The following is a 90126-nucleotide window of genomic DNA, read 5'->3' as shown; positions in this document are numbered from 1 at the left end:
CTTGGCAAGATCGTAACGGCGATGACCACCCGGCGTATGTTCAGCCACCAGACGGCCTTCAGCTTCCCATCGGCGCAATGTCGTGATCGACACGCCCAAGACTTCCGCCGCTTCGCCTATGCTCACAAATCTCCCCATTTTGGAGGGATATACATAGATTCACCAAGATTGCAAGCGAACTGTTCTAACCCAATCATATATCGGCATCACAGGGAAATGGATCGGATATCCCGGCGAATGCCATTGCGACCGATATAGACGCGCTTGGGACGAAGCAGTCTCTCTATCTCTTGTTGTATCGTGGCAAGAATGGGCCCGAGTGGTGCCAAAAGGTCGGCGGAGAGATCATGCAGCGCATTTGCGCCCACCTTGGAGCCAACCATCAGATAGCCCGGCAGGACCGCATCGACACGATGGTTCACAAGCCAATGTTCAGACGCTTGCGACACTTGATTTTCTTGCCCGCAAACGGCGGCACCCTTCATGGCTGTCTGTCAACGCTGTATCCACCGGCCCATCACCCTCGGCAAAGACCAAACTGTTGCCATATACTTAAGTGCACCTGCATAAAGAAATGCAAACACTTCTCTCTGAACTCAAGATTTCGCTTCCTCGCCCACAATCATCGCGGTACATATCCCGCATATTGCGCGCCACCCCAACCGATTGACCAGACTTCGAGGACAATGGCATGACATTTCAAAACAGTTCGCGTCTCTACGCTGCTGTTTCATCCTTACTGTGGCCAGCCATCTTTTGCACCGGGCTGACCGGCGCCTATTTTGCGTTTCAGTCGCATATGCCGCTCCTGTGGTTCAATGTCGTCTATCTCTCGATCGTGGCGACGATTGCGCTCTTCGAGCGGCTGATGCCCTACGAGGAGACCTGGCTGGAACGCGACGGCGAGACGTTCAGCAATGTCGCGCACACGCTTTTAAGCAAAGGGAGCGTGCAGATCGCAGCGGCCATCGGCACATCATTTCCGATGGCGGTGGCAACCGTAGCGCAACCTTTCCTGAGCCATCAGGCACATATCTGGCCGGAGCAATGGCCGATGGCTTTGCAGGTCGTGCTTGGATTGGTCATCGCCGAATTCGGCCTCTATGTCGCCCATCGTCTTGCGCACGAATATCTGTCGCTTTGGCGTTTCCATGCCTTGCATCACAGTGTCGAGCGGTTGTGGGTCATCAACACCGGGCGTTTCCATATCATCGATTCGCTGTTCAAGATCGCGCTTGGCCAGATCCCGCTCTATCTTTTGGGCGCGCCGCTGCCGGTCTTTCTGTGGATCGGTGCAGTGACGGCCTTTATCGGCCTCCTCACCCATTGCAACATCGATGTGCGCACCGGCCCGCTCGACTGGTTCCTTTCCACACCGCGCCTGCATCGCTGGCATCACTCGAAGCTGCTTGCCGAAGGCAACACCAATTACGGCGAAAACCTCGTGATCTGGGACCAGGTCCTCGGCACCTACTACAACCCACCCCGCCCCTCCTCCACCGACATCGGTATCAGCGGCAAGGTCGCCAAGGGCTTCCTTGCCCAGCTCGTGCAGCCCTTCTCGAGCAAAGGACGCAAGCAGATCATCGGGAAGAAGCCGAAGGAGTTGCTCGCCAAGGAAGAACAGGCTGCCAGAGCGGCTTCCGCTCGCAAACAAGCAAGCGAACCGATCCGCAAAACGAGCTGAGGCATGAATATGAACTGCATACCTCGCCTAACGTCGAAGCGCGCGATGTTCGCCGGCCTTGGCCTCGCGCTCGGCGTACCGCTTTCCGCATTGGCGACGGACCAGGTCGGTGTTGGTCCGCAATATGATACAACCCACGTCTATGTCGCGCCCGGCGACGTCGATGCTTTTGCGAAAAGCTTCCTCGCCACCTTCGGCGGTACCAGCACAAAGCAGGTGACAACTGCGGTAACGCCGACGCCGAGCAGCACGACATCGCAATTGCTGCAGACACCAGTGGGCTACGTGTCGCTCTTCGGCTTCACCACGCCGATCCCCTACCCCTTCGGCTTCGAGCGTACTGGCTATCTCGTCACCGACATGGACAAAGCGGTCTCAGCGGCAAGAGCCGCAGGTGCAGACGTGATCGTTGCGCCGTTCCCCGATCCGATCGGCCGCGATGCCGTCATCCAGTGGCCGGGCGGCGTCAGCATGCAGCTTTATTGGCACACGGTGACCGCCAACTACCCGCCGCTACAGACCGTGCCGGAAAACCGGGTCTACGTTTCGCCCGATCGCGTTGGTGCCTTCGTTGAAGATTTCCTCGCCTTTTCGCACGGCAGGATCGTTTCCGACGATCCCAAAGCCGCGGGTGTCGAGATTGGCCGGCCGAACGACACCTTTCATCGGATCCGTGTCGAATCGATTTTCGGCAAGATGACGGTGCTCGTCACCGACGGGCATCTGCCCTATCCTCACGGCCACGAGATCACCGGCTATGAAACTGCCGACCTGAAGGACACGCTTGCCAAGGCGACGGCAAGCGGTGCTGCGGTGATCGCCGGCCCCTACACCAGCGACGGCCGGGACGCCGCGATGGTGGCGTTTCCGGGAGGATATATCGCGGAGATTCATGCGGCGACGAAGTAGGTTTCGCCTCTTCTCGCCGATCACATTTGTGATGGGAGGCACGGCGATTTTTGTGTTGAAACCAGCCTCGCCAAATTCTCTTATGCAACCATTGCTCGGAAACCTATTTCAAATCGAGAAGATATTGTCATTTAACGTGTATTGAAAAAGGCATCCCACGGGGTTACCTATCCCACGCGAATTAATGGACATGAAAGATTAGGAAAATCATTGAAATGGAAGGGAGATTTACCACAGAATACCTCAAGCAACTCCATAGAATATTTTTCACATCTCGTGAAATAGACCGACTTGAACGAGAATTCATCAAGCAAGGCATAGCACATTTTCACGTTTCCGGCGCGGGACATGAGTCGACGGCGCTGCTAAACGAATTCCTCCATGATGACGACTGGTTGCATCTGCATTATCGCGACAAAGCCTTGATGCTGGCGCGCGGCATGCCCATTCGTGAGTTTTTCTCGAGCCTTCTCGCCACCAGTAACTCCCATTCAGCCGGCCGGCAAATGAGCGCGCACCTATGCTCCCGCGCTCTCAATATCACCTCCATCGTCGGCCCCGTCGGCAACAACGCTTTGCATTCTGTCGGCGTTGGCGCAGCACTGAAACACAAGCCCAGCCTACCGATCGCCATTTGCTGCGTCGGTGACGGCACCACGCAGCAGGGCGAATTCGTCGAAGCCGTGGCCGAAGCTGTGCGTAGCCAATATCCCGTTGTCTTCATCATCGAAGACAATAGTTTCTCCATCTCGACGCGCACCACCAAACAGACTTTCTTCGATCTGCCGACCGGACCCGCTTCTTCCTTCTACGGCCTCGACATCATCCGCGCCGATGGCGACGATCTGCAGGCATCACGCGAGGCTTTCCGCAAAGCTGTCCGCCACAGCCGCAACAACCGCACGCCAAGCCTCGTGGTGCTCGACATCGAGCGCCTGTCCGACCACACCAATGCGGACGATCAAAAGACCTATCGCACTCAAGAGGAGATCGAGGCCGGCTCCGTCCACGATCCTCTTGCCAATCTGCGCGCCGCCCTGCACAAGGCCGGTGTCGACGCCGCCGCCCTGGAACAGATCGAAAAGGATCTGACCGCTGAGGTACAGGCGCAAGCAGCCCTTGCCCGCAAGGAAGACGCGCCTCACGTCGAGCCCGAAGCGAAGGCGCCATATCCAGCCTCTTTCAATGATGCGGCCGAGTATCGCGGCAGCAAGTCTGCGGCGACGCTGACCATGCGCGAGGCGTTGAACGGCGTGCTCGACAAGCAGCTCGCCGACAATCCTGATGTTGTCCTTTTCGGTCAGGATATCGAAGACCCCAAGGGCGATGTCTTCGGTGTCACCCGCGGCCTCAGCACGAAATATCCCGAGCGCGTGCGCAATGCGCCGCTCAGCGAATCGACCATCGTCGGCACTGCCGTCGGCCGCGCACTTGCCGGTCAACGCCCAGTCGCCTTCCTGCAGTTCGCCGATTTCCTGCCACTCGCCTACAACCAGATCGTCTCGGAAATGGGCAGCATGTTCTGGCGCACCCAGGGGGCCTGGGAATCACCGGTTATTCTCATGGTGAGCTGCGGCGGCTATAAGCCGGGCCTCGGGCCGTTCCATGCGCAAAGCTTCGAGAGCATGCTCGCGCATACGCCCGGTATCGACGTCGTCATGCCCTCCAGCGCCGGCGATGCAGCCGGCCTGCTCAACGCCGCCTTCGAGTCGCGACGCCCGACGGTCTTCCTTTACCCCAAGGCCGTGCTCAACAATTCCGACGGCCGCACATCCACCGATCTCGACAGCCATTTCGTCCGCCCGGGCCTTTCGCGCTATGTCGCGCGCGGCCGTGACCTGACGCTGGTCACCTACGGCAACACGGTTTCGCTCTGCGCCAAGGCGGCGAGCGCCTTCGAAGCGCAGGGATTTTCCGTGGAGGTGATCGACCTGCGCTCGATCTCGCCTTGGGACGAGAAGGAAGTGCTCGCGAGCGCCAAGCGCACCAAGCGACTGATCGTGGTGCACGAAGACAATCGCACGGTCGGCATGGGCGCCGAAATCGTCGCGACGGTCACCGAGAAGACCGACGTACCCGTGGTCGCCCGCCGGCTTGCCCGCTCGGATGCGCATGTCCCCTTCAATTTCCGTAACCAGTTGGAAACGCTGCCGTCCTACAGCAAGCTGGTTGATCTGATGGCTGAGGTTCTCGAATGCGAGGTCACCTGGCATGAAGAGGACAAGACCGGCCCAACCGCGGCAATCAAGGCTATCGGTTCCGGCCCTGCGGATGAAAGCGTTCTGGTGACCGATGTTCTGGTCAAGGCGGGCGATACTATCGAGGTTGGCCAGCTCGTCGCGGTGGTCGAGGCGACCAAGGCTTCCGTCGAAATATGCGCCAACATCGGCGGCGTTGTGAAGGAGGTCTTCGCCAAGATCGGCGACCAGATTGCCACCGACAGCGCGCTCTTGACTGTCGATGCCAACCGCGCCCTGAGTGAACGCAACTTCGCGCTTGCCTCGGAAACCCATAACAAGTTCGTGCTGCGCCGACTGAAGTCGCATGCGATCCCGGCGCTACGCCGTCATTCCGGCAACTTCTCCGAAATTGCCGTCAGCGGCATGGGTTTTGCGACCGGTGCCCGCAGCGTCACCAATGAGGACATCATCCACAATTGGCCCAACCGGCGCGCCGAGGAAATCTTTGCCCTGACCGGCATCAAGAGCCGCTTCTGGGTCGGCCCGGGCGAAGGCACGTTGAGCCTTGCCACCAAGGCCGTCCGCGATCTCCTGCACCAGACCAATATGACGATTCATGATATGGACCTCGTCATTGCCGCCACCGGCACGCCCGATATCGCCACGCCGTCGCTTGCAAGCCGTGTTGCCGTCGCCGTTGCCGAAGACGGGGTGCGGCCGTCGCTTGCCGCCTATGACATGGGAGCCGCCTGCTCGGGCTATCTCTACGCCTTGCAGCAAGCCTACGACTTCATCGCCCAGCAGAACGACGCCAAGGTACTGATCGTCACCTCGGAAGTGCTCTCGCCACTACTCGACATGAACGATTTCTCGACCGCCATCCTGTTCGGCGATGCTGCCACGGCTTGTCTGGTGACCAGCCGCGACATGGCGCGCAATCCGCTGTTTGCCGCCAGCCGTCCGATCATCAGCGGCCGTCCGGAGCCGGGCGACCTCCTCTACGTGCCGCTGCCGGACGAAGGCGTCATATCGATGAACGGCCGCTCGGTCTTCACGGAAGCCGTGCATTCGATGTCGCGCTCGATCGAGGACGCTTGCGTCGATGCCGGGCTCGAGCTCGCCAATCTCGACCTTCTGGTGCCACATCAGGCCAATCAACGCATTATCGACACCATCGCCAAGCGCAGCGGCCGGCCGGCTCTGAGCGTCATCGAAACCTATGGCAACACCAGTTCGTCGAGCATTCCGCTCGCCATGATGCATGTTGCCAATGAACGCTCCGAGCCGCTCAATCTCGGCCTCGTCGCCTTCGGCGGCGGCATGACGTCGGGCGCAGCCATCGTGCGTACGATAAAATAGCTGTTACGGTTTCAAACAGACCGATAAACAAAACCCCGGAATCCATAGAGGATTCCGGGGTTTCGTTAAGGTCACCGTCGATGCGCTTATGCCTTCGGACGGTTTCGCAGCGTTTCGGCTTCGGCGTAGAACTTCCTTTCCCATTCCTTGTGATTGTCGAGACCTTCCTTGATGAAGGGCGTGAAGATCGCCAAGTTCATCAAGGCCCAGTTGACGATGCGTGCCGGAAATTTCAGCGGCTTGACGAAATCGACGAAGAGCACGACGCGGGTCTTGTCGGAATGGTTCCAGGCTTCGTGCTCATAGGCGTCGTCGAAAATCAGGGCCTTGCCTTCTTGCCAATGGCAGACCTGCTTGTCGACGCGAATGGCGAGCTTCTCATTGGGTTCCGGCACTATGAGGCCAAGGTGCAGGCGTAGCACGCCGTTATAGGGGCCGCGATGGGCGGGGAGATGCTTGCCCGGTTCGAAGATGGAGAACATCGCCGTTGTCAGGCCTGGAATTTTCTGGACGGCCGCCCAGGTGTTCGGGCACGCATTGATGTTCTGCTCCGACTTCACGCCAAAACCAAGAAGGAAGAAGGTCTTCCAACGCGTGTCCGTCGAAATGGTCTTCACATCAGTGGAAATGTCTTGAAAGGTCGGCAGTTCGCTCTGGCGCAACAGCACTTTTTCCAGCTCGGCGCGGATCGCGGGATAGTCCTTTTCGATCTCGGCGGCCCAGGGGAACGTCGCATTGTCATAAACCGGCGGATTGCCGAGCTTGGCGTATTTGAGATTAAGGCTTTCGGCCCAGGCGACGATGCCCATGAAAAAGCGCGTCATGGCGCTCGGTCGGTCCATCGGTGCGATACCGGCCGTACCGAAGGTTTGTTCTGGAGCACGCGGCTCGGTGGTTGTGGGAGCTGGTGCGCTCAAAGTGCTCTCCGTCATATCTGTCTGTAGCTGCTGTCTGGGGGAGGAAATCTTGTCTCAGGGAATCTGCTCGGAAATCTTGGGGAGGCGCAGGTCCGGCAATTTCAGCATTTGCCTGGCCCATACGCGATCGGTGCCCGACTCCTCTGTTATGCAATAATCATAATAGGCGATTATATGAGTGCGTTAGTCGAATTTCGCAAGAGAAACCGTTCGCGAGAGCGGTGCTTTGTTGTGCATTGAAATCTCAGCGAATTCCCAAAATCTCCGCCGCAGAACCGGCAAAAATGCGGCCGGCAAAGGCGCTTTTTGCCGCAGGCCGCTTCACATTTTCGCTAGCCAGTCCCTCGCGAAACAAAAATTACCCGGCGAAGAAATTTATGCGGGCGGCGGCTTGGTTGACGCCGAGACGAAAGGCGCCGCCCGATCCCGCGCCAAGGAAGACGATGAGATAATTCATGGAACTCACCGAATAAATTAAGACAACGATATCTGCTTCTTGAATATCCTCGGCTGCACTCTCGCTGCCGACCTTATTCTAATGCTTCATGCTGCAACCTGCCGCCATTGCTCTAACGGATCATGGCTTTGGACCCTTCCGTCTGGATTGCGGCGGCGCCTGGCGAACTATGCCGATCTTATCGCCTAACGCCTTGGCATTGAGATCCCGAACATGGCGAAGGGAGGTTCCAGAGGGAATGTGACTGGCCGCAGCGCTCTTCACGATGCCGATACGCTGCGACAGATAGATGCTTGTATGGCCGCTGCAGATGTAGGCGAGGAAGCAGGCAACGGCGAGATAGACCGTATGCGTCGCACCGAAGATCTCCACACCCATGATCACGCAGGCGAGCGGCGTGTTGGTAGCTCCCGCAAAGACCGCGACAAAGCCGAGCGCTGCAAAGAGATCGATCGGCGCACCAAGAACGGCGGCAATGGCATTGCCGAGCGCGGCGCCGATGAAAAACAAAGGTGTCACTTCCCCCCCCTTGAAGCCGGAACTGAGTGTCACGATCGTAAAGACCGCCTTCCAGAACCAGCTCCAATAGTCGATGCGTGTCGGGTCGAAGAAACCAGGAATGGTCGCATCGCCGGGGTTGGGCGACCAGACACCGAGGCCAAGATATTGGCGCGTGCCAAGCACATAGACCAAGGCGATGAGCACGGCGCTGGCGATGACCGGCCGCAGTGGCGCATAGGCACAAATCCCTTTGAAGGCTGCCGTCATCATGTGAGAAATTTCGCTGAAGCAGCGCGCCATCAGCCCGAAGAGCACGCCGGCAATGCCGACCTTTATAAGCAGCAAGGCATCGAGATGGAAGGTGCTTGCGGGTGTGCCGGCAAGGTAGGCGATACGGTATTGAATGTGCTCGATACCCCATGCATGGCAAACCCAGTCAGCCGCAATTGCTGCCACGAGAGATGGGATCAGAGCCTCGTATTGCATGCGCCCGATGGTCAGAACCTCGAGCGCAAAGACAGCACCGGCGATCGGCGTGCCGAAAACCGCACCGAAACCGGCGGCAATGCCGGCCATCAGCAAGATGCGAACCTCGGCGTGGCTCAGCCGGAAAAGCTTGGCAAAGGCGCTCGCGACGCTGCCGCCGAGCTGTACCGCTGTTCCTTCGCGCCCCGCCGAACCGCCGACCAGATGTGTCAATACGGTCGAGACCAGGATGAATGGCGCCATCCGCAACGGCACACCGCCGCCGGGCTCATGGATCTGATCGACGATTAGGTTATTGCCACCCTCCGCCCCGCGGCCAAAATGCTGGTAGGCCAGCACCATCAGGAAGCCCGCGACCGGCATCGCAAAGATCAGCCAAGGATGATCGAATCGCGCCACCGTCACCTGGTCGAGGCTCCAGAGAAACAGGGCGCAGAGTGACCCGACCACGGCTGCCATCGGCACCACCAGGATGACCCACTTCAAAATACTGCGCAGTTGCTGAAAACGATGATGAAAAAATGCGGATGCGGACATTAGTTCGTCCCTCCCGCGAGACCGACGGCCGGCCTTTCGGGGATAGCGATTATCGGACAGGGAAAGGGTAACAGCAGAATTATCGACATGGTCCTACTCCTTCGCCCCGTTGGCGCATCGAGTAGGAGTCATTAGCATCTCTGGAAATTCAGAGTAGCGGTTCGGCCGCATGGCCCGGCAGAATCCATTGCCGATGGCTTCTCCATACAGACAGCACAACGCCCCTGTCAATCCAGGCGTTGCAAGCTCGGCCTCCTTCAATCGGCCTTGGCGACCATTTCGATCGGAGCGATCAGCCCACCTCCGACCGAGGCGCTGACATTGCCCATCCGCTCCGCCGCGCTTGGCCCCATCAGTGCACCAAGGCTCAGCGCCTGCCCGCCGTTTTCGGCGCTGGCCCGCATTTCCTGCGCCAGCCGGATCGCCAAGGCGCTGCGGTCCTGCTCGAACTCCACCGTAAAGCCGGCATCTTTAAGCAGTTGTCGGTAGGTGGTAGGGCTTCGAACGAAGCTCGTCTCCGGCGTCATCGCCCAGGGCATCGGATAGGGCAGCGTGCCGTCACGAACCTGCATGATCTCGTAAAGGCCGAACCGACCGCCACGCTTCAGTACCCGCCGCACCTCGGAAAATAGCGCCGCCTTGTCTTCGATGTTCATGCCCACATGAATGAGCGTCGCACGATCGAAACTTTCATCGGCAAAGGGCAGCGCCAACGCACTTGCCTGCCGGAACGACACCTGCATGGACATGCCGCACCGCGCGGTCAAAGCATTGGCGACATCGACGAATTCATCCGTCAGATCGACACCGGTGACGATACAGCCATACTCGCTGCCGATATAGCGCGCCGACCCGCCAATCCCCGATCCGATATCGATGAGCCGCATACCATCGAGCAGATCGAGATCTTTGGCGAATTCCACCGTTGCCTCGCGCCGTCCGAGATGAAATTCATCGATACCGGCAAGGTCGTCGATGCTGAGATGATCGATATCCTTGCCGCTGGCCGCAAGACCGCCCAGGATCGTCTTCTCCAGCGAACCACGCGTATAATGGCTTGCTACCTTATCTTCGATGGACATGATCCCCTCTCCATGATCTCGCATTTACACGATCATGGAAGAATGCTGCGCTCGCTCCGTTTTTCCGTCAAGCGATTGCGACAACGGCGTGTGAGGCAGATCAGAAGAAATCGCAACGCACGCCGGTCTATCAGAGCGTTCGACGCTGCAATCGATCCCGGGATCGATTGCTCGGGCTTTGCCCAACCGCATCTCACCCCATCCTGATCCCTGCCAGCAGCAGAGAGAGTTCCGGTTGTCGGTTCGTGTCGGTCTTGCGGTAGATTGATTTCAAATGGGCGCGGGCCGTCTGGTAGCTGACGGTGCGTTGGTTCGCGATGTCATGCAGGGTCATGCCCTGGGCAAGCATCAGAGCGATTTCCGCCTCGGCGCGCGTCAATCCAAAAAGCTTGGTCAACGTCGCCGGCCGCTGGCGAACTTTTTCCTCCGGATCTTCAACTGTGGCAAAAGCACAGGAGTGGCAGAAAACATCCTGCATATCGCTATCGAGGCGCTGCATGCGCACGATCAATGGCCGCCGGCCTTTGCGGCTAAGCAGCAGGATTTCCGGCTCCGCGGACGTCAGCAGGTTGCCGTCTCCGAGTACGGCTTTGAGCCGCCGATCGAAAGCGTTTGCATCCTCCTTGCGGATTGGGCACATCCGCCCCTGAGAGATTTGCAGATCCGGACCGAGCAGCCGGCGCATCTTCTCATTGACGGTGGTCACAAGGCCCATCCGGTCGAAAAACACGCAGGCGACATTCGCCATCTCGAAGGCGGTCGCCATGCCCTTCACTTCACTTGCGGATATGTCGCGCATAATTCTGGCCGTGATCATAAGTTTCTGACGTATGCGATGCAAACTTCTTGCCTCGTCCCGGCTGTAGGGACCGTCCTGGATCCGCCGCTGCAAGGCAAAGCCCAGGAGATCGTCCCCGGACGAAAAACCGACTATTGCCGACCAACGCAGGTCAAATCGCTCCTGCGAACGATAGAAGTCGAGCGTCTTGAACTCGTCTTCACCCGCAAAATCCTGCTCGAGCATCACACCCGCTTGCCGCAGCATCGGCACATGCTGCCTGCGAAAATCCTGCCTGTACCATTCACCAGCGAAATAGTCTTCCATCGCGGGAACAAGACTTTCCGTAACGATGAAGGTGTTAAGTAATCGGCCCTCGATCGGGACGATGTTGGCGCCGTAAGATCCGGTCGCTTGTGAGACCTTCTCCAGCACGACCGGCCACAGCGTTGGATCCAGCGCTGCGCCGAAAAATCCATCAGATACACTGTCGAGCGCATGAAGATCAAACCCCATTAGCCCTCATCTCGGCCGTCTCTGCCGATCCAAGCCTTTTACCCATCACGTCCCCCAACGTCATGTGCGAATCAGTTTATCGATGCAAATTCTAAATAATACAAGAAACATTTTTGGTATTATCGACAATCCTCAGAATACACCAAACATACTATACATCTAATATACAAAAAACACCAATAATATCATTGCATTACCGACAACAACAAAAACATGCCTAGAAACTCTACTATATCTCAAAAGAAACGGCCGCCCGAAGGCGGCCGCTTTAAATGTCCGATATCGAAGAATGCGTCGTCAAACCTTCAGTTCGCGGCGCTCCTTCTCTGTGACCATTGCAAGGTCGAGCACACGCTGCAAATTGGCAGCATGGCGGAAGGTCGGATCTTGATGGCTGCCGGTCATGACGGCGTCGGTGAAACGCTGATAATTGGTCGGCACCGGCGGAACCTCGATGACCTTCCATGTCGCTGTTTCCGTATCCTCGCCGAGGCAACCGCGCAATTCGGAACCGGCGGGGCTGTGGGAGATCTCAAGCCCGCCGCGCTCGCCATAGATACGCAATTTCAGCTCGTTTAGATGTCCCGTTGCCCAGCGGCTCGCGTGCACGACGCCGAGCGCGCCGTTGGCAAAATCGACCGACATCGAAAAGCTATCGTTCGCGTCGAGCGTATATTCGCCGATGCGCTCGTCTGGCGCCTTGTTGAATGTCTTCAGCCGGGCGAAGACATGGTCGATATCGGTCGCCGCGCCATAGGCGGCGAAGTCGAGGATATGGATGCCGATATCGCCAAGCACCCCATTCGAGCCGTGACCGGTCGAAAGGCGCCACAACCACTTGGATTCGCTTCGCCAATCGCCCCAGGCGCGGGAAACAAGCCAGCTCTGCAGGTAGGATGCTTCCACATGCTTTACCGTGCCGATTTCGCCCGATATCACCATTTCGCGCGCCCTCTGCAGCGGCGCGACGTTGCGATAGGTAAGGTTGACCATATTGACGACGCCGGCCCGTTCGGCCGCCTCCGTCATTTCCAGTGCCTTCTCGTAATTCTCCGCAAGCGGTTTTTCGCAGAGAACATGCTTGCCGGCTGCAAGCAGCGGCAAGGTCGTCGGGTGGTGAGCCCGATCCGGGGTTACGTTGGTCGCCGCATCGAACTCACCCCAGGTGAGCGCTTCATCCAGCGACGAAAAGCGTTTCTTGATATCAAACATATCGGCGAAGGCGGTGAGCCTCGTTGCATCCGTATCCACGGCGCCGACGAGCTCGACGCCTGGAATACGGACGAAATGCTCCGCCTGGTTCTTCGCCATGCCGCCTGTGCCAACGACTATAAGACGCATATTACACCTCAGCGATAACCGGCTTCGCCGGCCTGGTGCAGTTTCGGGCCACGCTCGACGATCGGCTCCAGCGCCTTTTCGACCGGCACATTTGGTGCCTCAGTGATGTTCGTCTGCGTCCCGAGCGGGTTGTGTGCCCACTTGACGCCGTTGATCAGCACCTTCTGCACGGTTTCATTGTGATAGGTCGGATAAGTCTCGTGGCCGGGGCGGAAATAGAAGATATTGCCCGCGCCGCGCCGCCAGGTCATGCCGGAGCGGAAAACTTCGCCTCCTTGGAACCAGGAAATGAACACCGTTTCCAGCGGTTCCGGAACGGAGAACTGCTCGCCGTACATCTCTTCGTTTTCCAGCTCGAAATGTTCGCCAAGGCCTGCGGCGATCGGGTGGCGCGGATTGATGACCCAAAGGCGCTCGCGCTCACCCGCTTCGCGCCACTTCAATGCGCAGGGCGTGCCCATCAGCCGCTTGAAGACCTTCGAGAAGTGGCCGGATGCAGCACGAGAAGGCCCATGCCTTCCCAGACACGTTTGGCAACTCGCTCGACGATCTCGTCCTTCACGGCGCCGTGGTCCTTGTGACCCCACCAGACAAGTACATCGGTGTCCTTCAGCCGAGCCTCGCTCAGGCCATGTTCCGGTTCCTGTAGCGTCGCAGTCGTCGCTTCTATCCCAGCATCGGTATTAAGCGCCCTGGCGATCGTCGCATGCATGCCCTCGGGATAGATCCCAGCAACGACCTTGTTGGTTTGCTCATGAATATTCTCCCCCCAAACGACGGTGCGAATGGTCATCTCGTTGCTCCTCTAAATGCATTCAGATGAATAGGTTAGCCGAAACCAAAGCGCTTTGGGAAATAGCCCCTCCCAGCTCTCCTTTCGGCCTCCTGCGCAAGACATAGTGCCTCACCCGCAATTTGACAAAGGCAAAATCGCCGCATTCGGAAACGTTTTCGGTCAAGTGATATAAACCGTGATCGAAATGGCGCAGCGCGGTTCTAATGCGACACGGATTTTGAGAAGAGATTGACCACGAGCACACCGGCCACGATCAATGCCAGTCCGATGATTGCCGCCAGATCCAGCTTCTGGCGAAAAAACACCAGACCGACGGCGGAGATCAGCACGATACCGAGCGCGCTCCAGATGGCATAGGCGATGCCGACCGGAATCACCCGCAAGGTCAGCGACAGGCAGTAGAAGGCCGCGACATAACACAACAACAGCACGACCGAGGGTCCGAGGCGGGTGAACTGCTGCGACATCTGCAGCGCCGTCGTGCCGATCACTTCGAGCACAATCGCTACCAGCAGCATCACGTAGACAGATGCATTCGCCATTCCGGTCTTCCCTTGATTTTTAAAGCTGTGTGAGCTCGATCAGCCGGTCGACCAGCTTCTGACGGGCGCTCTCATCCATCTCATGGCTGCCGAGCAGGTCGGCCAACCAGAGCCCATCAGTCGCCAACAGCACGATAGCGGCGTCCACCGAAGAATCCGTGCCGATATATTCCTCGCTGCGCTCGCGAACCCAGTCGCGCCAGCGTTGCCGCAATTGCGGTTCGCTGAGCAGCACCATCGTCGCCTGAGCCCAATCCTTCGTTTCCTGCGGCTTCCCGCGAAGGGCCAGGCACGCGCGAAGATAGCCGCGGGTAAAACGCCCGTGCGGCAACGGATCGGCCCGCATAGCCTCCTCGATTGCCCCATCCAGGCGCTCGAGCAGGCTATCGAACAACGCCTCCAAAAGGGTATTCTTGTTCGGAAAATGATGCAGCAGGCCGCCCTTGCTGATGCCGGACGCCCCCGAAACGGCATCTAGCGTCACCGCCGTCATCCCCCTCTGCGACGCAAGCTGCGCCGCGACCTCCAGCAACTGGTGGCGGACGAGCAATGGCTGCTTCTTTCTGTGGTGCGCAGTAGACATTCCGACATAACATACCAAATAGACGGTTTCGTCAAGGATAAGTTTGGGGCGGACGGGCAGCGGCGCTTGATTTGACCGTTAGTGCGCTTCCAAAACTGCAGAATGATGGGCCACATCGTTCTGATCGAAGATCGTGAGCTTGTTACCATTGACCGCAAATGCGATCGGCGCTCCGGTGGCGACAGTCGTCATGCCCGGGTCGGTTCCAATGATCTTCGAGCCATCCTTCAGCCGGACATGGACGAGAGAACGGTCGCCTAATCTTTCCACTGTCTCGACGGTGCCGGAAATGTCCCCCATCTCTGACGTCGTGACCACCAAATATTCTGGCCGGATGCCGAGCGTCAATTCGGAGCGCGCTATGCCGTTCAGTGGAACCGAGGTCTTGATAACAGATCCATCAGGCAAGGTCGCCGTCGCAAAGCCTTCGGCTTCGCTGACGCCAGCCACGTTGACGAAATTCATGCCCGGCGAACCGACGAACTGGGCGACATAGCGCGTTGCGGGACGCGTATAGATCTCCACCGGTGTGGCCACCTGTTCGATCTTCTTGTTGTTCAGCAGCACGATCCGGTCGGCAAGCGTCATGGCCTCCACCTGGTCATGGGTGACGAAGACCATCGTTGCGCCCAGGCGCTCGTGCAATTGAGCGAGCTCGACACGGGTGCGGGTGCGCAGGCCGGCATCGAGGTTGGACAGCGGTTCGTCGAACAGGAAGACCTCGGGCTCGCGCACGATGGCGCGGCCGATTGCGACACGTTGGCGCTGACCACCCGAGAGCTCGGATGGCTTGCGATCGAGCAGATGCGGCATCTCCAATATCTTGGCTGCGGCATCGATGCGCTTCGCGATCTCCGCCTTCGGCGTCTTGATGTTCCTGAGGCCGAACGACATGTTGTCGCGAACCGTCATATGCGGATAAAGCGCATAGGACTGGAACACCATCGACACGCCACGCTCGCCGGGCGGAAGCTGGTCGACGCGCTTCCCGCCGATCCAGATCTCGCCGCTCGTAATCGTTTCAAGCCCGGCGATCATCCGCAGCAGGGTCGATTTTCCGCAACCGGATCCGCCGAGAAACACGACAAACTCTCCACGCTCGATCATGAGATCGATGTTGTTGAGAATCTGTACCGCACCAAAATGCTTGGTGAGGGACTTGATGTTGATTCCTGCCACTTTTTTCCTCCTCCAGGAGAATTGAATTTCGTCGAACCTACCTTTTCCCTCGGTCTATTTGACAGCACCGACCGCCACACCTCGCGTCAGCGTGCGTTGGAAAATCAGGAAGAAGATCACCGTCGGTGTGACGCCGAGCAAGGAAGCCGCGGCAATCGCGGTCGGATCCTGCGTATTGGCGCCCGATAACACGCCCATGGCGACGGAGACCGTCTGGTTGTTGTTGGAGACCAGGAAAACCAGGGGGATGAGGAACTCGTTCCAGGTCCAGATGAAGAAGAAGGTTGCCAGCACGGCAAGCGTCGGCCGCAGCACCGGCACGATTACCTTCCAAAGGATTTGCCACCGGCTCGCATTGTCGATCTGCGCCGCCTCGATGATCTCGCGTGGGAACGTCGTCAGGACCGATGACAGGAGATAGGTGCCGAATGCAGTGTGCAAGACGCCGAAGATCAGGATTACCGAGAGCATCGAATCGAACAGTCCCACCTGCTTGGCAATATAGTAAAGCGGGTAAACCAGCGCTTCCTGAGGCGCCATGATGGAAATCAGCAAGATCACCAGCAATGCTTTTCCGCCCCGCACGCGCCCGATGCCGATGGCGTAAGCGTTGAGCAGGCTGAGGACGACGGCCAATATGGCTGTGCAGCCGCTGATAAGAACGCTGTTGAAGAGCTTGCGGGTAAAATCAACCGTGGTCCAGAAGTTCTGAAGCGCTGTCAGGTCGAAACTACGCGGCAAGGCAAGCGGACCATTGGCCGCATAGTCCGCCGGCGTCTTGATGGCATTCAAAGCCGCCAGCAGGAACGGAAAGAGCGTGGCGGCAAGAAGGACGAGCAGGATAGCCAGGACGATCCAGCGAGCGAAGCCCTTCTTCGGGCCATGATGCGCATGCATTTGCGATGCAACCTCGGTCGAAAGCGAAGCTGTGGCCGTCATGTTAGTGCTCTCCCTCTTGTTTCGACTGCATGCGCAGGAAGACGACGCCGAGGACGATCGTCATCGCGGTCTGAAGGGTCGCGATTGCCGCTGCATAGCCGACGCGGTTTGTCGTGAAGAAATGATAATAGGAGAGATAGGAAGGCACTGTCGTCGCATTGTCGGGGCCGCCGGATGTCAAGACGTAGATCGGCGCGAAGACCTTGAGGGCCGCGATCAGCGTCGTAAGGGCGACAACAAAAATCTCAGGCATAAGCATGGGGATGGTGATGTAGCGGAAACGCCCGAACCAGCTCGCATTGTCGAGTTCAGCGGCTTCATAGAGCGAAGGGTCCACGCGCGCCAATCCTGACATGAACACGACAAGGCAATAGCCGACCTGAACCCAGACGATGACCGCCGAAACCGCCCAAAGCGCAAAGCTTGCGTCCCCCAGCCAGTTCTTGGCCAGAAAATCCAGGCCAATCCCTTTCAGCACCGCGTTGATGATCCCGACCGGGTTAAGGATCCAGGCCCAAAGAACGCCCGCGGCCGTCAATGGCAAAATCTGTGGGAGATAGAAGCCGGCGCGAAAGAAGCTCGACCAGGTTTCGCTGAATTGCGCGCTGATATAGTCGAACAGAACCGCCGCCAGAACCAGCCCAAGGAGAATAGGCACGATCGTCATCGAAATGATGAACAGTATCGTGTGCTGGATGGAACTCCAGAACACAGTATCGGCAAGAAGCCTCTGGTAGTTCTCAATTCCGACATAGCGCGGCGCAATGTTTCCACCTTTCCAGGTGGTGAAGCTGATCGCGAAATTCGCGATCAACGGAACGAGCACCACCAGGATAAACCCCAGCATGCCTGGGATCATATAAAGGTAGTACCCCGCCCTCCCGGCGTTCTGAGATTTCTCCATCGAATTCCTCCAGTCCGATACGGCGAGGCGGCTTTAAAGCCGTCCCGCCGCCATGAGTTGTTGCCGATGGTTTTATTGAGCCGCCTGCACGTCGTCATAGGCCTTCTTCAGGCGCGCGACGAACTGGTCAGGCGTGGTCGAGCCATTCACCAGGCCGGTGGTTGCCTGGATGAGAAGCTCGTAGTAGCCGGGCACCGGCCAATCCGGATAGAAGCCGAGGCCGCCCTTGCTGGAGATCTGGTTGAAAAGCTCGACGTTGCGCTTGCCGACTTCGTCGGTGACCGTGGCCGGATCAGCGGCGATGGCAACGCCACCGAGATTGGCCTGCAGGTTCTGGTTTTCCTTGCTCAAGACGAGATCGATGAACTCGTAGGAAAGATCCTTGTTCTTGGAGCCCTTGGGCACCATGAACAGGTTGCCGGTCGAACCTGTGCTGTACTTCGGGGTCGGGAAGATGAACTGGCTCCACTTGAAGTTCTTGATATTGGTAGCGAAATTGCCGTTGTTCCAGGTACCGCTGACAAACATCGGCGATTTACCGGAGGAGAACAGGTTGTCGGCGCCGCCCGTGCCCTTGAGGCCGGTCGAATCCTTCGAGATGTAACCCTTATTGACCCAGTCGACGATCGTCTGAGCCGCAAACAGGAAGGGCTTGGTGTCCAGCGGAGCCTTGAGGCCCTGGTAATTTTTGACCCAGGTGTCGTCCGCCTTCGTCAGCGCCAGCGTATAAAGCAGATGCTGTGCGTTGGAATCGACCGTGCCATAGGCAAGCGGCGTAATGCCCTTCTTCTTGAAAGTGTCCAGCGCAGCTTCGAACTCATCGAGCGTGGTCGGCACTTTCACGCCGTTGGCCTGGAACATGTCGATATTATAGAAAACCGAAACGAATTCGCCATAAACGGGAATACCAATAATCGGACCGGAACCATAGATGCCGTTTCCATCATATTTGCTGAGCTGGCTATTGGTTTCATTAAGGATCTTGTCCCAGCCCCGCGCCTTGAATTGATCGTCGAGCGGCGTCAACAGGCCCTGCGAGGCGACGAGACCCGCGGTGGCATTACCCTTATTGTACTCCAGAACATCCGGCGCCTGATCCGAATTGAGGATGAGGCTGCCCGCCTTCTGCAATTGCTCGAATGTCTTCTGTTCGAAATTGATCGTGACGTCCGGATGCTTGGCTTTCAGTTCGCTGAGCGCCTGCGTCCATGCCTTGGCCTGCGCCGTATCCGGCAGTTCGAACCACCAGACGTTAAATGTCTTGCTCTGGGCTTGCGCTACACCGGCAGCCAACAGAAGCGACATGCCGGCGGTGATCGCCAGCTTCGAAAACATATTCATACATTCTCCTCCACTTTGCGAACCGTGACAGTATCGATCCGACGGCATGGCTCGCGATGCCTGTCGGCGTTTCCTTTTGGCTTTACGTTCGCCCGCTCACTCGATGAGTCCAACAAGCGATCTCTGGACCTCTCAACGCTCCTCCGTTTCGACGTCCGGGCCGACTGGAGCGTTACGAGGCACCGCTCCAGCTTTCCGGATTAACGCACAACTCTTTCCTTAAATCGATCCGGATTTAAACGGTTGCATATTATAAGACGAAATCGCCGCCGCGGCTCTTCTTGAGATAGTTCAGGCCGTGGATCTGGCCAGTCATTTCCAGTTCATTGCGATAGACCGGATCGTGCCAGCCTTCGATGTCGATCGAGCCGGACCAGCCGGCAAGGCGCAGTTCGGAGATGATGTCCGTCCAGTTGCTGTCGCCGAAGCCCGGCGTGCGCATAAAGACAAACTTCTCCTTGCCGAAAATTCCGTGTTCCTTAATGACATCCCAGCGGATCGTCGCGTCCTTGCCATGGACGTGGAAGATTTTCTTTGCCCACTTGCGGATCTGCGGCAGCGGCTCGATGAGATAGACCATCTGGTGGCACGGCTCCCATTCGAGGCCGATATTGTCGTCGGGCGTCTCGTTGAAGATCAGCTCCCAGGCATCCGGATTATGCGCGATATTCCAGTCGCCCGTTGCCCAGTTGCCATCCATGGCGCAGTTCTCGAAGGCAATCTTGATGCCTTTGTCGGCGGCGCGCTTGGCAAGCTCGCTAAAGACCTGCTTGTAGCGCGGCAGGCTGTCGGTGAGCGGCTTGTTGCGGATGCGGCCGGTAAAGCCGGCAACGCAGGTTGCGCCGAAATGGTGGGCGTTGTCGATGCAATCCATCCAACCCTGCAGCGTCTTTTGGTCGAGGTCGGTGCCTTCGAGCGGATTGCCGAACATGCCGATCGTGGAAATGGTAATGTCGCGGTCGCCAATGGCCTCGCGGCAGCGCTTGCCGAGCTCCGAAAGGTTCTGGCCGTTGGTCGTCTGCCAGAAGAAGGGTTCGAAGCTTTCGAAGCCGAGATCGGCGATCTTGGCGATGCCTGCGGCCGCATCTTCGTTGGTCGCCTTGATCATCGTGCCGATGCGGATAGCCTTTGCCGGATTTGTCATGATCTCACTGTCCTTACGCTGAAATTTCGATATGTCGGCCCGACTTGGCGCTTTCGATCGCTCCGAGGACCATGGCGAGGCTGCGGATATTGTCGCGGCTTTCGGTTTCCGGCCGCTTGCCTGTCTTCACCGCTTCGATGAACGAGGCGATGACGCTGGCGTGCCCATGCGTCTCTTCATCGTGCTCGGGACCAGGAACTTCGATCGGGGTAAAGCCGTGCAGCAGGCCGGGCTCATGGCCGGCAACCGAGGCTTCAAAATGTTCCTCGCCGTCCCAGGTCAGCATGCCCTTGCTGCCGGTGAGCCGCCATTGGCTCTCCCAGCTCGTGCGCTTGCCCTCGGCACACCAGGAGCCGCGATAGCTGAAGACGACATCGTCGGAGAATTCGAACAGAGCATGCGCGGATGCGCCGTGCTTGTACCAGGAGCCGGCAGGATTTTTCTCGACACAATAGACCGAAAGCGGCGTCTTGCCGGCAACGAAGCGGGCGGCGTCGAAGGTATGGATCGCCATGTCGAGCAATAGCACATTGTCCATTTCTTCACGGAACCCGCCGAAATGCGGGCCGAGGAAGAAATCGCAATGAATGCCGGTGAGCTCGCCGATCGCGCCCTCCTCGACGAAACGGCGCATGCGACGCACACCGGAGATGAAGCGGCGGTTCTGGACGATGGCGTGTACCTTGCCGGTCTCGGCAGCGAGGTCGATGAGGGCGGCGCCCTCGGCGAGCGAAGTCGCCATCGGCTTTTCGCTGAGCACATGGCAACCAGCCTTCAGCGCGGTCGACACGACGCCGAAGCGAGCGGCGGGAACGACGACGTCGAACACGACGTCGGCCTTCGTCGCGGCAATGAGCTCGGCCAAGTCCGCGCCGATAACGGCCTCATGGAGACCGAACTCTTTTGCGAGGTTTTCTGCTGTCGCCCGGTTCAGATCGACCAGGCCGACAATCGTAATGGCTTCGGCAAGCGCTGGCGTCGAGGCAATAGCCCGAAGCCAGCCTTTGGACATGGCTCCGCACCCGCACAGAATGGCGTTAAATTTCACGATTTCCTCCTGCGAACGGCGTCAAACTCCACATGACACGCGTCCCGTAAACGTTTACGATCCTATGCGAAAAGATTTTACTGTGTCAATAGAGGAGGAATTGGGAAATTGTTGAGCGGAGGAAAATCGCAGTCGATGAAGGGGATTCGCCAGCTTGCCGAACACCTCGATATCTCGATCGGCACGGTGTCGCGGGCGCTGAACGGCAAGCCCGATGTCAACGAGGAAACCCGCAAGCGCGTGCTCGCCGCCGCCGAGGAACTCGGCTATGTCGCCAACCAGTCCGGGCGCAGCCTCCGACAAGGCACAACGAACGTCATCGGTCTGATGATCGAATCGAGCAAGGAAACGATAGAAGATAGCGACAACTTCTTCCTCGGCCTGACGAGCGGCCTGCAAAGCGTGCTCGCTCGCCACAAGCTCGATTTGATCATGCTCCCCTGCCCGACCGACGAGGACCCATACGAATACCTGAAACGCATGGTCGCAAGACGTGTCGTCGACGCCATGATCATCTCGGCGACACAGCGCGTCGACAAGCGTATCGATCTGCTCTCCAAGGCAAAGATTCCTTTCGTATCGCTCGGCCGCAGCCAGTCGAGCGGCAACTCCCCATGGATCGACCTCGATTTCGATGGTGTCGCCAATAGCGCCGTCGACCGTCTGGTGGCGCATGGGCATCGCCGCATCGCCATCGCCGCGCCCTCGAGCGACATCAACCTCGGCTACATCTTCTTGGATGGCTACCGCAGCGCGCTGGAGCGGCATGGGATCGCCTACGACCCTTCGCTGGTCATCCGCGTCAAAACGAGCGAACAAGGCGGTTATCAGGCTGGCCACGAGCTGCTTCAGATCGACAACCGGCCGACCGCGGTGATCCTGATCTACGAACTAATGGCGATCGGCCTATATCGCAGGTTGACGGAGGCCGGCGTCATTCCCGGCCGTGACCTCGCGGTCATCGGCTTCCGTGAAGAGCCGCGCGCCAAATTCCTGCAGCCGGCGCTGACCTGTTTTCGCATGTCGCTGCATGACCTCGGCGTAGAACTCGCGCAAACCTTGCTTGCCACGATGCCCGCCTACAGCCACTTCTATCCTGACAGTGAGCGCAACATGATCTGGCCGCTGAAGCTTATTCCTGGCGAAAGCGACAGTTTTCATCTGTTGGCGGCGCAATAGCGCGCGACCCCAGGAGCGCAAGATTTCTCATGCCGCTCCAGCGCTGAAACGCCGCATGGGCGATATCGGCGGTTGCGGCCAGCCTTGCGAGTTGCCATTTAGACCGCAGCGAACGGGGACAGGCCTTTGAGCGAAGAAACCATCACACTTTACCAGGCGATCGGCGGCGATCAAACCGTGCGGGCACTGACGGCGCGTTTCTACGAACTGATGGATACGCTCCCGCAAGCAGCAAACTGCCGCGCGCTACATCCGCAGAGCCTCGAGGGCTCCAGGGAAAAACTCTACGAATATCTGACCGGCTATCTCGGCGGACCGCAGCTCTATATCGAAAAGCGCGGCCATCCGCGCCTGCGCAGCCGACATTTCATCGCCGCTATCGGCCCCAGGGAACGCGACGAATGGTTGCTCTGTTTCCGCTGCGCCATGGAAGAAACCATCGAGAACGAGAGGCTGAGAGGGATCATCTGGGAGCCTATCGAGCGCCTCGCCTTTCATATGCAGAACCGGGAGCCGGAACAGATATGAGCTTCAGCGCCACAATCCGTCCGCTCACCCTGTTTGCTGCCGGCATCCTTGGCGGCGCCGGAGTCGCGCTCGCGGCCGCGGCATCCCACGGCGGCGACGCGCATTTTCTCGGTTCCGCCTCGACCATGTGCCTGGCACATGCCCCGGCGCTGCTCGCCCTCTACGCCGGCTACGACCGCGTGCGCACTGCGCCGGTGGCGGCAGTACTGCTTGGGCTTGGAACACTGATCTTTGCCGGCGATCTTGTTATCCGCCATTTCGGTGGCAACTCGCTCTTCCCGCTGGCCGCACCGACAGGGGGACTCGGCATGATAGCGGGATGGGCCGTACTGGCTTTGGGAGCGTTCTTCAGGAAAGGTGCGGTGGGAGTCTGACGGCGCGGCTAGTACCAAACTTCTCTCGCCCTCGGCGGGCGGCAAAGTAATTTCACCAGCTTAGAAATTGCGACACGGGAAGATCCACATATTCAAAGGCTTAGCGTAATTTCCAACTATTGAAAATGCCAGAGCGAGGGTTCGTGCCTTGCTCAGCACATTCAGGAATTGTGTGCGTTCCTACCTACCCCGCCCTTGCAAAATCTGGCACTTAGCCTTCGGCTAAACACTGATTTTGCTTTCCCCCATAAACGGGCGGGATAGGCCGCACCAACTCAAATCCCGGCAACCACGCTAAATCCCTCAAATCGCGGCGGTCCCCAATACAGCGCTTTGTTGTCACCGGCATTGCGGTGCGCCATGCGGAAATTCTCCGATCTCGTCCAGTTGAGGAAATCCTCTTCGCTACTCCAGACCGTGTGCGAGGAAAACAACGTATAGCCCTCCTCCACGTTCGTGCCGCCACGCAGCAGACGGAATTCCATAAAGCCCGGGACCTGCTCCAATCGCGAATCACGGTCCTTCCAGACGGCTTCAAAAGCGCTCTCCGAACCGATGACAACCTTGAAACGGTTCATCGCGATGTACATGGCTGGCTCTCCTGGTGTCAGACCTTCTTGCGGCGCTGGGCAGTCTTGCCCGGTCGCGGCGCAAAGGCAATGACATTCGTGCCGTCTTGCCCAGAATCACTTAGCGGCGGATTGGGCTCTTCATTTAGAAAGCGCGCCCTCCAGAAGGGAAAAGCCGTCACGTTAGAGACCTGCCGTTGCTCTTCGGCGCGGCGCATCAGTAACTCATAGAGCTCCGGCACCAGGCCGTCGCCATTCTGTGAGGCCAGCTTGTGGAGGCCGATCATCATGAACCCGTCAGGGCCTTTGTCAGTCATCTTGAATTGTCTCGTTCGTTCATAGTCTGCAGCGCCCGCTCGAGGCTCGATTTGCTGCCGTTTCGCAAGGGTATGAAGGCCTTGCCGAATTTCTTGCAACCGGTCTTCACCCGCAAACAAGCATCGTGGCTGATACAGTCGATCGGGCAGAAAACGCAGTCGACGGAAGGCAACACAGTGTCGATGCGTGACACTGCCTCACGCAAGCCGCCGTCGTGATGAATCAGCTCGGCGCCAAAACTGCTGGCGATCTGGCGCAGATGTGCCACCTGGCAGTCGCGACCGCCGACATAAAGGAAGCTGCGCCCGTCAAGCCCGGATTTTCCGGATACCGACACCGGCGTTTGCGCCTCGCGGCTATCGCGGCCAAAATCCTTTTTCCCCTTACGCGCCATGCGTCACCCGTTTGCTGGTTCCTCTTATGCGCTCGATCCCAGCGAGCGCGAGGAGACCATATTAAAGTTGAATTTTGCAGTAAAGTATAAAGTTGATTATTTTTCTCATATTTTATCCGCTACCGTCCTGTCACCTGAACCTCCTGCGTAAAGGACCAGCTGGGTTTGCCCCATTGCGGAGGCAGCGGCGGAAACGGCGCGGCACGGCGAACACCATCGGTGACGGCTTCATCCAGCTCAGGGATGCCGGAACTCCGTGCTATCGAGAGGGAACTAAGCTCACCGCCGGCATCGATCGTCAGACGCACCCGAACCGTTATGCCCTTTTCGTATTTCGAAGAAAGGCGCATGGCGCGGCGAATGCGGGACTGCACTTTGCTCGGATAATTGGCAAGGGCTGCACTGCCCGAGCCGGTGAGCCGACCGTCGGTGAGCGAATTTGTATTCGATTGTGCGGTTTCAGTGCCTTCGGCAGAGCCCTTCTTCTTATCCTGCTCGCTCTCGCCGCCGGAGCCGGCCTTCTTTACGACCTTCGGCGCCGGCTTCTTGACGATGTCTTTCGGCTTTTCGATCAGCTTGGCTTGTTGAGCCGGTTTTTCGACCCGGGTCGCCACTTCGGTGGGCGGCACAGCAGCAACAGTTTCCACCGGCTGCACTTCGACGGGTCCCGGCTCGGCGGGTTGGACTTCACCGGATACGGCATTTGTCGGCTGAACCGCGGTCGTCTCTGCTGGCGCCTGCGTCGCCAGCACCTCCGGCTCCGGACTGACGATCGTTTCCCGTGGCACCTGTTGCAACGGCTGCGACGGTTGCGCTGCCTCCATCGTTTCGGACGTCGGCTGTACAGCTTCGGCCGTCTCGATCGGCCGAGCAGCCACCGGCTGCGGCTCAACGGCTTCCGCTTCTGCTGGCTTCAAATCGCTAGGTTGCGCCGTCTCCGGCTGCACGGCATCTGCCGTTATCTGCTCGGGCTGCAGCCCCGTGCTTTCTTCGCCCGCCGACATCTGATCCATATCGGAGCTGCCGAGCATGATGACGCTGACCGTATCACCAGCCTCCTCCTCGGTATCTTCAGGCGCCACCGCCATCGTCACCAATAATGCGGCAACAATGACGGCATGAAAGAGGAGGGAGCCGAGGCAAGCGACGGCAAGACTTCTCTTGGCTGTCGAAGGAGCCGGGTTCGGCCTCTCCATCAGCACGTCCATGACGGGCGGCTCTGGCGCATCCGACACAGGCTCGGCCGGGTGATCGGGAAAGGAGCCTATCTGCGCAAAACGGCTGTAATGCGCAACTGTTTCGCTCGCCGGTGGGCGCGGCAGGCCGTCAAGTCCTGCCAGCTCGTGGCCTGAAAGGACATTGGGATAATTGTCATTCAGGCCACCGCCGGCGCGACGACGCTCGATGGAAACCTTGACCGAGCGGGAGGCCATGGTCTCAGCCTTCGAAAGGAACGGAAAGCTGCGAACGTGTCGTGAGAGCCGCCTTGCACTTTCCCGCCGCCGGACCATCGCACACCGGCGTATCGTTCATGATGATCCGGCTGACGCTCTCGCACTTCACGCCGGGCATATCGAATTGCCGCACCCGCTTCTTGCCGACCGGCAGGTCGCGAAAATCAAGGACGGTGACACGGTCGACCGCATTCTTGTCGTTGAAGAAGGCGAGTTCGAAGGAGATCTTGCCGATCGCCGTCGCCAGATCGTTTTCCGCGACGAAGGTCATCATTAAACCTTTCTGGGACGGGACCAGCGCATTGAGCTCGACAGTAAGTTTTTGGGCATTTGCCGCTGGAACCGCGGTCACCTCCTCGGCGAAGGCCGGGACGCAGGATGCAATGGCGAAAAGCCCAAGGGCAGCCACCGCCAAAATCGTCTTTGTCGGCATCGGCAATCTCTCCTGAATATCTCTTGGCGAGCGCAGATCGAGCACCGGATATCGGCTTGTGCAGCGCCCAAAATTTAAACTTGACTCTTTCAGTCTTCTATTGCCTTTTTAGGAAACCTTGAGTATGTGAGTCAAGATAAATCTGGCCAGGGCTTTCCCCGGCTCCCTATGAATTTTCAGGCAAAACCAAGCAGGATGATTGCTGAGAAAACCCCGATACAGCCGGTGCCGCTGATGGCCGCACCGCAAACTAGAATTGTCGAGAGCACCGATATTTTCCGGGGCCAAACCGAAATAATGATCAGGCACGACGGCGTCATCTACCGGATGAAGATTACGCGCCAAGGCAAACTCATTCTCAACAAATAGGCATAGCAGATGACTGAGACGACCAAAGATACGAGCCGCCTGTCCGCCAACGACATCCGCGTCTTCCGCACCGAAAATCCCAAAATGCGCGAGCGCGACGTCGCTGCTCGATTGGGCCTTTCCGAAGCAGCATTGGTTGCCGCCGAAGTCGGCATTTCCGCTACTCGCATCGATGCCGATGTCGATCGCTTCCTGGGTCGCGTCGCTTCTCTCGGTGAAATCCTGGCCCTGTCGCGCAACGAAAGCGCCGTCCATGAAAAAATCGGGGTCTACGAAAACATCAAATCAGGCGTACAGGCAGCCATTGTCCTCGGCGAGAACATCGATCTGCGCATCTTCCCGAAGCGCTGGGCGCATGCCTTCGCCGTCACCAAAACGGACGGCGACCAACAGCGGCTCAGCCTACAGTTTTTCGATAAGGCCGGCGACGCCGTCCACAAGGTGCATCTGCGCCCCGCCTCGAACATCGAAGCGTACCATGAAATCGTCGCCGAGCTGCGGCTCGAAGACCAGTCGCAGGATTTTGTTGAGGATCGCTCCGGATATGACAACGGCGAGATCGACGGCGATGTCAGCCGCGACGAACTGCGCGATCATTGGAGCCGCATGACGGACACACATCAATTCTTCGGCATGCTGCAGAAACTGAAAATCGGCAGGCAGGCAGCGATCCGCACGGTCGGCGACGACTATGCCTGGAAGCTTGCGCCAACCGCGGTCGCCGAAATGATGCATGCCTCGGTCCGCGAAGGTCTGCCGATCATGTGCTTCGTTGCCAATGACGGCATCGTGCAGATTCATTCCGGGCCGATCTTCAACGTAGAGGCCATGGGCCCCTGGATCAACATTATGGACCCCACCTTCCATTTGCATCTGCGCCAGGATCATATCGCCGAGGTCTGGGCGGTGCGCAAGCCGACCAAGGAGGGGCATGTCACGTCGCTCGAGGCCTACAATGCCAAGGGCGAGATGATCATCCAGTTCTTCGGCAAGCGGAAGGAAGGGTTCGAAGAGCGCGGTGACTGGCGCGTCATTGTCGAGAACCTTCCGAAGGCCGACGACAGCGTCGCCGCGTAAGGATCGGGACATCACGATGTCGAAGAACTTCAAGCGCATCAAGCCGTGGGAAATCGCGCTAACGACGCTGGTGATGGCCTTGCCGCTCATTCCCGTGGACGCGATCAGAGGCGGCCATAATCTCGTTGAGCACGCCCATGCCGCCGAAGCACCGAAAATCGATAGCTCGCGTCTCGTCTCGATCGGCGGCGACGTCACCGAGATCATCTACGCGCTGGGCGAGGAAAACAGGCTGATCGCCCGCGATTCCACCAGCATCTATCCGGAGGCGGCAGCCAAGCTGCCTGATGTCGGCTATATGCGTGCACTGTCGCCGGAGGGCATCCTGGCCGTCAATCCGACCGCGATCATCGCAGTGGACGGCTCCGGCCCGCCGGAGGCTCTGGCAGTGCTGCGCAATGCCCGCGTGCCTTTCGAAACCGTGCCGCAAACCTACGACCGGGACGGCATCCTGAAGAAGATCGACGTCGTCGGCTCGCTGCTCGGCGTTCCGGACAAGGCGAAGGCGCTCGAAATCAAGGTCGCCGCCGATCTTGATGCTGCGATTGGAAGTTCCCAGAAGCGCCCCGAAGCGGAGCGCAAACGCGTGCTCTTCGTCCTCAGCTACCAGAACGGCAAAATCCTCGCTGCCGGCAGCGACACCGCGGCTGAGGGCATCATCAAGCTTGCCGGCGCTATCAATGCCGTCGACAGTTTCTCGGGCTACAAGCCTTTGACCGATGAAGCGATCATCGAAGCCAAGCCGGATGTGATCTTGATCATGGACCGCGAGGGTCCGTTGTCGATGACGAACGACGACCTCTTGAAGCAGCCGGCGATCTCGCTGACACCTGCGGCCAGCCATAAGGCGGTCATCCGCATGGACGGCTTGCATCTGCTTGGCTTCGGGCCACGCACCGCCAGTGCCGTGCGCGCCCTGAACGCTGCGATCTACGGTGGCTGAGGTGGCGCCTCACGAGGTCAAGCCGGGGCTGAAGAGCATATCGCACCACACCGATCGCCCCTATCGCGAGGGCGACCGCACCGTGCTTGCGTTCTTCGTCTTGACCGTCCTCGCGATCGCAGCCTTCCTCGCTTTCGCCTTTTCAATCACGACCGGCGCGTCGAATGCCTCGATCGTCGACGTCATCGGCAGCATGATCCGCGGCGGTGCGCACGACGCATTGAGCAGCCGCGACCGTATCATCGTCTTTGACATTCGCCTCCCCCGCGCCATCCTGGGCTTCCTGATCGGCGGCGGGCTCGCGGTGTCCGGCGCGGTCATGCAGGGCCTGTTCCGCAATCCGATGGCCGATCCCGGCCTGATCGGCGTTTCGGCCGGCTCCAGTCTCGGCGCCGTGGCGATGATCGTCCTTACCGGCGGTATCCTCGCCCCGGTCGCCCATGTCGTTGGCATCTTCTCCTTGCCGATCGCCGCCTTCATCGGCGGCCTGGCTACGACCATACTCCTCTACAGAGTGGCGACACGGCATGGGCAGACATCGATCGCGACCATGCTGCTCGCCGGCATCGCGCTCGGCTCCCTGGCACTGGCGGCAACCGGCGTGCTGATTTACATGGCCGATGATCGGCAGTTGCGTGATCTGACCTTCTGGAGCATGGGATCGCTCGCGGGGGCGACCTGGACCAAGATCGCCGCTGTCGGCCCAATCATAGTCCTCTCCATGCTGCCATTGCCCTTCATGGCGCGCGGCCTCAATGCTCTGACGCTCGGCGAAGCCGCCGCCTTTCACATGGGCGTCGCTCTGCAGCGGCTGAAGAATGTCGCCATCGTCAGCGTTGCGGCCGCGATCGGCGCCTCCGTGGCGGTGAGCGGCGGCATCGGCTTCGTCGGCATCATCGTGCCGCATATCCTGCGCATGGCGATTGGTCCGGACCATCGCTTTCTGCTGCCGGCGTCCGCTTTGTTCGGCGGCACCCTACTGATGATTGCCGACGTGGTGGCCCGCACCGTCGTCTCGCCGGCCGAACTGCCGATCGGCATCATCACCGCCGGTGTCGGCGGGCCCTTCTTCCTGTGGATGCTGCTTCGGCAGCGCTCTCGCCTCAGCCAGTGAGTTTTCGATGATCGACGTCTCGAACCTTTCCGTCCGGCTCGCCGGCAAGACAATCGTGCACGATGTCTCCTTCGCCGCACCCGCCGGCGCGTTGACAGCGATTTGCGGGCCGAACGGCTCGGGCAAGACGACGATTTTGAAGGCCATTTCGGGGGAGCTCGCCTATCAGGGTTCGGTGCGCCTCAACGCCGCCGAGATCGGCAGCCTCCAAGCCTGGCAACTGGCCGAAATGCGCGGCGTGCTGCCGCAGGCAAGTGCGATCTCCTTCCCCTTCACCGTCCGCGAAATCGTCCGCATGGGATCCGCGACCGGGCGCAACCGATATCCCAAACAGGCCGATCGCATCGCTACGGAGGCGCTTTCCTCGGTCGATCTCGCCGGCTTCGAGGGGCGCTTCTATCAGGAGCTTTCAGGCGGCGAGCAACAGCGCGTCCAATTGGCCCGGGTGCTATGCCAAATCCCCGAGCCCATCATCGACGGCAAACCTTGCTGGCTGCTTCTCGACGAGCCGGTCTCCAGCCTCGACATCAGCCATCAGCTCGCCATCATGACGCTCGCCCGGCAATTCTGCGCGCGCGGGGGCGGTGTCATTGCCGTCATGCACGATCTCAATCTCACCGCCCTTTTCGCCAACCAGATGGCCTTGCTCAGGAACGGGCGGTTGCAGGCAGCCGGTCCTGTGGCCGACGTTTTGACCGATCGGCATCTGCAGGATGTCTTCGGCTGCGCGCTCAGGGTGAATCGCGTCCCCCTCGATGGCGTCCCGTTCGTGCTAGCTCACAGTGCGCTCACGGCGTGATTTCCCTTTCGACGCACAGCCCGGAACTTTTCGTTACATGGCTGCGTTGATGACCAATGATGCAGATCAATGCTTTGCACGCTTAACAGCGCAAAATACTGGCAGCATTCGATTATCGCCGGCGCAATCTTGAGGCGCCAGGACAAAGACGCTAACGACGTAAGGGAGCAAGACCATGGCACCATCCATCCTCCATTCGGCGCGAGCCAAGCGTAATGGCGGCAGCTTGCACGACATCGAAGCCAGCATTGAAGAACAGATCGAACATCTGCGCAACGAAATTGCCGCGTTCGCCAAAGTCGTCGGTGAAAACAGCGCCAGGCAGAGCCAGTCGATGCGCGCGCGTGCAGAGACCAGCTACGAGGATCTGACGGCTCGCGGCGAAGAACTGCTGCGCGAGTTGCAGCACGGCTATGTCAAGGGTACGCGGGAAATGCGCCGGACGGTGCGCCAGCATCCGATTGCCACCATCGGGGCTGCCGCCGCTTTCGGATTGGCGGTTGCCCTGCTTCTTTCGCGCCGTTGAGGAGCTTCAATGCTAGCTCCGTTCCTCGGCCTGCTCCTGTCAGGCACCTTGAACCGTACCGTTGCGCGCACCAAGCGTAACGGTATTTTTGTCGGCATCGCGGCGATTCTCATTTTAACGGCCTATGCCTTTGCTCTGGTGGCCGCCGCCATGTGGCTGGCAACCATCTATGGCGCAGCCGTTTCGGCGCTGTTGATTGCTGCCGGCACCCTGCTGCTCGGCCTGATCGTTCTCGTCATCATGGCGATTATCAACAAGCAGGAAGAGCGCCGCCTCCACGAACGCCGCGTCGCCTTGGAATCCATGGCCGTTGTGGCGCTTGGCCTCGCAAGGTCACAACCGCTGCTGACCGCCGCCATCGCCACCGCTCTCGTACTGGGCAACTTGCTTGGAACGAAGAAGCGGGATGATTGAGAGCGGCTTGATCCGGATAGCCTTTGGCTAGAATGCAAACGCCTTGGACGTCAGTGGCGCGGAGGTAGCGTCGGGACCGAAGTCCGCCTCCCCGGAAATCTGTAGCAATTCCTGCAGACGCTGCCGGGCCCTGTTGACGCGGCTCTTGATAGTGCCGACGGCGCAGCCGCAGATCTCTGCAGCCTCCTCATAGGAAAAACCGGAAGCGCCGACGAGGATGATGGCTTCGCGTTGATCGGCCGGTAACTGATCGAGCGCCTTGCGGAAATCCTGCAGGTCGAGCGCACCATATTGCGAGGGATGCGTCGCCATCGATTCCGTGAACAGGCCGTCGCTATCCTGCACCTCTCGGCCACTTTTGCGCATCTGGCTATAAAGTTCGTTGCGCAAAATGGTGAAGAGCCAGGCCTTCATATTCGTGCCCATCTCGAAATGATCCTGCTTGGCCCAAGCCTTCATGATCGTGTCCTGCACAAGATCATCGGCGCGGTCGTGACGTCCGGTCAAAGAGATGGCGAAGGCGCGCAGGCTCGGCAGAGCGGCCAGAAGTTCGCGCTTGAAGCTCGGTTTTCGTTCCATGACGCTTCCTCCTTAATCGGAGAGTTTTGCGGAAGCAGAAGCCAGCCGCTCGGCCTGATCCAGCTTCTCAAGCAGGTCAAGGAAACGATCGGGGATAGCTTCATCCTGCACCGCAGCGTAAAAGGAGCGCAGCCGGTTACCGATCTGATTGTTGGGATCGAGGATATCGACCGCACGCACGTCAGGCCGTTTGCGGTCCGCTTCCTCTTGGTTTTGGGTGGTCATTTAGCTCGCTTCCGCATGTTCTCGCGTTCATGGATAAAAGTGTATCTTGGTACACTCTAGTCTGGGAGGCCAGTATGCCTCGCGCCCGTCCGCTTCGGCCCCGAATTCGGAGCGGTTGAAACCTACTGTTCGTCGGCAGGGTTAATGCCTTTACTTAAAAAAAGTTCCGGTACAGAGGAACTTTTTTACTGAGTTGGCGTTTGCTTGTCACTGCAGTCTTGGTGGCTGTGTTTCAATTAGGAATTGGTAAAGGGCGGGAGCCATTGATGACACTTTCCACTCGCATTGCGCCGCATCTTCCCTATTTGCGCCGCTACTCCCGTGCGCTGACAGGCACACAAACATCAGGCGACGCTTACGTCGCGGCGGTTTTGGAGGCGATAATCGCAGATCTTTCCATTTTTCCAGACACGTCCAACGACCGCGTCGCTCTTTATAAACTCTTCACCAAGCTGTTCGGTTCCTCGGCAGTTCAGATTCCCGAGCCGACATCGCCGTATGCCTGGGAGCAGCGCGCCTCGGTAAATCTTGCAAAGGTTTCTCCGGTCGCCCGTCAGGCTTTCCTTCTTGCCTCCGTCGAAAATTTTCGCCTCGGCGAGATCGCCGATATTCTCGACGTCCCGGAAACCGAAGCCATGAACCTGCTCGACAAGGCGTCGCAGGAAATTTCGCGCCAAGTCGCGACCGATATCATGATCATCGAGGATGAACCGCTGATCGCGATGGATATCGAGCAGATGGTCGAAAGCCTCGGTCATCGGGTCACCGGCATCGCCCGAACCCACGCGGAGGCAGTTGCTCTTCACAATGCCACCAACCCCAGCATGGTGCTTGCCGACATCCAGCTTGCCGACGGCAGCTCTGGCATCGACGCGGTCAACGACATCCTCAAGTCGTCCAGCATTCCGGTCATTTTCATTACTGCCTTCCCGGAGCGCTTGCTGACCGGCGAGCGGCCGGAGCCCACCTTCCTTGTGACCAAGCCATTCAATCCCGACATGGTGAAAGCTCTGATCAGCCAGGCCCTTTTCTTTAATGAAACCACAAAGGTGGCCGCCTGATACGAATTGACACCTTGTCGTGGAACAAAATTAGCGGCTGGACGTTGCGGCGGCTTAAGGACGCTTTACCGACTGTTATAGCGATTGACTGTATAAACCGGGCCGAGTTTTTCCGGTCGAGAATGCCTTGTCGGGAGGTTTCTCGAAATTCGAGTGAAAGGCGAGCCGGTGAATACGACTGAACCATTATCGGGTGCGCCTTTGAGTTTTGAAGGCAAGGCCGCTATGATGGAGCGTGCACTTTCCAGCGCCGGCATCTCGATCCTCTTTCAGGACGCAAACCTCGCGATTCGCTATGCCGAAAACTTGCCCGACCACCTGAAGCCATCCCTTACCATCGGCGGTACGGATCTCCATCTCTTCGGCGAGAAAGACGGCGAACACCTGTTGAAGCTCAAACGCGGGGTGCTGGAAAGCGGCAAGCCCGCCACCGCGGAAGTGGAGTTGGTAACGGGCGATGGCGTTCGCATCTACGAGCTGAAGATCGAGCGCGTCGGAGGGCGCAAGGCGCAAGGCCTGCTTTCCGTCATCTCCGAAATTACGGAGACGCGGCACCGCGAAAAAGTATTGAAATCACTGCTCCGCGAGCTATCGCACCGCTCCAAAAACCTTCTGGCAATCATCCAGGGCATCGCCACGCAGACGGCGCGCCATACGGTGTCGCTCGATAATTTCCTGATTAAATTCCGCGGCCGCCTGCAGTCGCTGTCGAACTCACAGGACCTGATCACTGATTCGAGCTGGCGTGGCGCCTATTTGTTCGAACTCGCTGAAAAGCAATTCGCCCCCTATTGGCCCGATGCAGGGACGCCGATGCCGATCTACGGGATCAACGCGCATCTCACTCCAAATGCCGCTGTCCATCTCGGCCTCGCTTTGCACGAACTGATCGTCAATTCAGCCTCCCACGGTGCCATCTCCGCTGGCGCCACCAGTATCACGCTGAACTGCAAGGAGGCCGAGCTCAACGGCAAGAAGGCCATCGAAGTGGCGTGGTCGGAACACTTCTACTTCCCTTCCGACCATGAGTTCGAGGACAACAGCTTCAGCCGCACCGTGTTGGAGCGGGTTGTCCCCACCTCCATGAATGGGCGCGCCCAGTTCGCGATCGATGACGACAGCATCGGCTATCGCCTGACGATCCCCGAAACCGAATATGAGATTCTAAAGCGCCGCTGACGCTCCCGAAAGAGGACCGCAAATGAAAACAGCCAGTGCGAGGGCGGCGCACTGGCTGCTTTTCACTCATCGGGAGGGGACCGTGAGTAGATGCCCGGTGATGAGTTTTGGGGGCGTGCATCGGTTGATGCGATCATCACCAAGACATCTCCTTAACGGCGGTGCTCGGCCTTGGTTCCCATCTTTCTAAAAAAAATTTCGATTTTTTCTCTATCGTCTATCGCAGATGTCAAAAAGGCCGTCGAGGTGACTGGCCAGGCTTTTCATAAACGATCCAAGATCCAAGAACTTTATTGTTTATGTCCTGGCAGATCGTCGACCGATTTCAAAAAACATAACATGAAAACATAATGTTATCGGATAGGTTTCCCTCCCCCGAAACGCGATGCAATCGCGCCAGCAATCATTGCTTCGGCGAAACCAAAAATCTCAAAATTTTACCGTTTGATAAATTTTTTATCCTGAGTTACCGTTCATTCCACTAGCCGTTTACTATAATGAGGGAACTTCAATGGGACGACTGGAAACTGGGATTCATAACGGCAGGCTGACGCCGGCCGAATATGATGCGAACTTTTCCGATCTGCATCCGCGCCTCAACGACCACGAGGCGCTGGTCGCTTCCGACCGCTGTTATTTTTGCTACGACGCGCCGTGCATGACGGCCTGTCCGACGTCCATCGACATTCCGATGTTTATCCGCCAGATCTCGACCGGCAACCCGATCGGCTCGGCCAAGACGATCTTCGACCAGAACATCCTCGGCGGCATGTGCGCCCGGGTCTGTCCCACCGAACAGCTCTGCGAGCAGGCCTGCGTGCGCAACACCGCCGAAGAGCGCCCCGTCGAAATCGGCCGCTTGCAGCGCTTCGCGACCGATGCCGCCATGGACGCAAACAAGCAGTTCTATGCCCGCGCTGCATCGACCGGCAAGAAGATCGCCATTGTCGGCGCCGGCCCTGCCGGCCTTGCCTGCGCCCACCGTCTTGCGGTGAAAGGCCATGACGTTACCATCTTCGACGCCCGCCAAAAGCCCGGCGGCCTCAACGAGTACGGTATCGCCACCTACAAGACGGTCGACGATTTCGCTCAGAAGGAAGTCGACTACTTGCTGTCGATCGGCGGTATCGACGTCAAAAATGGCCAGGCACTCGGCCGCGATTTCAGCCTTGCCGATCTTTCATCACAATACGACGCAGTCTTCCTCGGCCTCGGCCTCGCCGGCGTCAACGCGCTGCTGATCGAAGGTGAGGATCTCGACGGTGTCGACGATGCCGTTGCCTACATCGCCGATCTGCGCCAGGCGAAGGACAAGTCCGACATCGCTATCGGTCGTCGCGTCGTTGTTCTCGGCGGCGGCATGACCGCAATCGACGCCGCCGTGCAGGCAAAGCTGCTCGGCGCCGAAGAGGTAACGATCTGCTATCGCCGCGGCAAGGAACATATGAACGCCTCGGAATACGAGCAGGATCTCGCGGCGTCCAAAGGCGTCATCATTCGCCACTGGTTGGCGCCTAAGCGCATTCTCGACAAAGACGGCAAGGTTGCCGGCATCGAGGTTGAATATACCGAGCTGCGCGATGGCAAGTTGACCGGCACCGGCGATACCGGCGTCATCGCGGCCGACCAGATTTTCAAGGCGATCGGCCAGACCTTCCAAGCCTCCGGCCTCGGCGCGTTGCGCATGGAATCCGGCCGCATCGCCATCGACAGCGAAGGCCGGACCTCGCTAGACGGCGTTTGGGCCGGCGGCGACTGCGTTCTCGGCGGCGACGACCTGACAGTCTCCGCTGTCGCACAAGGCCGCGACGCGGCCGAATCGATCAACCGCGCGCTCGGCTCTGCCGCGCAGCCGACTGTTGCCGTCGCTTGAAGGAGGAATTAGAATGGCTGATCTCCGCAATAATTTCGTCGGCATCAAATCCCCGAACCCGTTCTGGCTCGCTTCGGCGCCGCCAACTGATAAGGCCTACAACGTCGAACGCGCCTTCAAGGCGGGTTGGGGCGGTGTCGTTTGGAAGACGCTCGGCGAGGAAGGCCCGCCCGTCGTCAACGTCAATGGCCCGCGCTATGGGGCGATCTGGGGCGCTGACCGCCGCCTGCTCGGCCTCAACAATATCGAACTGATCACCGATCGCGACCTCTTTACCAATCTGCGCGAGATGAAGCAGGTGAAGCTGAACTGGCCGGATCGCGCACTTATCGCCTCGATTATGGTTCCCTGTGTCGAAGATGCATGGAAGGCGATCCTGCCGCTGGTGGAGGAAACCAACGCCGACGGCATCGAGCTCAATTTCGGCTGTCCGCACGGCATGTCCGAGCGCGGAATGGGGTCCGCGGTCGGCCAGGTGCCGGAATATATCGAGATGGTCGTGCGCTGGTGCAAGCAATATACCCGCATGCCCGTCATCACCAAGCTGACGCCGAACATCACCGACATCCGCAAACCGGCCCGCGCCGCCAAGGCCGGCGGGACCGACGCCGTGTCGCTGATTAACACGATCAACTCCATCGTCTCCGTCGATCTCGACAATTTCGCGCCGAACCCGACCATCGACGGCAAGGGCAGCCACGGCGGCTATTGCGGCCCGGCAGTCAAACCGATCGCGCTCAATATGGTGGCCGAGATCGCGCGCGATCGCGAAACCAACGGCCTGCCGATCTCCGGCATCGGCGGCATCACCACCTGGCGTGATGCGGCCGAATTCCTGGCGCTTGGCGCCGGCAACGTGCAGGTGTGCACGGCAGCAATGACCTACGGCTTCAAGATCGTTCAGGAGATGATATCGGGCCTCTCCGACTGGATGGACGAAAAGGGGCACCGCAATCTGGATGATATCATCGGTCGCGCCGTCCCGAATGTTTCCGACTGGCAGTATCTCAACCTCAACTACATAGCCAAGGCAAAGATCGATCAGGACGCCTGCATCAAGTGCGGTCGCTGCTACATCGCCTGCGAAGACACCTCGCACCAGGCAATCACCAGCATGGTCGATGGCGTCAGGCATTTCGAGGTGATCGACGAGGAATGCGTCGGCTGCAACCTGTGCGTCAGCGTCTGTCCCGTCGAAAACTGCATCACCATGGAAGCCTTGCCGGCAGGCGCCCTCGACAAGCGCACTGGCAAGACCGTCGACGCGAACTACGCCAACTGGACGACCCACCCAAACAATCCGATGGCGCGGCAAGCGGCGGAGTAAAAGTAGGTCATGCTCGAAAGACTGGCCCTCGCGCCTGTGTCAGACAAGACGTGAGTGCGGGGGGCCGGAAATGTGTTAACGGCATCGTCAAACCTCAACAGCACCGCCATGGCTTCCACATGGCAGTGCGCTGCCGCCTAAGACTGCCGAATGCCAAGACCATCGACGAAGAGTTTTTCCAGATAGCGGGCCGCATCCTCGAAACGCCCCTCGCCTGAATGTTCCTGCCCGAGCACGGCGCGCACCTGTACGTCGAAGTCGGCATAATGCTGTGTCGTCGACCAGATGGAGAAGATCAGGTGATAGGGATCGCACTTGGCGATCTTGCCGGCCTTCGCCCAGGCGCGGATGACCTCGGCCTTTTCGTCGACAAGACTCTTTAGCGGTCCGCGAAGCTCATCCTCGACATGCGGCGCCCCCTGCAACATCTCGTTGGCGAACAGGCGGCTTTCCCGCGGGAAATCGCGGGCCATTTCGAGCTTGCGGCGGATGTAGGAGCGGATCTCGCTTTCGGGATTGCCGTTGGCGTCGAAGGCACGCAGCGGCTCCAGCCAGGTAAACAGCACCCGGTCGATAAGCGCGCGATGCATGGCCTCTTTCGTGCGGAAATAATAGAGCAGATTGGGTTTTGACATGCCGGCGACTTCCGCGATCTGGTCGATGGTCGAGCCGCGAAAGCCATGCACCGAAAATACGTCCAGCGCGGCTTCGAGTATCACTTCCTCTTTTTCTTCCTGAATTCGGGTACGTCGTTGCGTCTTGGCGGCTCTGGGGATGGCCATGTCTGCTTTGTTTCTCCTTGAAATCCAAGCCCTTCGGCCAAGCTCTCATTCATCCCGCCCGCGCTTTAAATTTTGGCAATTGCCTATAATTTTGTCGGGAATTTTCGTGCTTTTCGTCTTGAGCGCCGCCACGGAAGTTGTAATGTTTACCAATCGGTCAAATTATCCGTCAGATGTCTTATAAAGGCAACCGGCGATTTCCCGGGGCGAGAAAAACAAACAAGCGCTCTGGGCAACGACTAACGGGAACAATTGGGCATGCGCCTTGCATGACCCGGGATAAACAGGTGAGGATTGCATCATGGTGGCAGCGCCAGGAGAAAACATGCGTATCAATGGCGATCGCCTTTGGGACGCACTGATGGAAATGGCGAAGATCGGCCCCGGCATCGCGGGCGGCAACAATCGTCAGACGCTGACCGACGCCGACGCCGAAGGCCGCAGCCTTTTCAAGACGTGGTGTGAAAACGCCGGGCTGAAAATCGGCGTCGACAAGATGGGAACGGTGTTCGCAACCCGCCCTGGCGCCGATCCGAATGCGCTGCCGGTTTATGTCGGCTCGCATCTCGACACCCAGCCGACCGGCGGCAAATATGACGGCGTGCTCGGCGTGCTCGGTGCGCTCGAGGTCGTGCGCACGATGAACGACCTCGGCATCAAGACCAAACATCCGATCGTGGTCACCAACTGGACCAATGAAGAAGGCGCGCGTTTCGCCCCGGCCATGCTCGCCTCCGGCGTCTTCGCTGGCATGCATTCGCTGGACTACGCCTATGCCCGCAAGGACCCGGAAGGCAAGACCTTTGGCGAGGAGCTGAAGCGCATCGGCTGGCTCGGCGAGGAAGAGGTCGGCAGCCGCAAGATGCACGCCTATTTCGAATACCATATCGAACAGGGCCCGATCCTCGAAGCCGAAGACAAGACCATCGGCGTCGTCACACACTGTCAGGGCCTGTGGTGGCTGGAATTCACGCTGACCGGCAAGGAAGCGCATACCGGTTCGACGCCCATGAACATGCGCGTCAATGCCGGGCTTGCCATGTCGCGAATCGTCGAAATGGTGCAAGGCGTTGCGATGGAAAACCAGCCAGGCGCCGTCGGCGGTGTCGGCCAAGTCTTCTTCTCTCCCAATTCGCGCAATGTGCTGCCAGGCAAGGTGGTCTTCACTGTCGACATCCGCTCGCCCGACAAGGAAAAGCTCGATCGCATGCGCGCCAAGATCGAGGCTGAGGCGCCCGTTATCTGCGACGCCCTCGGCGTCGGTTGCTCTATCGAAGCTATCGGCCATTTCGAGCCGGTGACCTTCGACCCGAAGCTTGTGACGGCCGTTCGCAACGCTGCCGAGAAGCTTGGCTATAGCCACATGAACATCATCTCCGGCGCCGGTCATGACGCCTGCTGGGCCGCCAAGGTGGCGCCGGCCACAATGGTCATGTGCCCCTGCGTCGGTGGCCTTTCGCACAACGAAGCGGAAGAAATTTCCAAGGAATGGGCGACCGCTGGTGCGGATGTCCTGTTCCATGCGGTCCTGGAGACGGCGGAGATTGTGGCTTGACATCCCTCTTCGCGCAGCACCAGAAATTCACATATTGGGAGCAGACACCATGAGCACAGTCATCAAGGGCGGAACCATCGTCACGGCGGATCTGACCTATAAGGCCGATGTCAAGATCGAAGGCGGCAAGATCGTCGAGATCGGGCAAAACCTCTCTGGCAATGAAGTTCTCGATGCGTCCGGCTGCTATGTCATGCCCGGCGGCATCGATCCGCATACGCATCTCGAAATGCCGTTCATGGGCACCTATTCCTCGGACGATTTCGAGAGCGGCACGCGGGCGGCTCTTGCCGGCGGCACGACGATGGTGGTGGATTTCGCTCTGCCCTCGCCCGGCCAGTCACTGCTTGAAGCGCTGACCATGTGGGATAACAAGTCGACGCGAGCGAACTGCGACTACTCGTTCCACATGGCGATTACCTGGTGGGGCGAGCAGGTCTTCAACGAGATGGAGGCCGTCGTCCGCGACAAGGGCATCAACACCTTCAAGCACTTCATGGCCTATAAGGGCGCGCTGATGGTGGATGACGACGAGATGTTCTCGTCCTTCCAACGCTGCGCCGAGCTTGGCGCCCTCCCCCTCGTTCACGCCGAGAACGGCGACGTGGTGGCGCAGATGCAGGCGAAACTGCTTGCCGAAGGCAATAACGGTCCGGAAGCGCACGCTTATTCCCGCCCGGCAGAAGTCGAAGGCGAAGCGACGAACCGCGCAATCATGATCGCTGATATGGCCGGCAGCCCGGTTTATATCGTTCACACCTCCTGCGAACAGGCGCATGAAGCCATTCGCCGGGCGCGTCAGAAGGGCATGCGCGTCTACGGCGAGCCCTTGATCCAGCACCTGACGCTCGATGAGAGCGAATATGCCAATCCCGATTGGGACCACGCCGCCCGCCGCGTCATGTCGCCGCCCTTCCGCAACAAGCAGCATCAGGACAGCCTCTGGGCCGGCCTTGCCTCTGGCTCGCTGCAGGTGGTAGCCACCGACCATTGCGCCTTCACGACCGAGCAGAAGCGTTTCGGCCTCGGCGATTTCACCAAGATCCCCAACGGCACCGGCGGCCTCGAAGACCGCATGCCGATGCTCTGGACCCATGGTGTCAACACCGGTCGTCTGACCATGAACGAGTTTGTGGCGGTCACGTCGACCAACATCGCCAAGATCCTCAACGTCTATCCGAAGAAGGGCGCGATCCTCGTCGGAGCGGATGCCGATCTCGTTGTCTGGGATCCGAAGCGCTCGAAGACCATCACCGCCAAGACGCAGCAGTCGTCGATCGACTACAACGTCTTCGAAGGCAAGCAAGTGACGGGGCTGCCGCGTTATACGCTAACCCGCGGCGTGGTTGCCATCGAGGAAAGCACGGTCAAGACGCAGCAAGGTCATGGCGAATTCGTCAAGCGCGAGCCTTTCACCGCCGTCAACCGCGCGCTCTCGACCTGGAAAGATGTCACCGCGCCGCGCAAGGTTCAGCGCAGCGGCATCCCGGCGAGCGGGGTGTAACGCTTGGCAACGGCATTCCGGTCCAATGGCTTAGAACGGCACATACCGCTCCAGATCCGGCAACAAAATCACACTTTCCTGTTCGTTCGGATCGGTACGGGCGATGATGGCTGTCGCCGGCTGGTCGCTGAGATTGGCAGGCAGATGGGGCACGCCGGCGGGAATGTAAAACATCTCGCCGGCGCGAACGATAACGTGCTCTTCCAATTGATCGCCGAACCAGCAATGTGTCTCGCCGGAAAGCGCATAGATCGCCGTCTCATGCGATGCATGCATGTGCGCCTTGGCGCGTGCGCCGGGCGGGATTGTCAGAAGATGCATGCAGATACCAGTCGAGCCGACTGTCTCGGCGGCAATTCCCTCGAAATAGTTGAAGCCTTGTTTCCCGGCATAGGTGCTGCCGGGCCGCACGATGCGGCAGGTGGGCTTCGATGAAACGCTCATGCCATTCCTCCCAAAAATTCGATAGTTCTGCGGTATCCTCAGGTACAAAAACCAACGCGGTGCCATGTAGAATAACACGCAATCCGCCGCGCCTGCGCGGCGAAAACATGACTGGTAGGTGTTAATGACGTCATCCGCTCCCTCCGTCGTCTCCGCGCGGAACCTCTGCCTCACCTACGAGACAAATGACGGGCCGGTGCATGCGCTGAGCAATGTCGATCTCGACGTGCGGAAGGGCGATTTCGTCTCCTTCATCGGCCCGTCGGGCTGCGGCAAGACCACGTTTCTGCGCGTCATCGCCGATCTCGAGCACAAGACCTCCGGCGACGTTACCGTCAATGGCATCACGCCGGAAGAGGCGCGCGCCACCCGCGCCTATGGCTATGTCTTTCAAGCGCCTGCCCTTTACCCCTGGCGTACGATCGAAAAGAATATCGCGCTACCACTGGAGATCATGGGCTACCCCAAGAACGAACAGGCCAAGCGCATCGCTGATACGCTGGATCTGGTCAACCTTACCGGCTTTGCGCACAAATACCCCTGGCAGCTCTCCGGCGGCATGCAGCAGCGCGCCTCGATCGCACGCGCACTCGCCTTCGACGCCGACCTGCTGCTGATGGACGAGCCCTTCGGTGCACTCGACGAGATTGTCCGCGATCACCTCAACGAAGAGCTGCTGAAACTCTGGAAGCGAACGAACAAGACCATCTGTTTCGTGACACATTCGATCCCGGAGGCGGTTTATCTCTCCACCAAGATCGTCGTCATGTCGCCGCGCCCGGGCCGCGTCACGGACGTCATCGAATCCACCCTTCCGCTCGAACGCCCGCTAGGCATTCGCGAAACCCCCGAATTCCTGGAGATCGCCCATCGTGTCCGCGAGGGACTGAGGGCGGGACACAGCTATGAGGAATAGGATCGCACGATGAACCCGCAATTCCTCCTCTGGCTTACCGGTGCGATGGCGATCTTCATCAGTGGCGCCACCGCCTCGCGAGCCTACATCGCCAACAACAACATATTGATCCTCATCTTGGCGCTCTGCCTCTATTGCGTCGGCAATTTGATGATGGTCCGTCTCATGCGCGAGGGCGGGTTGGGGTTGGCGATCTCCGCCTCCGCCATCGCCCAGCTGGTGGTCGTCAACATCGTTGCCTTCATCGTGTTCGGCGAGCGGCTCAGCCTGCAGCAGCTCGCCGGCGTCGGGCTCGGCATTGTCGCGATGGCACTGATGCTTTTTCCAGCGCAAAGAGGGGCGTGACCATGGAGAAGGAGCAATTCTTCAAGCACAAATTCGTGCCGGTGACGACCATCGTGCTGGCAATTCTTTTATTGTGGTATGCCTTCGCTATCATTCTGAACACGCCCTTCCAGCGCGATCTCGACCGGCGCGCCAACGTCACCTCCGGCGCACTGGAATTCATCGGCAGGACGCTTGCGCAGCCGAAGCCGATCCTGCCGGCGCCGCATCAAGTGGCGCAGAACGTCTTCGAAAACACCTTTCTGAGACCGCCGACGAGCAATCGCAGTCTCGTTTATAATGCCTGGGTCACGCTGTCCTCCACAGCGGTCGGCTTCGCCTTCGGCACCGTGCTCGGTATCTTGATCGCCGTCGGCATTGTGCATCTCGTCGCGCTCGACAGGAGCCTGATGCCCTGGATCATCGCCTCGCAGACCGTGCCGATCCTGGCCATCGCGCCGATGGTCATCGTCGTCCTCGCCGCGGTCAACATTACCGGCCTGATCCCCAAGGCGTTGATCTCGACCTATCTTTCCTTCTTTCCCGTCGCTGTCGGCATGGTGAAGGGCTTGCGCTCACCGGAGGTGATGCATCTCGACTTGATGCGCACCTATAATGCCAGCGCCACGCAGACCTTCTGGAAGCTGCGTGTGCCCGCTTCGATCCCCTTCCTTTTCACGTCGATGAAGGTTGCGATTGCCGCAAGCCTTGTCGGCGCCATCGTCGCCGAATTGCCAACCGGTGCGGTCGCCGGCATCGGCGCAAAACTGCTGGCAGGCTCCTATTACAGCCAGACGATCGACATTTGGGCAGCGCTCGTCGCGGGCTCGATACTGGCGGCAGCCCTTGTCGCCATTGTCAGCATCGTGGCTCGGATCGTCGATCGCTCGATGGGAGGCCGAACAGCATGAATAGCATTCACCTTTCCTGGCAGGGCCTCCTTGCCCTCCTCTTCTGCCTCGCCTCGATCACCATGCTGCCGCTGCTTGCGGGCGATGCGGTTACTCCATTTACCAGTGGCACCACGATCTTCATCCTGTTGCTGGTTGCCGCTGCCGCCGTGATTTCGTTCGGCAATCTGCCGCCGGCGGTGTCGGCCACTGTCCTCTTCGTCTGCGCACATGGGGCCGCATGGTTGCTGCTCTCCGGGATCACCGGCAACGAAGGCAAGGCGCGCCTCTCTTTCTTCCTGTTGATCGCCGCTGCCTGGCTGCTCGCCTGGCGTTGCGTCACCGTGCTGTGCACGATCCGGCCGCGCTCGCCCGCCGGCAATTATGGCCTACGGCTCTTGATCCCGGCGATCTTCGGCGCCTGGATATTGATCATCTGGGAAGCCGCCACCCGTGGCGCCGGCATACCTTTTATCCTGCTGCCGCCACCTGGCGCTATCGGGGCGCGGATCGCCGGCTCTGTCTCGATCCTCTGGACCGACGTGCAGCAGACGATCTTCAGATCGGTGTTGATCGGCTACATTATCGGCTGCGCGAGCGGCTTCATGGTCGCCATTCTTGCCGATCGCGTCACCTTTCTCCGTCACGGCCTGCTACCGATCGGCAATCTGGTCTCCGCCTTGCCGATCATCGGCGTCGCCCCGATCATGGTCATGTGGTTTGGCTTCGACTGGCAATCGAAGGCCGCCGTCGTCGTCATCATGACCTTCTTCCCGATGCTGGTGAACACGGTCGCTGGCCTTGCCGCTGCCGGCAACATGGAGCGCGACCTGATGCGCACCTACGCGTCGAGCTATTCGCAGACACTGCTCAAGCTTCGCCTGCCGGCCGCCGCTCCCTTCATTTTCAATGCGCTAAAGATCAACTCGACCTTGGCCCTGATCGGTGCCATCGTGGCTGAATTCTTTGGCACACCCATGTCGGGCATGGGCTTTCGCATCTCGACCGAAATCGGCCGGATGAATGTCGATATGGTCTGGGCGGAAATCGCAGTCGCAGCAGTTGCGGGGTCCGTCTTCTACGGTATCGTCGCCATTCTGGAGAGAATGACGACGTTCTGGCATCCGTCTATCCGTGGTGGGCAGACGTAGCCTAAGATCCCGGCCAAAGGATCAAGGCATAACTTCAGAGGGAAAAGGATAAAAAACATGAAAAAACTGGTGGTCGCATTGATGGCAAGCGCAATGGCGCTGGCCGCAGCACAGGCAGCCGTGGCTGCAGACAAGGTGACGCTGCAATTGAAATGGGTGGCACAAGGTCAGTTCGGCGGTTACTTCGTCGCCAAGGACAAGGGCTTCTATAAGGAGGAAGGCCTCGACGTCGACATCAAGCCGGGCGGTCCAGACATCGCGCCGGAACAGGTGATCGCCGGCGGCGGCGCCGATGTCATCGTGGACTGGATGGGCGGCGCCCTGGTTGCGCGCGAAAAGGGCGTTCCGCTCATCAACATTGCCCAGCCCTACGACAAGTCCGGCCTGGAGCTGATCTGCCCGAAGGACGGCCCAGTGAAGACCGAAGCCGACTTCAAGGGCCATACACTCGGCGTCTGGTTCTTTGGCAACGAATATCCCTTCTTCGCCTGGATGCATAAGATCGGCCTGAAAACCGATGGCGGCAAAGACGGCGTCACCGTCCTGAAGCAGAGCTTCGACGTTCAGCCGCTCGTTCAGAAACAGGCCGACTGCATTTCGGTCATGACCTATAACGAATATTGGCAGGCGGTCGATGCCGGCTTCAAGCCGGAAGACCTGATCGTCTTCAACTATACCAAACTCGGCAACGACCTTCTGGAGGACGGCCTCTATGTCAACGAGACGAAGCTGAAGGACCCGAAGTTCAAGGAAAACATGGTCAAGTTCGTCCGCGCGTCGATGAAGGGCTGGAAATATGCCGTCGAACATCCGGACGAAGCCGCTGGAATCGTCATGGACAATGGCGGCCAGGACGAAAACCACCAGAAGCGCATGATGGGTGAAGTCGCCAAGCTGATTGGCACCGGCAAGCTCGACGAGAAACTTTACGATCGCACGGTGGAGGCCCTTCTCGACCAGAAGATCATCAACAAAAAACCGACCGGCGCTTATACGCATGAGATCACCGACGCCGCACTGAAATAGGTCCGACGCCAAAAGCGGTCGAAACGCGCGAGGCTCACCCTCGCGCGTTTTTTTCATTTTGTAACAGCGGCGACAAAAGGCTGGCTTTGTTACCGCGTTTGCCTGAAAAGCCATGCGTCGATCAAGCATCTGAATGCCGTCATCACGGGCGCGCGATTGATTGGTGGTGCAATGCACATTAAAATTGCGCAACGACAGAAATCATTTTCTCGTGATCTTGCAGAATTTGGAAATCGCTCCCACCTAATGGGACAAATTGAGGATGAGGGATTTGCAGGCATGACAGACGGATATTGATCCGCCGGAAAGAGCCGGCCCGCACGCATCGATCCCCCGTACTCGCGACGGAAAACAGCGAGATCCCGTTGCACGAATTACTGAACTGGAATTGGACGCATGGCCTTTACGCCGCATAGATTTCTAAGCACGACCGCGATGTTGCTGGTTCTCCTGACGGCACCGGCAGCCTTTGCCGAAGAGCCCACCACTGTCACCGCACCGAAGCAGAATCTGCCCGCGATCGTCGTGACGCAGGCTGTGCCTCGCAAGCTGACCGACAAGGTTGTCGCCACCGGCACGGTGAAAGCCGTGGAAGAGGTTTACATTCAGCCGCAGGTGGACGGCCTGTCGATCCGCTCGCTGAATGCCGATGTCGGCGACAAGGTCGAGGCCAACAGCACGCTTGCTACGCTCAACGATGATGCGCTGGTTTTGCAGAAGAGTCAGATGGAGGCAACGAAGGCCAAGGGTGAAGCGACACTTGCCCAATTGCGCGCGCAGCTTCTTGAAGCCCGAGCCAACGCGGAGGAGGCCGAATTGCAGCGCGTCCGCGCCGTTGCCATGGGTGCTAAGGGCACCGTGTCGACGTCATCGGTCGAGCAGGCGAATGCGTCGGCTGCCGCCAACAAGGCTCGCGTGGCCTCGGCCGAACAGGCAATCGCAGTTGCAGAAGCCGATCTCAAGGTCATCGAGAGCCAGATCGCCGATACCAACCTGAAGCTCGCGCGCACCGGCGTCAGGACACCTGTCGCAGGCACCGTCGCCTCGCGCAATGCCCGCGTCGGCGCCATCGCCAACGGCAGCGGAGATCCGCTGTTCACCATCATTCGCGACAGCGATTTGGAGCTGGTGGCCGATGTCTCCGAGAGCGATATCACCAAGATTACCGTCGGCCAAAAGGCGTTGATCTCGCTTTCCGGCGGCCGGCAAAAGCTTGCCGGGTCCGTCCGCCTGGTTGCGCCTATCGTCGATGCGGTCACCCGCCTCGGTGCGGTCCACATCTCCATCGATGACGACGAAAAGGCGCGCGCCGGTATGTATGGCAGCGCCGAGATCATCGTCCGCGAAACACAGGGTGTCACCCTACCGCTGACGGCCGTCATCAGCGATGAAAATGGCTCTTCCGCCCGTAAGGTAGAAAATGGGGTCGTCAAGTTCGTCAATGTCCAAACCGGCGTTCAGGACGGCGCCTATGTCGAAATCGTCAACGGCCTGAAGGCTGGTGATGAAGTCGTTGCCAAAGCCGGTGCTTATGTCCGCGACGGGGATCGCATCACACCGGTCAAAGAACCTCCGCAAGCATCCAACTGAGCGAGAACGGCAAGATGAACTTTTCCGCCTGGTCCATCCGAAATCCGATCGCATCGCTTCTGGCATTTTTCCTGCTGATGGTGGTGGGCGCTCACGCCTTTTTCAATCTGCCGATCACCCGTTTTCCGAATATCGATGTGCCCGTCGTCAACGTGACTGTGACGCAGAGCGGCGCCTCGCCCGCCGAACTCGAAATGCAGGTGACGAAGGAAGTCGAAGACGCCGTCGCCAGTATCAACGGCATCGACGAGATTCAATCGACCGTGACCGACGGCCAGTCGCAGACCGTCGTCATCTTCCGCCTGGAAGTGCCGACGCAGCAGGCCGTCCAGGATACCAAGGACGCGATCGACCGCATCCGCGGCAATCTGCCGTCGACTATCGACGAGCCGATCGTCTCCAAGGTGGACGTCGAAGGCCAGGCGATCCAGAGCTTTGCCGTTTCCTCGCCGAACATGTCGCTCGAGGAACTGTCCTGGTTCGTTGATGACACCGTCAAGCGCGCGCTGCAGGGTCAGGCCGGCATCGGCCGGGTCGACCGCTACGGCGGCGCCGACCGTGAAGTACGCATCGAGCTCGATCCCAACAAGCTGAACGCCCACGGCATTACAGCGCTTTCGGTCAGCCAGCAGTTGCGCGGTACCAACATCGATCTCGGTTCCGGACGCGGCCAAGTGGCCGGCAGCGAACAGGCGATCCGCGTCCTTGGCGATGCCCGCGACGTCGCCCAACTCGCCGACACCACGATCGCACTGACCAATGGCCGCTTCGTCAAGCTCTCCGATCTCGGTATCATCAAGGACACCTATCAGGAGCCGAAGTCCTTCTCGCGCTTCAACAGCACACCCGTCGTAACCTTCGGCGTGTTCCGCGCCAAGGGCGCCAGCGAAGTCACTGTCGCCAACACCGTGGCCGCTACCCTGGACAAGGTGCGCGCGGAAAACCCGAATGTCACGATCGAGCTGATCGACGATTCGGTCTACTACACCTACGGCAATTACGAAGCGGCGATGCATACGCTGCTGGAAGGCGCGTTGCTGGCGGTGATAGTCGTCTTCTTGTTCCTCAAGAATTGGCGTGCGACGCTAATTTCAGCCGTCGCCCTACCCCTGTCGGCGATCCCGACCTTCTGGATCATGAATCAGATCGGGTTCTCGCTGAACCTTGTCAGCTTCCTGGCCCTGACGCTTGCGACCGGCATTCTAGTCGACGACGCCATTGTCGAGATCGAGAACATTGCCCGCCACATCAAGATGGGCAAGACGCCCTATCGCGCTGCGATCGATGCCGCCGACGAAATCGGCCTTGCCGTCATCGCAACGACGTTCACGATCATCGCCGTCTTCGTGCCTGTCTCCTTCATGCCGGGCATTCCGGGCCAATATTTCATTCAGTTCGGCCTGACTGTCGCCTTTTCGGTGTTCTTCTCATTGCTGGTCGCGCGTCTGATTACGCCGATGATGGCCGCCTATTTCATGCGCGCCGAAGATGCCATCGACGACCATCACGACAATGACGGCCGGTTCATGCGCGGCTATAGCTGGCTGGTTCGGTTGACGACCAAGAGATGGTACACGCGCTATCCGACATTGCTTGCGGCCTTTGCATTCTCGGTCGCCTCCGTCTTTGCGCTGATCATGTTTGTGCCCGGTAGCTTCATTCCCCCAGACGATTCCTCGCGCATCGTGCTGTCTGCCGAGCTGCCGCCGAATGCCCGGCTCGACGACACCGAGCAAGCGACCAACGAAATCTACAGGCGCGTCAAGGATATCGACGGCGTTCAGAATGTTTTCGTCCTTGGCGGCGCCTCGCCCAAGGGCGATCTGGAACTGCGCCGCGCGACGATAACGCTGACGCTCGGCAAGCTCGACCAGTCGCTCATCAAGAAGCTCGTCAACGATGTCCTGGGTTCGCTGCCGGTCATCGGCCCGAATCTGCCGAAGGTTGCCGTCCATGGCCGCGTCAAGCCGCAATGGGAGATCGAAAAGGAAGTCTTCGCCAAGCTGCGTTCGATCCCCGACGTTCGCATCACCAAGCTCAACGACCGCGGCGACCGTGACCTGACCTACAACTTCCTGTCCCGCAACGAGAAGGAACTGAACGAAGCGGTCGGCATCCTCGAAGCCAAGTTGCGCACCGATCCGGCGCTTGCCAATGTCAGCGCCGACGGCGCACTGCCGCGGCCCGAGCTACAGATCTATCCGCGCAAGGATGAGGCTGCCCGTCTTGGCATTACGCCGCAGATGATATCGGACACGGTGCGCGTCGCGACCATCGGCGATATCGATGCCTCGCTCGCCAAGATTTCGCTCGATGACCGCCAGATCCCCATCCGAGTGCAGGCTTCCATCGGCATGCGCCGCGACCTTGCAGCGATCCGCGCGTTGCGCATCAAAACTGCCACGGGCGCAACAGTGCCGATGTCGAGCGTCGCCGATATCGACTATTCGGAAGGCCTGTCTTCGATCAAGCGCAACAACCGTTACCGCGTTGTCGCGATCGGGGCCGACCTGCCGCAGGGCGTGGCGCTGGACACGGCTTCAAGCCATTTCCTCGCCACCGTCAACAGCACCAAGATCCCGGCCAGCGTCCATCTGGCTGAAAGCGGCGACACCAAGGTTCAGAAGGAAATGCAGCAGAGCTTCGGCAACGCGATGCTGCTAGGCCTCATGCTGGTGCTGACCGTGCTGGTGCTGCTGTTCAAGGATGTGATCCAGCCCTTCACCATTCTGCTCTCGCTGCCCCTGGCGATCGGTGGCGTGGCCTTGGCGCTCATGATCACCGGCAATGCCCTGTCCATGCCGGTCATGATCGGCATCCTGATGTTGATGGGTATCGTCACCAAGAACGCCATTCTGCTCGTCGATTTTGCCATCGAAATGATGCATCATGGCATGCCGCGGTTGGAAGCCGTGATCGAGGCCGGACGCAAGCGTGCGCGGCCGATCATCATGACCTCGATTGCCATGTCTGCCGGCATGTTGCCATCCGCACTCGGCGTCGGCGAAGGCGGCTCGTTCCGTGCGCCGATGGCAATCGCCGTGATCGGCGGCATCATCGTCTCGACCGTCCTCAGCCTGGTGGTCGTGCCGTCCTTCTTCCTGATCATGGACGATCTGTCGCGCCTGCTTGCCTGGATCTTCGGCCGCCTCGTAGGCAAGAAGGACGTAGACGACGAGGTTCTGAGCAAGGAAACACTGGCAGCCGCTGTCGACGAAAACCGCAAGTCGCTCACTGCGCTGGAAGAACGCCTCGAGGCGGTGGAAAACAAGGGCGCCCCACTGCGGGGCGCAAAGACCAAGACCAATATCCTGAAACTGCCGCCCTTCGCCGCCGAATAGAACGCCCCAGGATGGAAGAAACGACACTAGCAGGGCGGCCTAGAGGCCGCCCTGTTCCTTTAGGAAGTCGACGATCGTTCCAATACCATCGCCGCGTTTCATATCGGTGAACACGAAGGGGCGAGCATGGCGCATGCGCGTCGCGTCCCGGTCCATGACATCGAGATCGACGTCGACGAAGGGTGCGAGATCTTTCTTGTTAATGACGAGAAGATCGGATTTGGTAATGCCGGGGCCGCCCTTGCGGGGAATTTCCTCGCCCTGGCAGACCGAAATCACATAGATGGTGATATCGGCGAGATCCGGCGAAAAGGTTGCCGCCAGATTATCACCACCGGATTCGATGAAGACGACATCGAGATCAGGAAGCCGCTCGTTGAGGCCGGCAATGGCCTGCAGGTTGATGGTCGCGTCCTCGCGAATGGCAGTATGCGGGCAGCCGCCGGTTTCGACGCCGACGATGCGATCCGACGTTAGGGCCTGCATACGCACCAGTGCCTCGGCATCCTCAGTCGTGTAGATATCGTTGGTCACCACCGCAACGGAATAGTCGTCGCGCATTGCCTTGCATAGCTTTTCTGTCAGCGCCGTCTTACCCGAGCCGACAGGCCCGCCGATTCCGACGCGCAAGGGTCCATTTCTCGATTTCATGCTCGAAACTCCGATAAAGTTATAGAATAGCGAAGCGCAGGCCTCGCGCACAGCGGCGAATGACGCAGGACCTGCGTTGACCGCAACATTTGTTAGCCCTTCCCTCAGGAACGAAAAAGCCGGGTGCCCTGCTTCTCATGACGAAGGCTTGCTATCTCGGCGTGCACTGTCGCCGCGCCGAGATCGTTGAGGCTCGATTGCGCGGCGCGCTTTGCTGCCTCGGTAATGACATCCTCCAGTGCTGCCAGGATTGCGACACCGTCTTTCTGTCCGATCACCCCGAGCCGAATGCCGGCTGAGAGCATCTGTGACGCAAGTGCATGGAGGAATGCCGCGAGCGCCTTTTCGCGTGGTATGCCATGCGCGCCAGCCACGGCGCCAACCGCCACCGGATAGGCCGTCTTGGCGGGCAGAATGGAAAAGACCGGATGAGGCCAGGCATTGGCCGCGGAGAGAAAGGCTTCGCCGAGCAGCATAGTTTCCTGGTGCCGCTCCTTCGAACCAGCCAGCGCTTCGGCAAGCACGGCCGCTTCAGCCAGCCGCGCGGCATCATTGCCCGCGCCATGTGCTTGCGCAAGCAAGACGGCATCGTTCCAGACCGAACCATGGCGGATCAACGCGATAATCCAATCCCTGAGGCTTGCGGCATCCTGCACCAGGCCGTCATGGACAGCGCTTTCGAGGCCACCCGAATAAGCGAAGGAACCGACGGGGAATGCCGGCGACAACCAGGTCATCAGCCGCAAGAGCGCCTGAAGATCACCATCCTCCGTTGCGCAACCTCCGGTCATCGACGGTCAGTCATGTGAATGATCGTGATGGTCATGCCCATGAGCGTGACTATGCTCGTGGGCATGATGCTGCCCGTGGTCGTGACCATGCGAATGACCGCCATGCGCATGGTAGGCGCCGCGTGCTGGCTGGAAAGCTTCACTGACCTCCGTCACCGTCGCGCCGAGGCCTTCGAGCATCGAGCGGATGACATGATCGCGCAGGATCAGGATGCGATCCTCCTCGATCTGTGCCGGAAGATGCCGGTTGCCGAGGTGCCAGGCGAGCTCGACGAGATGCCGGCGGTCGCGCGGCCTGATCTCGAACAGCTTTTCGGCGGCAGCAACGATCTCGATCAGCTCGCCGTCTTCGCGCACCAAAAGGTCGCCGCTGGCAAACAGAACCGGCTCCTTCAGATCGAGCATGACCATCTCGCCATTTTCGAGATGCAACAGCTTGCGGCGCAGATGCCTAAGATCATGAGGCAGCACGACGCGATCGATTGGATCGGAGGATGGGGTGCCGGCGGGCAGATAGGAAGTGACGCGTTGCATGACATGTCCAATTCAAAGCTTTGTCAAAGGATGCAAAATAGCGGCTTTCCACGCAAGAACCAGTGGCGGTTTCGCAGTGCTATATCCCATGGCCGTACCGATATTGCTCCGCAAGATAAGGCGCGACCTCCGGGTCCTTTTCGACCTGGCTGCGATGCCAGGTTTGATTAAGCCATTCGCTTTCATGAACGACACGATTGCCGCCGAGCGCCTTGGCAAGATAAAGCGCCTTGTCGGCAGCCGCATAGACTGCCTCTTTCTTACGTTCGCCCCGTATATCGGCGATCCCCGCAGAAATCGTGATCTTCACTGCATCACCCTCGACGGCAATGGCATGATCGGCAATCAGCGTTTTCACGTCCTCGATACAGGCGACGCGTTCAGCCATGTCACCGCCATGGACGATGGCGCCGAACTCCTCACCACCGAGGCGGGCGATCACATCCCTGCCCTCGAAATTGCTGGAAAAGATCTCCGACACCGCAACGATAACGGCATCGCCGGAGGCATGCCCATAGCGGTCGTTGATAGTCTTGAACCGATCGACGTCGAAGATCACTAGCGAGGCGTCTTCCTTCGCCTCCTCCAATGCTTCGGTAAAGGCCCGACGGTTCAGCAAGCCGGACAGCATGTCCGTGCGGCTCAGCCGTTCGAATTCGGCACGGGAGACGGCGAGCTTGTGAAGTGCGTAGCCAGCCAGCAAAGCCAATGCGCCGGAGACGATGCCGCCGATGAACCAGGCGAGCAAGATACAGAGACGGATCGCGTCCAGCATGGGTAACGGCAACAGGCCGAGCCACCGCAGGACCGGCAGCATGACGAGAATGATGGCAACGGCGAGGATGACCGCAATAAAACTCATCTTTAGCGCGAAAATATATATCGTGCGACGCTGCTGAAAATTACCGAGCTCGGCCTGCAGCGAAATCCACCATTGCATGCGAATCACCTTCCTCAGCCCACCAATTCGATGAGATGAAATAGGAGCGAAGGCTCTTCCAGCTCTTTAATGCAATAATTAAAATGCGAAGCTTTTCCCAAGTTATGAACCAATAGAAATTGGCACCAAAATCGCCCATGACCGGAGGTGGGGTTGCGGCAGGTACAACCGCCGGTGCAAGCCTCTGATTATGCTCCATTAGTTCGGCCACCTAACGAAAAACCCCTGCAGTCCAGGGGCTCCCGTGATCCACAGGCGTTGAAATGTCGCAGGTCCTGTTAAAACAGGAAATAACGCTGCGCCATCGGCAACACCGTCGCCGGCTCACAAGTCAGAAGCTCGCCATCGGCACGCACCTCGTAGGTTTCTGGATCGACTTCGATATGTGGTGTTAGGCTGTTATGGACCATCGACGCCTTGGAGATTCCGCTCCGGGTATTCCTGACCGCAACCAGGCTCTTGGCCACACCGAGCCTGCCGGCAAGACCTGCATCGAGCGATGCCTGCGACACGAAGGTGACCGAAGAGTTCGTCAGGCTCTTGCCAAAAGATGCAAACATCGGGCGGTAGTGCACCGGCTGAGGCGTTGGAATCGAGGCATTCGGGTCCCCCATCGGGGCGGCGGCGATCGAGCCGCCAAGCAAAACCATGTCCGGCTTAACGCCGAAGAACGCCGGATTCCAGATTACCAGATCGGCACGCTTGCCGACTTCGATCGAGCCGATCTCATGGCTGAGGCCATGAGCGATCGCCGGATTGATCGTGTATTTAGCGATGTAGCGCTTGACGCGAAAGTTGTCGTTATCGCCGGTTTCCTGAGAAAGACGGCCACGCTGGCGCTTCATCTTGTCGGCGGTCTGCCAGGTGCGGATCGCCACTTCGCCGACACGACCCATGGCCTGGCTGTCGGACGAAATGATCGAGAAGGCGCCGATATCGTGGAGAATATCTTCCGCCGCAATCGTTTCCTTGCGGATGCGGCTTTCGGCGAAGGCGATGTCTTCCGGGATCGATGACGACAGGTGATGGCAGACCATCAGCATGTCTAGGTGCTCGGCGATCGTGTTAACCGTATAGGGACGTGTCGGGTTGGTCGAGGACGGAATGACGTTTGACTGGCCGCAGATCTTAATGATATCTGGCGCATGGCCGCCGCCGGCCCCTTCGGTATGAAAAGCATGGATGGTACGGCCCTTGATGGCGCTGATCGTATCCTCGACAAAACCGCTTTCATTCAACGTATCCGTGTGGATCATAACCTGCACGTCATATTCGTCGGCGACTGTCAGGCAGCAGTCGATTGCGCCGGGCGTCGTCCCCCAATCCTCGTGCAGCTTCAACGAGGTGGCACCGGCAAGCACCATCTCCTCGAGCGCGCCGGGCAGCGAGGCATTGCCCTTGCCTGCAAAGGCGAGGTTCATCGGAAAGGCGTCGGCAGCCTCGATCATCCGGGCGATGTGCCATGGGCCAGGTGTGCAGGTGGTGGCAAGGGTCCCGTGCGCCGGGCCGGTACCGCCGCCGAGCATGGTCGTCAGGCCACTCATCAACGCCTCTTCGATCTGCTGAGGGCAGATGAAGTGGATATGGCTATCCATGCCGCCGGCGGTCACGATCTTGCCCTCACCCGCGATCGCCTCCGTGCCCGGTCCGACGATGATGTTGACGCCCGGCTGCGTATCCGGATTACCTGCTTTACCGATGGCGACGATACGACCACCCTTGAGGCCGATATCGGCTTTGACGATCCCCCATGTATCGACGATCAGCGCGTTGGTGATGACTGTATCGACGGCGCCGTTGGCTCGCGTCACCTGGCTCTGTCCCATTCCGTCACGAATGACCTTGCCACCGCCAAACTTCACCTCTTCGCCATAGGTGGTGAGATCCTTCTCCACTTCGATGAAAAGCTCGGTATCGGCAAGCCGCACTTTGTCGCCGGTCGTCGGCCCGAACATGTTGGCGTAGGCGGCGCGCGAGATCTTGTAGGGCATAAATCAAGCTCCTTGGGAGGAAACGATGGGAGTCTTGCCGGCGATGCGGCTCAGGCGACCGAGGCAAACATAAAGATCAACCAGGCGCTTCTCCGCAGCAAACGGATGACCGTCCCAGCCGGTGTGGCTGAAGCCGGTGATGGCGATGTCGTCGTCGGGGAAACGCAAAAGCAGGTCGGCGATCACGATCATGCCGCTGCTCGGCACGACATAAGGGCCGGGTTCATGCGGTTTGAGAGCCTCGTCGACACTCTCGTGAACAGACTGATCGACGACGACATGGCGCTTACCGGTGGCCTGGCAGAATGCGATGAATTGATCGGTGTAATCGTCGCAGAAATCGTTAAGTTCCGGATGCGATTGCGACAGCGAAGCGCGTAGCGCTGCGAACTTGCGAGGGTCGCGTACGCTCCAGATTTCCGACGCGGCCGCGATCGGCCGGCTGCTGCGCCATTCGGCAGAACCGAGCATAGCGCGCGCTGGCCGGCCGGTATTGCAGACCGCGACAATATCAGTGCGGCTGCCGCCGGTCTGGATGGAGCGGCAATCGTTGAAGCGCACGACCAGATCGGCGTCGTCGATCTCCTTCGCCGCCTCTTGCGCGATATCACCGTTGCCGACGATCATGATCCTGCGTTGTGCACTCACTGCGCCCCCTCAGGCCCATCGGCCAGCGTCTTCAACTCTTCGGTTCTTTGCTTGGTCAATGTCGCCTTACATCCGGAAACCAGCATCGGCTCCATCGACCCGCCCCGCGCCTCGAACCCCTCCGCCTCGCATTGGCCATCGCGATAATCGACCCAGGCGCGCTCTGCCTTGATCAACGCCTCTTCGGCGCCTTTCTGGTCGACGTCGAGATCGGCATCGGTGGCAACCATTGCCGCGCGCGTCCTTTTATATTGCTCGTTCAAAGCCTTATCGGCCTCGTCGTAGTCGCGCTGCGCGCAGATGTTCATATCCATCTGCGTCTGCGCATTATTGCAATCGACCTTCGGCTGGTCGGAATCATTTTGCGCATTGGCCGAACCGCACATCAAAACCGTCGCGACAAACGCGCTGGAGGCAAGCACTTTCAACAACATGCCGTCTCTCCCTGTAGGCCTCAGAGTTTGCCCATGATCTGCTGGCGGAAGCCGTAGACTTCGCGCTTACCCGAGAGCGGGATCAGCGTCACCTGGCGCGTCTGGCCCGGCTCGAAACGCACTGCGGTCCCTGCAGGGATATCGAGGCGCATGCCCTTCGCCTTGTCGCGATCGAAAGCGAGACCGGCGTTAGTCTCGGCAAAATGATAGTGGCTGCCGACCTGCACCGGCCGGTCGCCGGTATTGGAGACATCCAGCGTTACCGTCGGCGCGCCGGCGTTCAGTTCGATGTCGCCGCTCGCCGGAAGAATTTCGCCTGGGATCATGGTCTTTTCCTCTACCGTCGTTCAGCGGATCGGCTCGTGCACGGTGACGAGCTTCGTTCCATCCGGAAACGTTGCTTCGACCTGCACGTCGTGGATCATTTCGGCAATCCCCTCCATCACCTGGTCGCGGGTGATGACATGGGCGCCGGCTTCCATCAGATCGGCAACCGGGCGGCCGTCGCGAGCACCTTCGACGACGAAATCGGTGATCAGCGCGATGGCTTCCGGATGGTTGAGCTTGACGCCGCGCTCCAGTCGCCGCCGCGCAACCATTGCCGCCATGGAAATCAACAGCTTGTCTTTTTCTCTCGGAGTGAGGTTCATCGCTTACCTATGTAATTGCTAATTGCTCGGACTATAGATTCCAGACTTTCGGCACAGGCATACCGTTGCGCAAGGCGGAAATGACCGGGATCAGAATTTTTCTGAGTGCGAAGCCGTCGGGTGCCGCCAGCCGTGCCACCAGCTTGCCGCGCCATTGGCTGACGCCGCCCCTGTGCTCCCCAATGAGGGGCCGTACCCTGCTGAGATAGGTCTCCGCCAGCGGCCCGGTATAGAGCAGAGTCGCAAAAGCAACCTGGCCGCTCAAGACAGCATGCTCAGCCGTCAATGCTTTGACATCGCCGTCGAGCCTCAATTCTTCTGCGTGGATCAACCGCCCAGCGCGGCGGATCCGCCAGCGGTCACGAAACAGCCCCTGCGCCATCGCCTCGCCCATGGCCATGCGGCCCAACAGGGCCGCCTCGACGGCTAGAAATTCGGCGGTCTCTTCAAGATCGACATCAAGCCTGCGCGACAGCGAGGCGCGATCAAACAGAATGGTCTCCTGTGGCAACCAATCGACCCGCGCGCCGGTATCGACCTTGATCGAAGTTTGGACTTCGGCGGTACCGGCGGACGCCTTGTAGATCTTCTCACAGGCCTGGGTGGTCGCGTCGATGCGCGTATCCGGCCCGGCTACGATGCTCCAATCCATCCGGTCGCCACCGGTCAGCCCGCCGGCGGTGTTGATGATGACGGCTTCCATGGAATTGTCGAACGTATCGGGTAGGCGGATCTTGGCCGCACCTTCCTGGAAAAGCTCGGCTAGGCGCGTGCGCCCGTCAACCGCTTTGGCCGCCAGATGGCCGCGCCCGCGGGCCCTCTGCGGTCTCGTGCTCGCCGCCACTAGCGCCATCCCGTCTCTCCGCTCGTCACTTCATGTCGCACAGGTCATTGAAGCCCGTCACGGAATAAAGACAAGCAATTCCTGTGCCTTATGCCTTCGTCAGGAACTAAGGCCGTTGTCGCTGGTACCCGCCACATTTTTCGTCAAATGATGAAAAGAGCGGCAATGGCTCCAGACAATCAAATGCTGACGCGTGTCCAGCACCTCCAACAACTCTCGGCCACGCTCTCCCGCATTGCTCGACGAAGGAAACTAAACCACCCGATCCGGCGGCTCGCGCCCATCGAAAAATGCAGTGATATTGTCTACCACCTTCATCCCCATTGCCGTGCGCGTCTCTTCGGTTGCACTGCCGAGATGCGGCAACAGCACGACATTCTCCATTGTCTTCAGCTTCTCCGGTACGCTCGGCTCCGCTTCGTAGACATCGAGACCGGCGCCGCGGATGGTGCCTTGCTCCAGCGCAGAAATCAGTGCCGCCTCATCGACGATATCGCCGCGGGCGGTGTTGACCAAAAAGGCGCCAGGTTTCATGGTGGCGAAGCGAGCGGCATTCATCAAATGACGGTTCTCCGCGCCGCCGGGGCAATGCAGAGAGACGAAATCGGAGACCGCGAGCACATCCTCGATCGTCGGCAATTGCACCGCGCCGTAGCGAGCCGCCTCCATCGGATCGATGGCAGAGCGATTGTGAAAGACGACATCCATGCCGAACCCGAAATGACAGCGCTGTGCAAAGGCCCTGCCGATGCGACCGAAACCGACGATGCCGACGGTTTTGCCCGTAACCTTGACACCGATCAAATGCGTCGGCCGCCAACCGCTCCATAGGCCGGCACGCAATTCCCGTTCCCCTTCCCCGCCGCGGCGCGCTACGGACAGCAGCAGCAACATGGCGATGTCAGCGGTGCAGTCGGTCAACACGCCCGGCGTATTCGTGACGACGATGTCCTTTGCCTTGGCGGAAGCGACGTCAATGTGATTGAAGCCAACGCCGAAATTGCCGAGGATTCTTGTCCTGATGGCATCGCCCTCGAAAAGCGCGGCCGGCAGCTTGTCGGAAACGGTCGGCAGCACCGCATCATGGGCTAGCAAGGCCTGACGCAACTGCCCGGTATCGAGCGCGATATCATCCGAATTGAACGTCGCGTCGAAGCGCTCGGAAAGCACGGCTTCCACCGCGGCCGGCCAGCGCCGGGTGACGAGAATACGGGGTCTGCTCATGCTGTATCGTCCTCCTGCCAAGATGGGCTTAGACTTAAAGCACGAACGCCGCGAAGGAAATGCAGTTCGTCACGGCCTAGCAGAAAGAAGCCCGGTCATTGACCGGGCTTCGCAGATCGAATGCACTGCCGGAAAACCGGCGTCGCATATTACTTTTCGATTTCGGCGTAGTTGTACTTGCCGTCGGAACCCTTGGACCACTTGTACATCACGTAGTCCGGACGAGTGATATCGCCCTTTTCGTTGAAGCCGAGTTCGCCGATGGCGGTCTTGTAGGGACCCTTTGCCTTCATCGCGTCGGCAACAGCCATCGGGTCGTTGGAGCCGGCAGCCTTTGCGGCGTCGGCGATGACCTGCATGGCGGCGTACGAATAGAGTGTGTAGCCCTCCGGCTCGTAGCCGGCTGCGCGGAACTTGGCGACCAGATCCTTGGAAGCCGGGTTCTTGCGCGGATCCGGCGAGAAGGTCATCAGCGTGCCGTCAACGGCGTCGCCCGCGATCGAAGCCAGCTCGTTCGAGACGATACCGTCACCGGACATGAAGTGAGCCTTGACGCCCTGATCGGCCATCTGACGCATGATCAGGCCGGCTTCGGTGTGCAGACCGCCGTAATAAACGAAATCGACGCCGGCGTTCTTCATCTTGGCGATAAGCGCCGAGTAGTCCTTGTCGCCGGGGGTGATGCCTTCATAGAGAACTTCCTTCACGCCATCGGCGTTGAGGTTCTTCTTGGTTTCGTCGGCCAGGCCCTGGCCATAGGGGGTCTTGTCATGAACGATGCCAACCTTGGCACCCTTGAAGTTGTCGGCGATGTACTTGCCGGCAACTGCACCCTGCTGGTCGTCACGACCGCAGGTACGGAAGGTGTTCCACAGGCCACGTTCAGTAAACACCGGGTTGGTCGAAGCCGGGGTGATCTGCAGAATGCCGTTTTCAGCATAGACTTCCGAGGCCGGGATGGAAACGCCGGAGTTGAAGTGGCCGACAACGAACTTCACGCCGTCAGCGACGAACTTGTTGGCAACCGAAACGCCCTGCTTGGCGTCGGAAACGTCGTCGCCGAGTTCGAGCTTGATCTTTTCGCCGTTGATGCCGCCGGCAGCGTTGATGTCGGCAACGGCCTGTTCAGCGCCCTTCTGGAGCTGTGCGCCAAACGCAGCATTTGCACCCGTCAGCGGGCCTGCGACGCCAATGATGATGTCAGCCTTTGCAACGCCGCTGAATGCGATCATTGCCGACAGAGCCACGGCCGACAGAAGATACTTCTTCATATTGTTACTCCCAGTTTTTTTTAGCGGGTTCCGTTTGATTTGCCTGCGCAATACCCACCAATGATCGCGCCGGTAAGCTTGTATTCCGAAGTCTAGAAGAGATGATCCCAAGAAGTAGTTCAAGCACTTTTCAGATGGGATCATGCCCGACTTTGAATGCAGACTGTGCCTAGTTTCAACGCACTGTCAATTCTTCTTCTTCCACGAAAAGGCCGAGGTCTTTTCGTAGAGCCAATAGTAGTTGTTCACCATCTGGTCCGTGCGGCGATAGCGGTATCCGGCCGTGGAGAAGATGAAGAGTAGAACCACGTCGAGGATATAGTTGTAGAGGTCGAACACCGGGCCGTTAAACAGCGCATGGTGCAGAAATTGCAGCCCGAGGCCGATCAGAAAAGTATAGATGACCGCCAGCGGATAGGAGTTCCAGTTACTCGCCACCGCGCGGCCCGCGCGCCATGCTGTCCAGAAGCCCAAGATAACGATAACCACACGAATGACCAGGCGCCCGCCGCTATCGCTTTCGAAGAAAAGTCCTTGCATATCAAATTCTCCGCAAAACGGGGCTCAATGGTGGCCGCCTTCGAGATAGGCGGAACGCACTTCCGGATTGGCAAGCAGTTCCTGACCGGAGCCGCTCATCGTCACCCGGCCGTTGACCATCACGTAGGCGCGGTCGGAGAGCTTGAGCGCGGCAAAGGCGTTCTGCTCGACCAGGAAAACCGTGAGCCCCTGGGTCTTGTTCAAAACCTTGATCGCTTCGAAAATGCCCCTGACAATCAGCGGCGCAAGGCCGAGCGAAGGTTCGTCGAGCAGGAGCAGTTTGGGACGCGCCATCAACGCACGGCCGATCGACAGCATCTGCTGTTCGCCGCCCGACAGCGTGCCGCCGCGCTGCGATTGACGCTCCTTCAAGCGTGGGAACAGGGTGAAGATCTTTTCGACGTCCTCATTGAAATGTTTGAGTTTATCGAGGCTCGCACCCATCTGCAGGTTTTCATAGACGGTCATCCGCGGGAAGATGCGCCTCCCCTCGGGTGACTGAGCAATACGCAGCCGGGCAATCTCATGCGTCGGCATGTGGGTAATATCGCGGCCATCGAAGGTCACCGATCCGTTGCGGGCCTGAGGACTGCCGCAGATGGTCATCATCAACGTCGACTTGCCGGCGCCGTTGGCGCCGATCAGGCTGACGATTTCGCCGCTGTTGACTTCGACATTGACGCCGGCGAGAGCGCGGATATTGCCGTAATAGGTTTCGACGCCCTCAACTTTCAGAAGCGGTTGCCCCGTCATCGATTTTCGCCCTCTTGGAGGTGCTCGACTTCGGCAATCACCTCTTCAACTTCTGCATCTTCGACGCCCAGATAAGCCGCGATCACTCTTGGATCGTTCTTGACCTCATCCGGCGTGCTATCGGCAATCTTCTGTCCATATTCGAGCACAACAACGTGGTCGGAAATCTCCATGACCACGGACATGTCGTGTTCGATCAGAAGGATCGACGTGTCGGCATCCTTGCGAATGCCGCGCAGGAATTCGTTGAGCACCAGCGACTCGCGCGGGTTGAGACCCGCCGCCGGCTCGTCCAGGCATAGGAGTTCCGGGCCGGTACACATGGCACGCGCAATTTCCAGGCGACGCTGCGCCCCATAAGGGAGATCGCCGGCGGGATCGTCGGCGCGATCGACGAGATTGGCCTTTTCCAGCCAGAAGCGCGCCAGCTCGATGGCGTTCTTGGCCTCAGCGCTGTATTTGCCGATGCCGAGCAGACCGAGGACGGTATAGCCGGATGCGCGCATCAGCTTGTTGTGCTGGGCCACCAGTAGATTTTCAAGCACGGTCAGGCCCGAGAACAGACGGATATTCTGGAACGTGCGCGCCACCTTGGCTTCGCGCGTAATTCGGAAATCCGGCAGCCGTTCCAGGAGGAATTGCTTGCCGCTCTTCTGGTTAAGCGTGATCATCCCCATCGTCGGCTTGTAAAAGCCGGTGATGCAATTGAAGACCGTGGTCTTGCCGGCGCCGTTCGGACCGATCAGCGCGGTGATGTCGCCACGCCTGGCCTCGAAGGAGAAGTCGTTGATCGCCATCAGGCCGCCGAATCTCATCGAGAGATGCTCGACCTTGAGCAGGATGTCGTCGGTGCTTGCGGTCACAGCGTTCATCAGCCGTGGCCCTCCTTGGTAAAGCTGCCGGACACCGCTTTTTTCTCCTTGAGGAAGGCGGTCGGCTCACGAGTTCCGACGAAACCGCGCGGTTTCACGATCATGACTACGACCATGGCGAGGCCGAAGATCAGCATGCGGTAGAGCTCCGGCGTAAAATCCGGACCAAAGATCAACTTGAGAAAACCCATGTCGCGCAGCAACTCCGTGCCGCCGACCATCGCGATCGCGGCGAAAGCGATGCCCTTCAACGAACCCATGCCGCCGAGGACGACGATGGCGAGAATGACTGCCGATTCGAGGAACACGAAGGATTCCGGTGAAACGAAGCCTTGCCGTGCGGCGAAGAACGAGCCGGCAAAGCCGCCGAACATCGCGCCGGTGGCAAACGCCGTAAGCTTCGTCGTCACCGTGTTGATGCCGAGCGACCGGCAGGCGATTTCGTCTTCACGCAGCGCTTCCCAAGCTCGGCCGATCGGCATGCGGCGCAACCGAATCGTCACATAGGCCGTCAGCATGCAGAGCGCCAGGATGACATAGAACAGGAAGATCTTGTACCAGGCCGACGAGATCGGCAGACCGAAGGTCCGGATGATATTGTGCGGATCCTTGAGATCGAACGTATAGAGACCGAACAACGACGCCTTGGTGATGTTGGAAATGCCGAAGCTGCCCTTGGTCACATCCGTCCAGTTGGTGATCACGATGCGGATGATTTCACCGAAAGCGAGCGTCACGATCGCCAGATAGTCGCCGCGCAGGCGCAATACTGGGAAACCTAGGATCATGCCCCACAATCCGGCGAAGATGCCGGACAACGGCAACAGTATCCAGAAGGACAGGCCGAAATGCGTCGACAACAACGCGTAGGAATACGCTCCTACCGCGTAGAAGGCGACGTAGCCCAGGTCGAGCAGACCGGCGAGACCAACAACAATGTTCAGGCCCCAGGCAAGCATTACATAGATCAGAATCTGGATGCCGAAATTGTCGACATAGGTCAGCGAGCCCTGCGTACCAAAAAGCGCCAGCGCCAGTAGCGGATAGACAAGCAGGAACGCCAAAGCGATCTTGTTGAAGTTCTTCGATACGAAGCCTTGCTCGGCTTCGACCGGAGGAGCCTTTGCTTTGGCGGCTTTCCTGGCGGCAAGCGCCGGCTGAAGGAAGACGGTGATGGCGAACCGTCCCACCGCGGCGATGGCAACGATGGACGCCAGCAATCCCCAGCGCTGAACGATGATCAGCTTGTTGTCGATGTTCTGATCGGTCTTGAGGCCGATATAGAGAACGAACATGCCGAATGCGATGACCGCCGTCCAAAGAGCGTCGGTAATTCCTTTCTGGACAAGGCCGGGCGCGGTCTTGCCTGGAACGAAGTTTGAGCTTGCCATGGCGTTACACCTTCTCGACTTCCGGCCGTCCGAGAATACCAGTCGGCTTGAAGATCAACACGTAGGCCAGGATGCCATAGGTCGCGACATCCTTGTACGCGATAGCGAAATTGCCCGACCAGAACGACTCGATGAAGCCGATCATCAGGCCACCGAGGACGGCACCCGGCAGCGAGCCGATGCCGCCGAGAACGGCGGCAGTGAACGCCTTGACGCCAGGAACGAAGCCATCGGTGAAGTTGGCGACGCCATAATACATCAGGTACATCGTGCCGGCCACGGCGGCGAGCGCCGCGCCCATGATGAAGGTGACGGAAATGGTGCGGTCGACATTGATGCCGAGCAGCGCGGCCATCTTGCGATCCTGCTCCGTGGCGCGCTGGGCGCGACCAAGTGCTGTCTTATTGACCACATACCAGAAAGCGGCAAGCAGAATGACCGTAACGATGAAGATGATGATCTGCTTCAGCGATAGCGATACGCCGCCTATATTATAGACGTCGCCCACCAAAGTCGGGATCGGCTTGTTGCGCGGACCCTGTGCGACCTGGATGAAGTTCGACAGCACGATCGACATGCCGATTGCGGTGATCAGCGGCGCCAGTCGAAACGAACCACGCAGCGGCCGGTAAGCAACGCGCTCGATCACCCAATTCCACAGGCTCGTCATCAGCATGGCAACGATGAGCATGACCAGCAGCATGATCGCCACCGGCAGGCCGGCGAAGAGCGATACAAGAACCAGGTAAGTGATGAGAGCGGCGAAGCCGCCGAGCATGAAAACGTCGCCATGGGCAAAATTGATCATGCCGATGATGCCGTAAACCATGGTGTAACCAATGGCGATCAGGCCGTAAATAGACCCGAGAGTCAGCCCATTAAGGAGCTGCTGGATAAAATAATCCATATGTCATTTCCCCTGGATGCAGAGTCTATCGACTGCATCTCTTATTGATTAGGGTTTCCTTCGAGAGGACCCGTGGGCTCGATTCCATACTGTTTTCGAAGCAAATGTGAAGCTAAAAAGGCGGGGAATTGACAAATTCTTTTCAAATAGGCGCGCGATGACGCAAATCGGACCAGAAAAGACAGAAAAATGGCACCACTTGGCTCAAAAATAGCCAAGATGGCCCGAACGGATATTCCAGGCTGAAGACATTTTGTCAGAAACGGGCTCCCGCGGAGCCCGTTCTTCGCCGTCTAAGCGCGATCATCAGGAGCGCATGCGCGTACCCTCGACATCGAACAACGGCTGCGCCTGCAGCGACGCCGCCAATATTTCGCCGAGCAGTTCGATCGACCACCCCTGCTCTTCGTCGGCAATCTCTTTCGGCACGTAACCAACGGCGACCGAGGCCCCGGAGGCATGCGCATAGCCGCCCGAAGTCACCCAGCCGCAGACAGCGCCGTTGTGATAGATCGGCTCATCGCCGATAACATCGGCGTCCTTGGCCGCGAGAATAAAGGTGCGCAGCCGCAAGGCACCGCCCTCTGCCTTCTCCTTGGCCGCCTGAGACTTGCCGATGAAATCGGCCTCCTTGGACAGCGCGACGAACCGGCCGAGCCCGGCCTCGAACGGCCCATAAAGCGGCCGATATTCGCGCGCCCAGCTACCGTAGGATTTGTCGAGGCGGAGCGCGTTCAATGCCCTGAGACCAAACAGCCTGACACCGAATTCGGCGCCCGCTTCCATCAAAAGATCGAAGAGGTAACGTTGATGCTCAGGTTTCATCCAGATCTCGTAACCGAGATCACCTGTATAGGAGACACGGCCGACGATGGCGGGCGCCATGCCGAGATCCATGCGACGGATGGACATGAAGGGGAAAGCGGCTGTGGAGACATCCTGATGCGTCAGCTTTTCTAAGAGTTTGCGCGCATTCGGTCCGGCAATGGACAAGCCAAGCAACGACAAACCGAGCGCCTTCAACTCGACCGAATCGTCCTTTGGCAATTGGCTCTCGAACCAGCGCATATGATAGGCCTCGGCAATGCCAGAGCCGATGACGAGGAAATCCCCCTCCCCTAATTTGGCGAGTGTGAAATCGCCGATCAGCTTGCCATCATGCTTCAGCATTGGCGCCAGCGTCATGCGGCCGACGGCCGGAATACGGCAGGCGAGCAGCCGGTCGAGAAAAGCTTCCGCACCCGGCCCCTTGACCGAATATTTGGCAAAGCCGGAGGTTTCCATCAGGCCGACGCTGTCACGCACAGCCTTCGCCTCGGCGCCGACCACATCGAAATCATTGGAGCGCCGCCAGGAGAACTCATCCACTTCGCCCGCCGGCGCGAACCACAGTGCCTGCTCCAGTCCATACGACGCGCCGAATATGCCACCCGCGGCCTTGAGCTTGTCGTAGACCGGCGTCGTCAGCAGCGGCCGTGCCGCCGGCAATTCCTCGTTGGGATAGCGGATGGAGAAGCGCCGCGCATAGTTTTCGCGCACCTTGGCGTTGGTGTAGGCAAGCGTCGCATAGTCGCCATAGCGCGAGACGTCCATGGCGAAGACGTCGAAGCCGGGGTCGCCGTGGATCATCCAGTTGGCGAGCGCCAGCCCCACGCCGCCGCCCTGACTGAAGCCGGCCATGACGGCGCAGGCCGACCAGTAGTTGGTCAGCCCCCGCACGGGCCCGACCAGCGGATTGCCGTCTGGCGAGAAGGTGAAAGGGCCGTTGATGATCTTCTTGATGCCGGCCTTGTTGAAGGCTGGGAAATGTCGGAAACCGACTTCCAGCTCCGGCGTTATGCGCTCGATGTCCTCGGCCAGCAGCTCATGGCCGAAATCCCAGGGCGTCGTCACCGGCGACCAGGGACGGCAGGCCTTTTCGTACGTGCCCATCAGCATGCCCTGCCGTTCCTGGCGCAGATAGATCTCACCGTCGAAATCGACGCAGTGCATCAGCTCCTTGCCGGTCGTTCTGTTGAAGTCAGCGACTTCCGGCATGTCCTCGGTGATCAGATACATGTGCTCCATGGCGAGCACTGGCAGCTCCAGCCCAACCATGCGGCCGACTTCGCGTGCCCAAAGGCCGGCGGCGTTGACGACATGCTCGGCGATGATCTCGCCCTGATTGGTAATGACGCGCCAGGAACCGTCCTCGCGCTGCACCAGCTCTTCGACCTTGGTGTGCAGATAGATCTCGGCGCCGTTCTTCTTGGCCGAACGGGCATAGGCGTGCGTGGTGCCGTAAGGGTCGAGATGACCTTCGACGGGATCGTAGAGCGCGCCGACGAACTGGTCTGGATCGAGAAGCGGCATCATCTCATGCGCTTCCTTCGGCGTCAGCAATGTCGCCTCCAGACCATTGTAGCGGCCCTTGGCGAGGATTGATTTCAGCCAGTCGAAACGCTGCGGCGTTGCTGCCAGCATCAGGCCGGACGTCATGTGCAGCCCGATATCCTGGCCGGAATAATCCTGGATCTCCTTATAGAGCTCGACGGTGTATTTCTGCAGCTTGGCGACATTGGGATCGCCGTTGATCGTGTGCATGCCACCGGCGGCGTGCCAGGTCGACCCAGAAGTCAATTCGGAACGTTCGAGCAGCACGACATCCGTCCAGCCGAATTTCGTCAGATGATAGAGCACCGAACATCCGACGACCCCTCCGCCGATGACAACCACCTTGGCATGGCTTTTCATGTAAATATCCCCTGTGTTCGGCGCGAAGTCTGGGGAGTTTTCCCGCGTAACCGGCCGTATTTGCGGGGCAGCCTAGAGACTATCCTGAAGGCCAAATAGCCCGAACTGCGAAACCAATCTGCCTGTTTGCGCCATCGCAACTGTTCGGATCGCGCCATTCTGTTCTCGGCGCATAAGCGCGTCGCAAAACCGCCGGGCCCTTTCCGATCTATGGGTTCAATCGGCAAACCCGGCCGTCAATGCGAATTCCCGACCCATCTCCATCAGCTCCTCGAACACGCTGCCAGCGTAGGAGCGCGGGACGATGATCTCGAAATGGTCCGGACCGGTACGGGCCAGATTGGCGCTGACATGACAGCACAGCATATTGGCCGAGTGCCGCTCGGCAAAGACTTGCGGATGCAGGTCCACTGCCACGCATTTTGCCAGGATGCGGCGGACGCTCGGGCCTGAGAGGCGCAATATGACCCGCCCATCGCTCTGTTCGAAGAAGGAAACGCGCCCCACATCGAGAATGGCAAGATCGCGCGCCAGGCTTTCGGCGCTCAAAACCTCCGATACCGCCAGCCACTCGTCCGGCCCGACTTGGCGCACCGAAACATCCGGCATCGCTTTCAGCGCCGCTAAAGTCCAGTCTTGCTGTCCGGAATGAGCAAGCACGCTGAAGATGACGGGGCGGCGGACCACGGCGAGATGATTCGGATTTGGCTCACCTTCGAAGCCGGAAATGTGATCTGCCAGCACATGCCGGTTTTGATATGCGACGCTCATCGACTTCTCATCCCAAAAGCTTTTTGTTAGCCGGATCGACGAAGACCGGATTGCAGACCTCAGCGACCACCTCTTCCCCACGCAGCCCATCCCAGACGACCAGATATTCACCGATCCGCTCTCGACCCGATTTGAGGAAAGCCAATGCGATGAAATGGCCGAGAACCGGGGAGAAGCAGGCGGAAGAAACATGGCCCTGGTCATTGAGCGTCGAAGGCTTGGCGCCTTCCTTCAAAAGATGAGCACCCGCGCGAATTTCCTTAGTGGGATCGACCGGCTTCAGCCCGACGAGCTGCATGCGATCGGCCGCCGTGAGGCCGAAGCGGGTCGAGAGCCGCTTGCCGATGAAATCGGGCTTCTGCGTCGCGATCATCCGGCCGAGGCCGACATCGTCCGGCGTGGTGCGGCCATCCAGTTCGCTATGGGTGACATGCCCCTTCTCGATGCGGAGCACATTCAGCGCCTCGACCCCGTAAGCACAGATACCATGTGCCTTGCCCGCCGCCATGATCGCATCGCCGACCGCCTCACCATAGCCGGCGGGGACGGCCAACTCATAGGCCAGCTCGCCGGAAAAGGAGATGCGGAAAAGCCGCGCCATCAGTCCACCCTTCAACCTCACCTCTGCGGCAGCAAGGAACGGGAAGAATTCGTCGGAGATATCATCCTGGACAATCTGCTCCAGAACCAGCCGCGCCTTCGGCCCTGCAACTGCCATCTGCGCCCATTGATCGGAGGAGGAGGCAAACCGCACGTCGAGCTGCGGCCAGAGGGTTTGGGCACAGAATTCCATATGGGTCATGACGTCGCCTGCCATAGCGGTCGTCGTGGTCAGGAAGAAATGGTTGGGCGAAAGCCGGCTGGTCGTGCCGTCGTCGAACACCATGCCGTCCTCGCGCAACATCAACCCGTAACGTGCCTTGCCGACCGGCAATTTCAGGAAAGCATTGGAATAGAGCCGGTTGAGGAACTCCGCCGCATCCTTGCCGAACACTTCGATCTTGCCGAGCGTCGAGACATCGCAAAGCCCGACATTGTTGCGGACATTCAGGACTTCGCGATCGACACTGTCGCGCCAGGTCTTCTCGCTCGGGCGCGCAAACCAGGCCGAGCGATACCAAAGGCCGGCTTCGACAAAAGTCGCGCCATTTTTCTTCGCCCACCCATGCAACGGCGATTCCCGCACCGGCTGCGCATGCCTGTCGCGCGCCGTACCCGCCAGGGCGCCGAACGAGACTGGCGTATAGAAAGGCCGAAACGTCGTCGTGCCGACAGCGGCGGGACTGACACCACGCATGCCGGCGATGATACCTGCGGCATTGACGTTGCCGAGTTTGCCCTGATCCGTCGCCATACCGCTCGTCGTATAGCGCTTGGCGTGTTCCGCATGCCCAAAGCCTTCGCGCAATGCCAGACCCAAATCCTTGGCATGAACATCGTTCTGGAAGTCGACGAAGGCTTTATCCTTGGCGCCCGGCACGTGCCAGATGGCCGCGAAGGTCGGATCGTAGTCGCCTTCGACCTCCGGCATCTCGGCGTCATGCGCCGTGTGCCCGAGGCTTTCGACGACCAGTCGCGCTTTTCTCGCTCCGTCGGCAAGACAGCCCGAAACGCTGTCGATTCCGCCGGCCGCGCCGGCGATCTCCAGTTCGCCGCCGACGGTCGGCGCCGTGAAGGCCTGCTTCTCTTCTGACCAAACCGGCTTGGCGCCGCGCTGACAGGCAAGATGGATAATCGGTGACCAGCCGCCCGACATGGCAAGCGCATCGCAGTCGACGAGCTCGTCCAGGCCGCCGCGATCGGCAATCACGCCGCGGATACGATGCCGGCCCTTCGTGGCCTGTATCGTGCCAGCACGAATGACGCGAACGCCCTTTGGCGCCGCGTCGGAGGAAGCGTCGCGCGTATCGACGATGGCCGATATTTCGACGCCTTCCGCTGCCAGATCCAATGCCGTGCGATAACCCGACCCGCCGTTGGTGAACACCGCCACCCTCTGTCCAACCACCACGCCATAGCGATTGAGATAGCTGCGCATGGCGGCGGCCATCATCACGCCAGGCTTGTCATTGCCACCGAAAACCAGGGGCCGCTCTTCCGCGCCGGTGGCCAGGATCGCGCGCTTGGCGGCGATACGCCACACACGCTCGACCGGCCGATCGGGCGATGGCATTGCCACATGCTTCTGCACCTTTTCGACCGCGCCGAAAACATTGTCGTCATACCAGCCGAACACCGTGGTGCGCGGCATCAACGTGACATTCCCGAAGCTCTGGAGCTCATCGAGGGCTGCACGCACAAAGGCCTCTGCGGAGACGCCGCCGATCGACAATCGCTCCGACAGCAGCGATCCGCCCAGGCGAAATCCTTCGTCAGCAAGGATGACCCGCAGTCCGGCGCGCGCTGCGGTCAGCGCCGCCATCAGCCCGGCTGGGCCGGACCCGACCACCAGCAGATCGCAATGTGCCCAGGCTTTCTCATAGCGATCGGGATCGGCCTGCATAGCCGCTTTGCCGAGACCGGCAGCACGGCGGATCAACGGCTCATAGACCTTCTCCCAGAAAGCTGCCGGCCACATGAAGGTCTTGTAGTAGAAGCCCGCACCGAAGAAGGGCGAGAACAGACCGTTGATCGAGGCGAAGTCATACCTTAGCGACGGCCAACGGTTTTGGCTGACGGCGCTCATGCCCTGATAGAGCTCGGCGACAGTAGCGCGAGTGTTCGCCTCAGTCCGTCCGTCTTTGCCGATCGTCACGAGCGCATTCGGTTCGGCTGAGCCCGCCGTCAGAATGCCGCGCGGACGGTGATACTTGAAGCTGCGGCCGACGAGCAATTGGTCGTTGGCAAGAAGGGCGGCGGCGAGCGTATCGCCCTCCATCCCTTTCATATCCTTGCCGTCGAACTTGAACGACAGCGGTCGGCTGCGATTGACGAGCCCGCCGGAGGAAAGACGATAGGCTGTCATTGCGCCGTCTCCCGCGCCTTGCCGGCGGCATCGGTGACGGAGAAGACCTCGTGCGTGATGTTGCTGCGGTCGATGACCAGCCAGCGGCGGCAACCGGCCGCGTGATGCCAATATTCTAGAATGCGCCCGCGCTCATTGTCGCGGACATAGACATAGCGATGCCAGTCTTCATCCGGGGCGGATGGCGCGGGGCGGACGACGGATGCGCAGCCGCGAATAGTGAACTCTTCTTTCGGGCGCGCGCCGCAATGCGGGCAGGTGATCAAGCTTGCCATTGGTTTCGTGCCCTCAATGCAGATTCGGCTGCGGACCCTTGCCGCCTTCGTCGATCGCAAAACCGCGTGCAAAACGGTCCAGACGCATGAAGCGGCTGACATCGTGGCTCTCGCCCTTGGCGACCAGGTGCGCGAAGCAGAAGCCGGAGGCTGGGGTCGCTTTGAAGCCACCATAGTTCCAGCCGCAGTTTAGATAAAGATTGTCGATCGGCGTACGGTCGATGATCGGCGAGCCATCCATGCTCATGTCCATCACGCCGCCCCAGCTCCGCAGCACGCGGACTCGCGACAGGCCGGGAATCAGCGAGACCCCCTCCTCCATCGTATGCTCGACGGTGGCGAGATTGCCGCGTTGGGCGTAGGAGCTGTAATAATCGATATCGGCGCCGAAGACCAAACCGCCCTTGTCCGACTGCGATATATAGAAGTGGCCGGCGCCGTAGGTGATGACATGATCGATCACCGGCTTCAGCCCTTCGGAGACGAACGCCTGCAGCACGTGGGTTTCGATCGGCAGTTCCAGATCCGCCATGCGACCGAGGATCGAGGTGTGGCCGGCCGCCGCCAGCGCCAGCTTGTTGCAGCCGATGAAGCCTCGCGTGGTCTCGACACCGGTTACTGCACCACCTTCCCGACGGATGCCGATCACCTCGCATTGCTGGATGAGATCGACACCGCGACTGTCGGCGCCGCGCGCATAACCCCAAGCGACAGCATCATGCCGCGCCGTGCCGCCACGCGCCTGCAGCAGCCCACCGAGGATCGGAAAGCGCGCATGATCGAAATTCAGATAGGGCATCATCTTGCGGACCTGATCGCTGTTCAAGAGTTCCGCGTCCACGCCGTGCATGCGCATGGCGTTGCCGCGCCGGGCGTATTCGTCGCGCTGTCCGTCGGAATGGAAGAGATTGATGATACCGCGTTGGGAGACCATGGCGTTGTAGTTGAAGTCCTGCTCCAGCCCTTCCCAAAGCTTCATCGAGAATTCGTAGAATGGCTCGTTACCGGGCAGGAGATAGTTGGAGCGGATGATAGTCGTATTGCGGCCGACGTTGCCCGAGCCCAGATAGCTCTTTTCCAACACGGCAACATTGGTGATGCCGAACTCCTTGGCGAGATAATAGGCGGTCGCCAGCCCATGCCCGCCGCCGCCGACGATGATTACATCATAATGCGGTTTCGGTTCCGGCGTTCGCCAGACAGGCTGCCAATGACGGTTTCCTGAAAGCGCCTGCTTCAGAACCTGATATGCCGAATAACGCATGTATGAATCCTGGTCTCTACGCGGCCACACATTCGCATATGCAACAAAAACGACAAGTCTGGAAAGGACGGAAAACCTTCGCAAACAGAACATGTTCTTTCCCGAATGCGCAGCAATGGCGGAGCACTGTATCCCAAAGGACACGCGGCGGCCGCGGATTTTGCCGACATCGGCGCATAGAGGTAAAGCCGTGTTGCTAAGTCACGATGCAAGCGCTAGCCGCTAAAAACGTGATCGGCGGGAGGTCTAAACTTAATAGTGGAGACTTCTAAACTACTATATCGTCAATATCGATAGGCTGACGAGCTGCGGAAAGACGAACAGGCGAATGCTCGCGACATTTGAAAAAGCGGCCCTTGAGGCGGGTAAGGCCATATTGGAGGTCTACCGTGCCGGCTACACCGTCGCTTTGAAGCAGGACATGAGCCCGGTCACCATCGCCGACGAGCGCGCCGAGCGCATTATTCTCGAACATCTTGCGCGCGACTTTCCGGACATTCCCGCAGTCGCCGAGGAATCTGTGGCCGCCGGCAAGGTTCCCGACATTGGCGGCGGCCGCTTCTTTCTTGTCGATCCGCTCGACGGCACACGCGAATTCATAGAACATCGCGATGAGTTCACCGTTAACATCGCCTATATTCAGAACGGCGTTCCTGTCATCGGGATCGTATACGCGCCCGCTCTCGGCATCGCCTTTACCGGCGAATCCGGCAAGGCGCGGAAGCTCGTCATCACTGAGCAATTCACCATTGCCGACCGCTCTGCCATCGCAGTGCGCGCGCGGCCTGAGAATTTGCTGGCGCTTGCGAGCCGCTGCCACGGCAGCCCAAAGACGGATAGCTTCCTGGCGGAAAATGCCGTCTCCGCTTGTACCTCGATCGGCTCTTCGCTGAAATTCTGTCTTCTTGCCGAAGGCAAGGCTGACGTCTATCCGCGCTTTTCCCGCACCATGGAGTGGGATACGGCGGCCGGCGACGCCGTACTACGCGCCGCAGGTGGCTCGACCCTCACTGTCGACGGCCGTCCGCTCTTCTACGGCAAGACCGGACGGAGCGACGATTGCGATTTTGCCAATCCCAATTTCATCTGCTGGGGCGGCAAGAAAAACCTGGTCGGCGCCTGATCAGCGGTCCAGAAGCGTAAGTTATCACTGACAAAAATCGCACGACGACGGCTTTTCCGCTGCAATAACAGCGGGTTGCATGGGCGGTGGCGATGCCGTGAAATGGGCAAATCACCCGTATCGGCGTTCCTTAAAATTCTTAGCAAAGTGTTACTAAGCGCTTAGGCAATTTTTAAATGTGGCAAGATAGAGTGACTCTCGTGGTCTTGAGTATGTGTAGAGAGTCCAATGACCGAAATGATACGTCCCCGAGTAAAGTATGTCATCGGCCCCGATGGCAGCCCGCTTACGATTGCCGACCTGCCGCCGCCGAATACACGCCGCTGGGTTATCCGTCGTAAGGCCGAGGTTGTCGCCGCTGTGCGTGGTGGTCTGCTGAGCTTGGAAGAAGCCTGCGAGCGCTATACGCTCACCGTTGAAGAATTTCTCTCCTGGCAGTCGTCCATCAATACCCATGGCCTTGCCGGCCTCCGGACGACCCGCATTCAGCAGTATCGTCACTGACGACTGCACACAGACGCGACATTCGTTCATCTTCAGTTCGGGCCTTTTTCGTTCCTCAGCAGGATATGAAGAAGGCCCGAAACCATGGTGGAACCTGCATAGAACCACAGGCCCGGTTGCGTAAACGCAGTGGCGAGCCCGCTGGTCTTGGCGGCGGCGATGACAATTGCTACCAGCAGCACATCCGCCATCGACCAACGCGCCAAATGCGGCACGACATGGTCGAAAAAGAACCCGCCTTCGCTCTTTCGTCGCGTTCCCATCGCTTCAACCGCCAGGCTCACGGTCTTCAGGATCGGCAGGGCCACCGAGACCAACGCGACGATCGCGGCAAGAAGATAGTTTTCCGTCTGCCAGAGAGAACCGATGATCCCGAGCAGGGACGGCGTATCGCTGAAGAAATAAAACTTTTCGAGGCGGACCAGCGGCAATACGAGGCCGAAAGCCAGCAGAAACGGGACGGTGACCAGAAGCACGGCTTGCAAATTGCGCATTGGTGCCTGAAACCTCCCAACTGGTTGCTTCGCTGCTATCACAGCCGGATAGCGCATATGACCGGAAATCCAAATCGATTTTCGAACAGTGAGGCCGCCCCACGCGCACGCTGCTTGCCACCGGTATCAGGTTTGTTAGCATCGACCTAAGACAAACCGTTATTCGTCGTCGAACCGAAAACATCGAAAATCAAAAGGAAAATCATGGATATCCGCAACGAAGACAATGCATCCGGGGGCCGTTACGTCGCGACCGTCGAAGGCCACGAGGCGGAAATGACCTTTTCGCGCGCCTCCGCCACGCTTATCATCATCGACCATACCGGCGTTCCGGAAGCCCTCCGCGGCAAGGGAGTGGGCCAGGCCCTTGCCCTTCACGCCGTCGAGGAAGCTCGCCGTGGCGGCTGGAAGATCATCCCGCTCTGCCCGTTTTTCAAGTCGCAAGCACTGCGTCACGAGGAATGGCGCGACGTGGTGAACATGTAGGCACGCAGCCAGAAATGATCGGCATCCCCATCTGAAAACGCCAAAAGCCGTGCATGGCCGGCCACCCACCATGGCCAGTCATGCACGGCTTTCGAGCCGTTTCCGCCGCTTCTTGCATAATCCCAAAAATCGTCCGGTGTCGGAACGGGACTATGCGACCTCAAGCAAGGGCGGCGGAATGGTCAATTCAGGCGCGTGCCCTCACCGGGCCCGAACCATCGCGCTCTTCGAGCGCTGCCGCTTTGGCGTATTCGGCTTGCATTTCTTCCAGCGATGTTTCCAGCGCGTCTTCCTGCACTTGCAGTTCCCGGATCGACACTTGTAGGTTGTCCGCACGCTGACGTGCGGCCTTGGCAAAGGTCGGATAGGCGAAGTGGTTTGGATCGGAAATGCCGGACTTTTTCTCTTCCAGCACGATCTGGTTCTCCAGATCCTTTGTCATGCGGTCGAATTCCGCCATCATCATCTGCAGTTGCTGCAGTTGACGACGCTTTTCGTTCACCTGAAACTCCTTCAGGCGCGTTAGGCTCTCACGTGACTTCATACGCATTACTCCCGTGATGCGAGACCCCGGCTCTCTATTTGTTGACCCGCCGCACCGCTTTGAAACGGCTTGGTTAAAAAAATTTCCAGCGATCTTAATAAAAACCTACCGCTGGTAACCTTTCGTTTACGGGCATCGTTAATGATAGGGACGATCATTTAAGGGTCAGTAAATGTCACAGTCGGAATTCGAAATGTCGGCATTGGTGAGTCGAATGAATCACTTGGCGTGTCTTCTTAATGCAACACTTTAGGAATGATATTTGCCGATTGTCTTTGGAAAACAGTGCAATGGAAAAATTATTTAATAAATTCGATACGTCTTGCCAGAGTGAATCAGAATTTGTTAACCATTCCGTGGCAGCTTCCAAATCAGGCAGTGATTTGATCGGTATCGCGTAAGGGGGCTGACGACCTTTCGGCGGCGGTAAAGGGGATAATTATGCGGGTTTTACTTATTGAAGACGATAGCGCGACAGCGCAGAGCATCGAACTGATGCTCAAATCCGAAAGTTTCAACGTTTATACCACCGATCTCGGTGAAGAAGGCGTCGATCTCGGAAAGCTCTACGACTACGATATCATTTTGCTCGATCTTAACCTTCCCGACATGTCTGGCTACGAAGTGCTTCGCACGCTGCGCCTCTCGAAGGTCAAGACGCCGATCCTCATCCTCTCCGGGATGGCCGGTATCGAAGACAAGGTTCGCGGTCTCGGCTTCGGCGCCGACGACTATATGACCAAGCCGTTCCACAAGGATGAACTGGTCGCCCGTATTCACGCCATCGTCCGCCGCTCGAAGGGACACGCACAGTCCGTGATCCTGACCGGCGAACTGATCGTCAATCTCGATGCCAAGACCGTCGAAGTTGGTGGCCAGCGCGTGCATCTGACCGGCAAGGAATATCAGATGCTGGAGCTGCTTTCGCTCCGCAAGGGCACCACGCTCACCAAGGAAATGTTCCTCAATCACCTATATGGCGGCATGGACGAGCCGGAATTGAAGATTATCGACGTCTTCATCTGCAAACTGCGCAAGAAACTCGCCAATGCTGCCGGCGGCGCCAACTATATCGAAACCGTTTGGGGCCGTGGTTATGTGCTGCGCGAGCCTGATAGCAACGATTTCGCCGAAAGCGCCTGAACCGCCCTTCCCTTATCGCCAACCCGCGAAAATCCCGCCCTTTCAGGCGGGATTTTTGTTGTGTTTTTCAAACATCCAAAAATAAGGCCGCCAGACGCGGCGGCCGCGATGCGTTCGGCAGTCTGCGGATGTGGTCAGGCGGCGACAGCGCGATTGCCGAAGACGGCGGTTAAGATCTTGCGGTCGAAGGGCTTCAGCAGGAAATCAGTCGCACCGGCCCGTTTGCCGGCCATTAGCTTGCGCAGGTCCGCCTCGACGACACAATAGTAGATTTTTACGTCCTTGCCGTTCGGCATGGCGCGGATGCTGGCGATCAGATCGAGGGCGCCTTCCATGCCGGCGTCGACGATCAGATAATCCGGGAGTTCGGCCTGGCAGCGCGTAAACGCCTCGCGGGCATCGCCGGCTTCGCTGACAAGAAAATCGAGCTCGGACAGAATTCGTTTGCCGACCTTGCGTACGACATCCGACGTATCCGTAATCATGAACCGCTGCATTGTCAGCTCCTTCGCGCCCGGTTGCCATCGATCGGGCACCACCTCAAATTGGGACGATAGGCGCACGAGGCTAAGGATTCGTTACCAATGTATTCTTAATTGCGCAGACAACCGAAAGACTGCGAGAGAGCGGCTATACACGTAAAGATTATCCCGCAGCGGGACATCTGGCTGCGGGATCATCGTCATAACTCGCGCGGGCAACGCTTATTGGCTGCGCATGGCCGCGATAAAAGTCAGCTCTTCCGGCGTGGCGTTGTAGGAAAGTTCCATGCCGCTCTCGTCGGCCAGAAGCACGGTGTAGTAGGGCTGGATAGAGTGAGCATCGACTGCCTCTTCTAGCGTACTCGAGCAGATCTCCGCGAATTTCGGCGGCACGCGCATCAGCCGGCCCTTCGCCGTGATCGTGAACTTCGCGTCGAGATCGGGATTTTCCAGCGTCACCTCGATATTGCCGCCGCGTGGAATCGAGCCATAGGCGACGAGGAAGAGATTGAGCAGCAATTTCACACGGTTTTTCGCGATGATGGCGCGCGGGCCGATCCAACTGACTTCTGTCTTCTTTTCGGCGGCGGCGAAATCCTTGGCGGCGCGTTCAGCCTCGCCCGTATCGATCGAGGCACCCACCGATCCGGATGCGCCGAAGGCAAGGCGTGCGAATTTGAGACGCACGGAGGCATTGAGGGCACTGGTGCGGATCAGATCCATCGCATCTGCATCGGCGCCACCCTCGTCGAGCAGCTCGAGACCGTTATTGATCGCACCGACCGGCGAAATCACATCATGGCACACGCGACTGCATAGCAGCGCGGCCAGATCAGGTCCGGTCAATGTGAGGTTCGGATTCTTCGACATTCATTGTCTCCTGAATGCTGACAAAGGCGGAACGCAGTATGATTCTACGTTGCCACGGCAAGATTGCCCGAGGATTGCCGCAGGCGGCGTACCGCACGCCATAAAGACACCATATTTGGTAAACCGATTGTTAAGATGATCGACGCAAAATGCATTCATCACCACCAGACCCTTTCGTACGCGATTCGCCGTGCGGCACATGGACGGAGCGGTCTGGACTGAGGAGCGAGGTGTACTCAGCGCGTTCATCAGAATGCGCGGCGCATCCGCTCCATTGCCCCGACCATGATGAACGGATGACTGTCATGCGCTATCAACTCCTGAAGAGAATGCCAAGCCTCGGCACGAGAACGGTCGGCCTCGGGCTGATCTTAGCCCTGGTTGCATTGGTAAGCTTCGCATTGCCGGTTCGTCAGGCAGCCGCCGCAGCCAACAACGAATATTCGATGCAGGAAATCGTCGATGCCGGCCACTCCTTCTTCGGCTCGACGAGCGGCGGCCTCGCCAAGGTGGTCGAGCGGGCCTTCCAGCAATATGGCCTGCCGAATGGCTATATCCTCGGCCAGGAAGGTTCTGGCGCCTTCATCGCCGGACTGACCTATGGCGAAGGCCAGCTCAACACTAAGAATGCCGGCGAGCACCCGCTTTATTGGCAGGGTCCCTCGCTTGGCCTCGATTACGGCGGTCAGGGCACCCGCGTCATGATGCTGGTCTACGACCTGCCAAGCGTCGACAGCGTCTACACCCGCTTTGGCGGTGTCAGCGGCCAGGCCTTCGTCGTCGCCGGCGTCGGCATGACCGTGCTGAAGAACAACGACATCGTGCTGGTGCCGATCCGCACCGGCCTCGGCGCTCGTCTCGGCGTCAACCTCGGCTACCTCAAGGTTACGCCGAACCCGACATGGAATCCTTTCTGATCCCGCGACGACATTCCCGCTTATCGTGTTGCCTGGCCCGCGCAGATCGCGGGCCTTTTCTTGTGATAGAACTCCGGCCCGCCGATAAACCATATCGGATTTAAATGCTTGCCCGCGCGCCTGCCCCATGCTTAATCATTTGCTTAACCACTTTATTGAGATCGAAAACAACTCCTAGATGCTGGCTGCGCCGTGATTGAATTCGCTCTGTTGTTTGGATTGGGCTTTCTGACCGCCGCCTTTCTGGTCTTCCTCGTCGCGCCTGCAATTCACCGCCGTATAGTCTGGTTTACGGAAAAACGACTGAAGGCGACCATGCCGCTCAGCCCGCAAGAGGTGCGGGCGCAGAAGGACATGGCGCGCGCCCTCTTTGCTGCCGAAAACGCCAAAACCGAACAGGCGCTGACACAGGAACGCGACAAGAGCGTCGCCCTACAGATTCACAACGGCAAGCTTCAGCAGGAAGCTGGTCGTTTCGCCTCTGAAAACAGCGAATTGCGGACGCGGATCGACGACATGGAGGTCGAAGCCGGTGAGCTGCGCTCGCGCCTGCGCCGTGAGGAGAGCTATATCAGCCAGCTCAAATCCGGCATCCATGCTGCCGAACAGGTCAGTGCCGAGAAGGATGCCGACATCGACACTTTGCGCAAGCGCATGACCAAGATGGCTTCCGACGCAGACAACATGAAGATCGATCTTGCGACCCGAGAGACCGAAATCGAAAGCCTGAAGCTCCGCATCAGCACGTTGCGAGATGAGCGCGACACGCTGCGCCAGGACCTGAACCTTGCAAGCCTGCGTGCAAAGGATGCAGAATTGCGGCTAGGCCAGGAAAGCGACAAGGCTCAGCGGCTTGAGGAGCGGCTGGATCGCGAGATTGCCGACAAGGCCGACAAGGAAACTGCGATCGAACGCCACGTTCAGGATGTGGCGCGCCTGAAGGAGAAGCTGGAAACGACCAGTGCCGAGGCGCAGGAAGCCCGCCGTGTGCTTCGGGCCGCCGGTCTTGTCCCATCCGGCAAGCGCGCCAAGGGCTCGAAGCCACCGGCCGGACCGAAGGTCGTGGAGATTGTCGACGCTGGCGCCAACGCGGCAGAAGCGGAGCGCAATGTGGAAGACGATACTGCTCAGATGACGGAAGAGGCGCGCAACCGCGCCGCAGCCCTTTCCGACCGCCTGCTCAAATCCCGCTCGCCCTCGCATGACCAAGCCATGCGAGAGGAGATCGCCACCATCGCTGCCAACATGGTGGCGCTGACCGCACTCAGAGAAGGCGACAAATCGCCAATCTTCGATCTCCTACCTAAGGAAACGAGCGTCTCGGAGAAAGGTGGACGCCTCAGCCTGGCTGAACGCGCTGCGGCGCTGTTGCCCAAACAGCGATAAAAGCTCGATACAAAACTGAAAATTCAGACACGTCTTATCAGGGACGCCAGCGCAAAGAGCGCAATACCGCTCGCCGTTGCCACGTTCAAGCTGTCGAGGCCTGGCGCCTGCGGTATCCGCAGGCTGCCAAAAGCCGACAGGATCTTCTGCGGCAGCCCCTCCCCCTCTCTACCGACCACCAGCGCCACGCGATCAGCCGGCGGAACAGCGCGAATATCGACCTCGCCGCGAGGGGACAGGCTCCAGACAGAAAAGCCGCGCCCCGAAAGCGCGGTCAGCAGATCGACATCGCTCAGCTGACGGCAATATGGGACGGTCAGCACCGAGCCCACCGATACGCGCAGCGCCTTGCGATACAGCGGATCGCAGCAGGTTTCGTCGAGCAGCACCGCGTCGGCGCCGAAGGCGGCGGCATTGCGGAACATCGAACCGACATTGTCGTGATTGGAAATGCCGCAGCCGGCAAGGACAAGCGCCCGCTTCGGCAACCGATCGAGGAAGGCATCGATATCGGTTTGCGCCCCGCGCCGGCCGAGAGCGAGCACGCCGCGGTGCAGATGGAAGCCGACGATGCCGTCCAGCACCGAGGCTTCGGCAACATAAACAGGCACGGCAGGCGGGAAGGCCGCGATGGTCTCCTCCAGCCCCGCGGCCCGGTTGCGCAAAAGCAGCACCTTTTCGGCAACGAAGTCTCCGCCTGCCGCATGTGCTTGCGCCAGAAGCCGCAGCACCACCGTACCCTCTGCAATGAAACGGTTCTCGCGGCCGGTCAGGTCGCGTTCGCGGATATGGCGAAACTCGGCGATGCGCGGATCGTCAGGATGCGTGATCTCGATCAGCCGGTCGCCCATCATCAAAATGACGTCAGTTGGGCAGCGATATGGTCGCGACGATGCGGCCAATGCCGTAATCAAAGACAACGGCCTGACGCTGGCCGCTCGCGAGCGTGCCATAAAACAGCACCTGGTTTCCGGAGAGCGCCGTGGACTGCACGGTGAATCCCTTCGGCAGTGCGGCGGTGACTATAACGGGCGCATCGGCGGGAATATTCGACGCGGTAGAGCCTACTGCCTTCGGCGCGGGGCGCATCGTCTTGTAGACAACGGCGCCGAACACCGCCATAAGGCTCACCACCATGATGGCAGCTGAGACGATCTGCAGGCGGACCATCTTGCGTCGGACACTTTCCAGGGCCGGATCGAGGGGCTTTTCCTCTTGATCGTCTGGCTCGAGATTCGTCATCGATGCGTCCTTATTCCCTAGAGAGCGCCCTTGGCGCCGGAGAAATGCGTTTGAGCGACCCCTTTAAAGAAGCCGCGGGCATTAGAAAAGTCCTAACCGCCGACGAAACAGCCGAAGGCCGGCTTGATGCATGGTTGACCGCACAGGTCGGAGAAGAGTTTTCCCGCAGCCGGATCCAGGCCTTGATCAAGAACAATGCCGTCCTGCTCTACGGCACCCCGGTTACCGACGCCAAGCGCAAGGTGCGCCCGGGCGATACCTATGAGATCACGCTACCCGAACCTGAAGATCCGACGCCGCAGGGCGAAGACATCCCGCTCGACGTGCTCTACGAGGACGACGACGTCATCGTCATCTCCAAGCCCGCCGGCCTCGTCGTTCACCCCGCGGCCGGCAACTGGACGGGGACGCTGGTCAACGCGCTGATCCATCATTGTGGCGACAGCCTCTCCGGTATCGGCGGCGTGCGCCGGCCCGGCATCGTCCACCGGCTGGACAAGGACACGAGCGGCGTCATGGTCGTCGCCAAGAACGATATTGCCCATCGCCATCTGTCCCTGCAATTCGCAGACCATGGCCGCACCACGTCGCTGGAACGCGCCTATCAAGCAATCGTCTGGGGCCGCCCCCGCCAATTGATCGGCACCATCGACGCGCCGCTCGGCCGCTCCACCAGCGACCGGACCCGACGTGCCGTCAAGCGTGCGGACAATCAGGACGCCGACGAGGCGATCACACATTATGAAGTAATTGAACGCTTTCACGAGGCCCCGGACGCCAGCGCCCTCGCCTCATTGGTCGATTGCCATCTCGAAACCGGACGCACCCACCAGATTCGCGTCCACATGGCGCATATCGGCAACCCCCTGCTCGGCGACGCCGTCTATGGCGGCGGTTTCAAGACCAAGGCCAACCTGCTACCGGACACCGCCAAGCAAGTCGTCAACCGCTTCCCCCGTCAGGCGCTTCACGCCTATCTCCTGCAATTCGAACATCCCCGCACCGGTGAGGTGATGCATTTCGAAGTGCCTCTGCCGGACGATATGGAAGAACTGGCAGAAGCCTTGCGGGCTTGAGAAGCGCCTGCGAATTGCTTGAAGGGGCCGGCAGCAGATTGGTGATTGGCCTCTACCAAGCAATCACTCCGAAGCTTTAGTCTTCGGATGACACCTTCGCGGAATCGCCGATAGCGATTTCCCTTAATCCCCGGCGCAGAGTTGCGACGTTTGCGGCCCCGTTCAACTGCTCGAATTCTTGTTGGGCCCTCTCCCAGAGAGGCTCCGCTCTCTTGCGCAGGAGACGGCCCTCCTTGGTGAGTTCAACGATACGGACCCTGCCGTCCAGCGGGGACGGCTTGATGGAAACGAACCCGTCGCGTTCCAGGAAGCCGATCATCTTTCCCATCGCCGTCCGTTCGATATCGAGCCGTTCGGCGAGAACATTGACCGTGGCACCGTCAGCCTCCCCGAGAGCCGCCAGAATGAGAAATTGCGTAATGCGCAGTCCGGCTGGCTCGAGATGATCATCATAGAACCGCGTGATCTGTCGGCTCGCCTTTCTCATGGCAGAGCAGTTGCACTGATCGATTCCAAGCGGTTGGTTGGCCGACAACATTGTAGTTCCTTTCGATCCCAAATCCCTATCAAAGCGCCGTGGGCGCGAGGCCGAAGAAAGTCCGCGCTCCACTGCTGCTTCGACCATCGCCGGAGTTAGAATACCCCTTCCGGCGGGGTGATGTAGCCGGGCACTTCGGCTGCAAGCGTGCTCTTCAGCAACGCCGTGCCCTGATCGGCCATGATCTCGCTCTTACCAGCGGCGAGCGCGTCATAGGTCTGGCGCACAACGTCCTCCGGGCTGGCCTTCGGCACGTCAATGCCGTTGGTCAGATCCGTATCCACGAATCCGACGTGCAAGCCGAGGACCTCGATGCCGCGATCGCGAAGGTGGAAGCGAAGCTGGTTCGTATAGCTCCATGCCGCCGCCTTGGATGCCGCATATGGCGTCAGAAAGGGCCGCGGAAGCCATACAATATCAGACAGCACGTTAATGATGGCCGCATGCGGCTTGGCCGACAGGATCTGCTCGAAGGCCTGTGTGACACGCACTACGCCATAATAATTGGTATCGAAGAGACGCTGCGACTGCGTTTCGACATCGGCTGCCAGTGGTCCGTCGATCAAGGCGGCGATCCCTGCGTTGTTAATTAACAGTGTCGTATCCGCTGCCAGTTCTGCGGCTGCGGCGATCGATACCTTGTCTGTGACATCGATCCTGACCGGGACGATGCCCGGCTGGTCGAAGCCGCTCGTGTTGCGCATGCCCGCGTAGACTTTCGATGCTCCCCGGCGAAGTGCCTCGCGCGCGAAGGCCAGGCCCAGACCGCGATTGGCACCGGTGATGAAGACGGTATTGTTGGCGATGTCCATAGCAATTTTCCTTTCTGGGGCCGCAGGTCGGGACAAACGATCTCTGTCGCTGGCCTGGCGGTCGGTTGGGTTCAAAGAAAAAGCCCTTCCGGCAATTGCCCGGAGAGCGCTCCGCGCAAATGGGCGGCGAGCGATAAAACAGAGCCAAGCGGACTCATCCGCACGCTGACCTGAGGTACCGAACCGTCGGGGTCGTGATCGACGACCACGACGGCGGAAAGCTTCTCCCCGTTCGTCAAAACGGCCTCATATTCGAGGAAGAGCCGGGAGCCGACGGTCTGAAGGAACGTCGGCGTCTGCGAGGCATAGAAGGTTCCGACGGCGTTCACGGCGAGCCTGATCTGGTCGCGTCCAATGACGGACCCTCGCAGCACGGAGCTGGTCAGCTTCGCGTCGGTGGTCAGGTCATCGAGAAAGGGATGGCGTTCATTTTGAGCATGTGACATTGCAAAATCCCCGATTTGCCTTCGCTACGTTCACACGAAGGCTGCGCGATTGTTGGTGACGAACTGTTGGACCGAGAGCGCCGGTGTTCCGGTAATCGTCTCGACTAAATCGTTGGTGCCCGAAAAGATGCCGTCACGATAGTTTTGGGCGACTTCGACGAGGTGCTGCACAAGGAACGGCGGGAACTTGTACAGATTTTCCATCTTATCCTTGAACGCCTCTTTCGAGCTCGGCGCATATTCGATCTTCACCCCGAGCACGTCGCTCACGACGGCAGCGATTTCGGTGTAGTTCATCTCGACCGGACCGTGGAGCGGATAGATCTTGCCTTCATGGCCCTTCGGCTTCGCCAGGACATGAGCGATCACCCGGCCCTGATCATCGGAAGCGATAGGCGCATGCCGCCCGCTCTCGAAGGGGAACGAGATCTTCTTCGTCGCCCAGATTTCCTTGGCGAAATGGGGATAAGCGAGCCAGTCCGCGAAAAACGTGGGGCGAAGATGTGTGGTCGAAACGCCTGACCAGTCAAAGACTCGCTCGGAGATCCAATGGTCCTGCGCTGCATGGCTTGCCGACTCTCGGCGCGCCGAAATCTGCGACATGTTTACGATCGCGCCAACACCCGCTTCCTTTGCAGCTTGTGCGAAATAGGTCGCAGCGCCAAGGATGCCTGGTGCGATCGGGTGAAGAAAATACGCCGACCGGACACCTTCCATCGCCGCTCGAATGTGATCGATGTTGGTGAAATCGCCGACAGCGATATCGACCCCACGCAGCCTCAGCGCCGCCGCCCTCTCATCGTCCGAGCGCACGTAGGCACGCACGCTTTTGCCCATCCTCAGGAGTTCGTCGATCGCGGCGCCTCCAGTCCGTCCCGTCGCACCACTTACAAGTATCTCAGCTTCGCTCATGATCGCATCTCCTTTGTCAAATGAGAGCATATGCTCTTATGCACGCTTAGATAGGAGTATATGCTCTTAAGGTCAAGGTTTTTTTCAGCTGCGCGCCTCGCCGGCATGGATCGACAGAAAAGAGCGCTACCGAGCTCGGCTGGACGCCGGCCTCTTGGTAGCCTATAATCAAACTGAAACGGATCTCCGGCGCGTGCGCCCCGCAATTACCCAAAACGCGATGCGTTTTGGGGCTGAGGTGGCTCAATCTCGCGGGACCGGAGTGTTCGAGAGAATAGTCTAAAGGGCGAGCATTACGGCGGGCATGGCTGTCGCGCCGATGTAACTCTTGCGTGACTGCATTCTTGAATCACTGTTTCGCCGTACTTATCTACATATTGGTTTAGTGCGGGGTCTTCGTGACCTGCACGCCTTGGTCTGCTTCGCAAAGGGCGCGCAATACGCCTCCAGAAGGGGCCAGATCTCGAATAGGAGGGTGCATTCATGACCCGTAATACCTTGCCGTCCATTACCGCCGGTGAAGCCGGCCTCAATCGTTATCTCGACGAGATTCGCAAGTTTCCGATGTTGGAGCCGCAGGAAGAGTATATGCTCGCCAAGCGCTATGCGGAACATGCCGACCGTCAGGCTGCGCATAAGCTCGTCACCAGTCATTTGCGTCTCGTGGCTAAGATCGCCATGGGCTATCGCGGCTATGGCCTGCCGATCGGCGAGGTCGTGTCGGAAGGCAATGTCGGCTTGATGCAGGCCGTCAAAAAGTTTGATCCGGAACGCGGCTTCCGCCTGGCAACCTATGCCATGTGGTGGATTAAGGCCTCGATCCAGGAATATATTCTGCGTTCGTGGTCGCTGGTGAAAATGGGCACGACCGCGAATCAGAAGCGTCTGTTCTTCAACCTGCGCCGCCTAAAGGGTCGTATCCAGGCCATCGATGACGGCGATTTGAAGCCGGAACATGTCTCCGAGATCGCCACCAAGCTGAACGTCTCCGAGGAAGAGGTCGTTTCGATGAACCGCCGCCTCTCGGGCGACGCTTCGCTGAATGCGCCGATCAAGGCCGCGGAAGGTGATTCCGGCCAGTGGCAGGATTGGCTGGTGGACGATCACGACAGCCAGGAAGACGTGCTGATCGAGCAGGACGAACTTGACACGCGCCGGCGCATGCTGGCCCGCGCCATGAGCGTGTTGAACGACCGTGAACGCCGCATCTTCGAGGCTCGCCGTCTCGCCGAGGAGCCGGTTACGCTGGAAGACCTCTCGGCCGAATTCGACATCAGCCGCGAACGCGTGCGCCAGATCGAAGTCCGTGCCTTCGAAAAAGTCCAGGAAGCTGTGCAGAAGGATGCGCTGGAACGTGCCAAGGCACTGCGCGTGGTGGAAGCCACCGCATAACGCTTCCGACTTTAGAAATCGCCGAATGAATTCAAACGAAAAGGCGGACCGTGCAAGGCCCGCCTTTTTTGATTCCGGTGACTTGAAACCGCTTATTGGCCGCTGGAAGCAACACCGCCGAGTGCCTGCCATTCGGCGATTGCCTTGTTGAAGTCGTCGGTGCCGGTCGGCCCCTTTTCCATGGTCAGCAATGCCCGACGGCCATTGCGGTAAACGACGGGAATGTCCATCCAATTGCGGCTTTTCAGGAGGTCGAGATTGGTCTTGCGCGCGTCCGGAAAATCGTTCAGCGCGACCATATAGACGTCGTCCGTGACCTTGGCCGGCACGGCGATCAGGGGGTCGCCACGATCCTGCTCGGTTGCCTTAAGCGCGATGCGTTGCACGCTGTCGATGGCGCCGCCTTCGAAATTCCGCGGAACCTGGAAGGCCAGTTCAACCAAATGGCTTGCCGGCAACGATGCGTCGGTGTTGCGCGACACTGTGATCGTCGCCGTCAAACCGCGCTCGGGCACGCTGATAAGGCCCTGAACGGAGGGTTCTGGCCGACCATCCTCGCCCTTGCCTTCCTCCAGCGACCAGGTGACCGTGCCTTCGAAGGCCGTCGGCGACGTCTGGCCGAGACGCTCTTCGTACAGGAACACCTTCTGGCCATCCGTAGCCGCTGCCGTCTGCTGTTGCCCGGCGGGCGGCGGCTGCTGGGTTGCAGGCGGTTGCTGGACAGGAGCAGCGGATGACTGCTGATCGCCGGAAGGCGGCGTAGCGACCGGCGCGGTCGCTGCCGGCGACTGCGCAACTGGCGCATTATTCGCGGGCGCGGCTGCCGCTCCAGCCGGCGCAGCCGCGGCGGCTACATTCTGCTCTGCCACGGACTTGCCTTCGGCCACACCCGGCTGCCCTCCTGCTGCCGGACCTCGATCCTCTTCAGCGCCGTTCGCCAACAGACGCTGCGTGAACTTCGTGTTGACGGTGTTGGCATCGTTATCGAGCGAGGCGACATTGGTGTTGGCGGCTGCGGGCGGCTGTGCGGCGGCATTATTATTTTGCGCCGGAGCGATCGTGGCCGGCGTCGACGCGGCAGGCGCATTCGCGGTTGGAGCCGCCGCGTTGTTGTTCTTGGCCGTCTCGGTGGCTGGGGCGGGGGCCGTGCTAGCCGCGGTCTTGGGTGCCGAACTGATAAGATCGGCGACCATCTTGTTGAGCGCCTGGCGGTTCGCCCAAGCGGCATAACCACCGCCAGCAACGACGGCAAGCCCGAGAAGCGTCAGGATAATGCCGGTCACATTGAAGCGGCGGCGCCTCGGCTCCATGCGGAAGCTTTTTCCCTGCAGCTTCGATGCCATGGACCGATCGAGATCCGAGGGAATGGAAGAGCCGCCACCGCGTCCTTTCTCGGCGAGCTTGTCGAAACCGGCAAGCTCCTTGAGCTCCCGCCAGCCGTCGCCACCAGCATCGTTCTTCGGTATCGCTCTGGGCGAAGAATGCACGTCGGCGAAGAGATCGACGTCCTCGAAAGCATTGTCCGGCATCTGTCGGACGGGCTGCTTCGGCTTGGCTGCAGGCGCCGCTACTGGCTCCAGCTCCTCGAAAACATCGGCATCCCAGGCAAAGGCCTTGTCGGCTACCGGTGCCTTCGCCGTGGAGAGTGGCTCCACCGGATGGCCAAAGACAGCTGGTGCAAAGGCGGCAGCGGGCATGACGGGTTCGGCCACCGGCTCGGATGCGGCGCGCTTCGCGGGCGCATCGACCTCGCCCCAAATCTCCTCGACTTGGCTGATGACATCATCGGCTGGCGCTTGATGCGCGGCATTCGCCTGCGGAGCGGC

At 59.2% G+C, this 90126-nt stretch carries 91 protein-coding genes and 1 pseudogene (1 of these 92 running past the window's edge); 34 read left to right on the top strand and 58 right to left on the bottom strand.

From position 1 onward, the window contains the following. Positions 1-138, bottom strand: a 138-nt coding sequence (locus tag PY650_RS06950) for a MerR family transcriptional regulator (protein WP_285878321.1), incomplete at its 3' end; no start/stop codon positions are given. Positions 139-206: 68 nt separating this feature from the next. Then, positions 207-449 (bottom strand): hypothetical protein, encoded by a 243-nt coding sequence (locus PY650_RS06945; protein ID WP_285878307.1) that lies wholly within the window; start codon positions 447-449, stop codon positions 207-209. Between the two features lie 242 nt (positions 450-691). Between PY650_RS06945 and olsE the strand changes: the two genes are divergently transcribed. The 3 genes from olsE (at position 692) to PY650_RS06930 (ending at position 6135) form a co-directional block, all read left to right on the top strand. Beyond that, complete coding sequence (gene olsE, locus PY650_RS06940; protein WP_285878306.1) at positions 692-1687, top strand: ornithine lipid hydroxylase OlsE; 996 nt, start codon at positions 692-694, stop codon at positions 1685-1687. A 45-nt stretch (positions 1688-1732) separates the two neighbouring features. Beyond that, complete coding sequence (locus PY650_RS06935; protein WP_285878320.1) at positions 1733-2596, top strand: glyoxalase; 864 nt, start codon at positions 1733-1735, stop codon at positions 2594-2596. Positions 2597-2811: 215 nt separating this feature from the next. After that, entirely contained in the window at positions 2812-6135 is a 3324-nt protein-coding gene (locus tag PY650_RS06930) for a thiamine pyrophosphate-dependent enzyme (protein ID WP_285878305.1), read from the top strand. 86 nt (positions 6136-6221) lie between these two features. Here PY650_RS06930 and olsC read toward each other — a convergent pair whose 3' ends face one another. The 14 genes and pseudogenes from olsC to PY650_RS06860 form a co-directional block, all read right to left on the bottom strand. Next, positions 6222-7067: an ornithine lipid ester-linked acyl 2-hydroxylase OlsC gene (gene olsC, locus PY650_RS06925; RefSeq protein ID WP_285878304.1), complete on the bottom strand. Its 846-nt coding sequence runs from the start codon at positions 7065-7067 to the stop codon at positions 6222-6224. A 562-nt stretch (positions 7068-7629) separates the two neighbouring features. Next, positions 7630-9033: a voltage-gated chloride channel family protein gene (locus PY650_RS06920; RefSeq protein ID WP_285878303.1), complete on the bottom strand. Its 1404-nt coding sequence runs from the start codon at positions 9031-9033 to the stop codon at positions 7630-7632. Positions 9034-9290: 257 nt separating this feature from the next. Further along, entirely contained in the window at positions 9291-10115 is an 825-nt protein-coding gene (locus tag PY650_RS06915; protein WP_285878302.1) for a class I SAM-dependent methyltransferase, read from the bottom strand. Between the two features lie 193 nt (positions 10116-10308). After that, the gene (locus tag PY650_RS06910) at positions 10309-11409 is read right to left on the bottom strand and encodes a helix-turn-helix transcriptional regulator (protein ID WP_285878300.1); all 1101 of its coding nucleotides are present in this window, start codon (positions 11407-11409) and stop codon (positions 10309-10311) included. A 297-nt stretch (positions 11410-11706) separates the two neighbouring features. Next, positions 11707-12750: a Gfo/Idh/MocA family protein gene (locus PY650_RS06905; RefSeq protein WP_285878299.1), complete on the bottom strand. Its 1044-nt coding sequence runs from the start codon at positions 12748-12750 to the stop codon at positions 11707-11709. 8 nt (positions 12751-12758) lie between these two features. Beyond that, positions 12759-13543 (bottom strand): annotated as a pseudogene (locus tag PY650_RS06900) (ThuA domain-containing protein). A 203-nt stretch (positions 13544-13746) separates the two neighbouring features. Next, positions 13747-14088, bottom strand: coding sequence for an SMR family transporter (locus tag PY650_RS06895; protein ID WP_285878298.1), 342 nt, complete (start codon positions 14086-14088; stop codon positions 13747-13749). A gap of 19 nt (positions 14089-14107) precedes the next feature. Further along, the gene (locus PY650_RS06890; RefSeq protein WP_285878297.1) at positions 14108-14671 is read right to left on the bottom strand and encodes a TetR/AcrR family transcriptional regulator; all 564 of its coding nucleotides are present in this window, start codon (positions 14669-14671) and stop codon (positions 14108-14110) included. A 78-nt stretch (positions 14672-14749) separates the two neighbouring features. After that, the gene (locus PY650_RS06885; RefSeq protein ID WP_285878296.1) at positions 14750-15850 is read right to left on the bottom strand and encodes an ABC transporter ATP-binding protein; all 1101 of its coding nucleotides are present in this window, start codon (positions 15848-15850) and stop codon (positions 14750-14752) included. 54 nt (positions 15851-15904) lie between these two features. After that, entirely contained in the window at positions 15905-16789 is an 885-nt protein-coding gene (locus PY650_RS06880; protein ID WP_285878295.1) for a carbohydrate ABC transporter permease, read from the bottom strand. Position 16790: 1 nt separating this feature from the next. Further along, positions 16791-17693, bottom strand: coding sequence for a carbohydrate ABC transporter permease (locus tag PY650_RS06875; RefSeq protein ID WP_285878294.1), 903 nt, complete (start codon positions 17691-17693; stop codon positions 16791-16793). A 72-nt stretch (positions 17694-17765) separates the two neighbouring features. After that, positions 17766-19034, bottom strand: coding sequence for an ABC transporter substrate-binding protein (locus PY650_RS06870; RefSeq protein ID WP_285878293.1), 1269 nt, complete (start codon positions 19032-19034; stop codon positions 17766-17768). A 250-nt stretch (positions 19035-19284) separates the two neighbouring features. Beyond that, complete coding sequence (locus tag PY650_RS06865; RefSeq protein ID WP_285878292.1) at positions 19285-20178, bottom strand: sugar phosphate isomerase/epimerase family protein; 894 nt, start codon at positions 20176-20178, stop codon at positions 19285-19287. 13 nt (positions 20179-20191) lie between these two features. Beyond that, the gene (locus tag PY650_RS06860; protein WP_285878291.1) at positions 20192-21226 is read right to left on the bottom strand and encodes a Gfo/Idh/MocA family protein; all 1035 of its coding nucleotides are present in this window, start codon (positions 21224-21226) and stop codon (positions 20192-20194) included. Positions 21227-21361: 135 nt separating this feature from the next. On the opposite strand from PY650_RS06860, the gene PY650_RS06855 reads away from it, so the two are divergent. The 3 genes from PY650_RS06855 to PY650_RS06845 all read left to right on the top strand — a co-directional run bounded on the left by PY650_RS06855 (position 21362) and on the right by PY650_RS06845 (position 23307). Continuing rightward, positions 21362-22405, top strand: coding sequence for a substrate-binding domain-containing protein (locus tag PY650_RS06855; protein ID WP_285878290.1), 1044 nt, complete (start codon positions 21362-21364; stop codon positions 22403-22405). 126 nt (positions 22406-22531) lie between these two features. Further along, the gene (locus tag PY650_RS06850) at positions 22532-22933 is read left to right on the top strand and encodes a group II truncated hemoglobin (RefSeq protein ID WP_285878289.1); all 402 of its coding nucleotides are present in this window, start codon (positions 22532-22534) and stop codon (positions 22931-22933) included. After that, entirely contained in the window at positions 22930-23307 is a 378-nt protein-coding gene (locus PY650_RS06845) for a DUF423 domain-containing protein (RefSeq protein WP_285878288.1), read from the top strand. The genes PY650_RS06850 and PY650_RS06845 overlap by 4 nt, the downstream gene beginning before the upstream one ends. A 275-nt stretch (positions 23308-23582) precedes the next feature. On the opposite strand, the gene hmuQ is transcribed toward PY650_RS06845, so the two are convergent. The 5 genes from hmuQ to PY650_RS06820 all read right to left on the bottom strand — a co-directional run bounded on the left by hmuQ (position 23583) and on the right by PY650_RS06820 (position 26475). Further along, complete coding sequence (hmuQ, locus tag PY650_RS06840) at positions 23583-23897, bottom strand: heme-degrading protein HmuQ (protein WP_285878287.1); 315 nt, start codon at positions 23895-23897, stop codon at positions 23583-23585. Between the two features lie 17 nt (positions 23898-23914). After that, positions 23915-24193, bottom strand: a complete 279-nt coding sequence (locus tag PY650_RS06835) for a hypothetical protein (protein ID WP_285878286.1) — start codon at positions 24191-24193, stop codon at positions 23915-23917. Then, a complete protein-coding gene (locus PY650_RS06830; protein WP_285878285.1) occupies positions 24190-24588 on the bottom strand; it encodes a DUF2325 domain-containing protein in 399 nt (132 codons plus the stop codon). The genes PY650_RS06835 and PY650_RS06830 overlap by 4 nt, the downstream gene beginning before the upstream one ends. A 119-nt stretch (positions 24589-24707) precedes the next feature. Then, a complete protein-coding gene (locus tag PY650_RS06825; protein WP_285878284.1) occupies positions 24708-26021 on the bottom strand; it encodes an energy transducer TonB family protein in 1314 nt (437 codons plus the stop codon). 4 nt (positions 26022-26025) lie between these two features. Beyond that, positions 26026-26475 carry a hypothetical protein gene (locus PY650_RS06820; protein WP_285878283.1) on the bottom strand — a complete coding sequence of 150 codons (450 nt, stop codon included), beginning with the start codon at positions 26473-26475 and terminating at the stop codon, positions 26026-26028. A gap of 195 nt (positions 26476-26670) precedes the next feature. Here PY650_RS06820 and hemP point away from each other — a divergent pair, with 195 nt between their 5' ends. The 7 genes from hemP (at position 26671) to PY650_RS06785 (ending at position 31717) form a co-directional block, all read left to right on the top strand. Then, positions 26671-26844, top strand: a complete 174-nt coding sequence (hemP, locus tag PY650_RS06815) for a hemin uptake protein HemP (protein ID WP_285878319.1) — start codon at positions 26671-26673, stop codon at positions 26842-26844. A 9-nt stretch (positions 26845-26853) separates the two neighbouring features. Further along, on the top strand, positions 26854-27921 hold the full coding sequence (locus PY650_RS06810; RefSeq protein ID WP_285878282.1) for a hemin-degrading factor: 1068 nt from the start codon (positions 26854-26856) through the stop codon (positions 27919-27921). A 10-nt stretch (positions 27922-27931) separates the two neighbouring features. Then, positions 27932-28864, top strand: coding sequence for a heme/hemin ABC transporter substrate-binding protein (locus PY650_RS06805; RefSeq protein WP_285878318.1), 933 nt, complete (start codon positions 27932-27934; stop codon positions 28862-28864). Positions 28865-28892: 28 nt separating this feature from the next. Further along, positions 28893-29978 carry a FecCD family ABC transporter permease gene (locus tag PY650_RS06800; protein ID WP_285878317.1) on the top strand — a complete coding sequence of 362 codons (1086 nt, stop codon included), beginning with the start codon at positions 28893-28895 and terminating at the stop codon, positions 29976-29978. Between the two features lie 7 nt (positions 29979-29985). Then, the gene (locus PY650_RS06795) at positions 29986-30777 is read left to right on the top strand and encodes a heme ABC transporter ATP-binding protein (RefSeq protein WP_285878281.1); all 792 of its coding nucleotides are present in this window, start codon (positions 29986-29988) and stop codon (positions 30775-30777) included. A gap of 175 nt (positions 30778-30952) precedes the next feature. Further along, a complete protein-coding gene (locus PY650_RS06790; RefSeq protein WP_285878280.1) occupies positions 30953-31303 on the top strand; it encodes a glycine zipper domain-containing protein in 351 nt (116 codons plus the stop codon). A 9-nt stretch (positions 31304-31312) separates the two neighbouring features. Beyond that, entirely contained in the window at positions 31313-31717 is a 405-nt protein-coding gene (locus PY650_RS06785; protein WP_285878279.1) for a hypothetical protein, read from the top strand. Between the two features lie 27 nt (positions 31718-31744). Here the strand turns inward: PY650_RS06785 and PY650_RS06780 are convergent, their stop codons facing one another. Beyond that, positions 31745-32296, bottom strand: coding sequence for an RNA polymerase sigma factor (locus PY650_RS06780; protein ID WP_285878278.1), 552 nt, complete (start codon positions 32294-32296; stop codon positions 31745-31747). Positions 32297-32308: 12 nt separating this feature from the next. Next, positions 32309-32521: a NepR family anti-sigma factor gene (locus PY650_RS06775; RefSeq protein ID WP_285878277.1), complete on the bottom strand. Its 213-nt coding sequence runs from the start codon at positions 32519-32521 to the stop codon at positions 32309-32311. 266 nt (positions 32522-32787) lie between these two features. On the opposite strand from PY650_RS06775, the gene PY650_RS06770 reads away from it, so the two are divergent. The 4 genes from PY650_RS06770 to preA all read left to right on the top strand — a co-directional run bounded on the left by PY650_RS06770 (position 32788) and on the right by preA (position 37961). Then, positions 32788-33582 (top strand): response regulator, encoded by a 795-nt coding sequence (locus PY650_RS06770; protein ID WP_285878276.1) that lies wholly within the window; start codon positions 32788-32790, stop codon positions 33580-33582. A 225-nt stretch (positions 33583-33807) separates the two neighbouring features. After that, positions 33808-34761, top strand: a complete 954-nt coding sequence (locus PY650_RS06765) for a sensor histidine kinase (protein ID WP_285878316.1) — start codon at positions 33808-33810, stop codon at positions 34759-34761. A 511-nt stretch (positions 34762-35272) separates the two neighbouring features. Next, positions 35273-36634, top strand: a complete 1362-nt coding sequence (locus PY650_RS06760) for an NAD(P)-dependent oxidoreductase (RefSeq protein ID WP_285878275.1) — start codon at positions 35273-35275, stop codon at positions 36632-36634. 13 nt (positions 36635-36647) lie between these two features. Continuing rightward, complete coding sequence (preA, locus tag PY650_RS06755; protein WP_285878274.1) at positions 36648-37961, top strand: NAD-dependent dihydropyrimidine dehydrogenase subunit PreA; 1314 nt, start codon at positions 36648-36650, stop codon at positions 37959-37961. Between the two features lie 137 nt (positions 37962-38098). On the opposite strand, the gene PY650_RS06750 is transcribed toward preA, so the two are convergent. Further along, entirely contained in the window at positions 38099-38743 is a 645-nt protein-coding gene (locus PY650_RS06750; RefSeq protein ID WP_285869780.1) for a TetR family transcriptional regulator C-terminal domain-containing protein, read from the bottom strand. A gap of 301 nt (positions 38744-39044) precedes the next feature. Between PY650_RS06750 and PY650_RS06745 the strand changes: the two genes are divergently transcribed. Then, the gene (locus tag PY650_RS06745) at positions 39045-40298 is read left to right on the top strand and encodes a Zn-dependent hydrolase (protein ID WP_285878273.1); all 1254 of its coding nucleotides are present in this window, start codon (positions 39045-39047) and stop codon (positions 40296-40298) included. Positions 40299-40347: 49 nt separating this feature from the next. Next, positions 40348-41802: a dihydropyrimidinase gene (gene hydA, locus PY650_RS06740; RefSeq protein WP_285878272.1), complete on the top strand. Its 1455-nt coding sequence runs from the start codon at positions 40348-40350 to the stop codon at positions 41800-41802. Positions 41803-41832: 30 nt separating this feature from the next. Here hydA and PY650_RS06735 read toward each other — a convergent pair whose 3' ends face one another. Further along, entirely contained in the window at positions 41833-42246 is a 414-nt protein-coding gene (locus tag PY650_RS06735; protein ID WP_285878271.1) for a cupin domain-containing protein, read from the bottom strand. 124 nt (positions 42247-42370) lie between these two features. On the opposite strand from PY650_RS06735, the gene PY650_RS06730 reads away from it, so the two are divergent. From PY650_RS06730 to PY650_RS06700, 7 genes are all read left to right on the top strand, one after another. Continuing rightward, positions 42371-43162 carry an ABC transporter ATP-binding protein gene (locus PY650_RS06730; protein ID WP_285878270.1) on the top strand — a complete coding sequence of 264 codons (792 nt, stop codon included), beginning with the start codon at positions 42371-42373 and terminating at the stop codon, positions 43160-43162. A 9-nt stretch (positions 43163-43171) separates the two neighbouring features. Beyond that, positions 43172-43507, top strand: coding sequence for a hypothetical protein (locus PY650_RS06725; protein ID WP_285878269.1), 336 nt, complete (start codon positions 43172-43174; stop codon positions 43505-43507). 2 nt (positions 43508-43509) lie between these two features. Beyond that, positions 43510-44397 (top strand): ABC transporter permease, encoded by an 888-nt coding sequence (locus PY650_RS06720; protein WP_285878268.1) that lies wholly within the window; start codon positions 43510-43512, stop codon positions 44395-44397. Next, positions 44394-45527, top strand: coding sequence for an ABC transporter permease (locus PY650_RS06715; protein ID WP_285878267.1), 1134 nt, complete (start codon positions 44394-44396; stop codon positions 45525-45527). Before PY650_RS06720 ends, PY650_RS06715 begins: the two co-directional genes overlap by 4 nt. A 57-nt stretch (positions 45528-45584) precedes the next feature. After that, positions 45585-46553, top strand: a complete 969-nt coding sequence (locus PY650_RS06710) for an ABC transporter substrate-binding protein (RefSeq protein WP_285878266.1) — start codon at positions 45585-45587, stop codon at positions 46551-46553. Positions 46554-46949: 396 nt separating this feature from the next. Continuing rightward, the gene (locus PY650_RS06705) at positions 46950-48143 is read left to right on the top strand and encodes an efflux RND transporter periplasmic adaptor subunit (RefSeq protein ID WP_432761497.1); all 1194 of its coding nucleotides are present in this window, start codon (positions 46950-46952) and stop codon (positions 48141-48143) included. A gap of 14 nt (positions 48144-48157) precedes the next feature. After that, positions 48158-51484: an efflux RND transporter permease subunit gene (locus PY650_RS06700; protein ID WP_285878265.1), complete on the top strand. Its 3327-nt coding sequence runs from the start codon at positions 48158-48160 to the stop codon at positions 51482-51484. 39 nt (positions 51485-51523) lie between these two features. On the opposite strand, the gene ureG is transcribed toward PY650_RS06700, so the two are convergent. The 22 genes from ureG to PY650_RS06590 form a co-directional block, all read right to left on the bottom strand. Beyond that, entirely contained in the window at positions 51524-52135 is a 612-nt protein-coding gene (gene ureG / locus PY650_RS06695) for an urease accessory protein UreG (protein ID WP_285878264.1), read from the bottom strand. 104 nt (positions 52136-52239) lie between these two features. Next, positions 52240-52926, bottom strand: a complete 687-nt coding sequence (locus PY650_RS06690; RefSeq protein WP_285878263.1) for an urease accessory protein UreF — start codon at positions 52924-52926, stop codon at positions 52240-52242. A gap of 6 nt (positions 52927-52932) precedes the next feature. Continuing rightward, complete coding sequence (gene ureE / locus PY650_RS06685; protein ID WP_285878262.1) at positions 52933-53460, bottom strand: urease accessory protein UreE; 528 nt, start codon at positions 53458-53460, stop codon at positions 52933-52935. Positions 53461-53539: 79 nt separating this feature from the next. Continuing rightward, positions 53540-54400, bottom strand: a complete 861-nt coding sequence (locus tag PY650_RS06680; RefSeq protein ID WP_285878261.1) for a GGDEF domain-containing protein — start codon at positions 54398-54400, stop codon at positions 53540-53542. A gap of 278 nt (positions 54401-54678) precedes the next feature. Next, positions 54679-56391 (bottom strand): urease subunit alpha, encoded by a 1713-nt coding sequence (ureC, locus tag PY650_RS06675; protein ID WP_285878260.1) that lies wholly within the window; start codon positions 56389-56391, stop codon positions 54679-54681. Positions 56392-56394: 3 nt separating this feature from the next. Continuing rightward, entirely contained in the window at positions 56395-57018 is a 624-nt protein-coding gene (locus tag PY650_RS06670) for a glycosyltransferase family 29 protein (RefSeq protein ID WP_285878314.1), read from the bottom strand. Between the two features lie 17 nt (positions 57019-57035). Then, complete coding sequence (locus PY650_RS06665; RefSeq protein WP_285878259.1) at positions 57036-57473, bottom strand: lysozyme inhibitor LprI family protein; 438 nt, start codon at positions 57471-57473, stop codon at positions 57036-57038. 20 nt (positions 57474-57493) lie between these two features. Beyond that, entirely contained in the window at positions 57494-57799 is a 306-nt protein-coding gene (locus tag PY650_RS06660) for an urease subunit beta (RefSeq protein ID WP_285878258.1), read from the bottom strand. Positions 57800-57820: 21 nt separating this feature from the next. Further along, positions 57821-58123 carry an urease subunit gamma gene (locus tag PY650_RS06655; RefSeq protein WP_285878257.1) on the bottom strand — a complete coding sequence of 101 codons (303 nt, stop codon included), beginning with the start codon at positions 58121-58123 and terminating at the stop codon, positions 57821-57823. A 31-nt stretch (positions 58124-58154) separates the two neighbouring features. Continuing rightward, positions 58155-58976, bottom strand: coding sequence for an urease accessory protein UreD (locus tag PY650_RS06650; RefSeq protein WP_285878256.1), 822 nt, complete (start codon positions 58974-58976; stop codon positions 58155-58157). Between the two features lie 243 nt (positions 58977-59219). Further along, positions 59220-60191, bottom strand: coding sequence for a 2-hydroxyacid dehydrogenase (locus tag PY650_RS06645; RefSeq protein WP_285878255.1), 972 nt, complete (start codon positions 60189-60191; stop codon positions 59220-59222). 149 nt (positions 60192-60340) lie between these two features. Continuing rightward, complete coding sequence (locus tag PY650_RS06640; RefSeq protein WP_285878254.1) at positions 60341-61462, bottom strand: branched-chain amino acid ABC transporter substrate-binding protein; 1122 nt, start codon at positions 61460-61462, stop codon at positions 60341-60343. A 186-nt stretch (positions 61463-61648) separates the two neighbouring features. Continuing rightward, positions 61649-62002 carry a DUF6867 family protein gene (locus PY650_RS06635; protein WP_285878253.1) on the bottom strand — a complete coding sequence of 118 codons (354 nt, stop codon included), beginning with the start codon at positions 62000-62002 and terminating at the stop codon, positions 61649-61651. 24 nt (positions 62003-62026) lie between these two features. Further along, positions 62027-62755 carry an ABC transporter ATP-binding protein gene (locus PY650_RS06630; RefSeq protein ID WP_285878252.1) on the bottom strand — a complete coding sequence of 243 codons (729 nt, stop codon included), beginning with the start codon at positions 62753-62755 and terminating at the stop codon, positions 62027-62029. Beyond that, a complete protein-coding gene (locus PY650_RS06625) occupies positions 62752-63627 on the bottom strand; it encodes an ABC transporter ATP-binding protein (RefSeq protein ID WP_285878251.1) in 876 nt (291 codons plus the stop codon). The genes PY650_RS06630 and PY650_RS06625 overlap by 4 nt, the downstream gene beginning before the upstream one ends. Beyond that, positions 63627-65018: a high-affinity branched-chain amino acid ABC transporter permease LivM gene (gene livM, locus PY650_RS06620; RefSeq protein ID WP_285878250.1), complete on the bottom strand. Its 1392-nt coding sequence runs from the start codon at positions 65016-65018 to the stop codon at positions 63627-63629. The genes PY650_RS06625 and livM overlap by 1 nt, the downstream gene beginning before the upstream one ends. Before the next feature lie 4 nt (positions 65019-65022). Next, on the bottom strand, positions 65023-65925 hold the full coding sequence (locus PY650_RS06615; protein ID WP_285878249.1) for a branched-chain amino acid ABC transporter permease: 903 nt from the start codon (positions 65923-65925) through the stop codon (positions 65023-65025). 306 nt (positions 65926-66231) lie between these two features. Further along, a complete protein-coding gene (locus tag PY650_RS06610) occupies positions 66232-68658 on the bottom strand; it encodes a GcvT family protein (protein ID WP_285878248.1) in 2427 nt (808 codons plus the stop codon). A 216-nt stretch (positions 68659-68874) separates the two neighbouring features. Next, a complete protein-coding gene (locus PY650_RS06605; RefSeq protein ID WP_285878247.1) occupies positions 68875-69429 on the bottom strand; it encodes a sarcosine oxidase subunit gamma in 555 nt (184 codons plus the stop codon). 7 nt (positions 69430-69436) lie between these two features. Next, a complete protein-coding gene (locus PY650_RS06600; RefSeq protein WP_285878246.1) occupies positions 69437-72394 on the bottom strand; it encodes a sarcosine oxidase subunit alpha family protein in 2958 nt (985 codons plus the stop codon). Then, entirely contained in the window at positions 72391-72669 is a 279-nt protein-coding gene (locus tag PY650_RS06595) for a sarcosine oxidase subunit delta (RefSeq protein WP_285878245.1), read from the bottom strand. Before PY650_RS06595 ends, PY650_RS06600 begins: the two co-directional genes overlap by 4 nt. A 13-nt stretch (positions 72670-72682) precedes the next feature. Continuing rightward, positions 72683-73933, bottom strand: a complete 1251-nt coding sequence (locus PY650_RS06590; RefSeq protein WP_285878244.1) for a sarcosine oxidase subunit beta family protein — start codon at positions 73931-73933, stop codon at positions 72683-72685. Between the two features lie 328 nt (positions 73934-74261). Here PY650_RS06590 and cysQ point away from each other — a divergent pair, with 328 nt between their 5' ends. Together cysQ and sciP are read left to right on the top strand one after the other, a co-directional pair. Next, positions 74262-75056: a 3'(2'),5'-bisphosphate nucleotidase CysQ gene (gene cysQ / locus PY650_RS06585; RefSeq protein WP_285878243.1), complete on the top strand. Its 795-nt coding sequence runs from the start codon at positions 74262-74264 to the stop codon at positions 75054-75056. 228 nt (positions 75057-75284) lie between these two features. Continuing rightward, positions 75285-75560 carry a CtrA inhibitor SciP gene (gene sciP / locus PY650_RS06580; RefSeq protein WP_004107124.1) on the top strand — a complete coding sequence of 92 codons (276 nt, stop codon included), beginning with the start codon at positions 75285-75287 and terminating at the stop codon, positions 75558-75560. A gap of 32 nt (positions 75561-75592) precedes the next feature. Here the strand turns inward: sciP and PY650_RS06575 are convergent, their stop codons facing one another. After that, positions 75593-76054, bottom strand: coding sequence for a paraquat-inducible protein A (locus PY650_RS06575; protein ID WP_285878242.1), 462 nt, complete (start codon positions 76052-76054; stop codon positions 75593-75595). 204 nt (positions 76055-76258) lie between these two features. Between PY650_RS06575 and PY650_RS06570 the strand changes: the two genes are divergently transcribed. Then, positions 76259-76540: a GNAT family N-acetyltransferase gene (locus PY650_RS06570; protein WP_285878241.1), complete on the top strand. Its 282-nt coding sequence runs from the start codon at positions 76259-76261 to the stop codon at positions 76538-76540. A gap of 187 nt (positions 76541-76727) precedes the next feature. Here the strand turns inward: PY650_RS06570 and PY650_RS06565 are convergent, their stop codons facing one another. Then, positions 76728-77084, bottom strand: a complete 357-nt coding sequence (locus tag PY650_RS06565; protein ID WP_285878240.1) for a flagellar export protein FliJ — start codon at positions 77082-77084, stop codon at positions 76728-76730. Positions 77085-77525: 441 nt separating this feature from the next. Between PY650_RS06565 and ctrA the strand changes: the two genes are divergently transcribed. Next, a complete protein-coding gene (gene ctrA, locus PY650_RS06560; protein ID WP_285869825.1) occupies positions 77526-78227 on the top strand; it encodes a response regulator transcription factor CtrA in 702 nt (233 codons plus the stop codon). Positions 78228-78361: 134 nt separating this feature from the next. Here ctrA and PY650_RS06555 read toward each other — a convergent pair whose 3' ends face one another. Next, positions 78362-78724 (bottom strand): response regulator, encoded by a 363-nt coding sequence (locus PY650_RS06555; RefSeq protein ID WP_285878239.1) that lies wholly within the window; start codon positions 78722-78724, stop codon positions 78362-78364. 207 nt (positions 78725-78931) lie between these two features. Continuing rightward, entirely contained in the window at positions 78932-79579 is a 648-nt protein-coding gene (chpT, locus tag PY650_RS06550; RefSeq protein WP_285878238.1) for a histidine phosphotransferase ChpT, read from the bottom strand. A gap of 305 nt (positions 79580-79884) precedes the next feature. On the opposite strand from chpT, the gene PY650_RS06545 reads away from it, so the two are divergent. After that, positions 79885-80496 carry a DUF1134 domain-containing protein gene (locus PY650_RS06545; protein ID WP_432761496.1) on the top strand — a complete coding sequence of 204 codons (612 nt, stop codon included), beginning with the start codon at positions 79885-79887 and terminating at the stop codon, positions 80494-80496. A 192-nt stretch (positions 80497-80688) separates the two neighbouring features. Next, positions 80689-81882, top strand: a complete 1194-nt coding sequence (locus tag PY650_RS06540) for a hypothetical protein (RefSeq protein WP_285878237.1) — start codon at positions 80689-80691, stop codon at positions 81880-81882. A 23-nt stretch (positions 81883-81905) separates the two neighbouring features. On the opposite strand, the gene PY650_RS06535 is transcribed toward PY650_RS06540, so the two are convergent. After that, a complete protein-coding gene (locus PY650_RS06535; RefSeq protein WP_285878236.1) occupies positions 81906-82736 on the bottom strand; it encodes a TrmH family RNA methyltransferase in 831 nt (276 codons plus the stop codon). A gap of 10 nt (positions 82737-82746) precedes the next feature. Beyond that, positions 82747-83124 (bottom strand): hypothetical protein, encoded by a 378-nt coding sequence (locus PY650_RS06530; RefSeq protein ID WP_285878235.1) that lies wholly within the window; start codon positions 83122-83124, stop codon positions 82747-82749. A 50-nt stretch (positions 83125-83174) separates the two neighbouring features. On the opposite strand from PY650_RS06530, the gene PY650_RS06525 reads away from it, so the two are divergent. Next, positions 83175-84200, top strand: coding sequence for an RluA family pseudouridine synthase (locus tag PY650_RS06525; protein ID WP_285878234.1), 1026 nt, complete (start codon positions 83175-83177; stop codon positions 84198-84200). Between the two features lie 76 nt (positions 84201-84276). Here the strand turns inward: PY650_RS06525 and PY650_RS06520 are convergent, their stop codons facing one another. From PY650_RS06520 to PY650_RS06505, 4 genes are all read right to left on the bottom strand, one after another. Further along, a complete protein-coding gene (locus tag PY650_RS06520) occupies positions 84277-84687 on the bottom strand; it encodes a MarR family winged helix-turn-helix transcriptional regulator (protein ID WP_432761495.1) in 411 nt (136 codons plus the stop codon). A gap of 146 nt (positions 84688-84833) precedes the next feature. Continuing rightward, complete coding sequence (locus tag PY650_RS06515) at positions 84834-85550, bottom strand: SDR family oxidoreductase (protein WP_285878232.1); 717 nt, start codon at positions 85548-85550, stop codon at positions 84834-84836. Between the two features lie 71 nt (positions 85551-85621). After that, positions 85622-85996 (bottom strand): hypothetical protein, encoded by a 375-nt coding sequence (locus PY650_RS06510; protein ID WP_285878231.1) that lies wholly within the window; start codon positions 85994-85996, stop codon positions 85622-85624. A 30-nt stretch (positions 85997-86026) separates the two neighbouring features. Beyond that, positions 86027-86908 (bottom strand): NmrA family NAD(P)-binding protein, encoded by an 882-nt coding sequence (locus PY650_RS06505; RefSeq protein ID WP_285878230.1) that lies wholly within the window; start codon positions 86906-86908, stop codon positions 86027-86029. Between the two features lie 483 nt (positions 86909-87391). On the opposite strand from PY650_RS06505, the gene rpoH reads away from it, so the two are divergent. Further along, a complete protein-coding gene (gene rpoH, locus PY650_RS06500) occupies positions 87392-88300 on the top strand; it encodes an RNA polymerase sigma factor RpoH (protein ID WP_285869837.1) in 909 nt (302 codons plus the stop codon). Between the two features lie 92 nt (positions 88301-88392). Here the strand turns inward: rpoH and PY650_RS06495 are convergent, their stop codons facing one another. Then, positions 88393-90126 carry the 3' portion of a hypothetical protein gene (locus tag PY650_RS06495; protein WP_285878229.1) on the bottom strand. 675 nt of this gene lie beyond the right edge of the window, so the window shows 1734 of its 2409 coding nt (coding positions 676-2409); its start codon lies off the right edge, out of view; its stop codon occupies positions 88393-88395.

Origin of the sequence: Martinezella calliandrae (genome assembly GCF_030272695.1) — a bacterium.
In the GTDB taxonomy this organism is placed as follows: domain Bacteria; phylum Pseudomonadota; class Alphaproteobacteria; order Rhizobiales; family Rhizobiaceae; genus Rhizobium; species Rhizobium calliandrae.
Note: the sequence above shows the minus strand (reverse complement) of the source record. Positions and strands in the feature narration are given on the sequence as shown.

Coding starts and splice junctions, on each gene's coding strand:
- olsE (WP_285878306.1), top strand. CDS start 692: ATGACATTTCAAAACAGTTCGCGTCTCTACGCTGCTGTTTCATCCTTA.
- PY650_RS06935 (WP_285878320.1), top strand. CDS start 1,733: ATGTTCGCCGGCCTTGGCCTCGCGCTCGGCGTACCGCTTTCCGCATTG.
- PY650_RS06930 (WP_285878305.1), top strand. CDS start 2,812: ATGGAAGGGAGATTTACCACAGAATACCTCAAGCAACTCCATAGAATA.
- olsC (WP_285878304.1), bottom strand. CDS start 7,067: ATGACGGAGAGCACTTTGAGCGCACCAGCTCCCACAACCACCGAGCCG.
- PY650_RS06920 (WP_285878303.1), bottom strand. CDS start 9,033: ATGTCCGCATCCGCATTTTTTCATCATCGTTTTCAGCAACTGCGCAGT.
- PY650_RS06915 (WP_285878302.1), bottom strand. CDS start 10,115: ATGTCCATCGAAGATAAGGTAGCAAGCCATTATACGCGTGGTTCGCTG.
- PY650_RS06910 (WP_285878300.1), bottom strand. CDS start 11,409: ATGGGGTTTGATCTTCATGCGCTCGACAGTGTATCTGATGGATTTTTC.
- PY650_RS06905 (WP_285878299.1), bottom strand. CDS start 12,750: ATGCGTCTTATAGTCGTTGGCACAGGCGGCATGGCGAAGAACCAGGCG.
- PY650_RS06895 (WP_285878298.1), bottom strand. CDS start 14,088: ATGGCGAATGCATCTGTCTACGTGATGCTGCTGGTAGCGATTGTGCTC.
- PY650_RS06890 (WP_285878297.1), bottom strand. CDS start 14,671: ATGTCTACTGCGCACCACAGAAAGAAGCAGCCATTGCTCGTCCGCCAC.
- PY650_RS06880 (WP_285878295.1), bottom strand. CDS start 16,789: ATGACGGCCACAGCTTCGCTTTCGACCGAGGTTGCATCGCAAATGCAT.
- PY650_RS06875 (WP_285878294.1), bottom strand. CDS start 17,693: ATGGAGAAATCTCAGAACGCCGGGAGGGCGGGGTACTACCTTTATATG.
- PY650_RS06870 (WP_285878293.1), bottom strand. CDS start 19,034: ATGAATATGTTTTCGAAGCTGGCGATCACCGCCGGCATGTCGCTTCTG.
- PY650_RS06865 (WP_285878292.1), bottom strand. CDS start 20,178: ATGACAAATCCGGCAAAGGCTATCCGCATCGGCACGATGATCAAGGCG.
- PY650_RS06855 (WP_285878290.1), top strand. CDS start 21,362: ATGAAGGGGATTCGCCAGCTTGCCGAACACCTCGATATCTCGATCGGC.
- PY650_RS06845 (WP_285878288.1), top strand. CDS start 22,930: ATGAGCTTCAGCGCCACAATCCGTCCGCTCACCCTGTTTGCTGCCGGC.
- hmuQ (WP_285878287.1), bottom strand. CDS start 23,897: ATGTACATCGCGATGAACCGTTTCAAGGTTGTCATCGGTTCGGAGAGC.
- PY650_RS06835 (WP_285878286.1), bottom strand. CDS start 24,193: ATGACTGACAAAGGCCCTGACGGGTTCATGATGATCGGCCTCCACAAG.
- PY650_RS06830 (WP_285878285.1), bottom strand. CDS start 24,588: ATGGCGCGTAAGGGGAAAAAGGATTTTGGCCGCGATAGCCGCGAGGCG.
- PY650_RS06825 (WP_285878284.1), bottom strand. CDS start 26,021: ATGGCCTCCCGCTCGGTCAAGGTTTCCATCGAGCGTCGTCGCGCCGGC.
- PY650_RS06820 (WP_285878283.1), bottom strand. CDS start 26,475: ATGCCGACAAAGACGATTTTGGCGGTGGCTGCCCTTGGGCTTTTCGCC.
- hemP (WP_285878319.1), top strand. CDS start 26,671: ATGATTGCTGAGAAAACCCCGATACAGCCGGTGCCGCTGATGGCCGCA.
- PY650_RS06810 (WP_285878282.1), top strand. CDS start 26,854: ATGACTGAGACGACCAAAGATACGAGCCGCCTGTCCGCCAACGACATC.
- PY650_RS06795 (WP_285878281.1), top strand. CDS start 29,986: ATGATCGACGTCTCGAACCTTTCCGTCCGGCTCGCCGGCAAGACAATC.
- PY650_RS06790 (WP_285878280.1), top strand. CDS start 30,953: ATGGCACCATCCATCCTCCATTCGGCGCGAGCCAAGCGTAATGGCGGC.
- PY650_RS06785 (WP_285878279.1), top strand. CDS start 31,313: ATGCTAGCTCCGTTCCTCGGCCTGCTCCTGTCAGGCACCTTGAACCGT.
- PY650_RS06780 (WP_285878278.1), bottom strand. CDS start 32,296: ATGGAACGAAAACCGAGCTTCAAGCGCGAACTTCTGGCCGCTCTGCCG.
- PY650_RS06775 (WP_285878277.1), bottom strand. CDS start 32,521: ATGACCACCCAAAACCAAGAGGAAGCGGACCGCAAACGGCCTGACGTG.
- PY650_RS06770 (WP_285878276.1), top strand. CDS start 32,788: ATGACACTTTCCACTCGCATTGCGCCGCATCTTCCCTATTTGCGCCGC.
- PY650_RS06765 (WP_285878316.1), top strand. CDS start 33,808: ATGATGGAGCGTGCACTTTCCAGCGCCGGCATCTCGATCCTCTTTCAG.
- PY650_RS06760 (WP_285878275.1), top strand. CDS start 35,273: ATGGGACGACTGGAAACTGGGATTCATAACGGCAGGCTGACGCCGGCC.
- preA (WP_285878274.1), top strand. CDS start 36,648: ATGGCTGATCTCCGCAATAATTTCGTCGGCATCAAATCCCCGAACCCG.
- PY650_RS06750 (WP_285869780.1), bottom strand. CDS start 38,743: ATGGCCATCCCCAGAGCCGCCAAGACGCAACGACGTACCCGAATTCAG.
- PY650_RS06745 (WP_285878273.1), top strand. CDS start 39,045: ATGGTGGCAGCGCCAGGAGAAAACATGCGTATCAATGGCGATCGCCTT.
- hydA (WP_285878272.1), top strand. CDS start 40,348: ATGAGCACAGTCATCAAGGGCGGAACCATCGTCACGGCGGATCTGACC.
- PY650_RS06735 (WP_285878271.1), bottom strand. CDS start 42,246: ATGAGCGTTTCATCGAAGCCCACCTGCCGCATCGTGCGGCCCGGCAGC.
- PY650_RS06730 (WP_285878270.1), top strand. CDS start 42,371: ATGACGTCATCCGCTCCCTCCGTCGTCTCCGCGCGGAACCTCTGCCTC.
- PY650_RS06725 (WP_285878269.1), top strand. CDS start 43,172: ATGAACCCGCAATTCCTCCTCTGGCTTACCGGTGCGATGGCGATCTTC.
- PY650_RS06720 (WP_285878268.1), top strand. CDS start 43,510: ATGGAGAAGGAGCAATTCTTCAAGCACAAATTCGTGCCGGTGACGACC.
- PY650_RS06715 (WP_285878267.1), top strand. CDS start 44,394: ATGAATAGCATTCACCTTTCCTGGCAGGGCCTCCTTGCCCTCCTCTTC.
- PY650_RS06710 (WP_285878266.1), top strand. CDS start 45,585: ATGAAAAAACTGGTGGTCGCATTGATGGCAAGCGCAATGGCGCTGGCC.
- PY650_RS06705 (WP_432761497.1), top strand. CDS start 46,950: ATGGCCTTTACGCCGCATAGATTTCTAAGCACGACCGCGATGTTGCTG.
- PY650_RS06700 (WP_285878265.1), top strand. CDS start 48,158: ATGAACTTTTCCGCCTGGTCCATCCGAAATCCGATCGCATCGCTTCTG.
- ureG (WP_285878264.1), bottom strand. CDS start 52,135: ATGAAATCGAGAAATGGACCCTTGCGCGTCGGAATCGGCGGGCCTGTC.
- PY650_RS06690 (WP_285878263.1), bottom strand. CDS start 52,926: ATGACCGGAGGTTGCGCAACGGAGGATGGTGATCTTCAGGCGCTCTTG.
- ureE (WP_285878262.1), bottom strand. CDS start 53,460: ATGCAACGCGTCACTTCCTATCTGCCCGCCGGCACCCCATCCTCCGAT.
- PY650_RS06680 (WP_285878261.1), bottom strand. CDS start 54,400: ATGCAATGGTGGATTTCGCTGCAGGCCGAGCTCGGTAATTTTCAGCAG.
- ureC (WP_285878260.1), bottom strand. CDS start 56,391: ATGCCCTACAAGATCTCGCGCGCCGCCTACGCCAACATGTTCGGGCCG.
- PY650_RS06670 (WP_285878314.1), bottom strand. CDS start 57,018: ATGATCGTCGGCAACGGTGATATCGCGCAAGAGGCGGCGAAGGAGATC.
- PY650_RS06665 (WP_285878259.1), bottom strand. CDS start 57,473: ATGTTGTTGAAAGTGCTTGCCTCCAGCGCGTTTGTCGCGACGGTTTTG.
- PY650_RS06660 (WP_285878258.1), bottom strand. CDS start 57,799: ATGATCCCAGGCGAAATTCTTCCGGCGAGCGGCGACATCGAACTGAAC.
- PY650_RS06655 (WP_285878257.1), bottom strand. CDS start 58,123: ATGAACCTCACTCCGAGAGAAAAAGACAAGCTGTTGATTTCCATGGCG.
- PY650_RS06650 (WP_285878256.1), bottom strand. CDS start 58,976: ATGGCGCTAGTGGCGGCGAGCACGAGACCGCAGAGGGCCCGCGGGCGC.
- PY650_RS06645 (WP_285878255.1), bottom strand. CDS start 60,191: ATGAGCAGACCCCGTATTCTCGTCACCCGGCGCTGGCCGGCCGCGGTG.
- PY650_RS06640 (WP_285878254.1), bottom strand. CDS start 61,462: ATGAAGAAGTATCTTCTGTCGGCCGTGGCTCTGTCGGCAATGATCGCA.
- PY650_RS06635 (WP_285878253.1), bottom strand. CDS start 62,002: ATGCAAGGACTTTTCTTCGAAAGCGATAGCGGCGGGCGCCTGGTCATT.
- PY650_RS06630 (WP_285878252.1), bottom strand. CDS start 62,755: ATGACGGGGCAACCGCTTCTGAAAGTTGAGGGCGTCGAAACCTATTAC.
- PY650_RS06625 (WP_285878251.1), bottom strand. CDS start 63,627: ATGAACGCTGTGACCGCAAGCACCGACGACATCCTGCTCAAGGTCGAG.
- livM (WP_285878250.1), bottom strand. CDS start 65,018: ATGGCAAGCTCAAACTTCGTTCCAGGCAAGACCGCGCCCGGCCTTGTC.
- PY650_RS06615 (WP_285878249.1), bottom strand. CDS start 65,925: ATGGATTATTTTATCCAGCAGCTCCTTAATGGGCTGACTCTCGGGTCT.
- PY650_RS06610 (WP_285878248.1), bottom strand. CDS start 68,658: ATGAAAAGCCATGCCAAGGTGGTTGTCATCGGCGGAGGGGTCGTCGGA.
- PY650_RS06605 (WP_285878247.1), bottom strand. CDS start 69,429: ATGAGCGTCGCATATCAAAACCGGCATGTGCTGGCAGATCACATTTCC.
- PY650_RS06600 (WP_285878246.1), bottom strand. CDS start 72,394: ATGACAGCCTATCGTCTTTCCTCCGGCGGGCTCGTCAATCGCAGCCGA.
- PY650_RS06595 (WP_285878245.1), bottom strand. CDS start 72,669: ATGGCAAGCTTGATCACCTGCCCGCATTGCGGCGCGCGCCCGAAAGAA.
- PY650_RS06590 (WP_285878244.1), bottom strand. CDS start 73,933: ATGCGTTATTCGGCATATCAGGTTCTGAAGCAGGCGCTTTCAGGAAAC.
- cysQ (WP_285878243.1), top strand. CDS start 74,262: ATGCTCGCGACATTTGAAAAAGCGGCCCTTGAGGCGGGTAAGGCCATA.
- sciP (WP_004107124.1), top strand. CDS start 75,285: ATGACCGAAATGATACGTCCCCGAGTAAAGTATGTCATCGGCCCCGAT.
- PY650_RS06575 (WP_285878242.1), bottom strand. CDS start 76,054: ATGCGCAATTTGCAAGCCGTGCTTCTGGTCACCGTCCCGTTTCTGCTG.
- PY650_RS06570 (WP_285878241.1), top strand. CDS start 76,259: ATGGATATCCGCAACGAAGACAATGCATCCGGGGGCCGTTACGTCGCG.
- PY650_RS06565 (WP_285878240.1), bottom strand. CDS start 77,084: ATGAAGTCACGTGAGAGCCTAACGCGCCTGAAGGAGTTTCAGGTGAAC.
- ctrA (WP_285869825.1), top strand. CDS start 77,526: ATGCGGGTTTTACTTATTGAAGACGATAGCGCGACAGCGCAGAGCATC.
- PY650_RS06555 (WP_285878239.1), bottom strand. CDS start 78,724: ATGCAGCGGTTCATGATTACGGATACGTCGGATGTCGTACGCAAGGTC.
- chpT (WP_285878238.1), bottom strand. CDS start 79,579: ATGTCGAAGAATCCGAACCTCACATTGACCGGACCTGATCTGGCCGCG.
- PY650_RS06545 (WP_432761496.1), top strand. CDS start 79,885: ATGCGCTATCAACTCCTGAAGAGAATGCCAAGCCTCGGCACGAGAACG.
- PY650_RS06535 (WP_285878236.1), bottom strand. CDS start 82,736: ATGATGGGCGACCGGCTGATCGAGATCACGCATCCTGACGATCCGCGC.
- PY650_RS06530 (WP_285878235.1), bottom strand. CDS start 83,124: ATGACGAATCTCGAGCCAGACGATCAAGAGGAAAAGCCCCTCGATCCG.
- PY650_RS06520 (WP_432761495.1), bottom strand. CDS start 84,687: ATGAGAAAGGCGAGCCGACAGATCACGCGGTTCTATGATGATCATCTC.
- PY650_RS06515 (WP_285878232.1), bottom strand. CDS start 85,550: ATGGACATCGCCAACAATACCGTCTTCATCACCGGTGCCAATCGCGGT.
- PY650_RS06510 (WP_285878231.1), bottom strand. CDS start 85,996: ATGTCACATGCTCAAAATGAACGCCATCCCTTTCTCGATGACCTGACC.
- PY650_RS06505 (WP_285878230.1), bottom strand. CDS start 86,908: ATGAGCGAAGCTGAGATACTTGTAAGTGGTGCGACGGGACGGACTGGA.
- rpoH (WP_285869837.1), top strand. CDS start 87,392: ATGACCCGTAATACCTTGCCGTCCATTACCGCCGGTGAAGCCGGCCTC.